Raw genomic sequence first — 114411 nt, forward strand, 5'->3', positions numbered from 1 at the left:
GCGGGTCATGTGGTGCGGTTGTATGACTATGTGGAGCATGCGATGAGTGGTGGTGGTGATGCGGTTGCGGCTGCGTATGTGGATTTGGAGGTTGATGGGCAGCGTTTGTGGGGCGTCGGCATCGACCACGACACTACGCGCGCAACGCTCAAGGCCATTGTTTCTTCAGTGAACCGCGCCGTGCGTTCGACCAAGGCAAGCGAAGTGGCTGCCAGCGTCTAACCTGCATCTGTGATCTTTGCACTTTACGAATGGGGCTCACGAAAGTGGGCCCCATTCGTATCTTTGTTCGAATTGGCGGCGTGGCGGGCCCCGCAATGTCAGTGGTCGCCAATAGTGTGAGAGCGTGATTTCTTCTATTCGCGGTGAGGTGCTCGCAAGCGGTGCGGGCTGGGTTGTCATTGCTATTGGCGGCATGGGCTTTCGGGTCGAGGTGCCGACCACCCTGCAGGGCGGTCATGTGGGGGAGCAGCTGTTTCTACACACTCACCTCGTGGTGCGTGAAGACTCACTCACGCTCTTTGGCTTCGCGACAAGCGAAGAGCTTGAGGTGTTCGGTTATCTGCTGGGTGTTTCGGGCGTGGGCCCACGAAGTGCCCTCGGTGTGCTCAGCGTGCTGACTCCGATTGAGGTCGCGCAGGCCGCGACCAGCGAAGATGAAAAGCCCTTCCGTAAGGTCTCTGGTATTGGGCCAAAAACGGCAAAACTGATTGCACTGCAGCTTGCCGGCAAACTGCAGCACCTCACGCTTGGTGCTGGGTCTGCCTCGTCCGGTGCTGCTCAGAGTAACGGCACTGGTTCGCAGCAGAAGGTCGCCGCAACGGTAGAGCAGGGGCTGCTTGGCCTTGGCTACACCGAGGCTCAATCGCATGCAGCTGTGCAAGACGCAATTGAGGCGGGCGCTCCGTCGAACGAGGCTGGTCTACTGCGCGCTGCACTCATGCTTCTGCAGGCTCCTCGTGTTGGCGGCAGAAATGAGAACAAGCGATGAGTGGCGAGCTTTCATCCAGCGTCGCGCCAAGTGAGATCGGTTACGAGGGTGCACTTCGACCGGGCTCGCTCAACGAGTTTGTTGGCCAGGCGAAAGCCCGCGGCCAGCTCCGTCTACTGCTTGATGCTGCGATTATGCAGCAGCGCACTCCAGATCACATTTTGCTCGCGGGACCTCCCGGCCTTGGCAAAACCACTCTCTCGATGATTGTCGCAGCCGAGCTTGACAAGCCACTGCACCAAACCTCGGGGCCAGCAATTCAGCATGCCGGTGACCTTGCTGCAGTGCTCTCTGCGCTCACACCGGGTGAAGTTCTGTTTATCGATGAGATCCACCGAATGGCGCGCAGTGCCGAAGAGATGTTGTATCTCGCGATGGAAGATTTCAAGATCGACATCATGGTCGGTAAGGGTGCCGGGGCGACGTCGATTCCACTTGAACTTGCGCCATTTACACTGGTCGGCGCAACTACGCGGGCAGGTCTGCTGCCAAATCCACTGCGTGATCGTTTTGGATTCACAGCGCACCTGGAGTTCTACGCGGAAGACGAACTCGCCTCGGTAGTGCGACGTGCATCGGGGCTGCTCGGATTTGAGATTGATCCGGTTGGCGTTGAAGAGATCGCAGGCCGTTCTCGCGGCACGCCGCGTATCGCGAACCGACTGCTGCGCCGCGTGCGCGACTACAGCCTGGTGCACGAAACACCCGGTGATCTGCAGGCTGTGCAGGCAGCGCTTGCGCTCTATGACATTGATGCGCAGGGCCTCGACCGTCTTGATCGTGAAGTATTGCGTGCAGTTGTAGAGCGTTTCGGGGGCGGCCCGGTCGGGCTTTCGACGCTCGCTGTGTCCGTCGGTGAAGAGGCTGAAACCATCGAAGCGGTAGTAGAGCCATTCCTGGTCAGAGCTGGATTGCTTAGTCGCACTCCGCGTGGCCGAATTGCTACTCGAAAAGGTTGGGAACACACAGGTATACCTATGCCTGAAGTCCTATAGACTTGTATGGTTTGGCGTGAGCAACGCCGCTCTAACCGTGCCTTCGAAAGGACACTCGTGGATCCGCTCTCACTCGTAATGTTCGGCCTCATTGCCGTACTCATCTTCTTCATGTTCCGCAACGGCAAGAAGCGTCAGCAGGCGCAGGCTGAAATGCAGAACAATGTACGCCCAGGCGCACAGGTGATGCTGCAGTCAGGCATCTTCGCAACGATCGAGTCGATTGACGAAGAAGAGAACCGCGTCACAGTGCGAAGTGGCGATGCTTCGTTCGTGGTGCACCGCAACGCAATCGGTCAGATTGTCACTCCAGCTGACGCGCCAGCAGAAGAAGAGACCACTGAGCTCGCCCCAGACGATGATCCTGAGTTTGGCGAGCGCGTGAACGGTGCTCAGGCGGCAGCTGAGGAAACTCCAGCAGACGACGCGCCAACCGCAGAAGACAACGGCACCGCTGAGGGTGAGACCCCGAAGGCATAGCCTCTCCATTGCCGGAGTCTGGGGAGTAACCGGCAGTCATCCGCTTTCACTCACGATGGTGAGTGTTCTAAGAAAGAAGTAGATACGTGGCGCAGTCACCCGCAGTGAAGCGAGCAACACGCTCGCTCACCACGTTGCTGGTTATCATCGTCGCCCTCGTAGGTGTGATCGCTCTCGGAGCGTGGCGCAGTGACGCCACCTGGACTCCGAAGCTTGCTCTTGACCTGCAGGGTGGCACCCAGATTATTCTGGCTCCGAAACTCACCGACGGTCAGGCAGTCACCGGCGAGCAGCTCAGCCAGGCGGTTGAGATTATTCGTCAGCGTGTGGATGCCTCAGGCGTTTCTGAAGCCGAAATCACCACGCAGGGTAGTCAGAACATTTCTGTGTCGATCCCGGGCAAGGCAGACGATGCCACGCTGCAGCGTATCGAGGCTTCGGCAAAGCTTGACTTTCGGCCAGTGCTCTACATGGGCGTGAACAATGCCCAGCCTGGGCAGCCAGCAGAGGGCGACCAAGCTACCGCTCAGGGCGAAGCGGGCACCGATGCAGAGAACGCCGAGGCGCCAGCCGCCGACGGTACCGAAGAAGCCCCGGCAACCGACGCTCCGGCTGATACAAGCGCAGACGGCACGGCCGACACTGCAAATGTTGATCCACCGACCCTGCCAAAGAATGCTTACGACCAGGCATGGATCACCGAGGGCCTGATGCAGAAGTTTAATGACTTCTCGTGCACGGCAGATGAGACTCTCGGGTTGAGCGACGCTCCAACGGATCGTCCGCTGATCACCTGTGACGAAAGCGGACTGTACAAGTACGTGCTCGGACCGGTTGAAATGGGCGGCGAAACTATCACCGACGCCACCGCGCAGATCGGCTCAACCTCGAGCGGTGCAAGCACCGGACAGTGGGTCGTGCAGATTACGCTCGACAAGGCTGGCACCAAGACATTTGGTGAGATCAGTACTCGTATGTACGGCAAGCCAGAGCCTCAGAACATGTTTGCGTTTGTGCTCGACAGCACTGTGATTTCGGCGCCAACGATGAACGGCCTGATTCTCGACGGTCGCCCATCAATCAGCGGTAATTTCACGCAGGAGAGCGCTCAAGTGCTCGCGAACCAGCTGAAGTTTGGTGCGCTGCCAATCGGCTTCACCGTGCAGAGCCAGGAAGATATCTCGGCGACGCTTGGTGCAAGCCAGTTGCAGCAGGGCCTCTTGGCTGGCTTGATTGGTCTGGTACTTGTGGTGATCTATTCACTGTTCCAATACCGAGCGCTCGGCACCCTCACCATTGCTTCGCTGATTATCGCCGGCGTGCTGACCTATCTGATGCTGACCCTGCTGTCGTGGCGCCAAGGCTACCGACTCTCGTTGGCGGGTGTTGCCGGTGTCATTGTGGCGGTCGGTATTACAGCTGACTCCTTTATTGTCTACTTCGAACGAATTAGAGACGCGCTGCGTGACGGGTTTAGCCTCGATCGCGCCGTTGAACACGGTTGGAAAAAGGCGATCCGTACGGTTCTTGCCTCTGACGGTATTAACTTCCTTGCGGCAGCAATCCTGTTCATCCTCGCGGTCGGAAGCGTTCGTGGCTTCGCATTTACGCTCGGCCTCACCACGCTGGTCGATATCGCGGTAGTCGTGCTCTTCACGCATCCGATGATGACCTTGCTCTCTCGCACAAAGTTCTACTCTGAGGGCCACCGGTTCTCGGGTCTTGACCCGAGGCAATTGGGTGCGGTCTACCGTGGTCGCGCACAGTTCCGTGAGCCAGTCGTGGCAAGCCGCGGTTCGAATAAAAAGACCCTCGGCTCGCAGCGTGAGGCTGCGAAGCGTCAGACCATTGCTGAACGCAAAGCCGCTGAAACTGCTGGAAAGGAGAGCTGATCATGGCTCGTCGCTCATTTGCCGAGTTCGGCAACGCTCTCTACACCGGTGAAAAGTCAATTGACTTCATTGGTCGTCGTAAGACCTGGTATCTGATCGCCGCACTGCTTATTGTGATCGCCATTGTCGGTCCAATGATGCGCGGTGGATTTACCTTCGGTATTGAGTTCACCGGTGGTAGTCAGTTCCAGGTGCACGTCGCCGACGGAAACCGTGACCAATCAATCGCCACCAAAGCGGTTGAAGAGGTGCTCCCTGGTTCGGCGCCACGTGTTTCAAACGTTGGTCAGAACGATATCCGTGTGCAGACCGAGCAGCTAGAAGATACCCAGTCACGTGAACTGCACACAGCTCTCGCTCAGGCCTACAACGTAAGCGAAGACGAGGTGACAGCCTCATACATCGGTGCGCTTTGGGGTAAGGACATTACTCGTCAGGCTCTGATCGCACTTGGTGTGTTCATCCTGTTCGCGGCGATTGTGATGGCGCTGTACTTCCGCACATGGAAGATGTCGCTAGCTGCACTGATCGCGCTATTCCACGACCTCATCATTACCGCTGGAATCTACGGCATCTCAGGCTTTGAGATTACGCCGGCGGCAGTGATCGGCTTCCTGACGATCCTCGGCTACTCGTTGTATGACACGGTTGTGGTCTTTGACAAGATTCGTGAAAACACCTCGCCGGGTGAGCTGAATGATCGCCGCACTTTTGCAGAGTCGGTGAACCTCGCGGTGAACCAGACCCTGGTGCGTTCTATCAACACCTCGGTTGTGGCACTCTTGCCGGTTGCTTCGATTCTCTTTATCGGGGCATTTGTGCTCGGTGCTGGAACGCTGCGTGATATCGCGCTTGCGCTTTTCATCGGTATTCTCGTCGGTGCTTACTCGACCATCTTCATTGCGGCTCCGGCCTACGTTCAGCTGCGGCAGAACGAGCCCGAGATCAAAAAGCAAGAAGCCCGTGTGCTTAAGGCCCGCGCCCGCGAGCAGCACGGCGAAGATGAGGCTGCTGACTCAGACGATGAGACGGCTCCGGCCCAGGCATAACAAACAAAACGGCGCACTTCATGTGCGCCGTTTTGCTTCACACCTGTAAAGGGGTGTAACGTTCAAGCACCACGGCGAGGAGGTGACACGTGTCAGGCAATGAATTCGGGTCCCAGACCGGAGTCTCACTAAAGCGACTTGTGCCGCGAATATTCTCGCGTGCAGCGGCTCCTGGCGCGGTGGATCAGCTGATCCGCACCGTGCGAACGAGCTGGCCTAAAGCAGATCTTTCGGTGATTGATCGGGCATACACCGTTGCTGAGCGTGCCCATCGCAGCCAGAAGCGACGCAGTGGCGAGCCATACATCACTCACCCCATTGCTGTCGCGCAGATCCTCGCCGATCTCGGTGTTGCTCCCGTAGCCATCGCAGCGGCGCTGCTTCACGACACTGTTGAAGACACGGACTACTCACTTGAACAGCTCACCGCCGAGTTTGGCGAAGAGATCGCGATGCTTGTTGATGGGGTCACCAAGCTCGACAAGGTGAAGTACGGTGAATCGGCACAGGCCGAGACCGTACGCAAAATGGTGGTCGCGATGTCGAAAGACATTCGTGTGCTGATGATTAAGCTCGCGGACCGCCTGCACAATGCCCGAACTTGGGGTTTCATGCCGGCAGACTCTGCCAAGCGCAAGGCTCAAGAGACACTTGAGATTTACGCTCCACTCGCGCATCGCCTCGGTATTCAGTCGATGAAGACTGAGCTTGAAGATCTCTCCTTTGCGGTGCTTAAACCCAAGCTTTACGCCGAGATTGAGAATCTTGTCTCGCAACGCAACCCGATGCGTGAAGAGCTGGTCGGTCAGGTGATTACCTCTATTGAGTCTGATCTGCGCGAGGCCAAGGTTCGCGGCGAGGTTACCGGTCGGCCGAAAGAGCTGTATTCGATCTATCAAAAGATGGTAGTTCGCGGCCGTGACTTCGATGATATTTATGACCTCGTAGGCATTCGTGTGCTGGTGAACTCGATCCGCGATTGCTACGCGGCTCTGGGCGCTGTGCACGCGCGCTGGACCCCGATCCCCGGGCGTTTCAAGGACTACATCGCGACACCGAAGTTCAATCTTTACCAGTCGCTGCACACCACCGTGATTGGCCCGGATGGGCGCGCGGTTGAGATTCAGATTCGTACCTTCGAAATGCATCAGCGGGCTGAATACGGTGTTGCTGCTCATTGGAAGTACAAGCAGGGTGCGCACAAGGCTTCGGCTTCGAACGATATGGCCTGGCTCGCGCACATTAGCGACTGGCAGGCAGAGACCGAAGACCCGAGCGAGTTTCTTGACGCTCTGCGTTTCGAAATCGGTGCCAAAGAGGTGTACGTTTTCACGCCAAAGGGTCGTGTAATCGGGTTGCCAGAAGATGGCACCCCGGTCGACTTCGCCTATGCGGTGCACACCGAGGTGGGGCACCGAACCATGGGTGCACGGGTCAATGGTCGTCTGGTGCCACTTGAGACGCCGCTGCACAACGGCGATGTTGTTGAGGTGTTCACCTCGCGTGATCCGAATGCTGGGCCAAACCAGGGTTGGCTCAACTTCGTCAAGAGCAAGCGCGCACACTCGAAGATTCGTCAGTGGTTTACTAAGGAACGCCGCGACGAGGCTGTCGAAACCGGCAAGAACGAGCTCACGAAGGCTATGCGCAAGCAGAATCTTCCGCTGCACCAGCTCATGAACTCCGAGGCGATTAAAGAGGTCGCTGCGCAACTACGTTATGTTGATGTTGCTGGTATGTTCGCTGGTATCGGCGAGGGGCACGTCTCAGCGCAATCGGTGATTGAAAAGATCACCGCGATTCTTGAGCGCGAAGAAGTTGTGGCGGTTGAAGAGACCGCGATCATCACGACAAAACCAAGCAGGCAGCGTAAAAACGAGTCTGACTCTGGTGTGGTGGTAAATGGCTCGGGTGACGTGCTGGTGAAGCTTGCAAAGTGTTGCACGCCTGTGCCTGGTGACGACATTCGTGGCTTTGTTACCAAGGGTCAGGGTGTGTCGGTGCATCGCACTGATTGCCCGAATTTCTTGGCGCTTGCCGATCAGGAAGATCGACTTGCAGACGTGTCATGGGCTCCGACTTCAAAGAGCGTGTTTCTGGTGCAGATTCAAGTTGAGGCGCTTGACCGTTCTGGCTTGCTTTCAGACGTCACGAGGGTGCTCTCTGAGCATCACGTAAACATACTTTCGGCTTCGGTGCACACTTCAAGTTCGCGACTGGCGATCAGTCGGTTCGCTTTTGAGATGGCGAATACGACCCACCTTGATCATGTGCTGAACGCAGTACGTCGAATCGAGGGTGTTTACGACACCTATCGGGTGAATTCGGGTTAGCGCGGCTACAGCTCCACCACAGAGCGTCACCGCTATATGCGATGCTGACGCTCTGTCGCAGCGTCACCGGATCGCTTAGGCTGCTCCCGCGGCCGCTCTGCCGGCAGCCCTGCCGCTAAAGATACAACCGCCCACAAACGTGCCTTCGAGCGCGCGGTAGCCGTGCATGCCGCCACCACCGAAACCACTCGCCTCACCCGCGGCATAGAGTCCGTTGACTATCGTTCCCGAAGCGTCCAACACTCTGCCTTGCAGATCGGTTTGTAGCCCACCCAGGCTCTTTCTAGTGAGCACATGAAGCTTGACCGCATAGAGCGGCCCCGCTTTGGGGTCGAGTAGCCGATGCGGCGGCGCGACACGGATCAGCTTGTCTCCAACGTAGTGTCTTGCGTCGCGAATGGCGGTGAGCTGCAAATCTTTTGTGAACTTATTGCCGTAGGCAAGGTCGCGCTCTCGCACTGCGGTACGCACTGCTTGGGCATCAAGGGGAGCGTCAGTATTTGCTTGCATTTTCTCGATGAGTTCGTCGAGATTCTCGGCGTGCAGGAAGTCGACACCGCGGTCGATGAATGCCTGTACAGGACCGGGAGCGCCCTTGCCCAGGCGTTGTTTGATGAGCACCGGGATAGATTTGCCAGTGAGGTCAGGGTTTTGCTCACTTCCGGAGAGAGCGAACTCTTTTTCGATAATTCTCTGCGTAAGAATAAACCAGCTGTGGTCGTAGCCTGTTTTCAGGATCTCTTCAAGAGTGCCGAGTGTGTCAAACCCCGGTAGGGCTGGAGGTGGCATGCGCTGCCCAGTCGCATCAAGCCACAGTGACGAGGGGCCAGGCAGAATTCGGATGCCGTGTTTTGGCCATACGGGGGAGTGATTTGTGATGCCCTCCGTGTAATGCCACATGCGGTCACTATTTACGATTGCGGCCCCGGCCTGCTCCGCAACTCCGAGCATGAGGCCGTCAACATGGGCAGGCACCCCACTGAGCATCTCAGCGGGCGCGGGCGGAAGGTGTCCAGGCCAGTTCTTGCGCACAAGTTCGTGATTGCCTCCGATGCCGCCGGTTGCAACAATCACCGATGATGCGCTGAACTCGAACTCGCCAATCACCTCTCGATTTGAGGCTTCACCTCTGGCTGAACTGTCGGCAGCCAGAAGTTCACCCTGCACGCCGGTGACGGTGCCGCTCTGCTGTGTGAGCCCTGTCACTCTGTGCCGGGGCCGGTATTTGGCTTTGCCCTCGGCAATGCCCTGGCGCAGACGGCTGGCGAACGGATGCACCAGGCCGGGACCAGTGCCCCAGGTGATATGGAACCTCGGCACACTATTGCCGTGGCCTGATGCAGTTGACCCACCGCGTTCTGCCCAACCAACTACCGGGAAAAACCCGACGCCGCGTTCTCTGAGCCAAGCCCGCTTCTCGCCCGAAGCAAAGTCGAGGTACGCTTCGGCCCACTGCTTGCCCCAGAAGTCGCTTTCGCGGTCGAAGCCGGCGCTTGCAAACCAATCTGATCGGGCAAGTTCGAGGCTGTCTTTAATGCCAAGTCGGCGCTGCTCGGGGGAATCAATCATGAACAGCCCGCCGAATGACCACCAGGCTTGCGCGCCGAGGTTTGACTCGTTTTCTTGATCGACCAGGATCACCGTGCGACCGGCGTCGAGCACCTCGGATGCAGCGACGAGGCCGGAGAGTCCTGCGCCGATAATGATGACGTCTGCGTGTGCTTGTGCGACCGAAGCGGGCTGAGCTGCCATGTGTCTACTCCTTCAGAGACCGTGACATGAGTCTAAACGAGAGCGGCAGTGGTCGGCTCAGAGTTTGCGGCAAATCTCTGCCTGGCGAGACGAGCGTAAGGCCGTTTTTCGAGCATGATCTGTGCTTTGAGCGCCGCGCCGCAGTCGGGCAGGCCCGCGAGCAATTGGCGAATGGCTTCGCTCAGAATCGGACTGTCAGGCTCGGTGCTGTGCAGCAGATCGAACACGGTGTGTTCGGGGGTGGTGATGAGGAAATAGCCGAGCTTCTTGGTATCTTTTTCGGCGAGTGTGAGCTGGGCAATTCGGCTGTCAAGGATTCGTCTAGCGTGACCACGGCGAGGGCTGGTGGCGACCTGCAGCGGCTCGACGAGCTCTTGTACGGCAAGCCATACCCACGCGGCAGTGAGATGGCTGGCGATTCGATCGCCAGCCAAATAGGGGGCGAGCGCGGTTAAACGCACGAGCGAATTATCTGGCCAGGCGATCCCACGCACCCCTGGGCCGCATCGAATCAGGTCGCCGCGCAGAATCATGGCGTTTTGAACGCTGCGTGGAATGAGGTCGTAGCGAGGCGGTAGGTAGCTCATGGAGACAATATTGCGCTTGAATCGCACAAGCAATTGCGCATAACGGCAAATCTGTGGATAACACAGTGGTGGCCCCGCCCCTGAGCGAGAAAGCTCGGGAGCGGGGCCACCACTGAGGTACGTTCGTAATTAGTCGCCGATGGCTGCGAGCCATGACTCCTGGGTTGCGAGCTTCTGCTCAGCTTCTGCCTTCGACTTTGCGTCTTTCGCATGAGCGATTTCAGCCTTGAGCTCGGCAATCGAGGTCTCAAGCTGACCGCGCAGGCCCTCACTGCGAGCCTTGGTCTCGGGGTTGGTCTTGCGCCAGTGCTCTTCTTCGAGGCCCTTCACATGATCTTCGATCTTGCGAATCTTGCCTTCAATATCACGCACGGCCTCGCGTGGCACGCGGCCAATCTCGTCCCACTTTAGCTGCAACTCGGTGAGGCGCTTACGCGCAGCAACGCGATCGGTCTGCGCGAGCAACTGATCTGCGTATTCGTCGAGCAGCGCCTGCTTTGCAGCGAGATTTACTGCATACTCTTCGTTGGTCTGTGCAACCTCAGCGGCCTTCGCCTGGTAGAGCACATCGCCAGCGGCCTTGAAACGTGCCCAGAGTTGGTCATCAAGCTTGCGGCTTGCGCGGCCAGCACCCTTCCACTCATCAAGCAGCGTGCGGTAAGCAGGAATGCCGTCGATGCCGCGGGGCGCGAGGGCCTCAGCCTGAGTAATCAAGCGTTCCTTGCGGTGCTTTACGTCTTTGTTCGTTGCATCTAGCTGTGCGAAGTGTGCGCGGCGGGCGGTGTCAAAGCTCTGACGTGCCGAGCGGAAACGCTTCCACATAGCGTCTGCGACAGACTTTGGTAGCTGAGGGCCGCTGCGCTGAGATGCCTGCCAGTCGGTGAACAACTGCTCAAAGGCCTGGCCGGTCTCCTTCCAGCGAATCGAAGCCTCTGGCTGTGCGGCGAGGCGTTCTGCCTCAACCACGATTGCCTCGCGCTGTTCTGCTGCCTTCTGCTTTGCGGCCTCGCGTTCAGCCTGCTGCTTTTCGGTCAGCTCGCTCGCCTTGCCGCCGAGCTTCTCGACGCGGGCACGAAGTGAGGCCAAATCACCAATAGCAGCTGGCTCAACAAGCTGGGCCTGAAGCTTGGTTACGATCTCAGCAACATCGTTGCCTGCTGTGCCACGGGCTACGCGGGCTTCAAGCAGGGTGACTGCACCCTCAAGATCAGCGAACTTACGTTCGTAGTAGGCGAGAGCCTCTTCGGGGGTGCCGTCAGGAAACTGACCCACCTCTCGTTCGGAGTCGCCTTCGCGCACAAATACCGTGCGGTTTTCGTCGACGCGGCCCCAAGGCTGTTCGTTTGTGGTTTCGCTCACCGTGCTCACCTGTTCATGTCGTAGAGATGCCGGCGCTGTGCCGACCGTGCAGTGCGCCTACTACTCTATCCGTCTCAGGCTGTGTTTGTCGGGGGTCGCCGATAACATCAAGGTGTGAGTATCCAAGCTGCAGCCATGACCGCACCCCTTGCGGTGCGTATGCGGCCGCGCACGCTCGATGAAGTGGTGGGGCAGCAGCATCTTTTGCGTAGCGGATCACCCCTCCGGGTGCTGGCTGAGGCCGGCGACGGGTCCACCGGCGCGGTTTCTTTGATTCTCTGGGGTCCGCCAGGCACTGGCAAGACCACTCTCGCGCAGGCGATTGCATCATCGAGCGGTCGACGTTTTGTTGAGCTATCAGCGGTCACCGCTGGTATTAAAGACGTGCGAACGGTGATGGAACGCGCGCTGAATGACCGTGACCTCTACGGTGTCGCTACCGTGCTCTTTCTTGATGAGATTCACAGGTTCACGAAGGCTCAGCAAGATGCTTTGTTGCCCGGCGTTGAGAACGGGTGGGTAACGCTCGTTGCGGCGACAACTGAGAATCCATCGTTCTCGGTCATTAGTCCGTTGCTTTCTCGCTCGCTGCTGCTTACGCTGCAACCCCTCGAAGACGCAGATCTTGCCCTGCTTTTGCGGCGCGCTGTTGCTGATCCGCGCGGTTTGGCGGGAACGGTAGAACTCAGCGAAGAAGCGCTTGCTGCGCTTGTGCAATTGGCGTCTGGGGATGCTCGACGTGCGCTCACAGGGCTTGAAGCTGCTGCGGCTTCGGCGCTCGCTTCTGCCGCGTCGCCGGTAAACGAAGCTGCGGTGTTTGAAGCCGAAGATCGGCTAACTGGCGAAGCTGAAGAGCTGCTCGCAGGTGAAGCTGATTTTGGTTCCGATGACGAAGCCGAAGACGTAGACGATGATGGCTGCGATGATGCTGATGAAAACGGCGATGATTCTGCTGGCGAGCAACAATCCAAAGCTGACTCGGATGCTGAAGGTGAACTTGCTGCTGGAATAGGCGTAGAAACCCAACGCGAAGGCGATCCAGCGCCAGCAGCACAAGCAACCTTGCCGGTGATCACCGCAGAGATTGTTTCTGCGTCGATCGATCGCGCCCTCTTACGCTATGACCGCAACGGGGATGAACACTACGACGTTATTAGCGCATTCATTAAGTCGATTCGCGGCAGCGATCCCGACGCGGCGATTCACTATCTTGCGCGCATGATTGAGGCAGGTGAAGACCCCCGTTTTATTGCGCGACGGCTGATGGTGCATGCCGCAGAAGATATTGGCATGGCAGATCCGCAAGCGCTGCAAATTGCAGTCGCTGCGGCTGAGGCAACCCAGATGATTGGTTTGCCCGAGGCGCGATTGCCATTGGCCGAGGCGACGATCTATTTGGCGACCGCACCGAAATCGAATGCGGTGATCTCGGCGATTGACACTGCCATTGCCGATGTCCGGGCCGGCAAATTTGGCCGGGTTCCGCCGCCGCTTCGTGATGCGCACTACCCAGGTGCAAAACGACTCGGGCACGGCAAAGGCTACAAGTATCCGCACAGCGATCCGCTTGGTGTCGTGCGCCAGCAGCATTTGCCAGACGAATTGGTGAACCGCGTGTATTACCAGCCCAGCGATCACGGCAACGAACGCGCGATTTCGGAGCGTCTCGAAAAGATTCGCCGGATCACAAGGGGCTAGTTGCGGCGACTCGTCTTCCGAGCGCCGGGTGCTTCGAGTGTGGACTGCCTTGCGGCTGTTCAAAAAGAAAGTCCTCGTCGGTGCCCAAAAACCGACCTATGCTGACCGCATGAAACACGACCTTTTTGTGGTGATCTACCTTGTGGTGATGGTGGCACTCATTATTGGTCTCGATGTGTTGTTCCTGCGTGATCATCTTTGGTGGCGACTCGCGACAAACGTCGGCATTGTTGTGGTGTTCGCTACGGTGTATCTGCTGTTCTTCCGCACCTCGAAATAGCTTGGCGCGGTTGGCTGCCACACGTCGAGAGCGATGCCTCGCGCCGAGGGGCGCGTGCGCACACACGGTACTCAGATGCCCCTCGGTTTGGGCTGTGCCCCTCGCTGCGAAGCGAGTTAGGGTGGATGCTCGGAAAGTTGTCTTCGAAAGGACAGTTCATGTCGGATTCCCTCGTTCCTCCGCCCGCCGGTTGGTACCCGGCGCCAAACGGCTCAGGAGAGCAGTGGTGGTGGGACGGGACTGCGTGGGCACAGCCGCAGCCAGCTCAGCCAGCTCAGCCAGCTCAGCCAGCTGAGCCGGAACAGCCAGTTCAGGCACAGCCTTGGCAGCAGCAGCCATCACAGCAGCCTTGGCAGCAGCAGGCTCAAGCCCGAAACACTGAGACAATCCAACGTCTCTCAATGGCAACTCAGATCCTGCTTTGGGTAAGCGCAGGCTTCTCACTCATCACGATCTTTGTAGAGTTCTTCGGCCTTTCGGTCATTAACGGGTACCTCAATGATCTTTTCTTGCCAGAGGGCAACATGGTGGGTTACGCAGGGCTCAGCAGTCTCGTGGCTATCTTGGCCGTCCTGGTACTGATTGCCACCGGCATCTGCTGGGTGATTTGGCAGTTCCAGGTTGCGCAGCAAGTCGCGGGCTTGACGCGCCGCACCCCAGGTTGGCACATTGGCTCGTGGTTTATTCCGGTAGTGAGTTTATGGTTCCCGTACCAAAATATTTCAGATCTTTGGAAGGCGGTTCGCCGCCCCCAGCCCTCATGGCAGATCGCCTGGTGGTTGCTCTGGCTCGGCGGAGGCATTGTTTCGCAGATTTCGTCGCGTATCGTGATGGATTCCTACACCGTCGAAAGCTGGCGCGCGGCTATGTACTCGAGTATTGGGGCTGAGGTGCTGACTCTCGCTGCGGTTCCGTTTGCTTGTTTGATTTTGCGAGGGATCACCGATGGCTTGCGCAACCTTCCTGCTTACGCGGTGCCCGCTGCTCGTCACTAAGGCAAACAACACACCTGCCCGAGCAGATGCAGATATGAGCATCTGGCACCCGCATTCGTGGTAAGGTTTTCTTTGGCCAACATGTCGTTTCGTTGCAGGCTGCACACGAAACGATCATGGCAGTCGCCCTGTAGCCGGGTTTCTGCAATGGTCGTTCCCTTACCGGAACACGGTTCCTCACCGAGTTTCGGTGCGCCGGGTCGCGTGCGCTGTGAAATATCAGTGCGGATTCGGTATGACCGAGAGAACATCGGGAATGCGGCGTGAAAGCGCTGGGATCCCGAAGTAACAACAGAAATCCCGAAAGGACTACAAGTGTCGAAGACTACTCGCACTCGTGCCAAGGTTCGCCAGTCGCGCGCCCTGGGCATTGCACTGACCCCAAAGGCAGCTCGCTTCATGGAGAAGCGCCCGTACGGCCCAGGCCAGCACGGACGCACCAAGCGTAAGAGCGACAGCGACTACGCTGTTCGTCTGCGTGAGAAGCAGCGTCTCCGCGCTCAGTACGGCATCCGCGAGAAGCAGCTTGTTATTGCGTTCAAGGAAGCTCGTCGTCAGGACGGCCTGACCGGTGAGAACCTGGTTGAGCTTCTCGAGATGCGCCTCGACGCACTCGTTCTGCGTGCTGGCTTTGCTCGCACCACCGCACAGGCTCGTCAGATGGTTGTGCACCGCCACATCCTCGTTGATGGCAAGATCGTTGACCGCCCATCGTTCCGCGTAAAGCCGGGACAGCTGGTTCACGTCAAGGAAAAGTCGGAAGGCACCGAGCCTTTCCAGGTTGCAGCAGCCGGCGGTCACGCCGAGGTTCTGCCTCCAGTTCCTGGCTACCTCGAGGTAGAGCTCGACAAGCTGCAGGCTCGCCTGCTGCGTCGTCCAAAGCGCGCAGAGGTTCCAGTGACCTGTGACGTTCAGCTTGTGGTCGAGTACTACGCAGCTCGCTAAACGAGCTGCTTAGTACTCCATGAGTACAGCGTTTTCGGCGGCCGCGCTGGCGGCGGCCGTCTACGCAGCTCGCTAAGTAATTAGCTTTTACGGGAGCGTCGGATCCGGTTTTCGGATCCGACGCTCCTTTGTGTTTCCCGGCAGATGCCCGAGAGTTCGACCCAGGGCATAGTGGTGTCGATAGAATCGGTAGGTCTAGAGAACTGGAGATCAGCATGCGCAGATTGTCATGGCTCGTTGTCGGGGTTGCCCTCGGCTTCGTGGGCGCGCACTTCGTGAATCAGACGCCAAGCGGGCGTCGGTTTTTTGACCAGGTGAATCGCGGAGCGCGTGAGTTTAGCGATGCCCTCGCCGAGGGATACCGCGAAGCAGATGAAGAATTTACGGACGCGCTGAACGACGTTGAGCGCCGTCTGGCCAAGTTGGAGGCAAAGAACTAAGCATGCAGACCGCAGAGATCCGCCAGCGCTGGCTCGACTTTTTCGAGCAGCGTGGCCATACGGTCGTGCCTTCGGCATCGCTGGTGAGCGATGACCCGAGCCTGATGTTCACGGTTGCAGGGATGGTGCCATTTGTGCCATACCTGTCTGGCCTGGTGCCCGCGCCGTATGATCGCGCGACCAGTGTGCAGAAGTGCATTCGCACTAACGACATCGAGGAAGTCGGCAAGACCCCACGTCACGGCACATTTTTCCAAATGTGTGGCAACTTCTCGTTCGGCGACTACTTCAAGGAGGGAGCGATCCGCTTCGCCTGGGAGCTGTTGACCGGTGCGGAAGATGCTGGTGGTCTCGGCTTTGAAGCGAAGGATCTCTGGGTCACTGTCTACGAAGACGACGACGAGGCGTTTGATCTTTGGCGTAATATCGCTGGCCTGCCTGAAGAGCGGATCCAGCGTCTCGGCAAAGACACCAATTATTGGTCGACAGGCCAGCCCGGACCTGCGGGACCGTGCAGTGAGATTTTTTTTGATCGTGGTCCTGCTTACGGTATTGATGGCGGCCCGGCTACAGATGACGATCGTTATGTCGAAATCTGGAACCTCGTTTTTATGCAGTACCAGATCACCAATGTGAAATCGAAGGTTGATTTTGACATTGTGGGGCCACTGCCGAAGCAAAATATCGACACCGGTATGGGACTTGAGCGTATTGCTTTCATTAAGCAGGGCGTCGAGAACATGTACGAGATCGATCAGGTTCGGCCCGTGCTTGATGCGGCAGCTGCTCTAGCTGGAAAAACTTACGGCGAAAACGAAGAGGACGATGTTCGACTTCGTGTGATCGCTGACCACGTGCGTAGCGGTCTCATGTTGATCGCAGACGGGGTCACGCCCTCAAACGAGGGTCGCGGTTATATTCTTCGCCGTCTGCTTCGTCGTGTGGTGCGCTCGATGCGCCTACTCGGTGTTGAAGGCGCAACCTTTGAAACCCTGTTCCCAGCGTCACGTGATGCGATGAAGTCGGCGTATCCAGAAGTTGAGAGCGGCTTCGACTTCATCTCGCGTGCTGCATACGCTGAAGAAAAGACCTTCTTGCGCACCCTGAATTCGGGTACGCAGATTCTTGATAGCGCGGTTGACGCGGCCAAGGGCAGCGGATCGGAGCTGCCGGGCGACACCGCGTTTTTGCTGCATGACACCTATGGCTTCCCAATCGAGCTCACTCTTGAGGTCGCAGAAGAGGCAGGTATTAGCGTCGACCGTGAGAAGTTCACGAGTCTGATGCAGGAGCAGCGCGATCGTGCGAAAGCGGATGCGAAAGCGAAGAAGGGTCAGCGTGCTGATCTTTCGATCTACAAGGAACTGCGTGGACTCGGCGAAACCAACTTTGTTGGTTACAACGAGCTTGTGCATGAGAGCCGTGTGCTCGGCATCGTTGTTGATGGGCAACCCGCCCCTGCAGCCAGCGAGGGTCAAATCGCCGAGCTAGTTCTTTCTGAGACTAGCCTGTGGGCGGAGTCAGGCGGTCAGGACAGCGATCAGGGTCTCATCGTCGGCGACGGCTTTGAATCTGAGGTGCTTGACGTGCAGAAGCCGGTCCCCGGCCTCATCGTGCACACCGTGAGGGTGACCGTTGGCACTGTCGCCGTTGACGCACGTGCTGAAACTCGTGTTGATGCTGACTACCGCCGGGGAGCCACGCAGGCTCACTCGGCGACGCACATTGTGCATGCTGCCCTGCGCGACGTGCTCGGCCCGAACGCACACCAGGCCGGTTCGTACAACAAGGCTGGCTATATGCGTCTCGACTTCACTCACAGTGAAGCGCTGAGCACCGAAACCAAGAGCGAGATCGAAGAGATCGCGAACCTGGCTGTGCGCAGCGACTACGAGGTGGTCACTCGTGAGATGGCGCTCGACGAAGCGAAAGAGCTCGGCGCTATGGCCCTCTTTGGTGAGAAGTATGGCGACCGCGTGCGGGTGGTTGACATCGGTGGCCCTTGGTCACGCGAGCTTTGCGCCGGTACCCACGTTTCGAGCTCTGCCGAGGTTGGCATGATCAGCCTGGTTGGTGAAAGCTCGGTGGGTAGCACCAATCGCCGTGTTGAGTCGCTCGTTGGTATTGAGGCGTTCCGCAATTTTGCGGCGGAACGTGCGATTGTGCAGCAGCTCACCAGCGGCTTGAAGGTGCCTCGCCTTGAACTGGTTGATCGCGTCAACGATTTGGCTGCTCAGCTGAAAGCTGCTGAGAAGAAGATCGCGCAGCTTGAGGCCGCGAAGCTGGGGGAGCGTATTCCTGAGCTTGCGGCTGGCGCTCTGCAAATCGGCGCATTCAAGGTGGTGCTGGCTTCGCTCGGCACGATCGGCTCGGCTGATGATCTGCGTGGTCTGGTACAGCAACTGCGCGAGCGACTGGCTGCCGAACCGGCTGTCGTGGTGCTCGCCGGAGAAGCGGGCGGTAAGCCTGTTGTTATCGCTGCTACCACTCCAGCTGCTCGTGAAATTGGGGCGAAGGCTGGCGCGCTGGCCAAGCTTGGCGCTCAGGTGCTCGGCGGCGGTGGCGGCGGCAAGGACGACCTTGCTCAAGGCGGCGGTACCGATCCAGCGAAAATTAGCGACGCATTGGCTGAGATTCGTCGCAGCCTAGAGGCGTAAGCGTGCGTTCTGGTGTTCGGATCGGCATCGATGTGGGCAAGGCCCGCATCGGTGTCGCCCGCACCGATTTGCACGGCATGCTGGCAACTCCAGTCGAGACGGTTGCTCGTGATACGGCAGGCAGCGTCGATATCGCTCGAATTCTCTCGATTGCCGAAGAAATCTCAGCTGTTGAATTTGTGGTGGGGTTGCCGCTCAATATGAGTGGCAACCGAACTCCTTCAACTGAGGATGCCGAAGAATTTGCGCAGCGGATCGCTACCGCCGTATCGACTTCACCTGCTTTTTCGGCAGATGTTGAAGTGCGTCTGATTGATGAGCGTCTTTCGACCGTTTCAGCGCACGGTCAATTGCGGCAGGCAGGCAAGAAGACGAAACAAACCAAACAGATCATCGATCAGGCTGCAGCAGTCATCATCTTGCAGCAGGCGTTGGACATGGAGCGGGCTCGTGGAGCTGCGCCGGGTACGGTGGTAGCACCGCTTGCCAGTTCCACTGATTCGGCAACCACTCCCGATAGTTAACGAAGTATGACTCAGACACAGAAAGTCAATGAAATATGACTCATCAGGCACGTCCCGAAAAAAAGTCAAAAAAACGACTGATTATTGTGCTGAGTTCAGTGCTGGTTGCTCTGCTGGTGCTTGGCGGCACTGGCGCTATTGTCTGGGCGAACTTTGGTGAGCGTATTTCGCTCGCCCTTGGTTGGACCACCAACGATTTTGAGGGTCAGGGCCGCGACGAGGTTATCGTCACGATCCGAAGCGGCGATATCGGCGAAGACGTTGCGCAAACCCTTGAGGACGCTGGTGTAGTGAAAACCTCGCAGGCTTTTTACCAGCTACTCCTTGAGCAGAAGGAGCCGGTTGAATTTCAGGTTGGTTCGTACCAACTGAAACTTGAAATGAGTTCGCAGGCCGCACTTGATGCGTTGCAGGACGAGGCAAATCGGGTGGAACTCTCTGTCGTGCTGCCAGAAGGCATCTCTGCGCAAGACGCATTTGAGCGTGCTGCAAAGGTGACCGGCCTGCCACTGAGCGACTTTGAGGAGGCTGCGAAGGATCCAAGTAAGTTTGGTGTTCCGCAGAACTTCCCTTCGATTGAGGGCTTCCTGTTCCCGGCAACCTATATCTTCGAGCCAGATGACACTGCTGAGAGCATTATTCAGACCATGGTCGACCGCATGTGGCAGGCGCTCGATGAGCACGGTGTGCCCGAGTCGGACGTCCTGCGTGTCGTGACTTTGGCCTCGATTGTGCAGAAGGAAGCCGGAAGCACCGAAGACATGCCAAAGATTTCGCGGGTGTTCCTGAACCGTATTGATGTTGGCATGAACCTGCAATCTGACGCAACGGTTTCGTATGGCACTGGCAACCCTGACAACACTGTCTGGACCTCCGACGCCGAGCGTGAAGACGCGAGCAACAAGTACAACACCTACGCGAACCCAGGTCTGCCGATCGGCCCAATCGGCTTGCCCGGAGACGCCGCCATCGATGCAGCGATGAACCCTGCTGACGGTGCTTGGATCTTCTTCACCGCAGTGAACCTGGAAAGCGGAGAGACCGCATTCGCCGATGATGAAGCAGGACACCAGGCAAACGTCGCAAGACTGCACGAGTGGTGCTCGGCGCATGAGAGTTCCGGTGGCAAATACTGTGACTGATCCTCGCATTCAGTTGCCAAGCGCCGCACAGTTGGCGGTGCTTGGCTCACCAATTGCGCATTCGCAGTCGCCGGCGATTCATACCGCGGCCTATCGGACTCTCGGACTTGCCTGGCAATACGGTCGGCACGAGCTGCAGTCAGCAGATCTTGCCTCTTTTCTCGCCGAGCGCGACGAACATTGGCGGGGACTGTCGCTCACCATGCCGCTCAAGGAAGAAGCGCACCGCCTTGCGACGGTGCTCGATCCGATTGCGAGCGAGAGCGGAGTAGTAAACACACTGTTTCGGGTGACGGGTGCTGGCGACAGCGCTGCGTGGGCCGGTTTTAACACCGACGTTGGCGGTTTGGCTGCAGCCATTGCCCGTGAGAACTTCGATGCCTCGCACACCCTTGTATTTGGCGCAGGTGCGACCGCTGTCTCTGCGGTGCTTGCCGCTCGAAGCCTTGGCGCAGAACGCGTCACAGTGTTCGCTCGCAGACTTGAAACTGCGGTGGATCTGGCCCAGCATTTTGACGGAACCCAGCAGCCTGGCAGCGAAGCTGTGCGGGTCGAGGCCGCAGAACTCTATCTCGATGATGCGCTATCGCGAGCAGCTCAGCGCGAAACGTTTGTTGACGCCAGCCTCGTGATTTCAACGCTCCCGGGTGGAAGCGTTGACTGGGATCGCGTCGCAACTCTTGGTCTCGCCGACACTTTTGATGTGTCATATAACCCTTGGCCCTCCGAACTCGCCACACGCACTGAAGCTCTTCGCAAACGGGTGGCGGCAGGCACCGGCATGCTGGTGGAGCAAGCGCTCTTGCAGATACGAATCTTTATGAATGGCGATCCGGCGTTGCCACTAGAAAACGAGACCGCTGTGCTGGCCGCAATGCGCGACGCGGTTGTCGCGTAACTGAGAACAAACGAGTCGACATGCTTACCCCCGCTCCGGAGAGCTTTCGAGAGAAATTGCACACGACTGGTGCCCCGGCAACACCAAAGCCAGCCGCAACGATAGTGCTGTTGCGCGAGGGCGCAGACGGTCTCGAAGCCTTTCTCATGCGACGGCAGACCAGCATGGCGTTTGCCGCGGGCATGTATGTGTTCCCTGGCGGCGGCGTACACAAGGCAGACCGAGAAGAGCTGCCCTGGATCGGTCCAGACTCAGCGTGGTTTGCCGAGCGATTTCATTCGAGCGTGGAAGTTGCGCACGAAATGGTTGTGGCGGCTGCGCGCGAGACGTTCGAAGAAACGGGGGTGTTGCTCGCTGGGCCTGACGCTCACTCGGTCGTTAGCGATACCGGGGTCTATCACGAGGCTCGCGCGGCGCTGGAGCGGCACGAATTTACATTTGCAGAGTTCTTGCACGCCGAGCAGTTGATGCTTCGTGCAGACCTGCTGGCACCGTGGGCTCACTGGATCACTCCGGCGTTTGAACCTCGCCGCTTTGACACCTGCTTTTTTGTGGCTTTGGTGCCCGAAGGTCAGCAAATTGAGTCGGTGAGCGGCGAAGCCGACAGATCTGAGTGGGTTTCCTTACGCGAAGCACTGCGGCGAGTCGAGGCCCGAGAAGCGATGATGATGCCGCCCACCAAAGTGGTCTGCGCAGAACTACTCGAAGAACGGGTTGATTCGCTTGCTGCGGCTGCAGCTGCGCGCACGATCCGTACGATTCAACCAAGACTGCGCGAAATTGACGGCAAACTGTGGCTTGATACCGGAGAGGATCCAGCGTCTTGAAAGATGAGCACCTGAGCAACGTCACCGAGCGAGCACTTTTGGTGCGCGCCGACAATCCGAGTGTGATGACCCTCGACGGCACAAACACTTGGTTACTTCGTGAACCAGGTTCAAGCAGCGTAGTGGTGCTTGATCCAGGCCCGCTTGACGAGGATCACCTGGCCCGCTTGATTGAAGTCGCGGGGCGCGATGGCGGCCATATAGATTTGGTGCTCTACTCGCACTGGCACCCCGACCATACCGATTCGATCGACCGCTTTTTTGAACTCACCGGGGCTCCGGCCCGGGCGCTCGACTCAACCTGGTGCCGCAATGCTGAGCCGCTAACAGCGGGTGAAGTGCTGAGCGTTGGTGGCCTTGAGATTGAAGTGATGGCAACACCCGGCCACACAATGGATTCGATTTGTCTGGTGCTGACGGCAGAGCAGAGCTTGCTCAGCGCCGACACGATCTTGGGCACCGGCACGACAGTGGTGGCGCACCCCGATGGCGCGCTCGGCCCTTATCTAGATTCACTTGCAGCGATTCGGCAGCGGATCGTGGCAGGCGATGTGCGTCACATTCTGCCGGGGCATGGCCCGTCTATTTCCGATCCACTCACCGTTGTTGACGGCTATCTTGCACATCGGGCGAGCCGACTTGAGCAGGTTCGGGCCGCGCTCGAAGCGGGAGACACCACTGCGATGCAGGTGGTCGAACGGGTGTATGCCGAGGTAGATCGTTCGGTGTGGTTTGCAGCTGAGATGAGCGTGCGCGCGCAGATGGACTACCTTGCAGGTCGGTCCGACGCGGCGAGTATGGAAGTATAGAGGCTATGAGGTGCATATCGTCTTGTGCCGGGAGACAGCTTGTCTCAAGGAATAGTCGATAGTCGCACAACACTTGATGCGTCGGCACGCACCGTCGACGCTTGGCGAATTTGACCATTCGAAGACGCCAGACACCCCTTTGCTCGGAAGAAGGATGCCATGTTGCGCTGGCTAACCGCCGGAGAATCTCACGGCCCAGAACTCATCGCTGTACTTGAAGGTATGCCTGCCGGCGTGCCGCTTTCACTCGACCTCGTTCGTGAAGATCTCGCGCGGCGAAAGCTCGGTTACGGCCGTGGCTCGCGTATGAAGTTTGAGCAAGATGAGCTCAACTTTTCGGGTGGTGTGGTGCAAGGACGCACCATTGGCGGCCCAATTGCGCTGCGGATCGGCAACACAGAGTGGCCAAAGTGGGTTGAGGTGATGAACCCGGAGGCGACCGAACTGAGCGAGCGCTCGCGTGGGCGAGGTGCCGCGCTGACCCGCCCTCGCCCAGGTCACGCCGACCTTGCTGGCATGCAAAAGTACGGCTTTGACGAGGCACGGCCCGTGCTTGAGCGCGCGAGCGCCCGCGAGACCGCAGCGCGTGTTGCTCTTGGAGCGGTGGCGCGAGCGTTCCTCGGCGAGCTTGGCATTCGGCTGGTGAGCCATACACTTTCGATCGGCCCGGTTGAGGTGCCTCGTGGCTCTGCGTTGCCTCGCCCCGAAGACGTTGATCAACTTGACGCTGATCCGCTGCGGTGCTTTGACGCCGAAACCAGCGCTCGCATGGTCGAAGAAGTCGAAGACACTAAGAAGTCGGGCGACACCATCGGTGGTGTCGTGGAAGTGCTTGCTTATGGTTTGCCACCCGGGCTCGGCTCGTACGTACACTGGGACCGCCGCCTAGATTCGCGCCTTGCTGGTGCGCTGATGGGAATTCAGGCGATTAAGGCCGTTGAAGTTGGCGACGGCTTTGAAACTACGAAGCGCCGCGGTTCAGAGGCCCACGACGAACTGCACTTGCGTGACGGCCGTATTGAGCGTGATACCGATCGCGCCGGTGGTATCGAGGGCGGCATGACCACTGGCCAGGTGCTGCGTGTTCGCGCAGGCATGAAGCCAATCGCTACTGTGCCGAACGCGCTCAAGACTATTGATGTCGCTACTGGCGAAGAGTCGAAAGCTCACCACCAGCGCAGCGATGTTTCGGCGGTTCCCGCTGCCGGTGTGGTTGCCGAGGCAATGGTTGCGCTGATTTTGGCCGACGCAGTGACTGAGAAGTTTGGTGGCGATAGCGTTGCCGAAACCAAGCGCAATATGGAGAGCTACTTGGCAGCCATTCCCGAGGTGCTGCAGACCGCTATCGAGTCGTGATCGAAGACCCCGCAGCATCGCACCCGGTGCCATCGCCACCGAGGCACCCGCTGACCCAGCCGGTGCCAATTGTGGAGACCCCTGCGCCAAAACGTGCGAAGCGTCGCAGACGTCGGGGCCGGGGGCGCGGTCGTTTGCCCGAGAGAACCATCGTGTTTGTTGGACCGATGGCGGCAGGCAAAACCAGTCTTGGTCGTAAGGTTGCAAAAGATCTTGGCGTGAAGTTTGTTGATAGTGATGCGGTGTTTCAGTCGAGGCACGGCGTCATTACCGACTTTTTTGAGAAGCACGGTGAGGCAGAGTTTCGGCGTATCGAGGCTGAGATTATTGCTGAACAGCTGGCTCAGCCGGGCTTGCGAATTCTGGCGCTCGGCGGGGGAGCAGTGCTCACAGACTCAACCAGAGCCTTGCTTCGTGACTACCCGGTGATCCTGTTGATGACTACTCAGGCTGCCGTGTTGAAGACCGCAAATCTGTCGCGCCGTCCATTGCTTCGTGACGACCCAGCAGCCTGGGGGCGAATTCTCGAAGCCCGTAAGCCTCTCTACGAAGAGGTTTCTGACATTACTTTCCGCACCGACCGTGCGACCAAAGAGCAGCTCAGTCGTCGCGTCATCGAGTGGGCAAAAGCCCGAGGTCGCCGTGACGCGCGCAAAGCTGCCGCAGAAGCACAGGTCGCCGTAGAAGCACAGGCCGCCGTAGAAGCACAGGCCACTGCAGAGGCTCAGGTCGCTGCAGAAGCAACGCCGAGCAGCCAAGATTTCACTCAAGAAGCCAACTAGAAACGAGAGTGCAGACGATGAGCGTTTCCGAACCATCCGCGGCGATCACCGAGATTCGGGTTACTGGTGAAAGCGAGTATCCGATCTACGTTGGCCGTGGGCTGACCGGAAAAGTTGCCGAGGCCCTCGGTGATCGGGTGAACAAGGTACTAATTGTGCACACCCCAACCGTCGGACGTGTCGCTGAAGAGCTTCGCCTCGAACTGCAGTCGAAGTTCGGGCAGGTGCTGCTAGCAGAGGTGCCTGACGCCGAAGACGCCAAACGTATCGAGGTGGCGGCATTCTGCTGGCAGATCATGGGCCAGTCGGACTTCACGCGTACCGACGCCGTTATCGGGCTTGGTGGCGGTGCTGTTACTGATCTCGCTGGTTTTGTTGCAGCTACTTGGTTGCGCGGGGTGCGCCTGATCCAGGTGCCAACCTCGGTGCTCGGTATGGTCGACGCTTCGGTGGGTGGCAAGACTGGCATCAATACCTCGGAGGGCAAGAATCTGGTGGGCTGCTTCTATGCACCACACGCGGTGATCTGTGATCTTGCGATGCTCGACACCCTGCCAAAGAACGAGATTCTTGCCGGTTTTGCTGAGGTCGCGAAGTGCGGCTTTATTGCCGAGCCGGAGATTCTTGACACGATTGAGGCAAACGTCGAGGTCGCTACCGATCCGCAGAGTGCCGAGTTCCGTCGCCTGGTCGAGCTTGCGATCGGAGTCAAGGCTCGGGTGGTGAGCGAAGACTTCCGCGAGGGCGGGCTGCGCGAGATTCTCAACTATGGTCATACTCTCGGCCATGCGATCGAGCACGCTGAGCGATACCAGTGGCGTCACGGCGTCGCCATCTCGATTGGCATGGTTTATGCGGCCGAGCTCGCCCGTATGGCAGGGCATCTTTCAGATGCTGCGGTGGATCGGCACCGTCGTGTGCTCAGTTTGCTCGGGTTGCCGCTGGCCTACCCTGCTGGCCGCTGGCCAGGTCTGCTTGCGACCATGCAACGCGATAAGAAGGCGCGTGCTGGCATGCTCCGATTTATTGTGCTTGACGACATTGCAAAGCCCCGAGTCCTTGCCGGTGCCGATGAGTCAATGCTGCAATTCGCGTACCAAGAGATCGCCAACTAGGGCGCATCGAGACAACCACGAATCGAATAGGCTAACAACGTGACCGCAGCGCGTATTAATCCGAGCATTCTTTCCGCAGATTTTGTGAATCTTCAGGCCGAGCTTGCAGCCATTGCCAGCGCCGATCTGGTGCATGTTGACGTGATGGACAATCATTTCGTGCCGAATCTGACGATGGGGCCACCGATTGTCGAACGTATTCAGGCTGTCTCACCGGTGCCGCTTGATATGCACCTCATGATTTCTGATGCCGATCGTTGGGCTCCCGGCTATGCCGAGCTCGGCGCTTATTCAGTGACCTTCCACGCCGAAGCGACTGAAGATCCGGTAAAACTTGCTCGGCGTATTCGTGAGATTGGTGCTCGCGCCGGTATCGCATTGAAGCCGGGCACCGATCCTGAGCCATATCTTGAGCTCTTGCCTGAGTTCGATCAGGTGCTCGTGATGACGGTTGAACCGGGTTTTGGTGGCCAGAAGTTTATGCACGACATGATGCCGAAGCTTCGACGTTTCGCCGATGCGAAGGCAGCTAGCGGGCTAGACGTTTGGCTGCAGGTTGACGGCGGAATCACCGTCGACACCATTGCTATTGCCGCCGAGGCTGGTGCTGATACATTCGTTGCCGGTTCTGCGGTCTATGGGGGAGTTCCTGAGGATCGTATTGCCGATCTTCGCCGTGCAGTGGCGAATCATTCGCACTGATCTCACCCGAGTGTTCGATTCCCCCTGAAGAAACCCGATACGATTGGTCAACGTGAAGACATTTGACGAACTGTTCGCTGAACTGAGCGAAAAAGCTCAGCTGCGACCCGAAGGTAGTGACACCGTGGCGCGTCTGGACGCCGGCGTCCATTCCATCGGCAAGAAGATCGTCGAGGAGGCTGCCGAAGTTTGGATGGCAGCCGAGCATGAGAGCGACGAAGCCTGCGCCGAAGAGATTAGCCAGCTGCTCTACCATTTGCAGGTGCTCATGCTCGCCAAGGGCCTCACTCTTCAAGACGTTTACCGATACCTCTAGAAAAGGATCTTCACATGCTGCGCGTAGCAGTTCCAAACAAAGGTTCACTGTCCGAGATCGCCGCAGAAATGCTCGCAGAGGCTGGGTATAGCGGCCGCCGCGATAGCCGAAAGCTCGTTCACCGTGATGTACGCAACGACATCGAGTTCTTTTACCTGCGCCCCCGCGATATTGCCACCTATGTAGGCTCGGGCGCGCTCGACGTAGGTATCACCGGTCGAGATCTGCTGCTTGACTCCGGTTCTGAAGCACGTGAAATCGCGCATCTTGACTTCGGCGATTCAACTTTCCGTTTTGCGGCTCCGGTTGCTGCCGGTTTCACCGACCTTTCTCAGCTCGAAGGCAAGCGTGTTGCCACCAGCTATCCAAAACTGGTTGATGACTTCTTGCGTGAGCGCGGCGTCACCGCGATCACGGTGAAGCTTGATGGTGCTGTTGAGTCTGCCGTGCAACTTGGCGTGGCAGATGCCGTGGCAGACGTGGTGTCGACAGGTGCCACCCTTGCGAGCGCTGGCCTTGAGATTTTTGGCCCGGTGATCCTCGAATCGACAGCTGTGCTGATCGGCGGACCAAAGCAACACGAGGGCATTGCGCGATTGCTCCGTCGACTGCGCGGAGTGCTGGTGGCTCGCAAGTTTGTCATGGTTGAATACGACCTCGAAGAGTCGCTGCTTGCCGAAGCAATCGCTGTCGCTGGCGGTATTGAATCACCTACCGTGTCGCCGCTACGCGACAACGGCTGGGTCGCGGTTCGTGTCATGATTCCCTCAGACGAGGCCAACGAAGTCATGGATAAGCTCGCTGACATTGGAGCGCGCGCGATCCTTGTCACCGCAATCCACGCCGCAAGGCTCTAGCAGAGGGGGCAATCATGTCTCTTGCCGTTCGAGTAATTCCCTGCCTAGACGTGGCTGCTGGCCGTGTGGTCAAGGGTGTCAACTTTCTCAATCTGCGCGATGCAGGTGATCCTGTCGAGCTTGCCGCTCGTTACGCTGAGCAAGGTGCAGACGAGCTGACTTTTCTCGATGTCACCGCTACCGTTGACGACCGCAGCACAACGTACGATGTTGTGCGACGCACAGCTGAGCAGGTGTTCATTCCGCTCACCGTTGGTGGCGGCGTGCGCAGCGATGAAGACGTTGCTCGGCTGCTCGGTGTTGGTGCAGACAAGATCGGCGTGAATAGCGCGGCGATTGCACGCCCAGAATTGATCGGCGAAATTGCTGATCGTTTCGGCTCGCAGGTTATTGTGCTCTCGCTAGACGTGAAGCGTAGCGATCGTATGCCGAGCGGTTTTGTTGTGACCACACACGGTGGGCGCCGGGAGAGCGACCTTGACGCGCTTGAGTGGTGCCGTGAGGTTGTCGAGCGGGGCGCAGGCGAACTGCTGGTAAACAGCATGGATGCCGACGGCACTCTTGCGGGCTTCGATCTTGAGCTCACAAGTAAGGTGCGCGAACTCGCTTCAGTTCCCGTGATTGCTTCAGGCGGTGCAGGCAAACTCGAGCACTTCGCGCCAGCCATTGACGCCGGTGCTGATGCGGTACTCGCGGCCTCGGTATTCCACGACGGCACCTTCACAGTTGGCCAGGTGAAACAGGCCATCGCCGACGCCGGGCACGTCGTAAGGGGGACATCGCTATGAGCGGCGCAGGAGATCCGACACTTGACTCTCTTGTCTTTAACGCTGACGGCTTGCTGCCAGCCATTATTCAGGACGACGAGAACGGCGACGTGTTGATGCTCGCGTGGATGGACCGCGAAGCGATCCATCGCACCCTGACCACCGGCCGCGTGACTTTCTGGTCGCGCTCTCGCCAGGAATACTGGCGAAAAGGCGATACCTCGGGCCACACCCAGTACGTGCGTTCCGTAGCAATGGACTGCGATGCCGACACGCTTTTGGTGCGCGTCGTGCAAATTGGTGCGGCCTGTCACACTGGCGAGCGCAGCTGTTTTGATGGCCGGGGCATGGAAGCGGTGCAGGGCACCGTCGAACGCTAAGCCGGAGACCGCTAGAGTTGAACGGTGAGCCTCACCACAACGCGCGCCGCCTTTGAAGCTGCCCGACAGACCCACACCGTCATTCCGGTATGCCGAGAGGTGTTTGCCGACGCAGACACGCCAGTAAGTATCTACCGAAAAGTAGCAGCGAGCCGCCCAGGCACGTTCCTGCTTGAGAGTGCCGAGCAGGGCGGGGTATGGACCCGTTTCAGTTTTGTCGGCGCAGGTAGTTTTGGCGTGCTGACCGAGCGAAACGGACAGGCCTTTTGGTCAGCTGATCCTGCGCGAGGTATTGACCAGGAACGCTTACTGCCAGGGGGAGTTGACTCTCTTGCGCCAGCCGAAGCGCTTCGGGCGGTCTATGAACGCTGGCGGCAACAGCCGATGCCAGATCTGCCGCCGCTCGCGAGCGGTTTTGTGGGTTACCTCGGCTGGGAGACTGTTCGCCAATTTGAACGCCTGGGAGACGGCCCGGAAGACGGCCCCGGTCTGCCAAGCCAAGGGCTGAGCTTTGTGAGTGAACTTGTGGTTATCGACCACCGCGAGGGCAGTGTGGTGTTGCTAGCAAATGTGCTCAGCGACGATGCTGCTGCCGATGGCGATTCACTGTGGTCGGATGCTCAGGCGCGGCTTGACGAGTTGCAACGCTCGCTCGCAGCTCCGGTTGCTTCACCGCTTGGCACGCTGGATCGTGCTCTGTTGCCCGAGCCGAGCAGACTGACGGCAGAGGCCGACTATCTGGCCGGTGTTGAACGCAGCAAGAAGTACATCGTTGACGGCGATATCTTCCAGGTCGTGCTATCACAGCGTTTTGATCAGGTGTGCACTGCCGATCCGCTTGACGTTTATCGTGTGCTTCGTCACTTGAATCCGAGCCCGTACCTGTATCTTCTGCAGCTTGAAGATGCCGAGGGCAAGCCGTTCTCTGTGGTCGGTTCAAGCCCCGAAGCGTTGGTCACGGTGCAAGAAAGCGGCCACGTCATGACGCATCCGATTGCGGGTAGCAGGCCCCGCGGTGCGACGGTTGATGAGGACCAGCAGCACGAACGCGAACTGCTTGCCGATGAGAAGGAACGGGCCGAGCATCTGATGCTGGTCGATTTGGCTCGAAACGACCTGCTTCGTGTGTGCGAGCCGTCGAGTGTTGAAGTGACCGAGTTCATGCGTATCGAGCGTTTCAGCCACATCATGCATATTGTCTCGACAGTCGAGGGTGTGCTCCGTAAAGACGAGAACCCCGTCGATGCGCTTCGTGCTACCTTCCCTGCTGGCACGCTCAGTGGTGCGCCAAAGCCTCGTGCATTGCAGATTATTGACGAGCTTGAACCGGTGAAGCGTGGCGTATACGGCGGCGTTGTGGGCTATTTCGGCCTCGGCGGCGCCGCTGACCTTGCGATTGCTATTCGTACGGCGACAATTCGCGATGGCATTGCCATGGTGCAGGCAGGTGGCGGCATAGTTGCCGACTCAGTGCCAGAGCTTGAAGATCAAGAATCACGGAACAAGGCAGCGGCCCCGCTTCGCGCGGTGGCTATCGCCAATTCGCTTAGCGAACTGAAGCTCGAAGGATAACCTCATGCGTAGCAAGCTGTTGTTGCTCACCGGTGTCGCCCTTGCCGGGGGGATTGCGCTGTATGCGGCAACGCAGATCTGGGTCGCTGTGTCGCTTGTGGTCGGTTCGGCGGCAACGGACACTCTCGGTGTGACCGGGCAGCAGGTGAATCAGTCACTTTCGCCAGTCGCAATTGCAGTGCTCGCGGCCGCTCTTGCGCTGACTATCGCTGGCAAGGTGTTCCGCCGGATTCTTGGCGTGCTCATTATGCTGCTTGGAGTTGGGATCGCCGCGATCGCTTTTGGCGCACTGAGCGAACCCGAGGCGGCTATTGCTGGTCGACTCGCAGAGGCCACGGGTATCGAGGGTGCCGCTCAGATGGGCATGATCGCTGACATCTCAACCACTTTTGTTGTGGTTCTTACGGCAATCGCGGGTGTACTGCTCGTTCTTCTCGGGGTGCTCGTGCTGGTGTTCGCTGGGCGCTGGAAGGCGGCTGGACGCAAGTACGAATCTGAATCATCTCGTAGCGCCCGCAATAACGACGACCCCGATCGAATTGACGATTGGGAGACCCAAAACGACGGCTTCGATCCTTCCGACGATCGATAGACCTAGAACATTCCCTGCCGACCCGCGCGAGAATTCGCAGGGAACGTACAGCAGGCGATAGACTTCCCTAAGAACTGTCCGCTTTCAAGGAGATTCATGAGCAACAATCCAACTGATCCCGGTCACGGCGATTCGCCAGCTGCATGGACGGCAGTGATCGTCATGCTGATTGGCTTCGCGATTGGCACGGCTGCGTTCAGCATGAGCCTCGTTTGGCTCGTCTGGGCTGGCGTTGGCGTCATGGTCGTAGGCGCGCTGCTCGGCTGGATCCTGGCCAAGGCAGGCTACGGCGTCAAGGGCCCGAAGTACACCCCAAAGCCTGGCGCTCACTAAAGTGCTAGATCAGCTGCTCGCCGGGTCGCTCGACGACGCGCGCGCGAGAAGGCAGTTTCGCCCCACCCACGAGGTTGAAGCTGACGCTCTCGCGCGTCCGGCGGCGCTCGATGCTCTCGAGTTTCTTTCCCCGGCAGATCACATCAAAGTGATCGCCGAGGTGAAGCGGGCTAGCCCATCACGCGGCGATCTCGCCGAGATTCCTGAGCCGCAGGCGCTGGCAGCTCAATACGAGGCAGGCGGGGCGAGCGTGGTGAGCGTGCTCACTGAGCAGCGCAAGTTTAAGGGATCACTCGATGATCTTGAGGCTGTGCGCAAGGCCGTGAGTATCCCGGTGCTTCGCAAAGACTTTATCGGTGAAGAGTACCAAGTGCTCGAAGCCCGCGCTTCAGGCGCCGACCTGGTGCTACTGATTGTTGCCGCGCTTCCGCAGGCCACATTGCAGCGCCTCTACACCTTCATTCGCGAACTGGGTATGACCCCTCTCGTTGAGGCGCACAGTGCAGAAGAGGTCGCGCGCGCCGTTGACCTCGGCTCTCAGCTGATCGGTGTGAACGCTCGTGATCTTTCAACCTTTGAACTCGACCGCGAGCTCTTTGGTCGAGTAGCTGATCAGATTCCGGCTGGTGTAATTCGAGTCGCTGAGTCTGCGGTGCTTGATGTCTCAGACGTTGAGCGTTATCGCGAAGCTGGCGCCGACGCGGTTTTGGTCGGTGAAGCGCTAGTGACCGGGGGCGACCCGGTTGCAAATCTGCAAAGCTTTCTGAGCGTATGAGCCTGTCAAGCCCGGGGGATTCCCCGGGCTTGATCCATGTTCATGCGCGTCTACCAAGATGGAAACTGAAATGACTGACATCCAGGGATCGCAGGGGATCACCTCGCTGCGCGATCAACACGGTCCATTCTTCGGCGACTACGGCGGGCGCTTCATGCCTGAATCGCTGATCGCCGCAATCGACGAGCTCACCCTCGCCTATGACGAGGCGAAAGCTGATCCAGCGTTCCATGCAGAACTTCTTGAACTGCTGAACTCATATGCCGGGCGGCCTTCACCGATTACCGAAGTGCCTCGCTTCGCTGAGCACGCTGGTGGCGCGCGAATCTTTCTGAAGCGCGAAGACCTGAACCACACCGGTTCGCACAAGATTAACAATGTGCTTGGCCAGGCCTTGCTCACGAAGCGCCTTGGCAAGACACGCGTGATCGCTGAAACGGGCGCGGGCCAGCACGGCGTTGCGACCGCAACCGCGGCGGCGCTTTTTGGTCTTGAGTGCACCATTTACATGGGCGAGGTAGACACTGAGCGCCAGGCGCTCAACGTGGCGCGTATGCGTCTGCTTGGTGCTGAGGTTATTCCGGTTACCGCTGGATCACGCACGCTGAAGGACGCCATCAACGAGGCGTATCGCGATTGGGTGTCGAGTGTTGAGCGCACCAACTACATCTTCGGCACAGCGGCTGGACCGCACCCGTTCCCTGCGATGGTTCGTGATTTTCAGAAAGTGATCTCTGAAGAAGCACGCGCACAGCTGCTTGAAAAGCTCGGACGCTTGCCTGACGCCATTGTTGCCTGCGTCGGTGGCGGCTCAAACGCCATCGGCATGTTTGATGCGTTCCTTGATGATGAGGGCGTGAAGATTTACGGCGTAGAAGCGGCCGGTGATGGTGTTGATACCGATCGTCACGCTGCCTCGATTGAGCGAGGGCGTCCGGGCGTTTTGCACGGTTCACGCACCTATGTGCTGCAAGACGAAGATGGTCAGACGATTGAGTCACACTCGATTTCGGCGGGTCTTGATTACCCGGGGGTTGGCCCTGAGCATTCTTGGCTTGCCGACATTGGCCGCGCAGAGTACATTCCGGCGACTGATGACGAGGCTATGCAGGCACTGCGTTTGTTGAGCCAAACCGAGGGAATTATTCCAGCGATCGAATCTGCGCACGCTCTGGCCGGCGCATTGCGCATTGCTCGTGAGCTCGGTCCGGATGGGGTTGTCGCAGTGAGCCTTTCGGGTCGCGGTGATAAAGACATGGAAACCGCTGCGCGCTACTTCGGTCTGATCGATCAGGAGGCAGGCAAATGAGCTCACAGGTATCAGCAGCCATTCGCGCCGCACAGTCAGAACGCAAAGGCGCGCTCGTAGGCTACTTGCCGGTAGGTTTTCCGGACCTTGACACCAGTGTTGAGGCGGCGATCGCGATGGCCAAAAACGGCGTCGACGTGCTTGAGTTTGGTGTGCCGTACAGTGACCCCGTAATGGACGGAATGGTCATTCAGGAGGCCACCCAGCACGCGCTGCAGAACGGCTTCAAGCTTCGTGACCTTTTCGAAGCTGTGCGTCGGGTGCGCGAGGCTGTAGACACTCCGGTTTTGGTGATGACCTATTTCAACCCGGTGATGCAGTACGGTGTTGACCGTTTTGCTGCCGACCTTGCCGCTGCCGGCGGAGCAGGGTTGATTACGCCGGACATTACGCCTGAGGCCGCAGACGAGTGGATTGCGGCGAGCAAGAAGCACAATCTTGATCGGGTCTTCCTGGCTGCGCCGACCAGCAGCGATGAGCGTCTCCGTATGATTGCCGAACTCGGTACCGGTTTTGTTTACACCGTCTCAACGATGGGTATTACGGGGGAGCGGGCATCTCTCGATGCTGCCGCACGCACGCTCACAGAGCGCCTGCGGTCGGCGGGCACCGATCTCGCCTGTGTCGGCATCGGCATCTCGACTGCCGAGCACGTCGCCGCAACTCTCGAGTATGCAGACGGTGCAATTGTTGGCACCGTATTTGTGCGAGCACTCCGCGACGGGGGAGTTGCCGGCCTCACCGCGGCGGTGAAAGCACTCGCTGCCGGAACTCGCGGCTGATCCGCAGAGCATTCTGTTGCGGTCGAACGATAAGCTTGAATTAGTGCGCGTGCCTAGCGGTGCGAGCGAGGTGACACCCTCAACCCGGTGTCAGATGTATTTCTGAAAGTGCAGTCCATGGTTTTTCCTCTTCCAATGAGTATTCCTAGCCCCGATGCGCAGTTCCTCGCGCTCGGTCCGGTCACGATCTACTACTACGCGCTGTGCATTCTGCTCGGAATTCTCGTCGCAGCTGCATGGACCGGTAACCGGCTCACCGCGCGCGGTGGCGAGAAGGGTGCCGTGCTTGACTTCACCGTCTGGGCTGTTGTGCTCGGTATCGTCGGAGCCCGCGCCTACCACGTTGTCACGCACTGGGGTTACTACTTCAATTCGGGCCGTCAGTGGTGGAACTTCATGGAGAAGGACGCCATCTGGAATATTTGGGATGGTGGCATCGCAATCTTTGGCGCGCTGATCGGCGGCGGTATCGGTGTGCTGATCGCCTCGCGGATCACTGGCATTCGGTTCTGGTCATTCGCTGATGCGCTGGTTCCTGGTCTTTTGATCGCTCAGGCCTTCGGCCGTCTTGGCAACTGGTTCAACCATGAGCTTTTCGGTGGCCCAACCACACTTCCTTGGGGCCTTGAGATTGCTGCGAACAACCCAGCTTTCCCGGTTGGCTTGCAGGCTGGCACGCTGTTCCACCCAACGTTCCTCTACGAAATTCTCTGGAACCTCCTTGGCATTGTGGTGCTGCTCTGGATCGAGCGCAAGATGCGTCCACGCTGGGGTACCTTCTTCGGTATGTACCTGATCTGGTATGGCGTTGGCCGCTTCTTCATCGAGGGTATGCGTCTCGATCCAAGCTTTATCTTCCTGGGTCTGCGTAGCAACCAGCTGACCGCGCTGGTAGCGGTACTGATCGGTATCGCAGTGATCATCGTGCAGCGTCGTCGACATGTCGGCCTTGAGCCAAGCGTGTACCTGCCTGGCCGCACACACCCGGCTGATGCCCACGAACGTCTTACGGCAAATCCTGACGAGTACTACCACGTACTAGAAAAGAAGTAATTCATGCGCCACGCCAAGATTGTCGCTACCTGGGGTCCAGCTGTTTCTAGCTACGACCACACTCTTGAGCTCATTCGTGCTGGAGTGAATGTTGCTCGCCTCAACATGTCGCACGGTACATACAACGTGCACGAGGGGATCTACCGCAACATTCGTCGGGCTGAGAATGAGGTGGGTCGTCCGATCGCAGTTCTCGCCGATTTGCAGGGGCCGAAGATTCGTCTTGGTGTGTTCGCTGACGGTCCGCATGAGCTTGAGGTCGGCGATGAGTTCGCGATTACCACTCGCGATATCAAGGGCGACCGCACAATCTGTGGCACGACCCATAAGGGTTTGCCTGGTGATGTGAAGCCGGGTGATCCACTGCTTATCGATGATGGCAAGGTTGGTCTTCGAGCGACCAAGGTCACCGAGGACACCGTGTATACGGTTGTCGAGATTCCTGGCTCTGTGTCGAACAATAAGGGCATCAACCTGCCCGGTGTTGCCGTAAACGTGCCCGCTCTGTCTGAAAAAGACGAGGAAGATTTGCGCTGGGCGTTGCAGCTCGGCGTTGATTACATCGCCCTCTCATTTGTGCGCGACGCGGCGGATATCACTCGGGTGCACGAGATCATGCAGGAAGAGGGCATCAAGCTGCCCGTCATTGCAAAGATCGAAAAGCCTCAGGCCGTGGAAAATCTTGAAAGCATTACCGACGCCTTCGACGGCATCATGGTCGCCCGAGGTGATCTTGGCGTAGAGCTGCCGCTTGAGCGTGTGCCACTCGTGCAGACAGAAGCAATTGCGATTGCGCGCCGGCTCGCGAAGCCTGTAATCGTGGCGACCCAGGTGCTGGAGTCGATGATCGAGAATCCGCGCCCGACACGCGCGGAAGCCAGCGACTGCGCAAATGCTGTACTCGATGGTGCAGATGCCGTCATGCTCTCTGGCGAGACGAGTGTCGGTGCGTTCCCAGTGCAGGCCGTGGAGACAATGGCTCGCATTATTGCGGCAACCGAGGATCACGCGCTCGATCGCATCGAATCGCTCGTGGTGAAGCCGCGAACACAGGGTGGCGCGCTTACGCTCGCAGCCTCTGAGGTGGCCGAGTTTATTGGGGCGAAGTTCATCTGTGTCTTCACCGAGTCTGGCGATACTGTGCGCCGATTCTCGCGTTTGCGCAAGCCAATTCCGATTATGGGCTTCACCCCTAGCCGGTCGATTCGTCGCCGCATGGAGCTCACCTGGGGCGCGCGCAGCATTGAAGTTCCTCGCGTGTTTAGCACCGACGAAATGTTCGAGCAAGTAGACGCCATGCTGCTCGATTCTGGCCGCATTGAGGTCGGTGAAAAGGTGCTGATTATCGCTGGATCACCTCCGGGAGTGATCGGTTCGACGAATACCCTGCGAATTCACCGTATGGGCGAGTCGACTGGATTATTGCCAGAAGCAGGCCCTCGGAAACACGCCATTGGGCGTGGCCACGTTCCGCTCTAGCCTGAAAGTGCAGTAGGCTAGTAGGTCTGAGCCGGATTGGCGGAATTGGCAGACGCGGCGCACTCAAAATGCGTTGCCTTCGGGCGTGGGGGTTCAAGTCCCCCATCCGGCACTCAAACTATCTGGGACGGGGAGTAGGGTACTCAACATGACCGAACAGAACACCGCACGACGCGTTGTCGTAGCTGAAGATGAATCTCTGATCCGTCTTGACATCGTTGAGACGCTTCGTGACAACGGATTCGATGTTGTAGGCGAAGCCGGCGACGGGGAAGAGGCAGTTCGCCTGGTTGAGGAACTGCGTCCAGACCTCGTTGTGATGGATGTCAAGATGCCAAAGCTTGACGGCATCTCGGCAGCTGAGCAGATCAATGGATCGGGCAATATTGCGCCGGTAGTGCTGCTCACCGCATTCAGCCAGCGTGAGCTGGTTGAGCGTGCGGCTGAGGCTGGCGCGCTCGCTTACGTGGTGAAGCCTTTCACTCCGGCTGATCTGATCCCTGCTATTGAGATTGCGCTCTCGCGCTTCCAGCAGTTGGTCACCCTCGAGAACGAGGTCACCGATCTGGCTGAGCGTTTCGAGACTCGTAAGCTCGTTGATCGCGCTAAGGGCATTTTGAACGACAAGATGGGTCTGAGCGAGCCTGAGGCATTCCGCTGGATCCAGAAGGCATCGATGGATCGCCGCCTCACTATGCAGGACGTTGCGAAGACCATCATCGATCAGCTCGGGCCAAAAAAGGCAGAGTAACTCGCTTTATACATTAAGGGCGGCTCATCCATTCGGATGGCCGCCCTTTTTGTTGAATCGCCCGTTCATTCTGCGTTCGTTCCGCGAACCGCAGAATTTCACCCGTCTCGGGCTGGGCGATCCAGCGTAATGCCAACTACTTCATTGGCTTGTAGAAGTTCGTGATTCGAACGGTTGAGCAGCGGCGGCCGTTCTCCGCGGTGATCACAATCTCGTGCACGGCGAGAGATTTGCCAACGTGCACCGGAATGCAGACGGCAGTAACTTCACCCTCGGTGGCTGAGCCGGTGTGTGTGGCGTTGATGTCGACGCCAACCGCAACCATGCCTTCTGGCGCAAGATAGTTCGAGTGGATCGAGCCAAGTGTTTCGCCGAGCACAACGTAGGCGCCGCCGTGTACGAGGCCGAATGGTTGGGTGTTCCCGGCGACTGGCATGGTCGCTGACATGCGTTCGCGGGTGCACTCAGTGATTTTGATGCCCATTCGCTCAGCAAGATCGCCTCGCCTACCTTCGTTCAGCTTCTCAACTGAGTAAAAAGCGTCTCGGTCTGCACTGTGCACTGGCATGTGATCCTCAAATCTGCTGAATGCGTGCGATTCTTCGTATCTCCCCGATGAATGTCGCACGTGGCTTGTAGGCTAGAAACGTGTCTCAGCCTACCCTCATGATCATCGACGGCCACTCGCTTGCCTTCCGAGCGTTCTACGCGCTTCCTGTCGACAGCTTCCAAACCCAGTCGGGTCAGCATACAAACGCCATCCACGGCTTTATCGCAATGCTGATCAACCTGCTCAGTAACGAAAAGCCAGATTCTTTGGCTGTTGCTTTTGACATTTCACGGCACTCTTTCCGAACTGAGGAGTACCCCGAATACAAGGGCACTCGCGGCGAGACCCCGGTCGAGTTCAAGGGCCAGGTGCCGCTACTGCAAGAGGCTCTGCACGCAATGGGCATTCAGACCATTGAAAAAGAGAACTACGAAGCAGACGACATTCTTGCAACACTTGCGACGCGCGGTGCCGAGGCTGGCTATCGCGTGCTTGTGGTGAGTGGAGACCGCGACACTATTCAGCTCGTTGACGAGAACATCACCCTGCTCTACCCCTCGAAGCAGGGTGTGAGTGAGTTGACTCGCTACGACCAGGAAAAGGTTTTTGAGCGCTACGGTATTCGCCCTGAGCAATATCCAGAAATCGCGGCGCTTGTCGGTGAAACCAGTGACAACCTGCCAGGTATTCCTCGTGTCGGCGAAAAGACAGCGGTGAAGTGGATCAACCAATTCGGTTCGCTCGAAGAATTGCTCGCACGTCAAGACGAGGTGACCGGCAAAGTTGGCGAGAGCTTGCGTGAGAACGCACACCTTGCCGAGCGAAATCGCCGCCTGAACCGATTGGTTCGTGACGTTGAACTTGAGCTCACTCTTGACGACCTCGTGCGAGGTGACATCGATCTTGAAGCGGTGCGCGAGGTGTTCAGCAAGCTTGAGTTCCGCACTCTACTGCAGCGTGTGGGCAAACTTGCCGGTGTCGATAATGTTGCTGTTCCTGAAGCTGCTGCGAGCACTTCGCTTGCGCCCGCAAAGCCCGAAGCTAAAAACCTGATCGACGAAGAACTGGGGGACTGGCTTGCCAAAGCCGATCGCCCAGCGCTTGTGATCGCCGAGAATCTTGGAGGGTTTGAGGTAGGGCTCGCTACCCCCGAGTCCTCGGTTGTGCTCACCTGGAAGCCAGGTGGCCGCGACTACGCACAGTTTGAAGCTTGGCTGGCTTCTGACGCGCCGAAGGTGTGCTGGGATGCGAAAGCGCAGATGAAACTTGCTGCAAAAGCGGGGAGCAGCCTGGCTGGCGTCACGGGTGACACCGCCCTCGCCTCTTGGCTGCTGCGTCCAATCAGCGCTGAGAAGACTCTTGCAGATGCAGTATTCCGTTTTCTCGGTGAGCAAATGCCCGAGGGTGATCCGAATCAGCTCATTCCCGAGGAAGGCTCGATTGCCGGCCCAGAGGTTCAGGCCTGGTACTTGGTGCGCGCCAACGCAGAGGCAGAGCGTCGCTTCGAAGGGCGTACTGCCGCGGTCTACAGCGAAATTGAGTTGCCGCTAACGCCCGTACTGAATGCCCTTGAAGTGCGCGGAGTGCAGATCGATCTCCCGCTGCTGCAAGCCCATGAGGCCGAACTGCGCGATCGGGTTGCGAATTTCGAGCAGCAGGCCTTCGCAGCGATCGGCCATGAGGTGAACCTTTCTTCGCCAAAGCAGCTGCAAGAAGTGCTTTTCGAAGAGCTCGATATGCCTAAAACTCGCAAGACGAAGAGCGGTTACACCACCGATGCTGCCGCTCTTGCGGAGCTGCAAGTGAAGAACCCCCACCCGTTCCTCGATGCGCTGCTTGCGCACCGTGATGCGAATAAGCTGCGCCAGATCGTTGAGACACTCATGAAGGCGGTACAGCCAGACGGGCGAATTCACACGACTCTGCTGCAAATGGGGGCGAGTACCGGGCGTCTTGCCTCAACTGATCCGAACCTGCAGAACATTCCGGTTCGTACCGAAGAGGGCCGCCGCATTCGCGAGGCGTTCATTCACTCGCACGAGTACGAGACACTGATGACCGCCGACTACTCGCAGATCGAAATGCGAATCATGGCTCACCTTTCGGGTGATCCCGGACTGATCGAAGCGTTTAATGCGGGCGAAGATCTGCACCGTTTTGTTGGCTCGCGAATCTTTGGTGTTGAACCCGCTGAGGTCACCAACGAGATGCGTTCCAAGGTGAAAGCGATGTCTTACGGTCTGGCCTATGGCCTCTCGCCGTTTGGGCTTGCAAAGCAGTTGAACATTTCTGCGGCAGAGGCCAAACAGCTGATGGTTGACTACTTCGAGCGTTTCGGTGGTGTGCGTGACTACCTGCGTTCGGTGGTCGAGCAAGCTAAACAAGACAAGTTTACCGAGACCATTTTTGGTCGTCGTCGGCCGTTCCCGGATCTGGCGAGCCCAAACCGCGTGCTGCGCGAAAACGCTGAGCGCGCGGCATTGAACGCCCCTATCCAGGGCACAGCAGCAGACATCATTAAGATCGCCATGGTTGGTGTCGAGCGGCGTATTGCCGAGGCTGAGCTGAAATCGCGCATGCTGCTTCAGATTCACGATGAGCTCATGTTTGAGGTTGCCGAGGGCGAATGGGACGCGCTCGAGGTCATCGTGCGTGAAGAAATGGGCGGCGCTACAGAACTTGCCGTTCCGCTCGAAGTGCAGGTGGGTCGCGGCGCCAACTGGAACGCCGCAGCGCACTAGCGCAAAGTGGTGGCCCGGCTCGCGGTTGTGGCCACCACATCGCAACTCAGCACACGCCTGGAAATTCGCGAGAAAACGCGGTAGGGTTGAGTGTCACACTTGTGATGATTTACCCATGTCCACGCGGGGCATGCGCTCGGAGAATCCCGAAAGGTTTTCTTCAGTGTGAATTCCGCCTGATTTTTTATCCATCCTGGAGACCATTTACATGACGAACGCAACGACCGAAAAGGCAAGCAAGCAGGTCGCAATCAACGACATCGGCTCAGCCGAGGACTTTCTTGCAGCGGTCGAGAAGACCCTGAAGTTCTTCAACGACGGCGACCTCATCGAGGGCACCGTAGTGAAGATCGACCGCGACGAGGTTCTCCTCGACGTTGGTTACAAGACCGAGGGTGTTATCCCCTCGCGTGAACTTTCCATCAAGCATGACGTTGACCCCGACGAGGTTGTCAAGGTCGGCGACAGCGTTGAAGCTCTCGTGCTGCAGAAGGAAGACAAAGAGGGTCGTCTGATCCTCTCGAAGAAGCGTGCTCAGTACGAGCGTGCTTGGGGCGACGTTGAGCGCATCAAGGAGGTCGACGGCGTCGTTGAGGGCACCGTCATCGAGGTCGTCAAGGGTGGTCTCATCGTTGACATCGGTCTGCGTGGCTTCCTTCCTGCATCGCTCATCGAGCTTCGTCGTGTTCGCGATCTCACCCCTTACCTGGGTCAGAAGATCGAAGCCAAGATCCTCGAGCTCGACAAGAACCGCAACAACGTGGTGCTCTCGCGCCGCGCGCTGCTCGAAGAGACCCAGTCGGCAAGCCGTTCGTCGTTCCTCGCCGAGCTCAAGCCAGGCCAGGTTCGCAAGGGTGTCATCTCGTCGATCGTTAACTTCGGTGCGTTCGTTGACCTCGGTGGCGTTGACGGCCTCGTGCACGTCAGCGAGCTCTCGTGGAAGCACATCGAGCACGCAAGCGACGTTGTTGAGGTTGGCCAGGAAGTAACCGTTGAGGTTCTCTCGGTTGAGCTTGACCGTGAGCGCGTTTCGCTCTCGCTGAAGGCTACCCAGGAAGATCCTTGGCAGCTCTTCGCTCGCACCCACGCAATCGGCCAGATCGCACCAGGTGCGGTCACCAAGCTGGTTCCTTTCGGTGCGTTCGTTCGCGTTGCAGACGGCATCGAGGGCCTCGTGCACATCTCGGAGCTGTCGGGTCAGCACGTTGAGCTCGCTGAGCAGGTTGTTAAGGCCGGCCAGGAAGTCTTCGTCAAGATCATCGACATCGACCTCGAGCGTCGCCGCATCTCGCTCAGCCTCAAGCAGGCTAACGAGGGTGTAGACCCAGAGGGCACCGAGTTCGATCCAGCACTCTACGGTATGACCGCTGAGTACGACGAGAACGGCGAATACAAGTACCCAGAGGGCTTCGATCCTGAGACTCAGGAATGGAAGGAAGGCTTCGAGACCCAGCGCGAGCAGTGGGAGCAGGAATACGCTGCAGCCCAGGCTCGTTGGGAGTCGCACAAGAAGCAGGTCGGCGAGGCACTCGTTGCTCAGGCCGAGGCACCAGTCGAAGAGGCTGGCGCATCGACCTTCTCGAGCGACTCAGCTTCGGCTGGCACCCTTGCTGACGACGAGGCTCTTGCAGCTCTCAAGCAGCAGCTCGAAGGCAACTAAGCCTTAGAACGCTCACGAAAGCCCGGTTCCCCTGTGGAGCCGGGCTTTCTGCATGTGTGGGCAATCTGCTTTGATAGAAGCATGAAACTTGTGGCCCTCAGCGGGGGTATCGCCTCCGGCAAATCTACTGTCGCCCGCCGACTCGCCGAGCTTGGCGCCGTGCACGTCGACGCCGATCAGTTAGCCCGCGAAGCTGTCGCGCCAGGCAGTGACGGCTTGCAGCAGATCGCCGCACGATTCGGTGAGGGAGTGATTACGGACGAGGGGGCGCTGGATCGCCCAGCCCTCGGTCAATTGGTCTTTGAAAACGCTGAGGCTCTCAATGCTCTAAACGGAATCGTGCACCCGGAGGTACGAAAGCTAGCTCAGGCACGGCTCGATGCCGCTGAGGCGGCGGATCCGAAGGCGATCGTGATCTACGATGTGCCGCTGCTCGTTGAAGCGGGGGTGCAGATGCCGTGGGATCTTGTAGTAATCACCGAGGCGCCGGCAGATGTCCGGATAAAACGAATGGTTGAACTGCGTGGAATGAGCGCCGAAGATGCTCAGCGGCGGATCGCGAACCAAGCCAGCGACGCGGAGCGCCGGGCGATCGCTGATGTGGTCATCGACACCAGGGGAGACGAAGCCTTCACAATCGCCCAAGCGGATAAACTCTGGGCTTCGTTACAGCGCGAATAGTGCACCATCTTTCGCGAAAGCAATGAGTCGCAGCGCGACCAATGAGCGACGTACAAAACAAAAGAGCGGTTACGCCCCGGCAGTTCGGGGAGTAACCGCTCTTGCGATCCAACGTAAAAACTACATGCGGCGGAACTCGCCAAGCCAGTCAAGCTGAATCTGCGCGACCAGCGCGATCAGCAGATAGCAGCCAAGAATCAGCACCCAGCTCCAGCTGTAGAGCCCGGCGAAGAACTTCTGCACGCCCGGGCTGTGTGGGATATCGCCAACCGCGTGGGGTCTTGTGCCACTGACCCAGAAGAGTGGGATCATCACACTCCAAACCACCATGCACCACGGGCAGAGCGTGCCGAGCGAGAAGACGCTCTGGTAGGCGAGCCAGAAGATGAAGCCGAAGCCAAGCAGCAAGCCGCCCTGATATACCCACCAGAACCAGGAAGCGAACTTTGCTCCTGCGAGCAGTGCTACACCGACCGCAATTGGAGCGGCGAACGCGGCGACACCGATGATGGTGTTGCTGAAGCCGAGTACCGAGCCCTGCCAGCTGTCCATGTTCGGGCCACATGTCACCAAAATACTGACCGCGCAGTTCGGCACATAGTCAGGGTTCTTGAGGGTTTTTACGTATTCGGTGAGCAGTTCGAACGAGGCGAACCAGCCGATCGCCCCCGCAATGATGTTGAAAATCGCGAAACCAAAATTGCGGGTGCGAGTGATTGGGGCAGTTGACATAGTGTCATGTTATTGCGCGTGGCTGCGAATTCTCTGCCGAGGCGTGACATAATGGGTTCGTTGCCTCGCGTCTACGTGATGCCCGGCACGACAGTCTTTCAGTCACGCAGGTTGTGACTTCCGGTCAGGAAGTGGCCGGGTGTGAGGCAACCGCCTTGCGCAATACAGAGTTCGCGGTGGAAAACCGCACAATAAGAGTTCGCCGAGCGAATCGCACGGCTAGAGGAGTGCACCAGCAATGGTGAATGAACCCAACCTAGAAACAACTTCAAATACCCAAGAATCAGCGGAACAGCCGGAAACGAGTGCATTGGCACAGCCGGAGCAAGTCACGCTGAGCGAGGGGACCCCGGTATCAACCGAGGTGAGCGAAGCCGACGCAACGGAAGCTGCAGCATCAGAAACGCTGGATCAGCCAGCCGCGGAGAGCGCTGAAGCCCCCGAAGCAACTGTTGCGCCGGCCGATGGTGGAGCTGCCGAAGCAAATAACGCAGAGCCGGTGAGCGCAGAAGCTGCCGATGTAACGGACGCGCAGCCCGCTGTCGATGAAGCTAAGCCTGAGCTGCCACAGCTGATTCTTCCGCTCGCGGATATGACCCCAGAAGAGCGTTTTCGGGCTACCGCGCGCTTGATCTTCCTCGCGCCTGACGTGCCTCCTGTGCAGCCCCGTCAGCGCCGCAGTGAACTGCGTCAGCTCGATGACATGCTTGATCGTCAGTTCTCTCGCTCGCGCGATTCGCGTGATTCTCGTGACTCCCGAGATTCGCGTGACGGTGGGCGCGACAGCGGTCGCGATGCTTTTGACGGCCGTGATGACGACGATGATCGTGAAAACGGCCAGACTCGCCGTCGCAATCGTCGTCGCGGCGGCTCTGAGCAGCAGCACGAAGAAGAAGCACCGCGTCGGGAGCAGAAGTCTGCTCCGCAGATCACCGAACCGCAGCGGGTCAAAGGTTCGACCCGTCTTGAAGCGAAGAAGCAGCGTCGCCGTGATGGCCGCGATACCGGCCGTCGTCGCCGTCTGGTGATCACCGAGAGCGAGTTTCTGGCACGCCGCGAGTCGGTAGACCGCGAAATGATCGTGCGCACAGCGGCTGATCGCATTCAGATTGGTGTTCTGGAGGACAAGGTGCTCGTGGAGCACTACGTTGCTCGCTCAAGTGAAAGCTCATTGATCGGCAACGTCTACCTTGGACGAGTGCAGAACGTGCTGCCTAGCATGGAGGCCGCATTCGTTGACATCGGCCGCGGTCGCAACGCAGTACTTTACTCGGGCGAGGTCGACTGGAGCGAATTCGAGGGGGCGTCTTCAGCGCGCAAGATCGAGAATGTGCTGAAGCCTGGCGACGCTGTGCTGGTTCAGGTCACAAAAGATCCGGTGGGTCACAAGGGAGCGCGCCTGACTAGTCAGATCTCGCTGCCTGGTCGCTTCCTGGTGTACGTTCCCGGCGGCGCGATGAACGGTATCTCGCGAAAGCTTCCAGATACCGAACGTGCTCGCCTGAAGAAGATCCTGAAAGAGGTGCTGCCAAGCGGCGCCGGTGTGATCGTGCGTACCGCAGCTGAGGGTGCCACTGAGGATCAGGTAACTGGCGATGTGCAGCGTCTTACCCGTCAGTGGGATTCGATTCAGCAGCGTGTGGCGAAGGGTGGCGGGCCGCTCCTGCTGCACTCGGAGCCCGACATGCTGATCAAAATCATTCGTGATGTCTTTAATGAAGACTTCCACAAGCTGATCATTCAGGGCGACGAAACCTATCGTGTAATCGAGGACTACCTGGCACAGGTCGCTCCCGAACTGCTTGAGCGGGTTGAACACCACGAGAGCCAGCGCGATATCTTCGATGAGTTCCGCATTAGTGAGCAGATCGTCAAGGCGCTGGATCGCAAGGTTTGGCTGCCTTCGGGTGGCTCGCTTGTGATCGACCGCACCGAGGCTATGACGGTGGTCGACGTGAACACCGGCAAGTTTGTTGGCTCTGGCGGCAACCTTGAGGAAACAGTCACGAAGAACAACCTAGAGGCAGCTGAAGAGATCGTTCGTCAGCTACGCCTGCGGGACATCGGCGGCATCATTGTGATTGACTTCATCGACATGGTGCTTGAGTCAAACCGTGATCTTGTGTTGCGACGCTTGGTTGAGTGCCTGAGCCGTGACCGCACGAAGCACCAAGTTGCAGAGGTCACCTCACTTGGACTCGTTCAGATGACCCGTAAGAAGCTTGGTCTTGGCCTGTTGGAATCGTTCAGCGAACCTTGTGACATTTGCGCTGGGCGCGGCATCATTGTGCATCATGAGCCAGTGAACAAGCATCGCGGTGAGGCTCCTGCCCGCAATAACAAGCGCAAGAATTCTTCGCAACAGCAGCAGGCTCAAGCTTCGCAGACCCACGCGATCACCGATGAGTCACGCAATGCCATGGCGAAGATTGCCGCATCAACCATCCCTGGTGCGACTGACCAGCCAGAGCTCGAAGAAGAAGTTCGGGCTGTAGAGTCTCGGCAGGGCGGCACAAAGAACTCTCGCAACTCACGATCGCAGCGTGGGCAGCGCTCTGACCGTAACGATCGTGCTGATCGTAGCAACCGGGCTGAACAAAACGAGCGTGCCGATCGCAATGATCGCCAGAATCGTGATGAGAAGCCAAGTCGCGACGATTCGCAGCCACGAAACGAGCAAGACTCTCGTTCAGGCCGCGAAAGTCGCCCGGTAAGAGAAGAACGTCCGGTTTCGTTGCCGCCAGTACAGGCAGCTGCTAAGCCGGTTGAAAAGCTGAGCAAGGAAGACTTGCTTGGTTCGGTGCTTGATGCGCTCCCGCCTGCTCCAGAAGCAGGTACGCGTCGCCGCACCAGCCGTCGGGTAAGCACTGCGGCCATCCTCGCAGAAAATGGGGATATCGTAGGATTTGACCCGAAAGCGCAGCCGTCAGGGGAGTGACGACACGGCGCGCCGTCATTTGACCGGTTTGGTCGGATACGGTAAAGTTGACCGTTGGTGCCACTCGTTTTCGGGTGGTAATGCGCGCAGCGGTAGTCAGTGCGCTCATCGGTTTTGGCGGGATTGCCCGCTAGCAGCATCAGAACGTTTCATAGGAAAAAGGTAGACAAGTGGTTTTCGCAGTAGTGCGCACAAGCGGTCGTCAGGAGAAGGTCGAGGTTGGCTCGATCATCACCGTGAACCGTGTCTCAGGTGACGACAAGGGCAAGCTTGAACTTCCGGCTGTGCTGCTCGTCGATGGCGACAAGGTGACCACCGACCCCGCAAAGCTGGCAAAGGTGAAGGTTACCGCTGAGGTTCTCAACGATCTCCGTGGTCCAAAGATCATCATCCAGAAGTACAAGAACAAGACCGGTTACAAGAAGCGCCAGGGCCACCGTCAGGACCTGACCCGCATCAAGGTCACTGGCATCAAGTAACCCAAACGTTTCGTACGTTTTAGATTTTAAGGAGATAGCCAAATGGCATCCAAGAAGGGCGTCGGCTCGAGCAAGAACGGCCGCGATTCGAACGCACAGCGCCTTGGCGTAAAGCGCTTCGGTGGCCAGCAGGTCAACGCAGGTGAAATCATCGTCCGCCAGCGCGGCACCCGCTTCCACCCCGGCGTTAACGTCGGTCGTGGCAGCGATGACACGCTGTTTGCTCTTGCAGCAGGCTCGGTAGAGTTCGGTGCGAAGGGCGGCCGAAAGGTCGTCAACATCGTCGCCGCAGCGTAACCAGTTGCATACGGCGAGGCGGGCTTCGGCTCGCCTTTTGCCGTTTTAGGGCGGTTGCGCGGAGTTGACTGACTCCGCGAACCAGCCCCAAGTGGTACAACGTTTTGAGAGGATACGCAGCATGGTAACGTTCGTCGATCAAGTGCAGGTGCACCTGCAGGCAGGCCGCGGCGGAAACGGCTGTGTGTCGGTTCGTCGCGAGAAGTTCAAGCCGCTCGCTGGCCCAGATGGTGGTGCCGGCGGACACGGTGGTGACATCGTTATCTACGCTGACCCTCAGGTCACAACCCTGCTTGAGTATCACCGCAGGCCACACCGTACCGCTGAGAACGGCGGCTACGGCGCGGGTGGTTACCGCGCGGGAACACAGGGTGCGGAAATGGTGCTCTCCGTGCCAGTCGGCACCGTCGTAAAAGACGAAAAGGGTGAGACCCTGATCGATCTGACCGAGCCTGGCACGCGTTTTCTCGCGGCCAAGGGCGGCATTGGCGGCCTCGGCAACAATGCGCTCGCCAGCCCGAAACGCATCGCTCCGGGCTTCGCGCTGCTCGGCACTGAAGGATGGGGTGGCACGCTCACTCTTGAGCTCAAGACCATCGCTGACGTTGCTCTTGTCGGCTTCCCCTCAGCGGGAAAATCTAGCCTGATCGCAGCGCTCAGCGCTGCCCGGCCAAAGATCGCTGACTATCCATTCACCACGTTGCACCCCAACCTAGGTGTTGTTGAGGTGGGCGATCATCGCTACACCATCGCCGATGTGCCGGGTCTCATCGAAGGCGCGAGCGAGGGCAAGGGACTCGGACTCGACTTCCTTCGTCACGTAGAGCGCTGTAGCGCACTTCTGCACGTGCTCGATTGCGCGACTCTCGAGCCGGGCCGCGATCCGCTCTCTGACCTTGAGATTATTCGGCGAGAACTTGCGGCCTACCCGGTTCCCGAGGGACAGATCCCACTACTTGACCGGCCACAGCTCATTGCGCTGAACAAGATCGATGTGCCCGACGCGCGCGAGCTTGCTGATTTCGTGCGTCCAGAACTCGAAGCCATGGGATACCGCGTCTTTGAGATATCTGCTTCGTCGCACGAGGGTCTTCGTCAGCTCAGTTTCGCGCTCGGTGATCTAGTTGATACCGCCCGTGCCGAAGCTCTCGAAGCTGCCGCCGCCGAAGCACCACGTATTGTGCTGCGCCCGAAGGCCGTGAACGACAATGGTTACCGTGTGGTCACCGAGGGTGGCACCTACGGCACGATCTACCGTATTCTCGGCGAAAAGCCGGAGCGCTGGGTCGCCCAGACCGACTTTACGAACGACGAGGCCGTTGGCTATCTTGCCGATCGCCTACAAAAGATCGGCATTGACGACGCACTCGTGAAGGCCGGCGCGATTGCCGGTTCGACTGTCGTGATTGGCCCTGGCTCTGGTGTGATCTTTGACTGGGAGCCAACCCTCACCTCTGCCGCAGAAGTTCAGGTTGGTAACCGTGGTACTGATCCTCGTATCGATTCTTCTGATCGACGCACGAATAAAGACCGTCGTAAGCAGTATCACGAGATGATGGATGCCAAGGCCGAAGCACGTGCCGAACTAGAAGAAGAGCGTAAAGCTGGATTGTGGAGCGAAGAGAAGTGAGCGGAATAGACAGCCGATCTGAACAAGATTCGAGCGAAGTTCAGCAGCCCCCGCGCTTCGCTGGATCACGCATCGTAGTGAAGGTCGGCTCGTCATCGGTGAGCGGTGACAACGCCGCGCAGATCCCGCGTCTCGTGGATTCTCTTGCGAGATTGCACCAGGCTGGCTGCCAGGTCATTCTTGTGTCGAGTGGTGCCATTTCTACCGGTGTTCCGTTTTTGAAGCTCGAGGTTCGCCCAGATGACCTGGCCACTCAGCAGGCCGCTGCCGCTGTTGGTCAAAACATTCTGGTGAACCGGTACCAGCGTGCGCTCAGCGGTCACGAAATCATCGCTGGTCAGGTGTTGCTGACTGCTGGCGACATGGAGAACGACACTCACCGCGATAACGCAAAGCAGGCAGTTGAACGTCTGCTTGAGCTCGGCATTTTGCCGATCATCAACGAGAACGACACCGTGGCAACCCACGAGATTCGTTTTGGTGACAATGATCGTCTCGCCGCGCTGGTCGCCCGTCTGGTGCACGCTGATCAACTTATTCTGCTCTCGGACGTAGATGCGCTCTACACGGCCCCTCCGGGAACGCCCGGCGCTGAGCGAATCGCGCACGTCGCTTACGGTGACGCGCTTGCCGGTGTTGAGATTGGCGAGTCGCAGTCTGGCTGGGGAACTGGTGGTGCGTCGACGAAGGTGCAAGCCGCTCGGCTAGCGGCCGATGCCGGCACCAGAGTGCTGCTCACCGAAACTCGGCTGTTCTCGGCTGTGCTTGATGGTGCCGAACACGGCACCGATTTCGCGGCTGCCGAACGCAGCTAGTCGCTTCGAGATTCGTGCACTGCTTTACCCCTAGACTTGGGTTCATGAGCAGTGACGCATTTCTCGACAAACTCTCGCGAGCACGTTCGGCTTCGCGCAGCCTTGCAACCGCAACGACCGCGCAAAAGAATGTAGCCCTCGCAGCTATTGCCGACGCAATTGAGGGTGCCATCCCGCAGATCGTGGCAGCTAACGAGCTTGATCTCGCCCGAGGTCGCGAACAACAAATCGGTGACGGGCTGCTGGACCGCCTGCTGCTTGACGAGGCACGCTTGATCGGGCTCGCAAACTCGGTTCGCGACGTCATGGGGATCCCTGATCCTGTTGGAGAAATTGTGCGTGGCAGCACGCTAGCTAACGGTGTGCAACTGACGCAGGTTCGTGTTCCGTTTGGCGTGGTCGGTGCGATTTACGAAGCGCGCCCGAATGTGACAGTAGATATCGCTGCCCTCGCACTGAAAAGTGGCAACGGTGCTGTGCTTCGTGGTGGATCAGCGGCAGAGAATTCCAATCGTGTCCTGGTCGAGCTGATCCAGCGCGCTATTAGCAGCACCGACCTGAACGGTGATGTGGTGCAGACCATCGATGAATTTGGTCGAGAGGGCGCTGCTCGCCTCATGCGTGCGCGCGGTTACATCGATGTGCTGATCCCACGTGGCTCGGCCGGACTGATCTCGACGGTAGTGCAAGAATCAACCGTGCCAGTTATTGAGACCGGCTCAGGACTTGTGCACGTCTACGTTGATGCGAGTGCTGATGATCAAAAAGCGCTTGAGATTGTCAAGAACTCGAAGACGCATCGGCCAAGTGTCTGCAATGCGGCCGAGACACTGCTTGTGCACCGCGATGCAGCAGACCGACTGCTGCCAAAGCTTGCCACCGTGCTGCTTGACGAAAACGTTTCGCTGTATGGCGACGACAAATCGCGTGCTCTCGCCTCAGGGCTTTCTGAAGCGAACGAAGAGGTATGGTCGACCGAGCACCACGCACTCGAAATGGGTGTAAAGATTGTCGAGTCGCTCGACGAAGCACTCGAGCACATTGAACGCTACTCAACCAGGCACACCGAGTCGATCGTCACGGAGAACTATGAAAACGCGCAGCGTTTCTTGGCCGAGGTTGATTCGGCAGTGGTCATGGTGAACGCATCGACTCGCTTTACCGATGGTGGCGAGTTCGGTTTCGGCGCAGAAGTGGGTATTTCGACCCAGAAACTGCACGCACGAGGCCCTATGGGACTCCCAGAGCTCACCAGCACGAAGTGGCTCGTGCGCGGAAGCGGCCAAATTCGTTAATGGCACACCCGTGGCTCACCGTGGGGCGAGTCATGGTCACCAATCAAACCCGCTACACTAGTGGGTATTCAACAATCGTTCTCATTGCAGGGGTATTGATGTCAACTATCGCCACGATCGCTGTTGCTGCTGAAGCAGGACACCAACTCAACGAGCTCTGGATGCCAGCTCCGTTGTTCGGTGTCGTTATGTTCGTGCTGTTCACCGCGCTCGCTATTGTGACCTTTAGCTTCCGTGACGTAGCTAATAGGCACGCAGAGAAGGCCGAGGCTTACGCTCGTGAGCACGGCGCCCAGCAGCACCACTGAGGCGCCAGCGACGCAAGTGCGTCGCATTGGGGTGATGGGCGGCACGTTTGATCCCATCCACCACGGGCACCTTGTTGCCGCGAGCGAAGTAGCAGCGAAGTTTAACCTCGATGAGGTTATCTTTGTGCCAACCGGTCGACCATGGCAAAAAGACAATGTGAGCCCAAGTGAGCACCGCTATTTGATGACGGTGATCGCAACTGCTTCGAATCCCAGGTTCACTGTAAGCAGGGTGGATATTGATCGAAACGGGCCGACCTACACCGTAGACACGCTTCGTGATCTGCGTAACCAATACCCGAATGACGAGTTGTTCTTTATCTCCGGCGCAGACGCTGTTGCTCAGATTATGAGTTGGAAAGATAAAGACGAACTCTGGAATTTAGCTCATTTTATAGGCGTTTCACGGCCTGGTCACGAGCTTTCACTTTCAGGATTATCGGGGGAGCACGTAAGCTTGTTAGAAGTGCCTGCTTTGGCGATCTCTTCGACCGACTGCCGGAGCCGTGTGGCTCGGGCTCATCCTGTCTGGTATTTGGTGCCAGACGGAGTCGTCCAGTACATCGCTAAGCACCGCTTGTACACCGATGGAAGTGACTGACGTATGACTGACCAAGACGATAATCGCCCGCTAAGCCGGCGCGAAATACGTCTGCGCGAAATGGCTGCAGCCGGGGGATCTGACACCGCTGCTGCCGAGCCAGCTCCAGGCGCCGAGGCAACCGCCTTCGCAGAAGCTGAAGCCGCTCCCGCGTTTGAGGTAGAGATTTCGCCGTTTGACGAGGACGGACGCCAACGCAGTCGCCGCGAAATGCGCGAACTGCGTGAGCAGGCCATTGCAGAAATGCAGGCCGAAGCTGGTGAGCCAGTCGCCGACGCAGATGTATCTGCCGCGGTTGAGGCTGAAGCCGCTGGCGAACCATTTAGCTTTGATGCACTGCTGCAAGATGCCGCAGAGGAAGAAGCGGCCGCCGATGAGGCCCCTGCTGCCGAAGAGACAGTAGCGCAGCCGGTCGCTGCCAACTCGTTCTTCGCGGCCCCACAGCCAGAAGAAGCGCAGGAGCCGGCAGCCGATACCGCCGAGGAGCTAGAGCCCGCCGTTGAGCCGATAGCAGAGACTGTCGCGATCGAGGTTGAAGATACCACTTCTTCGCGCGGATTCTTCGGTTTTGGCAAGGCAAATGTTGCTTCTGAAGTAGAGACGCTGCCCGAGGTTGACCTCCCGGCAGAGCCTACAGATGAAACTGTCGAGGCAGAAGTCGAGGTTATCGAAACAGGGGCTGAAGCTGAGGCTGAGGCTGAAGCGATCCAAGACGACGCTGAAGCCACGCCGAGCGCATTCGATACCCCGGTATCTGCGACCACGGCTCCGGTCTCGCAAGGCTATTCGTTCCCTGACATCGCCCCTCTCGACGAGGGGCAGTCAGTGTTTGACGACCCATCGATTCAGATGATGGGTGGCGGTCAGCGTCAGCAGTCGCCTGCTAGCGATAGCCGCGAATTTGACGACCTCATCTCACGAGCGGTTGCGCAAGAAAGCGCGACCACCTCGACCAATACTTCGGCATTGATCTTGCCGAACATGCCGGACTCAGATGGGCTCACCGGTCCACTCGGAGAGACCGGTGAACTTTTTATTACCGGGTCATATGACCTGCCAAAGTCTCTCGGTGAGACCGGCGGTCACAACTCGCTCCAAGATGCGGGAGACGTGGAGTCGCTCGACGAACTCGGTTTCGTCGAAGCAACCCCAACCGGAATGATGGCCCCAGTATCAGCATCACGGGCAGTAAGTGCTCGCGGTGTACAGGGACCAGTCGTTGCAGAGGCGACAAAAGACAAGAGCAAACTTCCGGTAGTGCTGATCGCTACCGGTGGTGTGCTCGTGCTCGGCGCAGTCGGGTTGATTATTTGGGCAGCAGCGAGCGGATTGTTTGGATGAGCATAGAAGTAACTGAAACCACCCTTGAGAGTGTGCGCCTCGCAGCGCGCGCTGCGGACGACAAGGGAGCCACCGGACAGGTAGCGCTCAGTGTAAGTGAGTTTTTCCCACTTGCCGATGCGTTTCTGATCGTTAGCGGCAGCGTAGAACGCAACGTGCAGGCAATCTCGGACAATATCGAGGATGCGCTGAACGAAGCTGGAACACGCACCATTCGTCGTGAAGGTCGCGAAGGCGGGCGTTGGATCCTGCTCGATTTCGGTGACCTGATTGTGCACGTTTTCCACCAGGAAGAGCGCGAGTTCTACGGACTCGAGCGCCTCTGGAAAGACTGCCCAACAATCGACGTGGCAGACATGCTGGACAGCGCGCCGGATTTGCAGGTGCAAGCCTAATCTGGTGTAAGCTAGAAGGGTTGTCGGGTGAGCATTCGCCCGACTTCCATGGGTCTGTGGCGCAGTTGGTAGCGCACCTGCATGGCATGCAGGGGGTCACGGGTTCGAATCCCGTCAGATCCACAATCGTGTAAATAGCCCCCGCTTGGCGGGGGCTATTTTGTTTGCGATCCTCCTCTGGTATTCGCGCGAGATTTGCGAAAGCGCAAGATCAAATCGTGGGAACATTGGAAGATGCCACTCTTTGATCATCTTGGGCTCACCATCACAGACCTCGACAGGGCCGTTGTGCAATGGGATCCAGTGCTGCGCGCTCTTGGGCTTGAGACTGACGGCAGAGAGCTTGAGGGCGGCATCGCATGGAGCAACGAACACGACACTGAGTTGATTCTTTACCGGGCGAGTGATCCTCGTGCCGAACATCACAGTGTTGGCCGCGTCGGTTGGCAACATCTCGCATTTGCGCTTGAATCTCGTGCGGAGGTAGATCGGCTGCATCAAATTGCGGTGCAGGCAGGTTGGGCTTCCATTCGCGAACCGAAGGTGTTTCCGCGTTTCTCGGAGCGCTACTATGCCTCGTTCGTTGAAGACGAAAACGGTATTCGCCTGGAATTTATGCACAATCCACCCCGAACGGATCTGACCACAGCGAATGAGGGAGACAATGCCTGAAAAGATAGATTTTAAGAAGACGCTCGATAGCTACCGTGCTCAGCGCGGTGAGTTTCGTTTTCTTGATGTACCGGTGATGCGCTATCTCATGGTTGATGGACACGGTGATCCAAACAGCTCACAACTGTTTACAGATGCGCTTGAAGCGATCTACCCGATCGCTTACAAACTGAAATTTGCGAGCAAAGTTGACCTAGGGCGTGACTACGTGGTGCCTCCCCTTGAGGCACTTTGGTGGGCGGATGACGCATCGGTGTTCACGACAGAGCGAGATAAATCGCAATGGAACTGGACCGTCATGCTGATGGTACCCGAATGGATCACCGATGAGATGTTCGGCGCGGCGATGGTAAAAGCCGGTGCAAAGAATCGACCAGTGCGCCTCGACGACGTGCGGCTCGAGACGCTAGACGAGGGTCACTGCGTGCAAACCCTGCATTATGGCTCATACGATGAGGAGGGGCCAACGCTGCATGAAATGCACTCACGAATAATTCCAGAGCATGGTTTTCGGATGGGTGGGATTCACCACGAAATCTATTTCAGCGATTTTCGCAGGGTAGAGCCGTCGAAGCTGCGCACGATCCTGCGTCAACCCGTGGTTTCAAACTGATCGAGCTTTATCTTCTTATCGGGGCATAGCCTGGCCTGAATAGGCTTGCCGGTTTGCGACATAGGGTGCGGTTGATCGGGCTTTGCTATTTGCGCATACTTTTTGATTCAATCCGCCCGAATTCGCGTTTTTGGTCAGATGTTTCGATAATTCGGCCTAGGGTGGTGGGTGGCAGTGCAACCCTCGTCTGGCGCGAACGTGTCTTCGTGGTTGCTCCCGAATCGCACGATTTTACGTTAGAACGGATTTGCAGAGATGAGCGACGACCGGGTCAACGCGACGCCCGAAAACGGAGGGCCGCCGATGACCTCGGCCGAGGCCCGTGCAAACGAATACGGCTGGGCCGCGCAAGCTGCAGCCTTGCAAGGACAGGCGCAGGCCGAGGCCTATCAAGCCGCTGCCTACTGGCAAGCTCAGGCGCAGTGGCTTGAAGCGGCTGAAGCAGCGCAGGCCGGGCACCCTGTACAACCCGCGTATCCTGCGCAGGCCACACCTCACACGCAGACCATCCCGCCCACACAGGTGGCGTACTCACAGCTCCCGCCACAACAGCCTCGTGCCCCTAAGCGCTCCATGCGTGAGCTGATGACCAAGGGCGTGATTCGCACAACCTCGGTCGTAGCTGCCCTCGTAGTGGTGACGATCATCGCTGGTGTGGTGCTCATGGTGCAGCGGGCAAGCGCGCTCGATCGGGCAGCCGGACCGGCCCCCGACGTCGTCGCAGAAACCTACCTCGACGCAGCGATCGCGCGCGACAGCAAGACCATGACCGCCATGCAGCGCAGCGACTTCAAACTCTGGCAACTCGAAGAAGACACGGGGATTGTTCCCGTTCAGCTTGTTGCCGGAAGCCCCGAGGCAGCAGAAAGCATCGGCCTGAAGGTCAGCTATGAGGTGCTGCAAACAGACTTCATGGAGAACGGCAATAAGCTCGACAATCCCGACGTGGCAAATGAGGCCGGAGTCGTAGTCAAACTGAACTATTCCTTCACCGCCGAGGGCAAGCCTGTCGAAGTGTGGGCTCTGCAGATGCTGAGAATGGAGCGCGATTTCTACTACGACGGTAGTGACACTCCCGCCGAGTGGGTGCGACCTGCAAATGTGAAGCCGTCCTTCCGTGGACCCTGGGGTGTCGTCTCGCTCGAAGGCAGTATTCCTGAACTCGAAACTGAGATGGCGCCGGTCGGTTCGAACTATGAAGCATCGATCCCAGAAAAAGGTCGAGCCGGCTGTCATGTGAACGGAATTCTTCGCGACGTCTCTGAGTTTGCGCTGCAATACGGTGGGCTTCCGGTGACCTGTCTCGCAGGTGGCTCGGAGTTTACGAACTTTGAAAACGAAGATCTCGACTACCTCTCGGCCGAGCTCGTTCCACTAGAAAACGCGCCAATGACCGATGCGCTTGGACTTGCCGAACCGTATTCTCAGAATTTCTCCTCATTGATTTCGACCCCAATTGTTGAGAAAGCCTTCTCGGCTGGGGACCGCAGGTTTATTTTTGTGATGGCAATGGTTTCGCCTGAAATTGCTGAGGACGAATTTGGAGAGTACCGAGAATACCGCGTCATCAGCATCGTTGGGTTGGACAAATGAGCGAGAACATGCAGAATAATCAGCCACACGATCCCGCCCAGATGCCAAGTGAACCTCAGCAATTCGGCGCCGAACAGGTAGTAGCCCCGAACATTGAGGCGGCTGCGCCCGGAACCGAAGAACGAAGTGGCCTGACCCCAAAGGGCCTGATGTATTGGATTAGCGGCGGTGGCGCCATGCTGATCCTGGCCATCATCGGGGTGTTCGCTCTCGTGATGCCCCCGGCAGTTCCACCTCTCGCCACAAACCTTGGCGTGACCGATAACAAGCAACAGGTCGCCACAATGGAGTCAGTGGCTGACCTGTACACCGAACTCAACACCGCATTGCAGACGCAGGATCGCGAGTTGTTCTTCAGCTACGTAAGCGGTGACGCGGTCGCGCCATTGACCCGCTGGTGGGACAACATGGATAAATTCGGTTGGACAATGGGCGGTATCTCTACCGTGGAGATCACAGATGAGTGGATCGTTCCAGCCGAAGAGGGGCCAGCCGAGGTGCAGACGATCTTTGGTGCTGCGATGGGCTTCTCGGCATTCTCACCACGCGGAAGCGGCAATCGTGACGCCGGGCTGCACTTCATTCAGGGCATGCAGTACACCGCGACGATTAGCGATGATGAAGGCCCCAAAATTACCGCGTGGCAGAGCGGCGAAGCAAAGGCCGCCTGGGATTTGGCGGACCTCTACGTGGCCAAGGGGGAACACAGCATCGTTGCGGGTCTTCCTGAAGAACAAGAACTCATCGACTCAATCGTTCCTGTCGCTGACCAAGCTGCGGTTTGGGTACTTGACGATTTTGCTGCGGCGGGCCGCGAGGTTCCGCTCGGTGGTTTTAACGTGTTTGTAAGCGAGGATCAGGCGAACTTCGGTCAGTGGTTCCTCTGGCCACAAACTCAGGAATGGCTCTTTGACGTCGCCGGATATGCGATTCCTATGCAACGGCCAACCTCTTCTGGGGCCGGGGTGGATCCGCTTCTGGCAACAGGAGATTCGACCTCAACGAGTGTGGTTTCTATCGGACCAAGCGCGATGAGCGATCTTGAGCGAATCTTGGTGCACGAGTTCGTGCATGTGGTGCACTTCACCGAATCCTCAAGCAGCTTTGTCTCGCCACCGCGAGCAACCTTCGAGGGCTGGGCCCGCTATCAGGACAAACGATTCGCAAACGGTGGATCTTTCCCGGGTAGCGATAGTGCGATTTCGTACTGTGTCGCGAACTTCCTGAGTACAGAGGCGGCTGTGCCAACAGATGCGCAGCTCACCGGCCCGGACGCCTCATGCTATTACGAACTCGCCTCAACGCTGTACCGCTACGCGGAGGTGAGCGGCTACGACCAGTATCAATTGGCAAAGGTCGCGAATTCTGCGGGGGAGAACCCACTCAATGCGAGCTCGATTGTGGCGCCGGAGGGAGTTGCCCCGCTCAGCGCTGAGGGCTGGGTGAACTGGCTGCGAGAGAACTACTAGTTTTTGCGCAAAAGAGGGAGGCTATGGCAGTCGTGCCGTAGCCTCCCTCTTTGTTTGAGCGGGGAAATCAGTTCAGGAGGGTGAAACCCGTTTCGTTTCGAGTTTTGCCGAGGGCGGCCAGGGCAATCTGCAAGAAACCCATCGCTTCTAGTTCGCGGGCACGCGTGAGCGGGCCAACATCGACGGCACGCATTCCAGCGGCCTCAATGAGCTCCGCCACGGCAATTTTTGCTTCGGCGTAGTCGCCTGCATACAGCACTGTTGTTGTCGTGGTGCCATTGTTGCCTGCGGTAAGCGTATCGCCAAGGTTCACGTTGAACGCTTTCACGACAGCGGTACCCTTTGGCAACTGTTTTGCCAACTCAGCTGCCGTAGAAGAGTCAGCAGGCACGATGAGTTCGTCATAGGTGGTGAAATCGATCGGGTTGCTGATGTCGATCAGGACCTTGCCCACAAGACGGCCTTCGTACTGTTTCAGGACACTCGAATATGCGACGTAGGGTACTGCGAGCACAACTAGGTCGCCGCTGAGCTCGTCGCCCACCGCACCGTAGTTGACGTTTTCACGATCCCCGGACGAACTCAGAGTGCTTCGACGCAGGATCTGTATGTTGGCGCCAGCTCGGGTGGCGACCTCGGCGATTGCGGCGCTCATTTTGCCGCTGCCAATAATGCTGATGGAAATCACTTAGTCTCGTTCCTTTCGAATCGATTCAGCGCCTTCTCGGCAACTTTACGAGCGTCATAGTCAAAGACAGCGCTGCGACGGAAGTCGCGACCAACACGAAGATCGGCGTTACGTTTCTTTAGATCCGCGAACTCATATTGCGCATCAAACATCGCGCCTGAGCGGCGGGAACCGTGCTGCAAGATAGCGGTGCGCTGCATACGTACCGCTGTGTAGCGTCGAAACGCTTCGGGAAGGTCGGCTACGGTTTCGGCTGCTTTCACGAATGTTGCTAGCGCCATACTGTCTTCGATTGCCTGGTTCACGCCTTGGCCCTGGTGCGGCAGCATCGTGTGGGCTGCGTCGCCGAGAAGCGTGATCGGCCCGTGAGACCAGTTTGTCAGTGGTTCATGATCGAATAGACCCCACCAAAAGGTGTTCTCAATTGATTCAATAAAGCGGTGCAGCTTTGGGTCCCAGCTGTCACCTGCGAACTCTGCCGCGAGTTCGCTCACTTCCGCTGGTCCAGACCATGGCCCGTGCAACGGGCGATCGCTTGGCACACCAGCGACAAAGTTAAATAGCTTTCGCTGTTGCAGCGGGTAACACATGAAGTGGCGGTTGTTGCCCATCCACACCTGGCTGATCATCGGCCAGTCTGCGGGCAAGAGTGAGGCATCAACTACACCCCGATAGACGATGTACTCCGAGTACACCGGCTCAGGAAATTGTCCAATCGCTTGACGCACGACCGAGTGAATCCCGTCAGCGCCAACAACTGCATCAAATTCTTCGGTGACACCGTTTTCAAAAGAGACACGCACCCCAGATTCGACGCTCTCAACCCCTGAAAGGCGGTGGCCTAGACGAATAGATGTTGGATCGACGGCAGAGGCGAGCGCGTTGATCAGATCAGGGCGATACATGCCGATGTTTCGATATTGCTTCGAGGAGTCTTCCCAAGCGGCATCGGTGACAAGATTGCCCAGAGCGTCTTGGTAGACGCCATGCCCGTCTGGTACAGCGCCAGCGGTTCTGATCTGCTCAAGTACACCGAGATTGTCGAGCACACGCTGCGCATTCGGCGCGACCGTGACTCCGGCTCCGACTTCGCCGAGCTTGCTCGCCTGTTCGAAGACGGTGACCTGTACTCCGGCGACTCGGTTGAGGGCGATTGCGGCAGTGAGGCCACCCATGCCGCCGCCGATGACCGCGATCCTGGTGCTTTGGCTAACCATAGTTTCTCCTTGAATTGACTGGGTAATAGCTGCTGATGGGCGAACTAGTTACCGGTGCCCGCATGTTCGCGGGTAGTTGCGCGTTGGCTGAAGATTGTGGCTCCGGTAGCCTGCTCTGCCTCGTGGTCCGGGCCGAGCGGAATGCCAGAACGGTCGCGAAGGCAGATGGTGGCGGCAGCCCCCAGAAGCGTTGCAGTGAGTAGGTACAGCGAGATTGCTGTGGTGCTGCCCGTGGCTTCAAGCAGCATTTGCGCGATCATCGGAGCGAATGCGCCGCCGAATACCGCGCCAATCGCGTAGGTCACCGACACTCCCGAGAATCGCACTGAGGCTGGGAAGATCTCCGCGTACCAGGCGGCTAGTGGGCCATAAGTGAGGCCGAGGCCGAGTGAGATAAGAATAAGAGCGGTGTAGAGGCCGGGCAGCCCGCCGTTGTCGACTAGCCAGAAGATTGGGAAGACGACGGCAGCTTGAAACGCGAAGCCGATCAAGAAAGTGTTGCGTCGGCCAATCATGTCTGAAAGGTAACCAGCAAGCAAGGTTGAGAAGAACCAGACAGCCGCTGCGGTGGCTGCGGCGAGCAGGACCGCGGTGGTATCGAGCTTCTGCACATTGATGGCGTAGTTGTTGAGGAAGCCGCCGGTGGTCATATAACCGAGGGTCCCGTTGCCCACAAAGACGAGCGCAGCGAGCACAACGAGGTACCAGTGACGCTTGAACAGAGTCACCACTGGTACTTGTGCCTGCTTGCCGCGGGCGGCAATCTCGGCAAAGACCGGGCTTTCATCTACCGAGCGACGAATCACAAAGCCAACAACGATCAATACAATGCTGAGCAAGAACGGCACTCGCCACCCCCATTCAAGATACGCTGCGCCGGGGGAGATGACGCCTGTCATCAGTGCGGTCATGCCCGAAGCGAGCAAAAAGCCCAGCGGCACACCGAGCTGTGGCCACGAGCCTGCGCGGCCCCGCTTGTCGGCTGGCGCGTGCTCGACGGCCATCAGCACGGCGCCACCCCATTCGCCGCCGGCCGAGAGACCCTGCAGAATGCGAAGCACAAGCAGCATGATGGGCGCCGCGATACCGATCTGTGCGTAGGTTGGCAGCACACCAATGAGCGTTGTCGCTACGCCCATCAACACGAGGGTGATTACGAGCATCGCGCGTCGGCCGAGAATATCGCCGAAGTGGCCGGCTAGAAAAGCTCCGAGGGGCCTGAACAAGAACGAGATGCCGACGGTCGCGAATGAGAGTAGCAATGCAATCTCTTTGCCGGCAGGCTGAAAGAACAGCTGAGCGAAAACGATACCGGCGCTGGTCGCGTAGATAAAGAAGTCATACCACTCGATCGTGGTGCCAATAATGGTGGCCATCGCGATGCGTCGCTGCGACGCCACTTTGCGGTGGGTCTGTGTGGAATTCATGGTGTCCCTAACATCATTGTTGCCCCGGTTATCAGGGGACGGGGATGAAGCATTTCCAATAATGGAGCACCCAACACTGTGTGTAAATCGCAGTAATATGAGGAACTACTTCTGTTTTACTTAAGTATCGGATGAAGGCGAACTGGCCGGCGGGCAGGCGCTTCCGTGGTCAGCAGCGACAGCAAAGGGGTTGCGATGGCAGACGTCAGTATGAGGCAGTTAGAGTTACTCGCCGCTTTGCCGAGCTTCACCACGCTCAGCGCCGCGGCAGCGCACCTGCACATCTCAGAATCTGCCCTCTCCCAAGCAATCAGCGGGGTTGAACGTATCGTTGGCGAGCAGTTATGTGTTCGTCGCAAAGCGCGGGGTTTCACACTCACACCAACGGGGCAGCACTTCGCGAAACAAGCCAGGCAAATCGTCGCCGACGCCCAAGAGCTCATTGTCTCAGCGGGGCAAGGGCAAGAACTTCGTGGCCCGGTGCACATCGGGTGTTACTCGACCTTCGCAACAAGCGTGGTGCCAGAGCTTCTCGAAGGCTTTCCCAAGGTGCACCCGGGCGTGAATATCGAAGTGATGGTTGGCACAAACGAAGAGCTGTTGGCTGCGTTGCAAGCTGGCTACCTCGACGTCGCAATCGTTTACAATGTCTCGCTACCAACGGGTTACCAACGCCACGAGATCTACCCAACCGAGCTTGAGGTGCATTTGCACCCGAGCCACCCGCTTGCAAATGCCACATCAATTGACCTCAGCGATCTGGCAGAAGAGCCCTACGTGCAATTCGACGCGACTCCCGGCACCGTAAACGTCATAGATGCATTCGCCGCGCGCGGCCTTGAGCCAGCAATTGAAGCGCGCGTCACCGAAGTGAGCTTGGTTGAGGCGCTCGTGGGTAGGGGAGTCGGCTATGGCCTACTGATGTCCCGACCAAACTCGCTGCCGATGAGTGTTGAAGGCAGGCCCGTGGTGATCAAGCCGTTGGACCCGCCGATCACGGTCTCTCACGTCGTAGGAATCTGGCCAGAAGACATGGAACTCACCGTGCGCGCAAAGGCTTTGCTTGAGTATGCAACCGAGAAACTTGGTGGCCAGACGCGGGCGTCTGCGGTTGCCCCGGGAGAGTCGAGAAACGAATTCGCCGCACTGAACGATATTCTGACACCTATTCGAAGTGCAACTTAGTGCGACGTATAAATCGAAAGGTCGCAGTGGCAAACCAGCCAACTCAAAAAAAGCTCGGCATCGTCAAGATGTATCTTTTGCTGCTGCCGCTTTCGGCGCTTGTGGCAAGTTATGTGTTGCTCGCAAGTCGTGCCACAGCGTTTACCGAGGCTGAACTTGCGCAGATGCGCTTCGGTTGGCCCTTCACAGTTGTTGAACAAGACCTATCGCGATACATGCCAAGCGATTTCCCGGTGACGATGGAGTTTCATTGGCAACGTAATTGGAGTGATCCCATTGCAACGCACTATGACCTGCTGGCTTTCGCGATGAACACCTTGCTTCTTGGTGTCGCGGTGACCGGATGCTTTTTCGGCATTGTGTCCATTGTTCGTGCTCTCGTGAAACGCCGCCAAAATGGAGAGTAACAACGAGTGGCACGAGGCACTGCGTGGCCTGAGCAAAGAAGAAGTCCGGCGTCTTCCTTGGCCGGCGAGGGCAGCCGTGCGCTGGCTCTCAATGCCTATTGTTTTGCGCTTTTTTATCGAACTGATTCCGGGCGCGTTCCTTGCGCTGCTCTTGCTCTGGGTTCCGAGTAAGCCAGATGACGACTGGGTAAGCCCAGTTGCCTCCGCATTCGTTTTCGTTGCCTTCGCAGTGTTTCCCACGAAGCGCCTCATTGCGGCATTGCGGGCTGCAAACAGAGGGAAACGCTGAGCTAGTTGCCGAGTCCAGGAATCTCTACATAGATTTCGGCCTCGCACTCTTCGCACGTAGCCTCAAGCGATCCTGGTTCTTGCAGTAGCTCGGCGAGTTCGCGATTTCCGCGGAGGGCAGAGATGGTCGCGAGTACCCAGGGCAGATCGTCTTTGCTCAGTACGGGAATGCTTTCACCGAGCGGAAGATAGACCTCGTCAATTGCTTTGAGATATGCGTGCAAGAGATATTTGGGCATGGAACTTTCGTCTGCGCCGGTCAAGATGATGCCGACTACGCTGAGCAATTCGGCGCGCAGCTCGGGCGGCTGCAGCTTGAGAATCTGTACCAAATAGGGCAGAGCTGCGTAGGCAGCGTCCCAGGTCGAACCCTCAGAGGCGAGGTAGGGCCAGAGATCCCGAATACGTTCAAGGTCAGTAGGCGAGTCAAGCAGTAGCCCGAGCTCTCGAGCAACATCCATTTCTGAGTTTGGGCCTACACCGGCGCGATGCGTCAGGCTATTCCAGCGAGCGTCTTCCAGGGCGAGCGGAGAGTGAGTATCGGGCATGACTTGATCGTAGCGTTATCAACCAATGGTGCCGCCTCGAGGCTGGTTCGCATTCGCGAAATAGGTCATAGGTGCCACGGGAGCGGAACCTGAGGGCGATGTATCTGCCGTGTGACCTCGAAAGTATTGAAATGTACCGGGGCGCACATGCCCAAGGTCACACGAAGGTGGCTTCGACGCAAACAGCGCCCGTCACCACTCAGAAAGGGAAAACTATGCAGCGGACCTCACACCCCAGCAACCCGTCAGATGCTGAACGTCGACACACCAAGACTGCGCTGAGAGTCGCTGCGCTCGGTGTCGTGGGGCTCGCCGCAGCATCGGTGCTTACCGGTTGCAGTGGTATGGCTGAAACGTTTTCAGACCGATGGAACGTTCAGTACCAGATCACGGCAGACGAGGGTGATCTTGGTGGTGTCACCAAGATCGAGTACCAAACCTGGGCGAATACGCTGGATCGCGACAGCACCGTGAAGATTCCTGCGAAGGAGGGCGAAGCGGCGGGACTTAGCGGGAGCGAATGGAAAGAAGACGTGATCGTTGGTGCTGGCCTCGACGCCAAGCTTCGTGCAGAGGGTGCCAGCGTTCCGCTGAGCTGCAAGATCATTCTCGAGGGCAAAGATGTGGTGGCTGAGTCCACTGCTGAAGCTGGCAAGCCTCTCGAATGCTCGGCAACGCTACCAAAGTTTGAAAAGAACTAGGCGTTTGCGACATCGGTAGCGACGTGCTGGCGTGCTCGGGCCTTGTGTCGGCCAGCGTTCGCGTTGCCCATCGTCTGCGATGGACAACGGCTGGGCGATCCAACGTGCTTTCTAAATTGCGCGGGCCGGGGTGAGGATACCCTTGGGGTCGAGCGCATGTTTGATTGCAAATTGCACCGCGAGCGAGGCCTCGTCGAGCTGCCAGGGAAGTTCGTGACGTTTTACCGCGCCGATTCCGTGCTCGCCTGAGATAGTGCCGCCCATTGAAAGTGCGTATCGGGTGATGTCGTCGATCACAAGCTCGGCGGCGGCTTCACCGCCAAGCTCAGGGTTTGATTCAACGACGCAGTGCAGGTTGCCGTCGCCAGCGTGCGCCACGTTTGAGATACGCAGTCCGTGTTGTTTTGAAATCTCGGCGAGACCGTTGAATACCTCGGCGAGCGAGGCTACTGGTACAGCAACATCGCAAGATACGCGCAGTCCGAGCGCGTTGAGTGCAGGGTTGGCCAGGCGTCGCGCTTCAAGCAGCGAGTCTGATTCTGAAACCTCGGTGCTGCTTGCGCCGTTCACGGTGCAGATTGCCGCGATTGCCTCCGCCCGTTCGTTCGCATCGAGGCCGGTGGTTTGGCCGACAAGCATGGCTCCCTTTGGAATCTCGACGCCGGTCGGGTGGAATGCTTCGACGGCTTCGACACTGAATGTGTCGAGCAGCTCAAGAATCTCTGGTTGGTGCGGGCCGTTGACGATAGCGGTGACTGCGCGACCGGCGTCTTCGATGCTGTCGAAACCGGCTCTGAATGTGCGTGGGATCCCCGGTGCGATTGCTTTGAGGCGCACCGTCGCCGAGGTGATGATGCCGAGGGTTCCTTCGGAGCCGGTGAAGAGGCTTTTGAGGTCGTAGCCGACCACGTTTTTTCTCGTGCGAGAACCAGTGCGCATAATGCGGCCGTCTGCGAGCACTACTTCGAGGGCTGCGACAGAGTCGGTTGTGACTCCGTGTGCCACGCAGCGGAGACCGCCCGCATTGGTGGCGATGTTGCCGCCGACTGTTGAGGTTGCGGCGCTTGCGGGGTCTGGTGGGAAGAACAGTCCATGCTCTTTGGCGGCGGCGTCAAGGGTTGCTGTGATCACGCCCGCTTCAACGACAGCAAGACGATTTTCTGCATCGATCTGCAAGATGCTGTTCATGCGCTCAAGCGAGATGATCAACCCGCCAGGGTAGGAGTTTGCGCCGCCGGCTAGTCCAGTGCCTGCTCCGCGTACGCTCACCGGTACTTCATGCTCGTTTGCCCAGGAGAGAGCTGCTGAGACGTCTTCTGTTGATTCGGCGAGGACGAGGGCGACGGCGGCGCCCTCGGGTGCCAGCCTTGAAGAATCATGGCCGTAGTGCGCGAGGAGTGCTGGCTCGGTGTTTAGGCGATCGCCGAGGTGTTCTCGAAGTTGTTTCAGCTCACGTTCGCTCACAGTGCTCATTCGAGTCGAGTCCTCTCCATTGTGTTTCGCTCTCGTGTTCATCTTATTGTTCTGTCGGCTCTGCTTTGTTTGTGTGCTTCTGCCGCGGTACGAAACCGTAGAAATGGGCAGAAAAAGCGACACAATTTACTTTGTCATTTGCGCAAGTCGTTGAATGTCGTGTACGGTGATGGACGGGGCAAGAACTGCCCTGCCTTGACCTGAGGAGGTGATCCGTCGTGAGCGACGACCATAGTCGATTGAACTGCCCCGGCGCGCCGGCGGAACACCACTAAATCAGTACTCAGCGGTAGCCGCCTGGATTCGCCGGGGGATCACACACCCCTAAGACGATGAGCTCGCTGTGCCCCAGATTCCTGGGAGCACACTACTTATCGCGCCGAAAAGCAGTCTGGAGACATGCTCATGCGTGCATACCGCAACTACGTTGACTTCAATACGCAGTCATCAGGCCCCTCGGGCCGCACAAATCTGACACCACCCAACGGTTCAAAAAAGAAGAAGAGTGAAAACGCCACCGCAAACCTGAGCGTTGGTCAGCAGCAGATCCTGGTCGATGCAGCAACTCTGCCAGCAAAAGCAACGCTCAACTCATTTAATAGCAACCCCGACGGCCTGAACGAACAAGCCGTGATCGACTGCCGAGCCAGATACGGCCGCAACGAGGTTGACCACGATAAGCCAGCACCGGCGATCGTGCAGTTCATCAAAACCTTCGGCAATCCATTTATTCTTATTCTGATCTTCCTTGCCGGGGTCATGTTCATCACCGACGTGGTGCTCGCTGACGCGGCCGAAGGTCCCGACTACACCGGCGTCGCGACCGTCAGCACCATGGTCCTTGTAAGTGCCATAGTGCGCTTTTGGCAGGAGTACCGCTCTTCGCAGGCCGCCGAGAAGCTGAAAGCGATGGTGCGCACAACCGTCGCAATCACCCGTCGCATCGACGGCAAGCCGGTTACCGGGGAACTGCCAATCGAAGACGTCGTGCGCGGAGATATCGTGCAGCTTGCCGCAGGCGACATGATTCCCGCAGACGTTCGTTTTCTTCGCACGAAGGATCTGCAGATCAACCAAGCAATGCTGACCGGCGAGGCAATGCCAGCCGAGAAGACCGCCGACGTTGCAGAAGAAGTGACAACCTCAAATCTGATTGATGCGCCAAACCTTGGCTTTATGGGAACCTCGGTGGTTTCCGGATCGGGCACCGCTGTAGTGGTGGGCACCGGGAAGCTCAGCTACTTCGGCAGTATGGCCTCGGCAATTTCGGGCACCCGGCCCGAAACTGCCTTCGACAAGGGGATCAAGAAGGTCACCTTCACTCTGATCAAGTTCATGGTGATCATGGTGTCAATCGTGTTTGTGGTCAACGGCCTCACGAAAGATTGGACCAGTGCATTCCTGTTTGGTATCACCGTAGCTGTTGGCCTGACACCAGAGATGCTGCCACTCGTGGTCACCGCTGGCCTAGCAAAGGGTGCCAATATGATGGCCCGCCGCAAGGTCATTGTGAAGCGGCTCAACAGTATTCAGAACCTCGGCGCAATGGATGTGCTCGCAACCGACAAAACCGGCACCCTCACCGAAGACCGCATCGTGCTCGAGCGGCACCTCGATGTGAACGGGCAGAGCTGCGAAACCACACTCGGCTTCGCGGCCGCGAACTCGCACTTCCAGACGGGCCTTCGCAATCTGCTCGATGCTGCAGTGCTCACCGCGGCGGGACCAGCGGGCCTTGAAGAAGTGCAGAGCAAGTACACCTTCATCGACGAAATGCCATTTGATTTCGTTCGTCGGCGCATGTCGGTCGTGGTGAGCGATGGTTTTGCGCAGTTCATCATCACCAAGGGCGCTGCCGAAGAAGTGCTCGCTCAGTGCACCACAGAGCTGCGCAACGGCGACGAGATTGCCCTCAGCGGCGAGCGCCGTAAAGAAATCGACGGCCTGGTTGCCGAACAGAATCAGCTGGGTATGCGTGTGCTCGCAGTCGCTGTTCGGTCGATTGCTCCTGGTGACGAGCCAATTAGTGGCGATTTCACTGTGGCCGACGAGACCGAGATGACCCTGATCGGCTTCCTCTCCTTCCTTGATCCACCAAAGGCGACAGCTGGAGCAGCAATCGCTAGCCTGGCGAGCCGTGGCGTAGCAACCAAGGTGATCACGGGTGATAATCCACTCGTCGCGGCAACAGTGTGCCGTCAGATTGGGATTGATCCGGGCCGCGTGGTGCTTGGCCACGAAGTTGATGAACTCACCCTTGAAGAACTCGGCCGGCTCGCGCAGCAGACCACTGTGTTTGCGAAGGTAAGCCCGTCGCAAAAGGCGCGTATCGTCGAGGCAATGCGTGAGCAAGGATTCACCGTTGGTTTTATGGGTGACGGCATTAACGACGCGCCTGCCCTGCGCACAGCAGATGTTGGCATCTCTGTCGACACCGCGGTAGATATTGCGAAAGAGTCTGCTGACATTATCTTGCTCGAAAAAGATCTGACGGTGCTTGAAGGTGGTGTGATGGAGGGGCGACGTACCTTCGTGAACACCATGAAGTACATCAAGATGACTGCTTCGTCGAACTTTGGCAACATGTTTTCGGTGCTGGTCGCGAGCGCGATGCTGCCGTTCTTGCCAATGATCCCGCTCGTGGTGCTTGTGCAGAACCTCAGCTATGACCTTTCGATGCTCACCTTGCCGTGGGACCGGGTGGATGAGGGAGATATTAAGAAGCCCCGTAAGTGGGAGTCGCAGAGCCTGTCGAAGTTCATGATCTTTATTGGTCCTATTTCTTCGATTTTCGACCTCACCACCTATGCGCTGATGTGGTTTGTGTTTGCGGCGAATAGTGCAGAGCATGCAGCGCTCTTCCAGTCGGGCTGGTTCATCGAATCGATCATCTCGCAGACTCTCATCGTGCACATGCTTCGCACCCGTCGTCTGCCGTTCTTCCAATCGCGAGCAAGCCTGCCCGTGCTATTGGCAACGGGCGCAGTGTGTGTCTTCGGCTTGGTTTTGCCGTTCACCGGTTGGGGTGCGACGCTCGGACTGGTACCACTGCCTTGGACCTACTTCCCGTGGCTGGTTGGCACGTTGCTCGCGTACATGGTGCTTACGCAGCTCATTAAGAAGGTATTCATCCGCAAGACCGGTACCTGGATCTAATCAGATACCTGCGCAAGGAACATTCATCGGCGCGACGCGGGGTTGCCTTCGCGTCGCGCCGATGCGCGTATTTGAGCGCTCAGAGTGACGGGTCAGTTTTTGCTTGTGGCTCACGCTCGACGCAACTCTGAATGGGGGAGAGAACATGATCGAATGGATCGACATCGCGCTGCGGATCGGCGCAGGGGTGGGCTTTGGTGCACTCATTGGTTTCGAGCGCCAGTGGCGGGCGCGCACTGCAGGACTTCGCACGAACGCGCTTGTAAGCCTTGGCTCGGCGCTTTTTGTGATCATGGGAGCCTATAGTTTTGACGGCCCCGGTGCCGATCCCACGAGGGTTGCCGCGCAGATCGTTTCAGGTATCGGTTTTCTGGGCGCTGGCGTCATCATGAAACAGGGTGTTTCAATCTCTGGGCTCAACACCGCAGCGACACTCTGGGCCTCGGCTGCTGTGGGTGCGCTGTCCGGGGGCGGCATGATCTGGGTTGCTGCTTTGGGCACCGGCATGATTATTGCTGCAAACGTGTTACTTCGGCCCATCGGTCGTGTGCTCGACCGCAGGCCAAGTATTGTTGGGCGCGAGGTGAACACTGAAGTCGAGTACACCTTTGAGGTGCGTTGCGGACGCGACCACGAGGTGCCTGTACGAGCGATTGTTTTTGATGCTGTGCACCGGCCAGATCTTACGGTGCAATCAATCGCTGCCACCGACCTGCCAGATGAGCTTGTGGTGATCACCGCGACGGTGACGAGTGCTGTGCGAGACGATCATCAGATTGAGTTGGCGATTGCCGATGTGATCCGGGCGCCAGAGGTGCTCGGTGTGCGCTGGGTTGCGCAGGATCTTGGGCCAGAGGACTAAGGTCGGTAACCCCCGGCAGCGCTACAACTCGGGCAAAACCGGGGGTTTAAAGCCCATCGTGAGGCTAAGAAACGGGTGCACCCATCGCGTTAGACCGGGCTTGGCTCAAAACGCGGTTGGCGGGGTGGGCGGCGCACATCTGACTGGCCTGCGAGGGTGCCATCCGGTGCAATATGGCTGAACATTTGCTCAACCACTTCGAGAATGTGCGGATCCTCGACGCGGTAGAGTTGCCGACGCCCATCGCGGCGCGCGGTCACAATTCCTGCCGCGCGAAGCTTCGCGAGGTGCTGGCTCGCTGCGGGAACATTTGAGCCTGAGAGCTCGGCAAGCGTCGAAACGTCATACTCGCAAGAGGCGAGCAGCCACACCAGGTGTAAGCGTGATGGTGCCGAGAGCATGTCGAAGGTGGCAGCCGCAGCATTTAGCTGCGCCTCAGTCACGGCCTGGCTCGGAACACTCGATGTCATTCCTCTATCATCTAACACTCTGATGTGTGCGCAAGTCATTGAATGGCGGCTAGGCTGAGAAAAGCCGCAGCCAGCACTGCCAGACTCCCCAAACGATGTGAATGAAAGGAGTTCGCCATGGCGACTCCACGTTTGTTCACCCCGCAAGACGCGGCACTGCAGACAAAAAGTCGTTTGATCATAGACGCACTGGTGCTGATCGCTGTTGTCGTCACCTTTTGGGCGTTGCTCGCTCTCTCACACGGCATCTTCGACCCGTGGAGCCAGCTCACCGCACCCGCAGCGGTGTCTACTGATCCAACGCAGCTGCCGTACTACGCCGCGCGCTCACTATTGCGCATGTTCATAGCATTGGGTTGCGCTGTCGTGTTCTCGCTCGTTTACGCCACCCTTGCGGCGCGCTCACGCAGAGCGGGCATGGTGCTGCTGCCTTTGCTCGATGTGTTGCAATCGGTACCGGTGCTTGGGTTTCTCTCGGTAACGATCGCATTCTGGCTCACACTCTTTCCAGGTACCGGGCTGGGCCTAGAACTAGCCGCGATCTTCGCGATTTTCACCAGCCAGGCGTGGAACATGACCTTTGCCTACTATCAATCCCTGATTACCCAACCAGAAGAACTCGACGAAGCAGCACGCAATCTGCGGCTCACCAGATGGCAACGCTTTAGCAAGTTGGATCTGCCCTCTGGCATGATCCCGCTTGTCTGGAACGGCATGATGAGTTTCGGTGGTGGATGGTTCTTTCTTGTCGCCTCGGAAGTGATCAGCGCAAACAATCGGGTGTACGCACTGCCAGGCATCGGATCCTATGTAGCCGCAGCTTCGCAAGAGGCGCAACTTGGCCACCTCGCGCTCGCCATCGCCGTAATGGTGCTGATGGTGCTGAGCGTGAACGTGCTGTTTTGGCGGCCCCTCACCGCGTGGGCAGAACGATTCCGCACCGGAGACACTGAAACGGTAGATCTGCAACGCAGCGTCGTGCTGGATATCTTGCGCAGATCAACGCTCCCGGCGATCACCACCAAAACAGCAAGAATGCTTGCCACGGCAATGGACACGATCACCAGGCCACTTGGGCGAAGCGACCGGCCACTGCAGCTAGACCCAGCCAGGCGCAGGCTCGGAGATATCGTATGTGTGGTGCTTGCGACGATACTGCTCGCGCTGGGCCTTTTCCAGATGCTCAGATATATGAGCAGCAATGCCGGGCTTGACCAGTTTGTACTGGCGAGCGGGCTAGCCTCAATCACCCTCATTCGAGTGATCGTTGTCGTTGCGCTTGCCTCACTCATCTGGGTGCCGATAGGTGTCTGGATTGGGCTCAGCCCCAAGGTCACCCGATACGCCCAACCCACTGTGCAGATACTCGCGAGCTTCCCCGCGAATTTCCTGTTTCCTCTCTTCACCCTGATGCTCATCTCCACGGGAGTGAGCCTGGACCTCGGTGGCATCTTCCTCATGGCACTCGGCGCCCAGTGGTACCTGCTCTTTAACGTCATCGCGGGAGCTGCCGCGATCCCCAATGACCTACGAGAAGCCGCAACGAGCCTGCGGCTGAACCGACGGCAGAAATGGCGAACTCTCTACGGGCCAGCCATCTTCGCCTCATGGGTAACCGGAGCGATCACCGCCGCAGGAGGAGCCTGGAACGCGTCAATTGTCGCCGAAATCGTGAGCTACGGTGACAGCACACTTCGAGCACACGGAATCGGCTCATACATCGCAGATGCCACAAGCGCCGGAGACTTCACGAATACCCTGATCGGGGTCACCGTGATGAGCCTGTTCGTTGTGGCGCTGAACCGACTGATCTGGCGCCCCCTATACGGATTCGCCAAGCATAGAACCTCCCTGAACTGAAGGTGAACTGATGAATCTTCACGAGAACAACGCGCCCGCCAAGCAGACAACAGCGCTGATTGAGGTCGAGCACCTCAATAAAACCTTCTCCTCAACGGACGGCAGCTCGCTGCAGGTACTCAAAGACGTCACCATGACACTTCACGAGGGCGAAGTGGTGGCGATTCTCGGAAAATCAGGCTCAGGAAAATCGACGCTGCTACGAACACTCGCCGGGCTCATCGCGCCCAGCAGCGGAGAAGTGCGCTACCGAGGCGAAGTTCTGCGCGGTGCAAACCCGGGAGCAGCTATGGTGTTTCAATCATTCGCGCTCATGCCCTGGCTCACCGTACAAGACAACGTCGAACTCGGGCTACGGGCAGCCAATGTGCCCGAAGCCGAGCGAGAGGCCCGCGCGCTCGCCGCAATCGCGCAGATCGGCCTTGAAGGGTTCGAACGAGCGTATCCGCGCGAACTTTCTGGAGGTATGCGGCAGCGCGTTGGTTTTGCCAGGGCACTCGTGCTGCAGCCCGATGTGCTCATGATGGATGAGCCGTTCTCAGCTCTTGACGTGCTCACCAGTGAAAACTTGCGAGGCGAACTGATCGAACTGTGGAACCAACCAGATGTGCCAACCAAATGCATCTGTATTGTGACGCACAACATCGAAGAAGCCGTGCTGCTTGCTGATCGGGTGCTTGTGCTTGGTACCAACCCTGGACGTATCAAAGCGGAAGTGCCGATTCTTCTGCCTCGTCCGCGCGACCGTCGCAGTCCGACGTTTGAATCGGCGGTGGATCAGCTCTACGCGATCCTCGCTGACCGTGAAGAGCGTTCTGCCTCTGCGAGCTCACCCGGCCCGCTGACGCACCCGCTGCCAGATGCAAGCGTTGGTGGTCTTGCTGGGCTCGTTGAGATTGTTCTTGCGCACGATGGTCAAGCAGATCTTCCAGACCTTGCCGATGAGCTGTCTTTTGAAATTGATGACCTTTTGCCGCTTGTTGATGCGGGGGTCATGCTCGGCCTGCTCGAAGTCGAGGGGGCGCAGGCCTTTTTAACTCTCGACGGGCGGGCCTGGGTAACTGCGAGCGTGGGCGGCTCAAAGACCATGTTTGCTGAGTTTGCACTTGGGCGTGCGCCACTCGTGAAGACCATTGTGGCAGCGCTTGAACACAGCAATGACGGTGCACTGCGTGACGACTTTTTTCGCGATCTGCTGCGACGCGGCTTCGGACCAGAAGAGGTTGAACGGCAACTTGCCACTGCAATTGCTTGGGGCAGGCACGGTGAGCTGTTCGATTACGACGCAAACACTGGCGAGCTGGTGTTGAGCGAAGTGGCCGCCTCGCTCATGAGTGAGTTTGGCGAGACTGGATTCTAGCTCCGACATGCTGAGGTAAACCCTGACTGACCTCGGCTTTCTCTAAATCTTGGCGGCTTCTTGGTGAAGCTGTCAAAGACTGAGTGCATGACTACAGCCGGAGGCGACACTGAAGAATCGCGAGGGAATCGCTTGCGAGTTTGGTCGCTGCCGAGTGTGCAGAGCGCTCAGTCTTGGGTGCTGTCACTTGGCAGAGGCCCACTTCGTGCGTTGACTCTCGCACTGATCGCGATCGTGCTCCTGCTGGTCGGGATCGGCATCATCATGGTGCAGTCGGCAAGTCAGGTTGTGGCGGTGGCCAATGGGGAATTCCCGATCGAAGCTATGCTGCGACAGGGTGCCTATGCGGCACTCGGGCTTGCCGGGCTCGTTGTGTTTGCACGGCTTTCGACCGCCAGACTGCGCAAACTCTCCTGGTTGCTTTTGTTTTTGGGGCTGTGCCTGCAATTGCTGGTGTATTCACCGCTTGGATATGAGGCTGGTGGAAACCGTAATTGGCTGAGGCTCGGCCCAGTTTCGATGCAGCCAGCAGAGTTTATGAAACTTGTGCTCTTGCTCTGGGTCTCAAGCGTGATTGCGGCGAAGAAGCCATTGATGACCAAGTGGTTGCATGTTTGGTTGCCAATTTTGCCGGTCGTTGCGCTTTCGATGTTTATCAACGTGCTGGGTGGTGATCTTGGCACATTGATGGTGCTTGCCGTGCTGGTGTTCGGTTGCCTGTATTTCTCGCAGATTCGGCTGCGCATTTTGGCCGGTATTGCGCTGGTAGCGGCTCTCGGGATCGCGGTGATGACCATGATTAAGCCCAATCGGGTGTTTCGCGTTTTGCACTTCATGGAGGTTGATTGCCTCACTAACCGGGAACATGCCAACGACATGTGTTGGCAATCGCTCAATGGTTTTTGGGCTTTGGCCGGTGGCGGCGTGTTTGGTGTGGGAGTCGGAAATTCGAAAGCGAAATGGTCTTGGCTGCCCGAAGCCGAAACGGACTTTATCTTCGCAATTATTGGTGAAGAACTAGGGCTGATCGGCACGATCTCCGTGATCGCGCTCTACGTGGCTCTGATTGTGGTGCTTTTGGCGCTGATGGGCCGCTGCGTGATGCCGTTTTCAATCTCCGTGCTCGGCGGCCTGACCGCTTGGATCGGTGCGCAAATGATGATCAATATCGCGGTGGTGCTCGGATATGTGCCGGTGCTCGGAGTGCCCTTACCCTTTATCTCAGCCGGCGGCACCTCCCTCGTGTCGCTGCTTTTGGCCGTCGGTGCGGCGCTCGCGTGTATTCGAGAAGAGGCCAAATATTCCGGGCGAAGCGACGACAGCGTTCAGCCGCTTGGCAGTGCCGTCATGACAGAGTGAGTAGCACTGAGATAGGCGGGGCGAGCGGGTGAACTATGACGAATAATGCAGAAGACCTCACAAGAACCACTCCGGAAGAGCGGGTGTACCAGCGATCAGTTTCTACCATCACCTGGCAAATGATGGCGGTTTGCGCACTGCTCTTTGTGATCGGTGGAGCGGTGATTCTCGCCTTCGTATTCTGGCAAAGCAACCCGGCAGAGCTTGCGAAACCGCGTCAGGACAACGAAATTGAAGTACGAATTGACCCGGGTGAGTTCGCTTTTGCGCTTTTACTTTTGATTGCAGGTGCCGCTATTTGTTCGGGGATCACGGCTCGCCTGATTGCGAAACGCGCTGTCCGGCCTATCGATGAAGCGTTTCGCCTGCAGCGTCGATTTGTCGCTGACGTGAGCCATGAATTGCGCACCCCGCTCGCGGTACTCGGCGCGCGCACGCAGCAATTGGAATTGCTTACCGTCAAAGACGATCCCAGGTATGAGATTGTGCAAGCGCTTCGCGCCGATACCCGAATCATGTCTGAGGTCGTCACGAGCATGCTCGAGGCTGCCGCGCGTGGTGAACATAGCGAGGGATCCGCCAAACTCGAATCCACGATCGCCAGCGTCGTTGCCGATATGGTGGCGATCGCGAAAACTCAAGGAGTAATAATCGAGAGCGATGCCGCGCCCGCTTTTGTGGCCCTGCCAGAAGCACAGTTGCGCCGGGCTCTCATTGCGTTGCTAGACAATGCGATCCAGCACTCTCCAGTTGGCAGCACCGTTCGAGTGACAGGTGAGCGAATGCGAGAACACGCAGTTGTTACCGTGGCAGACCAGGGCGGCGGCATTCAAGGTATTGACCACCGTGCGGTGTTCACCCGCTTCGCCTATGGCAACGACACACCTGGTGCTGCTCGGCGCAAAAGCAATAATCTTGGGATCGGCCTGGCGCTGGTGCAAGAGCTCTGCTTGTCTCACGGCGGCGACGTGCGCGTAGCAACTTCGGGACCCCAGGGCACCGTGTTCGAAATGACGCTGCCGCTCGCGGGCACCACGAAGGCCGAACGTTGAAACGTCTGCTCCTGGTGGAGGACGATGCCCGGCTAGGCCCAATTATTCGCGATGTCCTCGCGCCTCAGTGGCACGTCACCCTGGTAGAAACAGCAGAGAACGCGCTGGATCTAGCAATCCGGGAGCCGTTTGACGTCATGATTGTAGATCGAGGCCTGCCTGGCATGAGTGGGGAACAAGCCGTGCAGGAATTTCGACGACGCAGTGTTGCCACTCCGATTCTGATTTTGAGCGCTCTCGGCCAGGTGCATGACCGAGTTGATGGGCTCGATGCGGGCGCAAACGACTATCTAGTGAAGCCTTTTGAATTTGAGGAACTCACGGCCCGGCTTCGTGCGCTCACCCGAGAATATGTATCACCGGGTCAGTGTCTCGAAATAGGTGACTGGCTCTTTTACCCTGACCATCGTGAAATAGTGTCACCCTATAGCGGGCGCGTGACGCTCACCGATACCGAGACAGCGTTGCTTTCGGTATTTGCGGCTGAACCCACTCGAGTGTTTTCGCGGGAGTATTTGCTCGCCCGTGTATTTGCGCACGGTGAGAGCGAAACCACCGTTGAGAGCTATGTGCACTACCTGCGCCGCAAAACCGATAAAGACCTCATTCGAACAATTCGCGGTCAGGGGTATCAGCTCGGTGTATCGCAGCTGCGCTGAGCAGGCGTAATATGGGTGCTCAGATTTGCTCCGTGAAGAACGAGAACTGAGGCACGCATGAGCATCGTAGATTTCAAAGAAGTAAGCACCGTAGGGCTTGAATCATCGCCAGTCGCTGAAGCACTTGCGGGACTTCGCGCCAATGAGGCACGGTATTTCTCAAACAAGTTTGAACGAGCCTTCGAGACCTATAGCGCTGAAGAACGACCAGACCTCGTGAACTACGTCGCGAAGGTGCTGAGCGACGAGCGTGACATTGTGATCACAGCAAAGGCGCTCGAAGCGGCAGAGCTAGAAGTCACAGGCGACCAGGGTCCGATTCGCTGGACCCACGTCTTTTACGAAGACGGCTTGGCCGTAAACGTGCTGTACACGCTCGCCGCTGGCGGAAAACGCGCTGTGGGGTTCAAACTTTCAGAGGGTATGGAGCCGCCCGTGGAACTTGAAGCGTTTAAATGGGCAAGGCAAAAGTCGAAACTAGCCGGAACTATTCGCGGCTCGTACTTTGTAGTAAAAGGCGAATACTAAACGCCACTTGGCGCTTCAACTGCTCGGTGTCTTGCACGTCGAGCAATCAGCTGAAGCATGATGACCCGCGCTAGCACAGCAACACTCCAGCCCAGCAGCGCGCCGGCGATGGTATCGCTCAGCCAATGCACGTGCACCGCCGTGCGGCTCCACATCATGAGGAGCACCCAGACTGTCGCCACTGCGCCGATTGTGACGGCAAGACGCGGCGAGACAGCGTTTCGAAAGCGTGCAGATCTCGTGAACAAGAAAAACAGTGTCGTTGCGAGCATTGCCGCGCCCATCGAGTGGCCCGAGGGGTAAGAAAAACCCGGCGGATCGAGCAGCGCATCGACTGGTCGCGGCCTTGCGACCACCATTTTGATGACCTCACTCGCGGCAACGGCAGTGAGCGCAGTCACCACCAGGATCAATCCCTCCTGAGTCTGCCTGCGCCAAAACAATAGGGCAGCAATAATGGCGACACAGATCCCAGATCCCACTGAGCTGCCGATTTTGGCGAGGGCAAACGCGAAACCTCCAAGCGCAGTGCCAGGCTGCACCCCGATGGCCTCGTGCCACCAGGCATCGGGGCCAATTGGAGCGCCACCGTTTGCCGCGAACACTCCGCCCAACACAAACACGAGAGTAAGCGCCCAGCACGCGGCGATGACCGTGCCACGGTGAGGTTGCTTGGCGAGGTACGGTGTTGCTGACATAGCGTTACCGTACCTGAATCACCTCAAAGCTGTGCTTCGGTGACACGTATGCGTCTTGAGATTCGATCAACTGCAGTTCGCGCGATCCAGCGTTCAAAGTGTTTTCGAGCAGCTCATACACGCTGGCGGCGGTGCGGCCGAGGGCAGCCGCAGCATCGCCGGACTCGCGCAGCTGGGCTGAGAACAGTGCTGCAGTGACATCACCAGAGCCATTCACCTTAAAAGGCAGCAGTGGTGTTTGCACGATCCAAGCGCCGGCCTCAGTCACTGCCAGCATTTCGATGGTGCCTTCTTCGCGATCCGGTCGGAGCACACTGGTAACGAGGACGTTCTTCGGGCCGTTCGCACGCACCAGATCGACCGAGACAAGCGTCTCTTCGATGGTGTGCGGATCCGTACCAGTGATGAACCCGAGCTCAAACTGGTTCGGCGTAATCAGATCAGCTTTCGGCACAACGCGGTCACGGATCAACGACTGGACCTCAGGGGCCACAGAGCAGCCGGAAGCCGCGCTACCAAGAACGGGATCGCAAGCGTAGAGCGCCTGTGGATTGCGCTCCTTCACGAGTGCAACGGCATCAAGAATCGCATCGCCAATATCGTTGCCACCCTGATATCCGCTCAAGACGAGGTCAACATCGTCGAGGCCACCGCGCGCGTCGATTCCGCGTACTACGTCGCGAACGTTGTCGCCGGTGAGCATTGGCCCACCCCAATCGCCGTACCCGGTGTGGTTCGAGAAGATCACGGTATAGACGGGCATAACTTCGTGGCCAATTCGCTGCAAGGGGAATACCGCAGCGGAATTACCGACGTGCCCATACGAGACCGAGCTCTGAATCGAGAGAATACGCATCTACCGATCATCTCATTCGGCGTGCACAATGAACCAAAGAATGCCGCAACTGAGTGCGAAACGGTCCATCATGCTTCAAGATTTCCGGGATACGATCGCTACTAGCGGCATTTTTGCACTCGTGACTGCACAGTGGCAGGGCGGGGTCGCACCAGCGAGAGGTGTATTGCATGAACGACTCGATCTTGAGCGAAGTATCCGACGGTATCGCCAGAATCATTCTGAACCGCCCAGACAAGCTGAACGCCTTCGGCGAAGACACCGCCGAAGCCTGGGCGAAGGTCACCACCGAAATCGTCGCGCGAGATGATGTGCGCGTGATTGTGCTCTCTGGCAAGGGCAGGGCATTTTGTGCCGGTGGAGATGTGCGGGCGATGGCAACCGCTGGCTTCAGCGAGGATCACATAGTCGAACTCGCTCACCTCATCAATCGAGGTCAGCGAGCTCTGCTCGAATCAGACATTCCCGTAATCGCTGCGGCTCACGGCACGACAGCGGGTGGCGGGCTTGGCGTGCTGCTCAATAGCGATTACGCGATCGTGGGTGAAAGCTCAAAGCTTGGCAGTATCTACGCGAAACTCGGACTCACCCCGGATCTCACCGTCACCGCGCTACTTGCCCGTGCCATCGGTGAGCGTCGCGCCCTGCAACTGGTGCTGCAGGATCGAATGCTGAGTGCAGCAGAGGCACTCGACTGGGGTCTCGTGGCTGAGGTAGTGCCTGATGACCAGGTGCTCGCCCGGGCTGAAGAGCTCGCCCTGGTAATCGCAAACCATGCGCCCCACGCTCGCGGTCAAGCGAAACGATTGGTGCGTGCAGCCTATGGGCGCAGCTTTGTAGAGTCCCTTCACGATGAGGCTCGCACCATCGGACGTGCGCTCTCGGGTGCAGAAGCCCCAACCCTGATTTCTGCTTTTATCGGAGGTTAGAGCCCGAAAACTCACAGGGCGCGTTGCGAAAAGCTGAAACGTTTGGCGCCCCTCACTGCCGCTGCTGCTGTGCCAAACTTGTGACATGACTACTCGCGGAGCAGGCCGATACGCGCCGAGCCCTTCTGGCAGGCTGCACCTTGGTAATCTGCGCACCGCGATGGTGGCCTGGCTGTTTGCGAAAAGCACTGGCCGAGACTTTGTGATGCGTATCGAAGACGTGGATCGTGGCCGAGACGCTGGTGCTGCTGATGAGCAGCTAGCCGAGCTGGCTGCCATTGGCATTGATTGGAATGGTGCGCCGGTGTACCAGACCGCACGGCGCACGCGGCACGAAGCGGCAATCGCAGAACTTGCCTCTCAGGGTCTCGTGTATGAGTGCACCTGCACTCGCAGAGAGATTCTTGAAGCGCCAAGCGCTCCGCATGCCGCGCCAGGTGCCTACCCGGGAACCTGCCGCAACCGCAGTGAAGCAGAGCGAACGGCGGCGCGGGCGGCGATTGCTCCGCGTGAACCGGCTCTCAGATTGCGTACCGATCTGCACGAAATGTCTTTCAACGATCTGCTGCTTGGTGAAGTCACCGCGGCAATCGACGATTTTGTGCTGCGACGGGGTGACGGCGCGATCGCCTACAACCTCGCAGTGGTGGTCGATGATGCTGACATGGGTGTCGACCAGGTTGTGCGCGGAGACGATCTTGCCTCCTCAACGCCAAGGCAAATACTGCTCCAGCAACTGCTTGGGTTGCCGACCCCAGAGTACGCGCACGTCGCGCTGGTGCTCGGGCCCAGCGGCGCGAGGCTCGCGAAACGCGATGGTGCGGTCACACTTGAAGACCTGGCAGAAGAAGGCATCTCGCCAGAAGACGTGCGCGATCAACTCGCCACGTCCCTTGGACTCATATCTGCGGGGGAGTCACTCAGCCTCGAACAGCTCGTGTCGCGCTTTGCGCCGAGCAAACTGCCGCGCGAGCCCTGGATCTGGCGACCCGAGGCTCGCGAAAACGACTGTTAGCGCTTGAACGCGCGAATCAGGCGCGCGATCGAACGACCAGCGACCCACACGAAGGGGATACCCACCGTGAGTAGCGCGATCGTGTTTGGCTCAAAGCGGGTGTAACCATCGCGGGTCACGTATGCTCCGGTTGGACAAGCGAAACCGCCGCCACCCCCGCCGGTGGCTGGTTCGCCGTTTTCGCCCTCAACGCCTTCGCCCGCGCCGAAGCCGTAGCTCACGATCGCGACCGGCACGATAGTCGTGCCGTCGAGGTCTACCGGATCACCGTAAGCGGCGTGAACGCCAACTGAGGTGACAGTGTCTGCAATCTGCTTCGTAATGCTGGCCATGTGTCTCAGTCTACGCTCTTCACGGCGCCAGGTTCAGGTCGTTTTGCAACGATATTGTCGCCCGATGAGACATGCTTAATGCGTCGCAGTACCCAGGGTACGAGGTGTTCGCGCGCCCACACCACGTCTTCTTGGCGAGCTTGCCGCCAGTTCTGCTGTGGCAGCGGCGGTGGATCAAGCGGCTTGAGGTCGTTTGGTACGTTGAGCGCGTCAAGCGCAGCCTTCGCAATAGTGTGATGGCCGAGCGAGTTGAGGTGCAGGCGATCATCTGCCCAGTAGCGAGGATCCTGCAGCTGCTCGATGGCCCACTGATCAACCACGATGCAGTCGTGACGCTGAGCTACCTTGCGAACGTTTTCGTTGTAGATCGCAACCTTGCCGCGAATTGAACGGAACACCGGCTGAAACGCAACATCAACACCGGTAAACACGATCACGGTCGCGCCAGTTTCGCGGAGCTTGCGCAAAATGTATTCGAGCTGCACTGCGACAGCGTCGGGATCGGCACCAGGGCGGATCACGTCATTGCCACCGGCGCAGATGCTTACCAGGTCTGGGCGAAGATCGAGGGCGGCCTCAAGCTGCTCTTCGGTGATCTGCCGAATCAGCTTGCCGCGAACGGCGAGATTTGCGTATGCGAAGTCTTCGTCCATGGTCGCAAGCACTTCGGCAAAGCGGTCTGCCCAGCCCCGAAGCCCGCCCGGGCTATCGGCTTCAGGGTCACCGACACCCTCCGTGAACGAGTCGCCGATCGCGACAAAACGTGACCATGGAAGCTCGGTTTTTTCTTCCGACACTCTGTTGCCCTCCTCGGTGCCTTCGATTACTTCATCCGTATCTACTAGTGTAGAGCGTCGTGATCGAGTCTGACCCTGCCCTGCACCTGCCGGGCACGAGTGCAGCTGAACACCTCCCGCCAAACTACCCTGATCGAGCCGCGAGGGGAACCGCTGGCACGCTGCGCGCGTGGCAGGAGGAAGCGATCGGTAAGTATCTCGAGAAGCAGCCGAGAGACTTTTTGGTTTCCGCAACGCCGGGCGCGGGCAAAACGACGTTCGCGCTGAGGCTCGCCGCGATCCTGCGCGCTAATCGCACGGTCACCCAGATTATTGTCGTTGCGCCCACCGAGCACTTGAAAATTCAGTGGGCCGACGCAGCAGCCAGGGGCGGTATTCACCTGAATCCGCGCTACTCAAACAACGATGGCACGGCTTATGGCCGCCGGTATCACGGTGTCGTTGTGACCTACGCTCAGATTGCGATGAAGCCGGTGCAGCATCGACTGCTGACCGAACGCGAAGACACCCTCGTGATTCTCGACGAGGTGCATCACGGCGGTGACGCACTTAGCTGGGGCGACGCGATTCGTGAGGCATACGGAAGCGCGAAACGTCGGCTCTCGCTTACCGGAACTCCGTTTCGCTCTGATGACGCCACGATTCCGTTCGTTGAGTACTTGCCGCAGCCCGACGGTTCGAAGGTTTCGGCAACTGACTACGGTTACGGTTACGACCGGGCGCTCGAGGATGGCGTTGTTCGTCCCGTGATTTTTATGGTCTATGCGGGCGAAATGCGTTGGCAGACTTCAGCTGGCGAAGAGATGCACGCGCGACTTGGCGAGGGAAACACAAAGGACATCACCTCTCAAGCCTGGCGCACCGCACTTGACCCGGCAGGCGACTGGATTGCGAAAGTGCTGCAAGCAGCCGATCGCCGCCTGACTGAAGTGCGCGAAAACATTCCAGACGCTGGTGGTCTGGTAATTGCCACCGATCACTCTTCGGCAAAGGCCTACGCAGTGCTGCTTGAGCAGATGACGGGGGAGCCGGTTGCGCTGATTCTCTCTGACGACTCTGGCTCGAGCGACCGAATCGACGAGTATTCGAAAGCGGAAACTCGTTGGATGGTTGCTGTTCGAATGGTGTCCGAGGGTGTGGACGTGCCACGTCTCGCCGTCGGTGTTTACGCGACGAGCTCTTCGACTCCGCTGTTCTTTGCTCAGGCAATTGGCCGTTTTGTGCGATTGCGACGTAAGGGTGAGGTCGCCTCGGTATTCATCCCGAATGTTCCCGCCTTGATGCAACTCGCTGCTGAGCTTGAGAAGCAACGCGGTCACGTGCTTGACGCAGTCGGCAGTGCTGAGGAAATGTGGGATGCCGAAGCAGCGCTCATGGCCGAGGCGGAACGCGAGGAGCGGGCATCAGAAGACCTCACCGCCGAGTTCAAGTACGAAGCTCTGTCCTCTGATGCGCACTTCGACCGTGCGGTCTTTGACGGTGCTGAGTTTGGCGGTTATGCCGAGGTTGAGAGCGAAGAAGAGCTCGACTTCCTTGGTCTGCCCGGTCTGCTTGAACCGCATGAAGTTCGTACCTTGCTGTTGCAGCGACAAGCCAGACAGGCAAAACGGTCCGCGGTGAAGCAGGGCATTCTTGAGCACGCACCTGAAAAGGCTGAGGCTCCGCAGGCGCTGCATCGCACCCTCGGCGAACAGCGCAAGCTGCTCAACAGCTTGGTGGGAATGTACTCTCGGGTGAGTGGTGATCCGCACGCCTCTATCCACACTGAGTTGCGCAGAATTTGTGGCGGCCCGGCCGTCGCCCAGGCTAGTGTCACCCAGTTGCAGCAGCGCATTGAATTGCTGCGACGCAGGCTCGGCAATTAAGCACAGCTCTCACACCTCCTGGGTGAGACACACCCCCGAAGCCACACGAACGCACTCGATAGGGTAGAAGTATGGCGAAAAAACAGGCGGCAGCTGGTGGCTCGACTCCCGCAACCGTGTTGCTCGGCAAACTCGGCATTCCATTTGAGATTCGTGCGTATCAGCACGATCCGAGTGTCACCGACTTTGGCAATGAGGCCGCCGAAGCGCTGGGAGTTGATCCAGCGCAGATTTTTAAGACGCTGCTCGCAGAGGCAGACGGCCAATTGGTAGTCGGCATTGTTCCGGTGGCCGGGCAGCTTGACCTCAAAGCACTTGCCGCCGCTGTCGGTGCGCGCAAAGCCGTGATGGCGAACCCCGCGCTCGCTGAGAAGAAAACAGGATATGTCGTCGGCGGCATTAGCCCTATTGGCCAACGCACCAAGCTGCGCACCGTGCTCGACGAAACAGCTCTCGAACTCAGCACAGTGCTGGTGTCTGGTGGCCGTCGCGGCCTAGATATCGAGATCGCTCCGGCAGACCTCAAGCGCGCTACAGACGCGAGCACCGCAAATATCGCACGATCGTGACCTAAATATCCTTGCGTGTCGGGCAGATGCGCGCGAAGGTATATGAGGAAGTGGCTCGCCATCGGTGAGTCGGATATTGCGTGAGTGTGTGAGGTACGGCGAGTTGGACGAGAATAAAGCTGAGGCGACGCAGCCCGAAACAGGTGCTGCGGCGGCAATTCCTGCCGAGCCCGGGTTGCCAGAAACCGTGCATCTGCCGCGCTCGGTGCAGATCGCTGAAGACGATACCGACGCTCAAATCACCGCCAAACTGCGTCGCCACGGAGTACGAATCGGCAAAGGCATGATTTCGCCACGCGTATTCTGGCCCGCACTGATCACAATTCTCGCGGTGTCGGTGTTTGCCATCGTCGCGCCGAAGGTCGCCGGCCAAACCTTTAACGCAGTGCAAGACTGGATCGTGGCGAACCTCGGCTGGTATTACATGATCATCGTGGCGCTATTTATCGCGGTCGCTGGATCCATCGCATTCTCACGGCTTGGTCGCATCCGCTTGGGACGTGACGATGATGAGCCCGAATTTGGTGTGATGTCTTGGTTCGCGATGCTCTTTGCCGCGGGCATGGGCATCGGTCTGGTCTTTTACGGCGTTGGCGAACCGCTCACGTATGCCACTGTGCAGCCGAAACCCGGATGGGAAGGCTCGCAGGCAGAGCTTGCTGGTCTCGCGATGGCTCAGACGTTCGTGCACTGGGGCCTGCACCCGTGGGCGATCTATGCCGTGATCGGGCTCTCGGTCGCGTATGCGATTCACCGCCGAGGCCGTCCCGTATCGATTCGATGGTCACTCGAACCGCTTTTCGGCAATCGGGTAAAGGGCTGGGTGGGTGACCTCATCGATGTACTCGCAATTTTTGGCACGGTGTTTGGTGTCGCAACTTCACTCGGACTTGGCGTGCAGCAAATCTCGGCAGGCATGGTTGAGATTGGCATCGTAGACAAAGTCGACAACACCCTGCTTGTGGTGCTGATCCTCGCGATTAGCTTTATCGCGATGCTCTCGGTTGTGAGCGGCATCGGTGCAGGCATGAAGTGGCTGTCGAACATCAACCTTTCGATGGCCACCCTGCTCCTCCTGAGCGTCTTGCTGCTTGGCCCGACGCTCTTTTTGTTGCAAAACTTCACCGAGTCAATCGGCTTTTACCTGGCAAACTTTTTCCAGATGAGTTTCGACGTCGGTGCATACCAGCGCGGCGAAGCAACCAGTTGGTTTGCGAACTGGACGATTTTTTACTGGGGTTGGTGGATCTCTTGGTCGCCATTTGTTGGCATCTTTATCGCGAGAATCTCGCGCGGGCGCACCGTTCGGGAGTTCATCGCAGGCGTAATGCTAGTGCCATCACTTGTCGGTTTTCTCTGGTTCTCGGTGATGGGCGGCAGCGGTCTTTACCGGCAGCTCTTTGGCGAGGGCGACCTGGTTGAGAACGGTGCAGTAAACGTCGAAAGCGCGCTCTTTAAAGTGCTGGGTGATTTGCCCCTTGGCACCATCTTCTCGCTGCTTGGAATCGTACTCATCGCGATCTTCTTTATTACTTCTTCGGACTCCGGATCGCTCGTTGTCGACATGCTGGCCTCTGGCGGGCACCCGAACCCGCCGACCTGGTCGCGCGTGCTCTGGGCGCTGCTGCAGGGAGTGGTAGCTATCGCGCTGCTGCTTGCCGGTGGATTGCAGTCTCTGCAGGCGGCTGCTCTTGCTACTGCGTTGCCGTTTAGCGTCGTGCTACTCCTGATGAGTTGGGCAACCCTGAAGGCGCTGCGCATCGACTTTAAGGTGCTTGATCGCGCGCGCAAGATTGAGCAGCTAGAGCTCGTTACCGAGCACATTACGAATGAGTTGACCGATTCGATTCAAGAGAACGCTGAGCTTGAATCTTGGGTTGATGATCGAATTGATTACCGGATCACCCGGTCCCGCGGTGCAGGGCGCCGCAAAGGTCAGTAAATCTCTAGCGGCTGTCTAGCTTTTGCCGTTTGGTCAGCCGTAATTCTTGAGCCCTGGAATCAATAATGCGTAGCTCTCCCGGTACTGCAGGAGTAAGCTTCGGATAACAACGCAAGGAGCTAGCAATGTCTCACGTTTCAGCAATCGAATCTGCTTTTGTCTCACTCGATAGCCTCGCCGAAACTGGCGGCCAAAGCCTCAACTTTATTTGGTGGATCGCAGGCATTCTGGTGCTCGCAGGTCTGGTGATTGTTTTCGCCGCGGTCGCTTCGAAGCGCAAGCGTGCGGCGGCCGAGACCCCGGCTGAGTTCGTCGCAGCCGAGACCGCAGCTTCGGCTACTGAGGCCGAGGGTGCCAACCTCGCTGAATCTGCCGCGACTGCCGCTCATGCTGAGCCTGCCGCTCATGCTGAGCCTGCCGCTCAAGCTGAGCCTGCTGCACCCGCCGTAGAAGCCAGCCCCGAAGATGCTGATCCAGCATCTGAAAACGAGAACCCAAACGAAACGAAGTAGCTTCACGCTCGCTCGCTTCCAAGGCAACACAAAAGCCCCCTCGACAAACCGAGGGGGCTTTTGTTGCTGCCACCAAAGGTGAACTTGGTAGGGCGTGTGGGGCTTGAACCCACGACCGAAGGATTATGAGTCCTTTGCTCTAACCGACTGAGCTAACGCCCCTTGGCAACCTCTCTAGCTTAGTCGAAGCCCAACGCCATTGCTCGGCCAAGCGTTCGTTTTCTTGTGCAGCGAGTATCTTGAGTTGGGGCGTCAAACAACTATCAGGGCAATGGCAGGGCGATCCAGCGTTCGCTAGCGCAGATACTGCTCGGTGAATCGCGAGAGCACCATCTGTGAAGCACGTACGTCGGCCTGCTGAATACGCTGAATCAGGGCCTCGACCTCACCGGGGTCAAAGTAGCCGTGGTCAACATAAGCGTGAATACGCGAGGTCATGGCAGCGCCATCGAGTTCGGGGTGAAACTGTGTGGCGTAGACGTTTTCGCCAACCCGAAACGCCTGAACCGGACAGTTCGGTGAGCTCGCCAGCACGGTGAGGTGCTCTGGAACCTCACTGATGGCCTCTTTGTGCCCGACAAAAGCGTCAAATTCGGTGGGCAGTTCGCCCAGCAGCGGATCGGCCTGGCCAGCCTCGGTCATATGAATTCTGGTGGCTTGTGTGCTCTCGCCAAAGGTGCGATCAACACGAGCGCCCTGATGCGTGCCGATGGTGCCAATGCCGTAGCAGATTCCTAGGAACGGAAAATCGCGATCGACTACCCGGTCGAGCAGCATTGCGAGGTCTCGTTCAACGCGTAGTTCGTTCTCTGACTTCGTATCGTCTGGCTCGCTGACGGTGAAGGGACTGCCCGCCAGAATAATGCCGGAATAGCGGTCTAGATCGATCGTGGCGAGGGGTTCCTGGTCCATTCGGATCCAGGCCAGATCTTCGGGCAGCAGGCCCGTGAGCTTGCAATAGGAAGCGTGTTCCTCGGCGGCAATGTCTTTGTCGTCGCGTGTCGTAATCAGGAGGAACGGTTTCACCCCTCAAACTTACCTGAGAGTTGCCTGCCGCCAGAACTCAGATCGTTTGCTGTAGCCCGGCAAACGTGGGAGACTCGTGGCGACACCATGCAACCGGTGTTTCGACGTTGGGGAAGACGTTTCGAAGCGAAGGGAGCAGCGATGTCGATACCAACCACGTCTGCGGAGGCTCAAACATCGGTCGCGACGGGGGTGCTTTTTGTGCACTCATGCCCACGAGCACTTGTGCCGCATGTCGAATGGGCGCTTGCCCGAGAAATTGGCAAAGTTGTGAAGCTCGACTGGCAGCCACAGCCACTATTGCCGAACATGATGCGCACAACCGCGGACTGGCGCGGACTGCCTCGCACAGCAGCTGCCGTCGCCACCTCTCTCTTTGGGTGGCAACAATTACGGTTTGAGATCACCGAAAACCAACGCTCTTCGGGCGACGCGCAGCGCATCATGTATACGCCTGCCCTCGGGATCTTCACGATGCAGACCGACGCCTCGGGCAACGCTTTGCTCACCGAGAACGCGATACGCACGGTGCTTGACGAGGCTGCTGGCGATGTCGCTGCGATCGAGCGGGGTTTTGCTATCGCCCTAGGCGAAGCGTGGGATCGGGAGCTTGACCCTTTCCGCGCAGCCGAAGAGGGCGATGCGACCATTTTTGTGCTGCCGAGACTGAACGCAGGGTGATCCACCGTCCTGAACGCAAACGGCGCCCCAGCTCTGAAAGCTCGGGCGCCGTTTCGCTTTTAATTTGGAATCGCTACGCGTCGTAGGAGCGAATAGCGACTACGGCGTTATGGCCCGGCCAGCCGCTAAAGAACAAAGCAGGGCTTTGTTTGCGGCTACGCCGCGTGAGCCCACCGGCTCACGTAGGGCTAGCGAAATGTTACGCGTCGTAGGAGCGAATAGCGACTACGGCGTTATGGCCCCCAAACCCGAACGAGTTCGAGAGCGCGAGCTGCGGGCCATCACCGAGTGGCTGCGGATCGACCGACACCGAAAGCGGAGTCGCGGGATCCTGGTTCACCAGGTTGATAGTTGGGGGAGCCACACGATTCTTCACGGCGAGCACGGTGAAGAGCGCCTCAAGTGCTCCGGTGCCGCCGAGCAAGTGACCGGTTGCGGCCTTGGTCGCCGATACGGGGATGGTGTTGACTCGGTCGCCGAAGACCTTTGCAAGCGCCGTGTACTCGTTGGGATCGCCCACAGGGGTCGAAGTCGCGTGAGCATTCACGTGAGTAACCTCATCGGCTGTTGCACCTGCCTGGGCAAGCGCAAGCTCAATCGCGCGGATCGCACCGTGACCCTCAGGGTCGTTCGCGGTGATGTGGTACGAGTCAGCAGTTACGCCGCCACCGGCAATTTCAGCGTAAATCTTTGCGCCACGTGCGAGCGCGTGTTCTTCGGTCTCAAGCACGAGCGCCGCAGCACCCTCGCCCATGACGAAGCCGTCGCGGTCAATGCTGTACGGGCGTGATGCGGTCTCTGGCGAATCGTTTCGCTTCGAGAGAGCCTGCATCGAATTGAACGAGGTGATCGTGATCGGGTGGATCGCGGCCTCTGAACCGCCCGCGATCACAACGTCAGCGAGGCCTGCCTGCAGGTGCTCGAACGCATTGTGGATCGACTCGGTGCTCGACGCGCATGCCGAAGCAACGGTGCGTGCGTAGGCCCGAGCTTCAAGGTGCATCGAGACGGCGGCAGCTGGTGCGTTCGGCATGAGCATCGGCACGGTCAGCGGCATCACGCGGCGTGGGCCGCTCTCGCGCAGGGTGTCCCATGCGTCAAGCAGCGACCAGACGCCACCAATGCCGGTGGCCCAATCGACACCGAGACGCTCCGAAGGAACTTCGGGTGATCCCGCGTCAGCAAATGCTTCCATTGCCGCTACGAGGGCAAACTGGCTCGACGGATCGAGGCGCTTTGCGACTGGGCGTGCCAGCACTTCGCTTGGCTTTACACGAGCCTGGCCGGCAAACTTCACAGCCAGATCGTACTTTTCTACCCAGTCGTACTCAAGTGTGCGTACGCCTGATTCGCCGGCAAGTAGCGATTCCCAGCTCTCGCTGGCAGTGCCACCGATAGGTGACGATGCACCGATGCCAGTGACGACGATCTTTTTACTCATGGTCGCGCTCCGTATACGAACTGGGAGTGGAAAGGGGGAAAGTTTTTGGGGGAGTGAACCGAGGGGCAGACGGCAAATGTCTGCCCCCGGATCAGCTACCGAAAAGAGGGTTAGGCCTGTGCGCCTGCGATGAAGGTAACAGCGTCACCAACAGTCTTGAGGTTCTTTACTTCCTCGTCAGGGATCTTGACGTCGAACTTCTCTTCTGCGTTGACAACGATGGTCATCATCGAGATCGAGTCGATGTCGAGGTCATCGGTGAACGACTTGTCGAGTGCGACAGCGTCTGGCGCAATGCCGGTCTCGTCGTTGATGAGCTCTGCCAGGCCGGCCAGAATTTCTTCGTTGCTGTATGCCATTTTGTTCTCCTAGGTAGTGGTGGCTTGAATGAGTTTAGTAAGTGACTGCACTTATGGCAGTTCAACAACCTGCGCGCCGTAGACAAGACCGGCACCAAAACCGATCTGCAGGGCAAGACCACCTGAAAGTTCCGGGTGTTCTTCGAGCAGGGCGTGCATTGCCAGCGGGATCGAAGCGGCAGAGGTGTTTCCTTGCATTTCGATATCGCGAGCAATAACAACTGATTCGGGAAGCTTCAATTGCTTCGCAAATTCGTCAATGATGCGCAGGTTAGCCTGGTGCGGAATAAACGCGGCAAGATCTGCCGCCTCAATACCGGCAGCCTCAAGGGTCTGCTTGGCAACCTTGGCCATCTCCCAGACTGCCCAGCGGAATACCGTCTGGCCATCCTGGCGAAGTGTAGGGAATCCAACCTCAAGTGGGTTTGCGCGGTACTCGCCGAAGCTGGCGTGCATACGAATCGCATCCCACTTTTCACCGTCGCTGCCCCAAACTGTTGGGCCAATGCCGGCATGATCGGATGCACCAATAACTACGGCACCGGCACCATCGGCAAGCAGCATTGAAATTGAGCGATCCGTTGGATCAACCAGCTCTGAAAGCTTCTCAGCGCCGATCACAAGTACGTTCTTGCAGACACCCGAACGCACGAGTGCGTCTGCCTGACCGACGCCGTAGGCGTATCCTGCGCAGGCTGCCGAAAGATCAAATGCGGCAGCTGGGGCAATGCCCAGGCGGTACGCAGCAAGTGAAGCCATCGAAGGTGTGACTGCAACGTTCGAGATGGTGCTGATGATGACACCATCGATCTCGCTGCGATCAAGACCGCTGCGAACGATTGCTTCTTCTGCAGCGGCTACTGCCAGATCAACAGCGAGCACATCTTTCCCGGCGTAGCGACGCTGGATGATGCCAGTGCGCTGGCGGATCCACTCATCTGAAGAGTCGATTGGACCCACGATGTCATCGTTTGGTACGTCGATTTCGCCGCGGGCTGCGCCCACCGAAAGAATTCGCGTGTGCGCTGGGCCGGAAAGTTGGGTCAGCATTGCCATGATTGCTTTTGCTCCTAAGCTGCGCCGATTAGGCGTTTGCGTTCGTAATAAGTTCTACCGCTGCATCAAGGTCTGCGGGAGACTTCACGGCGACGCTTGGTACGCCCTTGAGTCCGCGCTTTGCGATGCCGGTCAGCGCGCCAGCGGGGGTGAGCTCAATCAGGCCGGTGATGCCGGCTGTCTGGAAGCCCTCCATGCAGGCGTCCCATCGGACCGGGTTTGCGATTTGTGAAACGAGAAGCTCAACGAAGCGTGCGCCGTTGTCTACAAGGCTGCCGTCTGCGTTTGTCCAGAGGGTGCGCGTTGGGTTTGCCGTGGTCACTTGGCTTGCGGCCTCGTTCAATACTGGCACTGCGCTCGACATGTACTCGGTATGGAAGGCGCCAGCTACCTGAAGTGGGATCACGCGAGCTGCTCGGGGAGCGTTCTCTGCGAGTGCTGCCAGCGCTGGAAGCGATCCTGCAGCGACAATTTGGCCGCCACCGTTTCGGTTGGCCGGAGTGAGGCCCTGCGCAGCGATTGCCGCGAGCACGTCTGCCTCAACGCCGCCAACAACAGCGCTCATGCCAGTTTGCTTTCGGGTCGCTGCTTCGGCCATTGCGCGCCCGCGAACGCCAACCAGTTGCAGGGCGTCACCCTCGGTGAGCACGCCTGCTGCCGCAGCGGCAGCAAACTCGCCAACTGAGTGACCGGCAACGCCGACACTATCTAGCGAAACCCGTTCGCCAAGTGCCCGCCAAGCCAGCAGGCTCGCAGCAACAATCAGTGGCTGAGCAATGCTGGTGTCTCGGATCGTGTCAGCGTCGCTCGTGGTGCCGTGTGCAACCAGGTCAACGCCAGCGCGCTCAGAGGCCAGAGCCAAGAACTCTGCGGCTGAAGAGTCTTCAAGCCACTCGGTCAAAAAGCCTGGGGTTTGGGAGCCCTGTCCAGGGCAAGCGATAACAATCACGTCTTACAGTCTCTCAGATGGTCGAATGCTGAACTGCATATAAAGAACGAGAAAAACTCGAATTCGTTGTGGATAGACACTAAAAATAGCGCAAGAAATGAGGGATTCGGGGATTTCGAGCGAGCGTTGTGGAAGTGAGTAAAAACTCAATTGACACTCAGATCGGGTTCAAGAGCTTCGGCGTCCCTGTATCGGCAACACCGCTTGCATCTCAGAACGACGGTGTAAGTTCCCATATTCGTCTTCTTTTGATTCTTGTGAGAAACAAAAGCTCACTTCTTGGACGCAGATTTTCTGTTTATTTTTAGTCCGTTGGCGGCTTGTGAGCTACCAACTCTCACTTCTTAGTCGACACTTTGCGTATTCATTTTTAGCCCTTTCGTGGCTGGTGAGCCGTGAAAGCCTATTTTTTTGACGCAGACGACTTTCTGCGTCCATTTTGCGCAATGGAGCCGACGATCAGGGCGGACTGCACGATCAGCGCTTCGCGCGCACCAGTCGGATTCCAGCCAATGATTTCGCCGACTTTCTTCAAGCGATAGCGCACGGTATTTGGGTGCACAAAAAGCTCGCGAGCAGTCGCCTCGAGAGAACGACCATTATCGACGTAGCACCAAATTGTTTCGAGCAACTCGCCAGACTGCTCCATCAGAGGCTCGTAGACCTGCTCAATCAAACTGCGACGAGCGAGACCGTCGCCTGCGAGAGCGCGCTCAGGCAGGAGATCATCTGCGAGCACCGGCCGGGTTGCGCCGCGCCATGATCGCGCAACAGCTATGCCAGCGAGAGCGGCGCGTGCGCTGCGCGAGGCCTCAACGAGGTTCTCAACGGTCGGGCCGAGTACCAACGGGCCAGCAGCAAAGTGAGCGTCAAGGCGGCTCGCAATGCTGATGAAGGGGAGCGGTTCGTTGCTGCTCGAAATCTCTTTAGGATCAAGCTGCATGCGGCCGAGCACCAGCACCAGGCGATTGCCCTGCAAACCAATCAGCACATCGGCGCCGGCATGGCGCGCGGTGCGCCTGATCTGATCGACATCAACGGCACGATCACTCGTGCCAACCAGCACGGCTGCCTCGCCGCCACCGTTCCAGCCAAGAGCTGCAATGCGGCTGGGCAGCTCGTCGTCGCTTTCTCCGGTAAGGATCGAGTCAACGACGAGCGCCTCAAGCCTGGCGTCCCAGAGCCCTCGGGCTTCTGCTGCGCGTGCGTAAACATCGGCGGCAGCAAAAGCCACATCACGGGAGTAGTGGAGCACTGCCTCGCGAAGCGCCTCGCTCCGCGGAGCCACGCGATCCTCGACCACGGTCACCACGACCCGGATCAGCTGGAGCGTTTCCTGCAAACTAATGCTGCGCAGTAGCTCACGAGGAGCCGCGCTGAAAACGTCACTTGCGATCCAGGGCGTGGTGGTTGGGTCTTCGTACCACTGGATGAACGAACTGATACCACTTTGAGCCACTAGCCCGATCGCGCTACGCCGCCCGGGCGGCATTTCGCTGTACCAGGGCAGCGTCTCTTCGAGACGTGTGATCGTTGTGGTGGCCAGCTCACCAGCTATTGTTCGTAGCCAAGCGAGCTCGCGCTCCTTCGTCGGTTCCATCCGTGCTCCGTTGCCTTCAAATTGTCAGATTAAGCGTCTCCGCCAGCACCACCCGTAGTGCCGGCATTGACGTCGCGAAGACGGTACTTCTCTGCGGCCTGACGAGGCACCGAAGCATCGATCTTTCCCTGTGCGGCGAGACGCTGCAGCACGCGCACCACTACCGATTCGCGGTCGATTGCGAAGTAGCGGCGTGCAGCTGCACGGGTATCGCTAAAGCCGAATCCATCAGCCCCAAGCACCGAGTAGTCGCCCGGAACAAACTGTCTGATCTGATCGGGAACGTCGCTTGCCCAATCGCTGACAGCCACCACAGGGCCCTCTGATCCAGCGAGCTTAGAAGTCAGGTATGGAACCTGAACATCTTCTTCTGGATACAGGAAGTTGTGGCGTTCCGCGGCGAGACCGTCACGGCGCAGTTCGCTCCATGAAGTGACGCTCCAGACATCTGCAGCCACACCCCACTCATTGGCCAGCAACTCTTGGGCTTCGATAGCCCAAGGCACTGCAACGCCAGAAGCGAAGATCTGTGCAGGGATACCGGTCGATGCGGCGGCCTTGATGCGGTGGATACCGCGTACGATACCGTCAACGTCGGTGCCTTCTGGCTCGGCTGGGTGAATCAGTGGTTCGTTGTACACGGTCATGTAGTACATGACGTTCGGATCTGGGTGATTGCCACCGTACATACGCTCGATACCGCTGCGCACAATGTGACCGACCTCGAAACCGTACGCTGGATCGTAAGAAACGACAGCTGGGTTCGTGTTCGAGAGCACAAGCGAGTGGCCGTCTGCGTGCTGCAGGCCTTCGCCGGTGAGCGTGGTGCGGCCCGCAGTTGCGCCGATCATAAAGCCTCGGGCCATCTGATCGCCGGCCGCCCAAATCGCATCACCCGTGCGCTGGAACCCGAACATCGAGTAGAAGATGTAGATCGGGATCAGCGGCTGTCCGTGAGTCGCGTATGAGGTGCCAACAGCGGTGAACGCTGCGGCCGCGCCGGCCTCGTTGATGCCGACGTGAATCAGCACACCCTGCGGGCTCTCCTTGTAGGCAAGAAGCAGTTCGCGGTCAACCGAAGTGTAGTTCTGGCCGTGCGGGTTATAAATCTTCGAGGTAGGGAAGTAGCTATCCATACCGAAGGTTCGCGCCTCGTCAGGGATGATCGGCACAAAGCGCGCACCGAAGCCCTTGTCACGCATGAGGTCTTTCAGCAGGCGTACGAAGACCATCGTGGTAGCAGCCTCTTGCGTGCCCGTACCCTTCGCCGCAATGGCGTAGTTCTTGGCCTCTGGCAACGTCACAGGAACGTGATTCGTGCGACGCTCCGGCAGGTAGCCGCCAAGACTCTTGCGGCGCTCGTGCATGTACTTGATCGCTGGATCGTCTGCACCCGGGTGGTAGTACGGTGGGCGGTACGGATCAGCCTCGAGCTGCTCATCGGTGATCGGAACACGCATGATGTCGCGGAAGCGCTTGAGGTCTTCAAGCGTCATCTTCTTCATCTGGTGTGTCGCGTTGCGGCCCTCAAAGTGCGGGCCGAGACCGTAGCCCTTGACAGTCTTCGCAAGAATGACGGTTGGGCGGCCCTTGTGCTCGGTCGCTGCCTTGTACGCCGCGTAGACCTTGCGGTAGTCGTGGCCGCCGCGGCGCAGCTGCCAGATCTGCTCGTCGGTGTAGTTCTCGACGAGGCTGAGCGCGCGCTCGTCTTTGCCGAAGAAGTGGTTGCGCACAAATGCGCCACTCTCTGCCTTGTATGTCTGGTAGTCACCATCTGGCGTGGTGTTCATGACGTTGAGCAGTGCGCCGCTGCTATCGCGGTTCAATAGTTCGTCCCACTCGCGACCCCAGATGACCTTGATCACATTCCAGCCCGCGCCACGGAAGTAGCTCTCGAGCTCCTGAATGATCTTGCCGTTGCCACGAACCGGGCCGTCAAGACGCTGCAGGTTGCAGTTGATGACGAAAGTCAGGTTGTCGAGACCCTCGTTGGCAGCAACCTGGAGCTGGCCACGGCTTTCGACCTCGTCCATTTCGCCGTCGCCAAGGAACGCCCAAACGTGCTGGTCAGATGCGTCCTTGATGCCGCGGTTGGTGAGGTACTTGTTGAGCTGCGCCTGGTAGATCGCGTTGATTGGGCCAAGACCCATCGACACGGTTGGAAACTGCCAGAAATCAGGCAGCAGACGTGGGTGCGGGTAGCTTGGCAGACTGCCGCCCTCGTGCGAGTGTTCCTGGCGGAAGCCGTCGAGGTCGTTTTCGTCGAGACGCCCCTCAAGGAAAGCACGGGCGTAAACACCCGGTGAAGCGTGACCCTGAATGAAGATTTGGTCGCCGCCGCCTGGGTGATCCTGGCCGCGGAAGAAGTGGTTGAAGCCAACCTCGTACAGCGATGCTGCCGAAGCGTAAGTCGAAATGTGGCCGCCTACGCCAATGCCTGGGCGCTGTGCGCGGTGCACGGTAACGGCGGCGTTCCAGCGAATCCAGCGACGGTAGTTGCGCTCGAGTTCTTCGTTGCCGGGGAACTCGGTTTCATCAGCAGAAGCAATCGTATTGACGTAGTCAGTCGTTGGTACCTGCGGAACGTTCAATCGCAGTTGTCGGCTTCGCGCCAGCATGCTGGTCATGATTTCACGACCGCGGGCTGCGCCTCGCTCTTCTACGACCGCATCAAGCGATTCGACCCATTCGCCGGTTTCGGCTGGATCGATATCGTCGCTTTCTGGTGCGTACGGATCCTCTGTGTTCACAGCCAAGATAATGCTCCTTCACGAGTTTCGTATCGACCGTGATTCTGGCGACACGAACAGGACCCCTCCGATAAGGGGGGCCAACCTCAAGACTATCGAATACCAACGACAAAACTGCATGTATCACCGTGACGATCTGTTGGGCATATCCAATTCACGCGCGGGGAATGCCGCTTTTCCCAAGAAAAATCAGCTAGCTGCGTAGTTTCTGAAGATCCCGACCGGAGGCATGTCCCTCACGATAGATTAAAAACCACACAGAAGAAGGAGTCAGAATGGTTATTCAGGTTGGCGAAATTGCGCCCGATTTCACGCTTTCGGATCAGCACGGTGAAGAGCTGACACTTTCGGAGCTCGTAAGCGAGCAGCCGGTTGCTCTGGTGTTCTTCCCGCTTGCGTTCTCGGGCATCTGCACGGGTGAGCTTTGCGAGCTCCGCGACAACCTCGCGGTTTTCTCAAATGCCAAGGTGCGAGTTGTCGGAATCTCGGTTGACTCGGTCTTCTCGCTGAAGGTCTGGGCCGAGAAGGAAGGCTACGAATTCTCGATCCTTTCTGACTTCTGGCCACACGGCGCAGTCGCAAGCCAATACGGCGCATTTATCGAAGAACGCGGTATCGCGACACGCGCAACGGTAATTATTGGCGAGGATCGCAAGGTTCTCGCTTCATTTGAGACGTCGCCAGGCGAAGCGCGCGATTTCTCGGCGTATCGCGCGGCTGTTGAAGCCCTCTAAGTAGGTGATTTTTGACTCGGTTTGATTGAAGTGGTCAAACCGAGTCAAAAAACCCGCTAGAGTTATACAAGTCCGAGCGGCACAGCTTCGAAATCACTTCGAAACAAGCCCACGGGCAGGGGGCCTTTAGCTCAGCTGGTAGAGCGCCACGTTTACACCGTGGATGTCATCGGTTCGATCCCGGTAGGGCCCACCACATTACCCCCGTCAGGAAACTGGCGGGGGTTTCCTGTTTCCCCGAAAACTCGGCCAAGGACCCCCGCGGTGAAACTCGTGGAAGGGTTGGGATCGCCAATCACCGCCCGGTATCTTTTATATATGGCCAAACTCCACTTCCGATATGCGGCAATGAACGCGGGCAAAAGCACCGCTCTGCTGCAGGTTGCACACAACTATGACAGCCTCGGCAAGCGCATGATGCTCGTTAAACCGTCAGTAGATCTCAAGGGCGGCGATCGGATCGTGTCACGCCTGGGTGTGGAGCGACCAGTTGATTTTCTTTGGGCCGATGGCGAACCGCTGAACGTCACAAAGGCCGACTACGACGTGATCCTCGTCGATGAGGCGCAGTTTCTTTCGCCACGCCAGGCAAACGATTTGCTCGATGTTGCAGTGCGAGTTGGCGTGACGGTTATCGCTTACGGATTGCGCACCGATTTCCGTGGCGATAGCTTTCCTGGTGCGGCACGATTGCTAACCGTCGCGCACGAGATCGAAGAAATTCGTACACTTTGCGCCTGCGGCTCGAAAGCGACCATGAATCTGCGCAGTATCAACGGTGTGCCGGTGTTTGCAGGTGACCAGGTCGCTATCGATGACGGCTCGGTGCAGTACGAATCGGTGTGTGCGGCCTGCCATCAGCGCTTTCGTGAAGAAGCTGGGGCGAGCTGGGACTAATACCCCAACTGTGCGAAGCACCCGATAAGCTCGAATTCATGAGTGCTGCAACGCCGAACGCTTACTTCGTTTCATTGGGCGAGGATCGCTACATGCCGACCGCGCATGCTGGTGGAGCATGGCGCGACGACGAATTGCATCTTGCCCCTGTCGCGGGCCTTGTGATTCACCACCTTGAGCGCTGGCGTGAGCAGAACCTCGATGGTTCTCTGATCTTCAGTCGCTTCACCTTTGAGGTGCTTGGGCAGATAGCTCGGGAAGAAATCTCGATCAGCACTGAGGTTGTCCGCCCGGGCCGCACAATCGAACTGGTTGAAGCCACCGCGGTGATTGGTGGTCGTGTCACGATTCGTGCGCGCGCCTGGCTGCTGCAGAAATCAGATACTGCCGACGTAGCGGGTCATGAATTTGCGGCGATGCCCTCGATCGACGAGTGTGCCGAAGATTCAACGCTCATGGAGTGGCCTGGCGGGTTCATCGCGAGTATTACTGCACATCAGGCCCCGGGTCGACGCCCAGGGCGGGCGCGTGCCTGGATCGTGTCTGAGCATGCGCTTGTTGAGGGGGAAGCAGCTCAGCCGCTCGCCGAATACACCAAGCTGCTCGACACCGCGAACGGAGTCGCGGTACGACAGGAGCCCACCGATTGGATGTTCCCGAACGTCGATCTCACTCTGCATTTCTTCGCTGAGCCAAGCGGCACCGCTGTAGGTCTCGATACGCGAGTTGCTTTTGGCTCGCAGGGTGTTGGGCTCACGAACAGTGTCATGCACGACGCCAACGGACCAGTGGGTACGATTATGCAGTCAACTACCTTGCGGCGAGTGCCAAAGGCCTAAGCTGCTCTCTGCGGGTTTATTTCAGCGCGAACTCGACTGCTGCTTCTGCGTGCAGGCGCGCCGTTGGGAAGACCGGCACGGGGCTATCTGACTGACTCACCAACAATTCGAGTTCTGTGCAGCCCAGAATGATTCCCTGGGCGCCCTCTTTGACAAGGGTGGCGATGATTTCTCGAAGCTCATTTCGTGTGTCTTCACTGCAAATGCCGAGAGCAAGCTCATGAAAGATCGCGTCGTGCACGGTTTTGCGATCCAGTGGCTCTGGCACAATGACCTCGACGCCGTGAGAAGCAATTCGATCGCGATAGAACGCCTTCTCCATGGTGAAAGCGGTGCCGAGCAATCCGACCTTCTTCAAGCCGTCTGCGCGAATTGCCTGACCAGTAACGTCGCCAATGTGCAAGGTCGGAACCTGAACCGCGGCTTGCACTTCATCAAAAACCAAGTGCATGGTGTTGGTGCAAATCAGGATGACCTCTGCGCCTGCCCGCTCAAGTTCGGCGGCGGTGCGGCTCAAAATGATGGCCGCATCGGCCCAGCGACCCGCACTCTGTAGCTCACTGATTTCTTGAAAATCTAGCGATGCCAGCAGAATGCGGGCGCTGTGCAGAGCGCCGAGGCGGTCACGAACTGTTTCGTTGGCAATGCGGTAGTAACTGGCGGTTGACTCCCAAGTCATGCCGCCGATCATGCCAATCGTTTTGAGGCTGGTGGTAGTCACTAGGCCCCGGCTCCGCTAGAGAGTCCGGCAGTAAGCGGAGCCTGATCAGTGAACGACTGTTTTGGCACAAAGAACAACAGCACCGCAGCCGCAAGCGCGGTGACGCCACAAACGGTCCATACTGTGATGTACCCCGAAAGCGAGCCAGCGGTGCCTTCGGAGGCAGCAGCCCCGCCAGCGACAGCTTCGGTAACTCCGTGCATTAGCGCGATACCGAAGATTGCTGAGGCGATTGCGCCGCCGACAGTTTTTACAGAGTTTGTGAGGCCGGTTGCCACGCCTGTCTGGGTTGCCGGAGCCGCTGAGGCCGCCGCCGCGGGCAAGGCCGCGACGAGTGCGCCAGAGCCGATACCTGCGATAAACATATTGGTGATCACTTGCAGGTAGCTGTCGTGGAAGGGCAAGAAGAGCAAGTAGCCGATACCGACCAGTGCGGCCGCGCAGATCAGGGTGATTCGCGGCGACAGCCATCGCGAGAACTTCGGGAAGAGCAGCGCGCCGCTAATCATGCCGACGAGGTAGAGGCCGATGATCAGCGAAGTGGCGAATCCTGAGGTGCCGAGCCCATATCCGTAGGTTTCGGGATCGGTGCGCGCAAAGGTCGACAGGGGAGCCTGCGCACCAAGCACACTCACCCCGAACAGGCCAGCGGTCAGAAACACGGGGGCCAGCGCTGGCGATCGGAACATACGCACATCAATGAGCGGATCATGATGCCGCAGTTCGTAGAGCGCAAACGGAATCACAAGTAGCACGCCGAGCGCGGTTACTGACCAGGCCAGCGGATCGGCTGCTCCGTTCAGGCGCAGCAGGCTGAGGCCACCGGTGAACGCGATCAGGGCAATCGAAATGAGCGAGAGACCAACGAGGTCAAGTTTGCCACCTGACTGCTGCTTTGACTCTTGCACGCCGAACTGAATCACGAAGTAACACGCCACTACGAGGAGTGCTGGTACCAGCAGCACTATCCAGAGCGGCAGCATGTCGATGAGCTGGCCGCCTAGCAGCGCGCCGATGATGGCGCCTGCCTCAAGCATGGCGACCAGAATGCCTGCAGCACGCGCCGTGAGCAGCGAGCTGCCTTCTTTGCCGTGGGTGCGCGACCAGATAATGGCAACTTCGAGTGGCAGCCAAACAACGTAGAAGCCCTGCAATGCCCACGCAACCAAAAAGACTGCAAAAGAGTCCGTAAACGGTAGCGCTAGCGAGGCGATGGCGGTGAGCGCTGTCGACCAGAGCAGCATTCTCTTGTGGCCATACATGTCACCGAGTTTTGCGAAGGCCGGCACGACGAGCGCTGAAAGCATGAGCTGGGTGCCCTCAAGCCAGTTGACGTCGGCGTCGTGGATACCGAGATGCCTCGCGATGTCGGTGAGCATGGGCGTGTAGTAGCCCTGCAGCACGCCGCTCGTGAACTCTACAAACGCGAGAAAGCCGACTACGCCAGCGAGTGCGCCTAGGCGAACCTTGGTGCGTGAGGAAGTCTTTTCGTTCGCCATTGAACTAGATGAACTCATGCCGGGAGCCTCTCAATGAGTGTTCGGTGAAACAGTTCGCCGCGTTCGAGTTCGCTGATCGCAACTCGTTCGTCGATGCCGTGGATCGCTCCGCGCTGTTTTGCATCCATCAGGAGTGGGGCGAATCGGTAGGTCGCGGGGAAGAAACGGTGGAAGTAGCGCGAGTCGGTGGCTGCCATGGTTACGTATGGCACCGTTACTGCTTCTGGATGCGAGGACCGCACTGCCTCAGCGATCAGTTGAAACTGCGGGCCTGAACTTGATGATTCGGGCGATGCATCATTGCCCTCAAGCACTTCGATGGTGATCTCATCGTCGTTGATCTTCTTGCGCAGGGTTTCGACCGTGCTTTCGACGGTCTCGCCAAGTGCAAGTCTCAGGTTCACTGTTGCGCTGGCCTGTGATGGCAGCACGTTGTTGGCGGTGCCACCGTTGAGGCGTGTTGGGGCGATGGTTGTGCGAACCATGGCTGCGGCTTCGCCGCCGAGCGCCGCAAAGACGCGTGCGTTCAGCCACGGCCAGGCGGAGAGCATGGGGTAGAGCACTTTGCCGAGGCCTCTGCTGCGTTTCGAGAAGATTCCGAGCATGCGTGGGATCGCTTCCGGCGTGCGCGCATAAAAGGTATTTGGCGTCAGCCGGTTCACTGCGCGTGACACTCGGCCAACTGCCGTGAGTGGTGGCGGCACGGAAGCGTGCCCGCCTTCGCTTCGCGCGGTGAGCTGAACGGTGGCGATGCCTTTCTCTCCGACTCCTACCATTGCAGCTGCCCCGGTAACGAAGGGGAGCGGTGCGTCGGTTACTGCGCCGCCTTCGTCGATGATGATCCAGGGGGAAATGCCGCGTGCGTGTAGGGTTTCGGCGATCTGTTCAGCAGCATCGCCGAAGGTTTCTTCATTGCCGCCGAATGAGAGGTACACGTCTCTGGCCGGAGTGAACTCGGCGGCGAGGAGGTTCTCAACCGCATCGAGCACGATCACCATTGGCCCTTTGTCGTCGAGTGCGCCTCGACCATAAACGAAGCCGCCGTCGATGCGGCCTTCGAATGGAGGGAAAGTCCAGGGGTCGCTTTCGTCAACTGGTACGACGTCGTAGTGGGCCATCAGAACTGCTGGGTCTGCCTGCGAGTCCTTGCCTGACCATTTGTAGAGCAGTCCAAAGTCAGTGATTCGTTCCCGAGCGAGGTGCTGGTGCACGAGCGGGTACTGTTCTTCGATCAGGCTTACGAACGCTTCGAATGGTTCTTTGCCCCGCGTCTCAAGCTCGGCCGAGACTGTTGGTAGCTGGATCATCTGCGAGAGGCGAGATGAGATCCCCGGGCGGGGGGTTACGATCTGGGTCATGCACTGATCGTAGTGAGTTTTCTTCCCCCGGGGCTACCTGGTTGAGTTGGATTTGTGTAGGTGCGGCAAAAGCCGACGTTGTCTTGCTAAACGGTTGCAGCTTCTACCCAAGCGGGCAGCATGTCGTGCAACTGTGTTTCGATCTCTTCGAACGAAGCGGGCTTCTCGCTGCGGAGCCACGTCACGATGCAGGCGAGGTGGCCTGAAGCGAGGTGAACCGCTGCAAATTCTGCGCTTACGTGGGTTGGTGCTTGCTTGGCAATGATGGGAGTCCATGCGTTGGCGATGATCTCGCAAACTTCCCATTCAGCGCTGACCGCTGCACTGCTCCCGAGAACAGCCGCGTACAGGTAACGCTTGCTGTTGAACTCGGTGAGCAGTGTGGTGGTGGCTTCTGCCAATGTCTGGGGCTGTTCCAGTAGTTCAGAGGCGGGGGAGCTTTGCTCGTAAAATTCACGGAACAGTTGAACGGCTACGTTGCCGATGTCGGTGAACTGCGAGTAGAAACTGCTTCTGCTCAAGCTGGCTTCTGAAACGACCTGCGAGACGCTCAGCTCCTTACCCTCACGGCCAAGTCTTTCGATGGCAGAGAGGATTGCGGCGCGTGTGCGAGCAGGGCGAGGATCAGGTGCCCGGGTTGAACTCGGTGCTGCTTTATATATCACTCTATCGAGTTTAGCGATAGCAAACTAGAGATTACCTGTGAGTGAAGGTAGTAGTACCGGTGCTCAAAATATAGATTACATACAATTGCATACCATTTGAAATGGATTCAACTGTATGAATTGTACTAAGCGCGTGTCACGATCGTGTTTCGCGGCAGCGCCTGTAGCACGCCGTGACTTACCGATCCAAGCAACAGGCGGGAGAGTCCACCGCGACCGCGGCTGCCGACCACAATCGTGTCAGCGTCCTCGGCGACCTGAAGCAGGGCAGCCACCGGTGGAGCCTGCACAATGCGGCGCTCGATCACGAGATCGGGGTAGCGGCCAGCGAGACCAGCTGTGCCGATCGCAATTGCTTCTTCGGCTGAAGCGCGCTGCGACTCAACGAGCTCCTCGCTCCAGAGGTACTCAAGACCTGGGGTCAGCGGAGGCATCCAGGCATAGACAGCAATCATCGGCACTCCGCGCGAAGAAGCCTCTTCGGCAGCAAAGGCAATCGCTTTCTTCGCAGCCTCACTCCCGTCGACACCAACAACCACCGCTGGCTTAGGCTCGCCAACGGTCTCCGCAGGAATTACGGCAACTGGGCAGTGTGAGACTGCCGCAATCTTTACCGCACGAGTGCCAAAGAGCGATCCAGCGAACTTGCCACCGGTGTGTGCACCAAGCACAACAAGGTCGGCATTCTTTGAAAGCTCTTCAACCTCAACGATCGGGTGCCCAACAACGGCAGTGCCCGAGATCTCTCCCGAGAATCCAGTGGAGCGTGCGTACTCCTTCTCTGCCATCAGCATTTGCTCGGCAGCTTGCTGAGCCTCACTGAGGAAGGCCACACTCTCGCTCAAGAACGAGTCATCGGCCACGTGGAGCAACTCAACGTGTGCTCCGGTTCTAGTAGCCCGGGCCAGTCCCCAGTCAAGCGCTGCCCGACTGTGCTCCGAACCGTCTACTCCGATGATGTACTTCTCGGCCATGGTGTTTCCTTCCTCAGTGAATGATCCGCAGTGGCAAATTAGGAATTGCGTACCGGCAGCTGCGCTGGGTGACTTCCTGAAAGCTGCTCAATAATACGAACAACCTGGCAGCTGTAACCGAACTCGTTGTCGTACCAGACATAAAGTACGGCGCTGTCGCCGGTCACGATAGTTGCGAGACCGTCAACGATGCCGGCGCGGTTCGAGCCAACAAAGTCGGTCGAAACGATCTCTGGCGACTCAACGTAGTCGATCTGAGTACGCAGAGCACCAGTCAGAGAGACCTGCTCAAGAAGTGAGTTAATCTCTTCGACAGTAACCTCGCGCTCGAACTGCAGATTGAGCACGGCCATCGACACGTCTGGCGTAGGAACGCGGATCGAGTTGCCGGTGAGCTTGCCTTCAAACTCAGGCAGCGCCTTCGCAACAGCCTTCGCTGCGCCGGTCTCGGTGAGCACCATGTTGAGTGCTGCCGAACGGCCGCGGCGATCGCCCTTGTGGAAGTTGTCGATCAGGTTCTGGTCGTTGGTGTAGGCGTGAACAGTCTCAACGTGACCACGCTTCACGCCGAAGGTGTCGTTCAGAACCTTCAGCACTGGGGTGATTGCGTTGGTGGTGCAAGAAGCAGCCGAGACGATGGTGTGGTCGTCGGTGATCTTGTCGTTGTTTACGCCGTAAACAACATTCAGCATGTCACCCTTGCCTGGAGCGGTAAGCAGCACGCGAGCAATGCCCTTGTTCTGCAGGTGCTGGCTCAGGCCCTCAGCGTCGCGCCAACGGCCAGTGTTGTCCACCAGAATCGCGTTTTCGATGCCGTACTCGGTGTAGTCAACGCTTGCTGGGTCGTCAGAGTAGATGACCTGGATGCGTACGCCGTTTGCGAGGATCGCGTTCTCCTCTTCAAGGACCTTGATGGTGCCGTTGAATGGACCGTGAACCGAATCGCGACGCAGCAGGTTAGCGCGCTTCATCAGATCGTTGTCTGAACCGCGACGAACAACGATCGCACGCAGGTTCAGAGTGTTGCCGCTGCCCGAGTGCTCAATGATGATGCGGGCGAGTAGGCGGCCGATGCGACCAAAGCCATAGAGCACAACATCGGTGCCAGTGCTTGGTGCTGCGTCAATAACTGGAGCGAGCTGCTCGCGCAGGTACGCCTCAAGATTGCTGCTGCCCGACTCGCGGAAGCCGTTTGCGAGCAGCGCAAGGTCAACCGAAACGGGGCCTGGCTGGATCGAAGCGAGCGCCTCAACGACTGCGCTTGACTCGCTCAGCGGAAGCTCAGCAGCGTCGATCTTGCGAGCAAAATCGTGTGCGCGAATGATGTCAATAGCGGAGCGGCCCACCAGGCTGCGTCCGTGCACCGACATGACAATGTCATGATCGCGGTAAAGCTGACCGATCTGCGGAATCATTTGCTCCGCAAGTTGCTGCTTGGTCTTCCACGCCTCAAGATAAGCGTCCGCGCGATGGTTCATGTGAACGGTAGGTTCCTTCCCTGGGAATCAGTCTTCTCGGCCTGCCCGCCGCCGCCTCATGGCTTAAATCATTATCTCATGCCAAGCTGCGAAAGCACGGTTCAGATAACCTCTGAATATGAGCGACTTTGTCTTGAAAGACCTCCGCCGTGTTGCCGAGCAGTTCTGGCCAGCCGAAACCGCCGAAAGCTGGGACCGGGTTGGCCTAGTCGCCGGTGATGATTCGGCGCCGCTGCGCAAGGTGTTGCTCGCTGTCGACGCCGTACGAGATACCGTCGCTGAAGCTGTTGGCTGGGAAGCAGACGCGCTGCTGACCCACCATCCGCTTTTGTTGCGGGGCGTGCACACAATCGCGGGGGATACCTCAAAAGGTGCGCTCCTCAGCACACTGATTCGTGGGAACTGCGCTCTGCTCGCCGCACACACAAACGCTGATGCGCCAGAGGGCGGCGTGAGCGATGTCATCGCCACAAAGTTCGGCCTGATCGAATCGGTACCACTGGTCGCAGGCTCGAATCCAGAAGCCGGAATAGGTCGGGTTGGCTTGCTCGACGCGCCAGTCTCGCTCGGCGAGTTTGCTGAGCGAATTGCTGCGGTGCTGCCGCAAACGGTTTCGGGAGTTCGAGTGGCGGGGGATCCCGCGCGCAAGATTCAACGTGTGGCTCTGTGTGGGGGAGCCGGCGACAGCCTGCTCGACCACCCTGCGGTGCGTGCAGCCGACGTGTATGTGACGAGCGACCTGCGGCATCACCCGGCACAGGAATCGATTGAACAGTCGATTGTGGCGGGCGGCCCGGCGTTGATTGATATCGCGCACTGGGCGGCAGAGTCGCTGTGGTTGGAGGGCGCTGCGGAGCGTCTTGCTGCAGAACTGCCCGGAGTCGAGTTTCGAGTGAGCACTCTGCGCACCGATCCCTGGAGCTTCGCAGTAGGCTGTGAAGCATGAAGGCCAGCCCACGCCAGCAGCGACTGCTGCTCGACCTGCAAGCACTAGACAACTCGCTCGCGCGACTGAAAAAACGCCGTGTGCAGTTGCCGCAACGCGCCGAACTCGCTGGCATGCAGGGTGAACTCACCGCTGCCAAAGAGGTCTTTATGGCAGCGCAGCGTGAACTCGACACGCAGAACGCCGATATTGAGCGGCTCGAAAGCGATATAGATGTGGTTCGCCAGCGTATTCAGCGTGACAACGAACTGAGCGCGGCAAGCCAGTCGGCAAAAGAGGCTCAGGCGCTGCAGACCGAGCTTGAGACCCTTGCCCGTCGCCAAAGCGCGCTCGAAGACCGTGAACTTGAGCTGATGGAAGCCAATGAGCTTTCGCAATCGGTGTATGACGCGGCCTCTGCTGCGCTGGCAAGTGTCGATCAACGGCGAGCTGACATTCAGAACGCAATCGCCGAAGCCGAGGCAGCGATTGATCGCGAACTCGCCGAGACCACGCGCGATCGCGCAGGCCTCGCGGCAGAACTGCAGCGTGACCTGCTTGAGCACTACGAAACCCTGCGCGCCCGTATTGGAATTGGTGCAGCGCGTCTTCGCGGCAAGATTTCTGAGGCAAGCAACATGGAGCTTGCACCGGCCGAGCTGACAGACATTCTCGCGGTTGCGCCCGACGAACTCGTGCACTGCCCGCAGAGCGGCGCGATTCTTGTGCGTGTTGAGGACGACGCGGCGTAAACAGCTGGCGGCGAGGTTGTCTCGGCCTCGCTTGGTGCGTGGAACTTAAGGAAACGGGCCGGCTGTACGCCGGGTTCTGTCCCAATTCGCAAGCGAATCAGTGACGGTCATCTCTCTCGACCTGCCGTTGCCGACAGGTTCTAGCAGCCCACCCGAAGACTCGGCGAGGAGCGTCATCGTCTTCTGTCTGGCCTTGCTGCGAACGAGGTTTACCTGGCCGCCCATGTCACCACAGGCGCCGGTGGTCTCTTACACCACCCTTTCACCCTTACCAGCGTTGGCAAGCCAATGCTGGCGGTCTACTCTCTGTTGCACTTTCTCGCGGGTTGCCCCGGGTGGGTGTTACCCACCGTTCTCCTCTGTGCAGCCCGGACGTTCCTCGGCGCGTGCACCTTAGTGCCGCGACGCGACCGCCCGCCGACCCGTTTCGACTCAATCCTAGCGCCCCCTTTCGCTCAGATATTCCCAGGAATAGGCTCAGGGGTAGTTCGGTTGCACCGACTGACACTCATAGAGGGGAACCATTATGGCTACGGTCACGATTATTGGCGCCGGCGGATATGCCGGATCACACATCGCTGAGGCAGCGGTGCAGCAGGACTTCGCAGTTCGCGGTTTTGCGCGCGGTGAGGTCGCCCAGCAGATTGCTGGGGTTGAGTACCAGCGCGGCTCGATTCAATCAGCAGCGGACCGCCAGCGAATGCTCGACGGTAGCGACGCAATCGTGGTGGCAATTTCGCCCCGCGGTGACATGCTTGGTGAGGTGCGCGCAGCGATTGCTGCACTCGCGAGTGAGGCAGCCGCTGCTGGAGTTCGCCTCGGCGTTATTGGTGGCGCTGGATCGCTCCACGTTTCAGAGGGCGGGCCCCTCGTGATCGATTCAGGCTTCCCTGAGGAGATCAAGCCAGAGGCAGCCGAGATGGGCGCTGTGCTCGACGATTTGCGAAACGGTTCGGCCGACCTCGACTGGTTCTTCGTGAGCCCTGCAGGCGGTTTCGGTGCCTACAATCCGGGCGAGTATCGAGGCGAATACCGGGTTGGCGGTGATGTGCTGCTGACCGATGAAAACGGCAACTCTGACATCAGCGGTGCTGACTTTGGAATCGCGATTGCAGACGAGCTGAGTAATCCGGCGCATCATCGTGCGCGCTTTACTGTCGCGTACTAGGCGCCCGGTCGCGTTAGCTGATCCAACGTAAAAAGAAGCCCCGCCGATGGACACGGCGGGGCTTCTTTTTGTGGATTTACTCGGAGAGTGTCAGAATTTCGACGCCCTGTTCGCGCACAACGATGGTGTGTTCGAACTGTGCTGTGAGGCTCTTGTCTCGGGTGGTGACTGTCCAGCCGTCTTCCCACATATCCCACTCGTGGGTGCCGAGCGTAAGCATCGGCTCGATGGTGAATACCATTCCAGGCTTGATGACGTCGTTGTAGCTTGGTGCCGAGTCGTAGTGCGGAATGATCAGGCCGGTGTGGAACGCCGCGCCAACACCGTGGCCTGTGAAGTCACGAACCACGCCATAACCGAAACGTTTGGCATAGGTTTCGATAACCCGCCCGATCACGTTCACCTCTCGGCCAGGTGCGACAGCCTTGATGCCACGCATGAGGGCCTGTTCGGTGCGCTGGATCAGCAGATCTGCTTCTTCTGAGACCTCGCCGACGCGGAATGTGCGGTTCAAATCGCCGTGGTATCCATCGAGGTATGCGGTGATATCGATGTTGATCAGGTCACCCTCGCGCAGCACCGTGTCGTCTGGAATGCCGTGGCAGATCACCTCGTTTACCGAGGTGCAGCATGACTTTGGGAAGCCGCGATAACCGAGTGTTGAAGGGTAGGCGCCCTGCGCGATCACATAGTCGTGGGCGATGCGATCCAACTCTCGTGTCGTAACGCCAGGGCGAATTGCTTCGGAGACCGCGTCGATAGCGCGCGAAGCGATCCGACCAGAGGTGCGAATCTTTTCGATTTCGTCTTCGGTGTAGGTGTTGTCGCCCTGATAGGCCGGGGGAGTCGCAAGGCCCACATACGGCGGTCGCACAATCTGTTGTGGAACCTCAAGCAGTGGTGAAATCTTGCCGGGAATTAGGTGTCCGTTTTGATCGAAGGGCATACGCTAAGTCTAGGAGTGCAGCCTGAGCGAGAGGACACTGAGATGTCGAAAAAAGACTGGGGTATCGAAGATTCGTCAGATACCTTCTGGTACAACACTCGAAGCGGGGAGGTTGAAGAGGGCCCGCAATCACTGTCGATAGATCGCCTTGGGCCATTTGTCTCGCGTGAAGAAGCCGCTCGAGCGCCGGAAATTATTGCGGAGCGCGCGCGTCGGATTCGCGAAGAAGACGAGCTCGAGGACTGAGCGGACCGCTGTATGGGGTGCCCGGATGTCGGGGGTGCCCGATAGTCTGGGAAGTGCCGAACACCTGAGGAGGTCGAAGTGAGCAAACAGCGTGATTTTGTGTTGCGGACGATCGAAGAACGCGGCGTCAAATTTGTGCGCCTGTGGTTCACTGACGTTGCCGGTACATTGAAGTCGGTTGCGCTTTCACCGGCCGAGGTTGAGGGTGCGTTCAGTGAGGGTGTCGGCTTTGACGGCAGCGCGATTGAGGGCATGACGCGGGCGTACGAGAGCGATCTGCTCGCGGTGCCAGACCCGTCAACCTTCCAATTGTTGCCTTGGCGAAGCAGCACAGATCCCACCGCTCGTATGTTCTGTGACCTGTCTACGCCCAACGGTGAGGCTGCTGCTGCTGATCCGCGTCACGTGCTGAAACGCTCGCTCGCTCGCGCCGCTGAGCAGGGTTTTAGTTTTTATGTGCACCCCGAGATTGAGTTTTACCTGCTGAAGTCCCAGGAGCTTGGTGCTGACGGTCAGCCGGTTCCGGTGGATCGCGCTGGCTACTTTGACAACGTGCCTGGGGGCACCGCTCACGATTTTAGGCGTGAGAGTGTAAACATGCTCGAAGAGCTTGGCATCTCTGTTGAGTTCAGTCACCACGAGGGTGGCCCCGGTCAGAATGAGATTGATCTGCGATATGCAGATGCGCTCACGATGGCCGACAACATCATGACTTTCCGCACCGTTGTGAAAGAGGTTGCGATTAGTGAGGGCGTGCACGCCACGTTTATGCCGAAGCCAATCGTTGGTCAGCCAGGTAGCGGTATGCACGTGCATCTTTCGCTTTTCGAGGGCGATAGTAACGCGTTCTACGATCCGGGCGCGAAGTACCAGCTCTCGCAAACCGGCCGTCGTTTTGTCGCGGGCCTTCTGCGCCACGCGCCTGAATTCACGGCAGTGACCAATCAGTTCGTGAACTCCTACAAGCGACTTTGGGGTGGCGACGAAGCTCCGTCCTATGTGAGCTGGGGTCATCTAAATCGCAGCGCCCTTGTTCGGGTGCCACTGTACAAGCCCGGTAAGGGAAGTAGCGCCCGTGTGGAGTACCGTGCGATGGACAGCGCGGCGAACCCATATCTCGCTTTCTCGGTGCTTTTGGCTGCTGGGCTGAAGGGCATCGAAGAAGAATACGAGTTGCCACCTGAGGCAGAGCACTCAATGTGGTCGCTCAGTGATGCTGAACGCCGGGCGATGGGTTTTGATCCGCTGCCAATGAGCCTTGAACACGCGCTTGCTGTCATGGAACGAAGCGAACTGGTTGCCGAGACCCTCGGCGAGCAGGTCTTCTCCTACCTGATCCGCGAAAAGCGGCAAGAGGTTGATGCATATCGCCAGCAGGTGACCCCATTTGAGCTGAGCACTATGCTCGGCACCATCTGATTCGATATGCCTCGCAAACCAGAGCAGCACACGCTCGGCGAGTTTGCACGTGCCGGGTTTCAGAGCCTTTCTGACACTCGCACAGCGATGCTCGAATTGAGCGATCGGGTGCAGACGCCCGTGTCTGACCTTCTCCTCGCTTTTGCTTGGGCGGGCGACCCTGATTCGGCCCTGCAATCGGTGAATGAGCTTGTTGAGCGACACCCGGCAATACTGTCGGGGCTCGACGCCTCAGCTTGGCAGCGAGTTTGCCTCCTGTTTGGTGCTTCGCCTGCCCTTGCTTCGTTTTTCTCGCGACGACCTGAGACACTGCGCACCCTCCTAGCAAGCGAGGGTCGACTGCTTGGTCGCGCGGAGGCACGCGAAAGCATGTTGCAAGCGGTAGGTGCCGTCGGTGCTGCTGGCGCTGGTGCTGGTTCTGGTGGCGCTGGTGGCACGGTTGGCCCATTCAGTAAGGCAGAAGACGGGACCACGGCACTGCGTGTTCGCTATCGAGAACTGCTCGCTGAAGTCGTACTATTCGATTTGCTCAGCGGTACACAGTCTCGCGCCGTCGATGAGCTTGAAGCGGTTGCAGCTTCGCTCTCTCATCTTGCAGACGCCGCACTTGAAGCTGGGCTAGCCGTCGCTCGCGCGACGCTACTCGCGGGCGAATCTCACGGCTCAGCAGTTTCAACGGAGAAGCTCGACGCAGTTCAACTTGCGATTATCGCGATGGGGAAGTGCGGTGCCGAAGAACTCAACGTCGTAAGTGATGTTGACGTCATGTTCGTCTACGGAGTGAGCTCCGACAGCGAACTCGACCCTGACGTTGCCGTGCGAATCGCCACCCAGCTTGCAACTGAAACTATGCGGGCGATCCACGACCACGGTGCTGAAGCGCCGCTTTGGCAGGTAGACCCGAATCTTCGCCCAGAGGGAAGACAGGGTGCGCTCGTGCGCAGCCTCGGCTCGATGCTTGCCTATTACGAGCGCTGGGCAAAAACCTGGGAGTTTCAGGCGCTGTTGAAAGCTCGGCCTGCCGCAGGCGATACTCAACTTGGCGCCGAATTTGTCGCTGAAACTCGTGAGATGGTGTGGTCTTCGAGCGGCAGAGAAGACTTTGTCGGCTCGGTACAGCGAATGCGCGAGCGTGTCACGGAACACATCGATCCAGACGAACTCGAGGTGCAGCTGAAGCTTGGTCCAGGAGGCCTGCGCGATATTGAGTTCAGCGTGCAACTGCTGCAACTCGTACACGGCCAGTACAACGAATCTCTGCGCCGAGCCGGGACCCTGCCAGCGCTGCGCGCGCTGGTGCACGGTGGGTTTGTTGCGCGCGAAGACGGCGAACGACTCGCTCACGATTACCGGGTGTTGCGTTTGCTAGAGCACAGACTTCAGCTGCGGGACCTACGACGAACCGCGCTCATGCCGCGTGATGAAGACCAGCTTCGTGTGCTCGCGCGTGCATCAAGACTCGCCACGAACAGCAAAGAGCTACTGACGCTCTGGCGTGAGATTCGTACCGAGGTGCGTGATCTGCACTTGAAGATCTTCTACGCGCCACTATTGAACGCGGTCGCTGCGTTGCCAGGTGATGAGTTCTCGCTCGGTAGTGATGAAGCGAAAGCTCGACTGCACGGCATTGGTTTTCGTGACCCAGAAGGGGCAATGCGACACCTTGCCGCGCTGACCAAGGGAAGCAGTCGTTCGGCCCGTATCCAGCGCAATCTGCTGCCCGTATTGCTGCAATGGCTCGCAGACGGTCGCGACCCAGACTATGGCTTGCTTGCGTTTCGCAAGGTCAGCGAAGCGAACGCTGACAACACCTGGTATCTGCGTTTGCTGCGAGATGGCAATGAAGCGGCAGAACGTCTCACTAGAGTGCTTTCAAGCTCACGTTTCGCGGCAGATCTGCTTGAGACGATCCCGTCAGCAGTGGCCTGGCTTGAACGCGATGAGAAGTTGCGTCCGGTAGGTCTTGAATCTTTGCTCGAAGAAATGCGTTCTCTCGCCTCGCGCCGAGAAAGTGCAGAGTCTGCAGCTGAGGCGTTGCGTGCGGTGCACCGGCGCGAAGTGCTTCGTCTTGCCCTCGGTCGCCTGGTATTTGTAAACGATGACGCAGATGTTGCCCGTGGTCTCGACGCTGCGCACACGGCGTTGCTCGATGGACTCTTGCTCGCGCTGCGCGCCCGAGGTGTGAAAGCTCAACCAGAGGCTGAACTTGCTGCCGAGTTTGAGCTCGCGCTGATTGCGATGGGGCGATACGGTGGCGGCGAGATGGGCTTCTCAAGCGATATTGACCTGCTCGCTGTGTATCGCGCACCCGCAGGTGCAAACGAGAGCGAAGCGAGTGCGGCTCGAAAGCAGGCGGAGCGCCTGGTGGCAGAGCTACGCAGACTCGTGAGCGATCCTCGTTTTTCTGTTGACCTCGATTTTGATTTGAGACCCGAAGGGAAAAACGGGCCCATTGTGCGGAGCCTCGATGCCTATCGAGCGTATTATGAGCGCTGGTCTCTCACTTGGGAAGCGCAGGCGTTGCTACGGGCGAGGCCCGTTGCCGGCGACGCAGCTCTGGGCCGCGATTTTATTGCGCTTGCCGATAGGACGCGTTACCCCGAGACATTTAGTGAAAACGACACCCGCGAGGTGCGTCGAATTAAGGCCCGCGTTGAGGCAGAACGGCTGCCGCAGGGCACCGAACCGAAGCGTCATCTGAAGCTTGGCCCAGGTGGGATCAGCGATGTCGAGTGGCTGGTGCAGCTTCTGCAATTGCAGCATGCGGCAGAGCATCCGGCTCTGCGTAC

109 protein-coding genes, 4 tRNA genes and 1 other RNA gene (1 of these 114 only partly in view) are annotated in these 114411 nt (G+C 58.3%); 83 read left to right on the plus strand and 31 right to left on the minus strand.

From position 1 onward, the window contains the following. From QBL02_RS11545 to QBL02_RS11575, 7 genes are all read left to right on the plus strand, one after another. Positions 1-222, plus strand: a 222-nt coding sequence (locus QBL02_RS11545; protein ID WP_282726574.1) for an alpha-isopropylmalate synthase regulatory domain-containing protein, incomplete at its 5' end; no start/stop codon positions are given. Positions 223-346: 124 nt separating this feature from the next. After that, positions 347-991 carry a Holliday junction branch migration protein RuvA gene (ruvA, locus tag QBL02_RS11550; protein ID WP_282726575.1) on the plus strand — a complete coding sequence of 215 codons (645 nt, stop codon included), beginning with the start codon at positions 347-349 and terminating at the stop codon, positions 989-991. Further along, positions 988-1986 (plus strand): Holliday junction branch migration DNA helicase RuvB, encoded by a 999-nt coding sequence (gene ruvB / locus QBL02_RS11555; RefSeq protein WP_282726576.1) that lies wholly within the window; start codon positions 988-990, stop codon positions 1984-1986. The genes ruvA and ruvB overlap by 4 nt, the downstream gene beginning before the upstream one ends. A gap of 57 nt (positions 1987-2043) precedes the next feature. Continuing rightward, positions 2044-2466, plus strand: a complete 423-nt coding sequence (yajC, locus tag QBL02_RS11560; protein ID WP_282726577.1) for a preprotein translocase subunit YajC — start codon at positions 2044-2046, stop codon at positions 2464-2466. An 86-nt stretch (positions 2467-2552) separates the two neighbouring features. Next, positions 2553-4358, plus strand: a complete 1806-nt coding sequence (gene secD, locus QBL02_RS11565) for a protein translocase subunit SecD (protein WP_282726578.1) — start codon at positions 2553-2555, stop codon at positions 4356-4358. Between the two features lie 2 nt (positions 4359-4360). After that, entirely contained in the window at positions 4361-5407 is a 1047-nt protein-coding gene (gene secF / locus QBL02_RS11570; protein WP_282726579.1) for a protein translocase subunit SecF, read from the plus strand. Positions 5408-5496: 89 nt separating this feature from the next. Continuing rightward, on the plus strand, positions 5497-7740 hold the full coding sequence (locus QBL02_RS11575; RefSeq protein WP_282726580.1) for a bifunctional (p)ppGpp synthetase/guanosine-3',5'-bis(diphosphate) 3'-pyrophosphohydrolase: 2244 nt from the start codon (positions 5497-5499) through the stop codon (positions 7738-7740). A 75-nt stretch (positions 7741-7815) separates the two neighbouring features. Here the strand turns inward: QBL02_RS11575 and QBL02_RS11580 are convergent, their stop codons facing one another. The 3 genes from QBL02_RS11580 to QBL02_RS11590 all read right to left on the minus strand — a co-directional run bounded on the left by QBL02_RS11580 (position 7816) and on the right by QBL02_RS11590 (position 11438). After that, on the minus strand, positions 7816-9492 hold the full coding sequence (locus QBL02_RS11580; protein WP_282726581.1) for an FAD-binding dehydrogenase: 1677 nt from the start codon (positions 9490-9492) through the stop codon (positions 7816-7818). Between the two features lie 32 nt (positions 9493-9524). Beyond that, positions 9525-10079, minus strand: a complete 555-nt coding sequence (locus QBL02_RS11585; RefSeq protein ID WP_282726582.1) for a hypothetical protein — start codon at positions 10077-10079, stop codon at positions 9525-9527. Between the two features lie 129 nt (positions 10080-10208). After that, complete coding sequence (locus QBL02_RS11590) at positions 10209-11438, minus strand: DUF349 domain-containing protein (RefSeq protein WP_282726583.1); 1230 nt, start codon at positions 11436-11438, stop codon at positions 10209-10211. A gap of 135 nt (positions 11439-11573) precedes the next feature. Between QBL02_RS11590 and QBL02_RS11595 the strand changes: the two genes are divergently transcribed. The 29 genes from QBL02_RS11595 (at position 11574) to QBL02_RS11735 (ending at position 37574) form a co-directional block, all read left to right on the plus strand. Then, positions 11574-13136 (plus strand): replication-associated recombination protein A, encoded by a 1563-nt coding sequence (locus tag QBL02_RS11595; protein ID WP_282726926.1) that lies wholly within the window; start codon positions 11574-11576, stop codon positions 13134-13136. 109 nt (positions 13137-13245) lie between these two features. Continuing rightward, positions 13246-13416 (plus strand): hypothetical protein, encoded by a 171-nt coding sequence (locus QBL02_RS11600; protein ID WP_282726584.1) that lies wholly within the window; start codon positions 13246-13248, stop codon positions 13414-13416. Positions 13417-13574: 158 nt separating this feature from the next. Beyond that, positions 13575-14411, plus strand: coding sequence for a DUF4328 domain-containing protein (locus tag QBL02_RS11605; RefSeq protein ID WP_282726585.1), 837 nt, complete (start codon positions 13575-13577; stop codon positions 14409-14411). A 315-nt stretch (positions 14412-14726) separates the two neighbouring features. Further along, complete coding sequence (gene rpsD / locus QBL02_RS11610) at positions 14727-15356, plus strand: 30S ribosomal protein S4 (RefSeq protein ID WP_282726586.1); 630 nt, start codon at positions 14727-14729, stop codon at positions 15354-15356. Between the two features lie 215 nt (positions 15357-15571). After that, positions 15572-15796 (plus strand): hypothetical protein, encoded by a 225-nt coding sequence (locus QBL02_RS11615; RefSeq protein ID WP_282726587.1) that lies wholly within the window; start codon positions 15572-15574, stop codon positions 15794-15796. A 2-nt stretch (positions 15797-15798) separates the two neighbouring features. After that, positions 15799-18453 carry an alanine--tRNA ligase gene (gene alaS, locus QBL02_RS11620; protein ID WP_282726588.1) on the plus strand — a complete coding sequence of 885 codons (2655 nt, stop codon included), beginning with the start codon at positions 15799-15801 and terminating at the stop codon, positions 18451-18453. A gap of 2 nt (positions 18454-18455) precedes the next feature. Continuing rightward, complete coding sequence (ruvX, locus tag QBL02_RS11625; protein ID WP_282726589.1) at positions 18456-18977, plus strand: Holliday junction resolvase RuvX; 522 nt, start codon at positions 18456-18458, stop codon at positions 18975-18977. 35 nt (positions 18978-19012) lie between these two features. Then, entirely contained in the window at positions 19013-20119 is a 1107-nt protein-coding gene (gene mltG, locus QBL02_RS11630) for an endolytic transglycosylase MltG (protein WP_282726590.1), read from the plus strand. Beyond that, a complete protein-coding gene (locus QBL02_RS11635; RefSeq protein ID WP_282726591.1) occupies positions 20112-21017 on the plus strand; it encodes a shikimate dehydrogenase in 906 nt (301 codons plus the stop codon). Before mltG ends, QBL02_RS11635 begins: the two co-directional genes overlap by 8 nt. A gap of 20 nt (positions 21018-21037) precedes the next feature. Continuing rightward, a complete protein-coding gene (locus QBL02_RS11640) occupies positions 21038-21844 on the plus strand; it encodes an NUDIX domain-containing protein (RefSeq protein ID WP_282726592.1) in 807 nt (268 codons plus the stop codon). Next, on the plus strand, positions 21841-22653 hold the full coding sequence (locus QBL02_RS11645) for an MBL fold metallo-hydrolase (RefSeq protein ID WP_282726593.1): 813 nt from the start codon (positions 21841-21843) through the stop codon (positions 22651-22653). The genes QBL02_RS11640 and QBL02_RS11645 overlap by 4 nt, the downstream gene beginning before the upstream one ends. Positions 22654-22812: 159 nt before the next feature. Further along, positions 22813-24009, plus strand: a complete 1197-nt coding sequence (gene aroC / locus QBL02_RS11650) for a chorismate synthase (RefSeq protein ID WP_282726594.1) — start codon at positions 22813-22815, stop codon at positions 24007-24009. Next, positions 24006-24791, plus strand: coding sequence for a shikimate kinase (locus QBL02_RS11655; RefSeq protein ID WP_282726595.1), 786 nt, complete (start codon positions 24006-24008; stop codon positions 24789-24791). The genes aroC and QBL02_RS11655 overlap by 4 nt, the downstream gene beginning before the upstream one ends. 17 nt (positions 24792-24808) lie before the next feature. Then, complete coding sequence (gene aroB / locus QBL02_RS11660; RefSeq protein WP_282726596.1) at positions 24809-25906, plus strand: 3-dehydroquinate synthase; 1098 nt, start codon at positions 24809-24811, stop codon at positions 25904-25906. A gap of 39 nt (positions 25907-25945) precedes the next feature. Continuing rightward, complete coding sequence (gene rpe, locus QBL02_RS11665) at positions 25946-26608, plus strand: ribulose-phosphate 3-epimerase (RefSeq protein WP_282726597.1); 663 nt, start codon at positions 25946-25948, stop codon at positions 26606-26608. Between the two features lie 52 nt (positions 26609-26660). Beyond that, entirely contained in the window at positions 26661-26924 is a 264-nt protein-coding gene (locus tag QBL02_RS11670) for a phosphoribosyl-ATP diphosphatase (RefSeq protein ID WP_282726598.1), read from the plus strand. Positions 26925-26938: 14 nt separating this feature from the next. Beyond that, on the plus strand, positions 26939-27781 hold the full coding sequence (gene hisG / locus QBL02_RS11675; RefSeq protein WP_282726599.1) for an ATP phosphoribosyltransferase: 843 nt from the start codon (positions 26939-26941) through the stop codon (positions 27779-27781). Positions 27782-27795: 14 nt separating this feature from the next. Continuing rightward, complete coding sequence (hisF, locus tag QBL02_RS11680; protein ID WP_282726600.1) at positions 27796-28569, plus strand: imidazole glycerol phosphate synthase subunit HisF; 774 nt, start codon at positions 27796-27798, stop codon at positions 28567-28569. Beyond that, positions 28566-28928 (plus strand): phosphoribosyl-AMP cyclohydrolase, encoded by a 363-nt coding sequence (gene hisI, locus QBL02_RS11685; protein WP_282726602.1) that lies wholly within the window; start codon positions 28566-28568, stop codon positions 28926-28928. Before hisF ends, hisI begins: the two co-directional genes overlap by 4 nt. Positions 28929-28952: 24 nt before the next feature. After that, positions 28953-30500 carry an anthranilate synthase component I gene (locus QBL02_RS11690; protein ID WP_282726603.1) on the plus strand — a complete coding sequence of 516 codons (1548 nt, stop codon included), beginning with the start codon at positions 28953-28955 and terminating at the stop codon, positions 30498-30500. Positions 30501-30504: 4 nt separating this feature from the next. Then, positions 30505-31092 carry a Trp biosynthesis-associated membrane protein gene (locus tag QBL02_RS11695; protein ID WP_282726604.1) on the plus strand — a complete coding sequence of 196 codons (588 nt, stop codon included), beginning with the start codon at positions 30505-30507 and terminating at the stop codon, positions 31090-31092. Between the two features lie 96 nt (positions 31093-31188). Beyond that, positions 31189-31425: an HGxxPAAW family protein gene (locus QBL02_RS11700; protein WP_282726606.1), complete on the plus strand. Its 237-nt coding sequence runs from the start codon at positions 31189-31191 to the stop codon at positions 31423-31425. A 1-nt stretch (position 31426) separates the two neighbouring features. Further along, positions 31427-32200, plus strand: a complete 774-nt coding sequence (gene trpC, locus QBL02_RS11705; RefSeq protein WP_282726607.1) for an indole-3-glycerol phosphate synthase TrpC — start codon at positions 31427-31429, stop codon at positions 32198-32200. 70 nt (positions 32201-32270) lie between these two features. After that, positions 32271-33509, plus strand: coding sequence for a tryptophan synthase subunit beta (gene trpB / locus QBL02_RS11710; RefSeq protein ID WP_282726608.1), 1239 nt, complete (start codon positions 32271-32273; stop codon positions 33507-33509). Further along, positions 33506-34291 carry a tryptophan synthase subunit alpha gene (gene trpA / locus QBL02_RS11715; RefSeq protein WP_282726609.1) on the plus strand — a complete coding sequence of 262 codons (786 nt, stop codon included), beginning with the start codon at positions 33506-33508 and terminating at the stop codon, positions 34289-34291. The genes trpB and trpA overlap by 4 nt, the downstream gene beginning before the upstream one ends. Positions 34292-34426: 135 nt before the next feature. After that, positions 34427-35344, plus strand: coding sequence for a prolipoprotein diacylglyceryl transferase (gene lgt, locus QBL02_RS11720; protein ID WP_282726610.1), 918 nt, complete (start codon positions 34427-34429; stop codon positions 35342-35344). Positions 35345-35347: 3 nt separating this feature from the next. Further along, a complete protein-coding gene (gene pyk / locus QBL02_RS11725) occupies positions 35348-36823 on the plus strand; it encodes a pyruvate kinase (RefSeq protein ID WP_282726611.1) in 1476 nt (491 codons plus the stop codon). A 30-nt stretch (positions 36824-36853) separates the two neighbouring features. Beyond that, positions 36854-36935: transfer RNA gene (locus QBL02_RS11730), tRNA-Leu, on the plus strand. 36 nt (positions 36936-36971) lie between these two features. Continuing rightward, on the plus strand, positions 36972-37574 hold the full coding sequence (locus QBL02_RS11735) for a response regulator (RefSeq protein WP_282726612.1): 603 nt from the start codon (positions 36972-36974) through the stop codon (positions 37572-37574). A 136-nt stretch (positions 37575-37710) separates the two neighbouring features. Here the strand turns inward: QBL02_RS11735 and QBL02_RS11740 are convergent, their stop codons facing one another. After that, complete coding sequence (locus tag QBL02_RS11740; RefSeq protein ID WP_282726614.1) at positions 37711-38142, minus strand: hotdog fold thioesterase; 432 nt, start codon at positions 38140-38142, stop codon at positions 37711-37713. Between the two features lie 98 nt (positions 38143-38240). On the opposite strand from QBL02_RS11740, the gene polA reads away from it, so the two are divergent. The 3 genes from polA (at position 38241) to coaE (ending at position 43206) form a co-directional block, all read left to right on the plus strand. Beyond that, entirely contained in the window at positions 38241-40865 is a 2625-nt protein-coding gene (gene polA / locus QBL02_RS11745; RefSeq protein ID WP_282726927.1) for a DNA polymerase I, read from the plus strand. Positions 40866-41073: 208 nt separating this feature from the next. Beyond that, entirely contained in the window at positions 41074-42525 is a 1452-nt protein-coding gene (rpsA, locus tag QBL02_RS11750; protein ID WP_282726616.1) for a 30S ribosomal protein S1, read from the plus strand. A gap of 81 nt (positions 42526-42606) precedes the next feature. Next, the gene (gene coaE, locus QBL02_RS11755) at positions 42607-43206 is read left to right on the plus strand and encodes a dephospho-CoA kinase (protein WP_282726618.1); all 600 of its coding nucleotides are present in this window, start codon (positions 42607-42609) and stop codon (positions 43204-43206) included. Positions 43207-43326: 120 nt separating this feature from the next. Here coaE and QBL02_RS11760 read toward each other — a convergent pair whose 3' ends face one another. Further along, positions 43327-43938, minus strand: a complete 612-nt coding sequence (locus QBL02_RS11760) for a vitamin K epoxide reductase family protein (RefSeq protein WP_282726619.1) — start codon at positions 43936-43938, stop codon at positions 43327-43329. 238 nt (positions 43939-44176) lie between these two features. Between QBL02_RS11760 and QBL02_RS11765 the strand changes: the two genes are divergently transcribed. The 15 genes from QBL02_RS11765 (at position 44177) to QBL02_RS11835 (ending at position 58384) form a co-directional block, all read left to right on the plus strand. Continuing rightward, a complete protein-coding gene (locus QBL02_RS11765; RefSeq protein WP_282726621.1) occupies positions 44177-46876 on the plus strand; it encodes an Rne/Rng family ribonuclease in 2700 nt (899 codons plus the stop codon). 170 nt (positions 46877-47046) lie between these two features. Further along, positions 47047-47355 carry a 50S ribosomal protein L21 gene (rplU, locus tag QBL02_RS11770; protein WP_282726622.1) on the plus strand — a complete coding sequence of 103 codons (309 nt, stop codon included), beginning with the start codon at positions 47047-47049 and terminating at the stop codon, positions 47353-47355. 42 nt (positions 47356-47397) lie between these two features. Then, on the plus strand, positions 47398-47652 hold the full coding sequence (gene rpmA / locus QBL02_RS11775) for a 50S ribosomal protein L27 (RefSeq protein ID WP_282726623.1): 255 nt from the start codon (positions 47398-47400) through the stop codon (positions 47650-47652). A gap of 121 nt (positions 47653-47773) precedes the next feature. Beyond that, on the plus strand, positions 47774-49282 hold the full coding sequence (gene obgE, locus QBL02_RS11780) for a GTPase ObgE (protein ID WP_282726624.1): 1509 nt from the start codon (positions 47774-47776) through the stop codon (positions 49280-49282). 71 nt (positions 49283-49353) lie between these two features. Further along, positions 49354-50097 (plus strand): glutamate 5-kinase, encoded by a 744-nt coding sequence (gene proB / locus QBL02_RS11785; protein ID WP_282726928.1) that lies wholly within the window; start codon positions 49354-49356, stop codon positions 50095-50097. A gap of 44 nt (positions 50098-50141) precedes the next feature. Next, entirely contained in the window at positions 50142-51392 is a 1251-nt protein-coding gene (locus QBL02_RS11790; RefSeq protein WP_282726625.1) for a glutamate-5-semialdehyde dehydrogenase, read from the plus strand. Between the two features lie 98 nt (positions 51393-51490). Further along, entirely contained in the window at positions 51491-51700 is a 210-nt protein-coding gene (locus QBL02_RS11795; protein ID WP_282726626.1) for a hypothetical protein, read from the plus strand. A 16-nt stretch (positions 51701-51716) separates the two neighbouring features. Then, a complete protein-coding gene (gene nadD / locus QBL02_RS11800; protein ID WP_282726929.1) occupies positions 51717-52301 on the plus strand; it encodes a nicotinate-nucleotide adenylyltransferase in 585 nt (194 codons plus the stop codon). Between the two features lie 3 nt (positions 52302-52304). Next, positions 52305-53642 carry a hypothetical protein gene (locus QBL02_RS11805; protein ID WP_282726627.1) on the plus strand — a complete coding sequence of 446 codons (1338 nt, stop codon included), beginning with the start codon at positions 52305-52307 and terminating at the stop codon, positions 53640-53642. Beyond that, on the plus strand, positions 53639-54037 hold the full coding sequence (rsfS, locus tag QBL02_RS11810) for a ribosome silencing factor (RefSeq protein ID WP_282726628.1): 399 nt from the start codon (positions 53639-53641) through the stop codon (positions 54035-54037). The genes QBL02_RS11805 and rsfS overlap by 4 nt, the downstream gene beginning before the upstream one ends. 50 nt (positions 54038-54087) lie before the next feature. Beyond that, a tRNA-Ala gene (locus QBL02_RS11815) sits at positions 54088-54160 on the plus strand. A gap of 111 nt (positions 54161-54271) precedes the next feature. Next, positions 54272-54709, plus strand: a complete 438-nt coding sequence (locus tag QBL02_RS11820) for a VOC family protein (RefSeq protein WP_282726629.1) — start codon at positions 54272-54274, stop codon at positions 54707-54709. Continuing rightward, positions 54702-55322: a GyrI-like domain-containing protein gene (locus QBL02_RS11825; RefSeq protein ID WP_282726630.1), complete on the plus strand. Its 621-nt coding sequence runs from the start codon at positions 54702-54704 to the stop codon at positions 55320-55322. The genes QBL02_RS11820 and QBL02_RS11825 overlap by 8 nt, the downstream gene beginning before the upstream one ends. Before the next feature lie 255 nt (positions 55323-55577). Further along, positions 55578-56915 carry a hypothetical protein gene (locus QBL02_RS11830; RefSeq protein ID WP_282726631.1) on the plus strand — a complete coding sequence of 446 codons (1338 nt, stop codon included), beginning with the start codon at positions 55578-55580 and terminating at the stop codon, positions 56913-56915. 8 nt (positions 56916-56923) lie between these two features. After that, positions 56924-58384, plus strand: coding sequence for a hypothetical protein (locus QBL02_RS11835; protein WP_282726632.1), 1461 nt, complete (start codon positions 56924-56926; stop codon positions 58382-58384). A 67-nt stretch (positions 58385-58451) separates the two neighbouring features. Here the strand turns inward: QBL02_RS11835 and QBL02_RS11840 are convergent, their stop codons facing one another. The 3 genes from QBL02_RS11840 to QBL02_RS11850 are packed head-to-tail and all read right to left on the minus strand — an operon-like array spanning position 58452 to position 61716. Next, a complete protein-coding gene (locus QBL02_RS11840; RefSeq protein WP_282726633.1) occupies positions 58452-59072 on the minus strand; it encodes an NAD(P)-binding domain-containing protein in 621 nt (206 codons plus the stop codon). After that, positions 59069-60289 carry an FAD-dependent monooxygenase gene (locus QBL02_RS11845; protein WP_282726634.1) on the minus strand — a complete coding sequence of 407 codons (1221 nt, stop codon included), beginning with the start codon at positions 60287-60289 and terminating at the stop codon, positions 59069-59071. The genes QBL02_RS11840 and QBL02_RS11845 overlap by 4 nt, the downstream gene beginning before the upstream one ends. Positions 60290-60333: 44 nt before the next feature. Further along, complete coding sequence (locus QBL02_RS11850; RefSeq protein WP_282726635.1) at positions 60334-61716, minus strand: MFS transporter; 1383 nt, start codon at positions 61714-61716, stop codon at positions 60334-60336. Positions 61717-61911: 195 nt separating this feature from the next. Here QBL02_RS11850 and QBL02_RS11855 point away from each other — a divergent pair, with 195 nt between their 5' ends. From QBL02_RS11855 to QBL02_RS11865, 3 genes are read left to right on the plus strand one after another with little or no spacing between them, the layout of a single operon-like run. Then, on the plus strand, positions 61912-62901 hold the full coding sequence (locus tag QBL02_RS11855) for a LysR substrate-binding domain-containing protein (RefSeq protein WP_282726636.1): 990 nt from the start codon (positions 61912-61914) through the stop codon (positions 62899-62901). 26 nt (positions 62902-62927) lie between these two features. Next, positions 62928-63308, plus strand: coding sequence for a hypothetical protein (locus QBL02_RS11860; protein ID WP_282726637.1), 381 nt, complete (start codon positions 62928-62930; stop codon positions 63306-63308). Then, positions 63298-63597: a hypothetical protein gene (locus tag QBL02_RS11865; RefSeq protein ID WP_282726638.1), complete on the plus strand. Its 300-nt coding sequence runs from the start codon at positions 63298-63300 to the stop codon at positions 63595-63597. The genes QBL02_RS11860 and QBL02_RS11865 overlap by 11 nt, the downstream gene beginning before the upstream one ends. Before the next feature lies 1 nt (position 63598). Here the strand turns inward: QBL02_RS11865 and QBL02_RS11870 are convergent, their stop codons facing one another. After that, complete coding sequence (locus tag QBL02_RS11870; RefSeq protein WP_282726639.1) at positions 63599-64144, minus strand: hypothetical protein; 546 nt, start codon at positions 64142-64144, stop codon at positions 63599-63601. A gap of 215 nt (positions 64145-64359) precedes the next feature. Here QBL02_RS11870 and QBL02_RS11875 point away from each other — a divergent pair, with 215 nt between their 5' ends. Next, positions 64360-64845: a hypothetical protein gene (locus QBL02_RS11875; protein WP_282726640.1), complete on the plus strand. Its 486-nt coding sequence runs from the start codon at positions 64360-64362 to the stop codon at positions 64843-64845. A gap of 111 nt (positions 64846-64956) precedes the next feature. Here QBL02_RS11875 and QBL02_RS11880 read toward each other — a convergent pair whose 3' ends face one another. After that, a complete protein-coding gene (locus QBL02_RS11880; protein WP_282726641.1) occupies positions 64957-66318 on the minus strand; it encodes an FAD-binding oxidoreductase in 1362 nt (453 codons plus the stop codon). 399 nt (positions 66319-66717) lie between these two features. On the opposite strand from QBL02_RS11880, the gene mgtA reads away from it, so the two are divergent. Further along, complete coding sequence (gene mgtA / locus QBL02_RS11885; protein WP_282726642.1) at positions 66718-69474, plus strand: magnesium-translocating P-type ATPase; 2757 nt, start codon at positions 66718-66720, stop codon at positions 69472-69474. A 145-nt stretch (positions 69475-69619) separates the two neighbouring features. Then, positions 69620-70336, plus strand: a complete 717-nt coding sequence (locus tag QBL02_RS11890) for an MgtC/SapB family protein (RefSeq protein ID WP_282726643.1) — start codon at positions 69620-69622, stop codon at positions 70334-70336. A gap of 89 nt (positions 70337-70425) precedes the next feature. Here QBL02_RS11890 and QBL02_RS11895 read toward each other — a convergent pair whose 3' ends face one another. Further along, on the minus strand, positions 70426-70806 hold the full coding sequence (locus QBL02_RS11895) for a metalloregulator ArsR/SmtB family transcription factor (RefSeq protein WP_282726644.1): 381 nt from the start codon (positions 70804-70806) through the stop codon (positions 70426-70428). 117 nt (positions 70807-70923) lie between these two features. Between QBL02_RS11895 and QBL02_RS11900 the strand changes: the two genes are divergently transcribed. The 6 genes from QBL02_RS11900 (at position 70924) to QBL02_RS11925 (ending at position 77624) form a co-directional block, all read left to right on the plus strand. Then, positions 70924-72666: an ABC transporter permease subunit gene (locus tag QBL02_RS11900; RefSeq protein WP_282726645.1), complete on the plus strand. Its 1743-nt coding sequence runs from the start codon at positions 70924-70926 to the stop codon at positions 72664-72666. A gap of 10 nt (positions 72667-72676) precedes the next feature. Continuing rightward, positions 72677-74026, plus strand: a complete 1350-nt coding sequence (locus tag QBL02_RS11905; RefSeq protein ID WP_282726646.1) for a nitrate/sulfonate/bicarbonate ABC transporter ATP-binding protein — start codon at positions 72677-72679, stop codon at positions 74024-74026. An 87-nt stretch (positions 74027-74113) separates the two neighbouring features. Continuing rightward, complete coding sequence (locus QBL02_RS11910; RefSeq protein ID WP_282726647.1) at positions 74114-75385, plus strand: FtsW/RodA/SpoVE family cell cycle protein; 1272 nt, start codon at positions 74114-74116, stop codon at positions 75383-75385. Between the two features lie 35 nt (positions 75386-75420). Further along, positions 75421-76437 carry a HAMP domain-containing sensor histidine kinase gene (locus QBL02_RS11915; RefSeq protein WP_282726648.1) on the plus strand — a complete coding sequence of 339 codons (1017 nt, stop codon included), beginning with the start codon at positions 75421-75423 and terminating at the stop codon, positions 76435-76437. Then, complete coding sequence (locus QBL02_RS11920; RefSeq protein WP_282726649.1) at positions 76434-77096, plus strand: response regulator transcription factor; 663 nt, start codon at positions 76434-76436, stop codon at positions 77094-77096. The genes QBL02_RS11915 and QBL02_RS11920 overlap by 4 nt, the downstream gene beginning before the upstream one ends. 57 nt (positions 77097-77153) lie before the next feature. Next, positions 77154-77624: a phage tail protein gene (locus QBL02_RS11925; RefSeq protein WP_282726650.1), complete on the plus strand. Its 471-nt coding sequence runs from the start codon at positions 77154-77156 to the stop codon at positions 77622-77624. Here QBL02_RS11925 and QBL02_RS11930 read toward each other — a convergent pair. Both QBL02_RS11930 and pdxY read right to left on the minus strand, forming a co-directional pair. Next, positions 77621-78322 carry a phosphatase PAP2 family protein gene (locus QBL02_RS11930; protein ID WP_282726651.1) on the minus strand — a complete coding sequence of 234 codons (702 nt, stop codon included), beginning with the start codon at positions 78320-78322 and terminating at the stop codon, positions 77621-77623. The genes QBL02_RS11925 and QBL02_RS11930 overlap by 4 nt on opposite strands. Positions 78323-78326: 4 nt before the next feature. Next, positions 78327-79178, minus strand: a complete 852-nt coding sequence (gene pdxY, locus QBL02_RS11935; RefSeq protein WP_282726652.1) for a pyridoxal kinase PdxY — start codon at positions 79176-79178, stop codon at positions 78327-78329. A gap of 170 nt (positions 79179-79348) precedes the next feature. On the opposite strand from pdxY, the gene QBL02_RS11940 reads away from it, so the two are divergent. Together QBL02_RS11940 and gluQRS are read left to right on the plus strand one after the other, a co-directional pair. Further along, on the plus strand, positions 79349-80107 hold the full coding sequence (locus tag QBL02_RS11940) for an enoyl-CoA hydratase/isomerase family protein (protein ID WP_282726653.1): 759 nt from the start codon (positions 79349-79351) through the stop codon (positions 80105-80107). Between the two features lie 85 nt (positions 80108-80192). Beyond that, the gene (gluQRS, locus tag QBL02_RS11945) at positions 80193-81122 is read left to right on the plus strand and encodes a tRNA glutamyl-Q(34) synthetase GluQRS (protein ID WP_282726654.1); all 930 of its coding nucleotides are present in this window, start codon (positions 80193-80195) and stop codon (positions 81120-81122) included. On the opposite strand, the gene QBL02_RS11950 is transcribed toward gluQRS, so the two are convergent. Next, positions 81119-81454 (minus strand): spore germination protein GerW family protein, encoded by a 336-nt coding sequence (locus QBL02_RS11950; RefSeq protein ID WP_282726655.1) that lies wholly within the window; start codon positions 81452-81454, stop codon positions 81119-81121. The genes gluQRS and QBL02_RS11950 overlap by 4 nt on opposite strands. 5 nt (positions 81455-81459) lie before the next feature. Continuing rightward, positions 81460-82251 carry an SGNH/GDSL hydrolase family protein gene (locus tag QBL02_RS11955; protein WP_282726656.1) on the minus strand — a complete coding sequence of 264 codons (792 nt, stop codon included), beginning with the start codon at positions 82249-82251 and terminating at the stop codon, positions 81460-81462. Between the two features lie 59 nt (positions 82252-82310). Between QBL02_RS11955 and QBL02_RS11960 the strand changes: the two genes are divergently transcribed. The 4 genes from QBL02_RS11960 to QBL02_RS11975 all read left to right on the plus strand — a co-directional run bounded on the left by QBL02_RS11960 (position 82311) and on the right by QBL02_RS11975 (position 87139). Continuing rightward, a complete protein-coding gene (locus QBL02_RS11960; protein ID WP_282726657.1) occupies positions 82311-84116 on the plus strand; it encodes a DEAD/DEAH box helicase in 1806 nt (601 codons plus the stop codon). 71 nt (positions 84117-84187) lie between these two features. Then, the gene (gene ybaK / locus QBL02_RS11965) at positions 84188-84685 is read left to right on the plus strand and encodes a Cys-tRNA(Pro) deacylase (protein ID WP_282726658.1); all 498 of its coding nucleotides are present in this window, start codon (positions 84188-84190) and stop codon (positions 84683-84685) included. A 157-nt stretch (positions 84686-84842) separates the two neighbouring features. Further along, the gene (locus tag QBL02_RS11970; RefSeq protein WP_282726930.1) at positions 84843-86627 is read left to right on the plus strand and encodes a BCCT family transporter; all 1785 of its coding nucleotides are present in this window, start codon (positions 84843-84845) and stop codon (positions 86625-86627) included. 125 nt (positions 86628-86752) lie between these two features. After that, on the plus strand, positions 86753-87139 hold the full coding sequence (locus QBL02_RS11975) for a hypothetical protein (protein ID WP_282726659.1): 387 nt from the start codon (positions 86753-86755) through the stop codon (positions 87137-87139). Between the two features lie 85 nt (positions 87140-87224). Here QBL02_RS11975 and QBL02_RS11980 read toward each other — a convergent pair. Both QBL02_RS11980 and QBL02_RS11985 read right to left on the minus strand, forming a co-directional pair. After that, positions 87225-87301: transfer RNA gene (locus QBL02_RS11980), tRNA-Ile, on the minus strand. Between the two features lie 132 nt (positions 87302-87433). After that, positions 87434-88165, minus strand: a complete 732-nt coding sequence (locus QBL02_RS11985) for a glutamine amidotransferase (protein ID WP_282726660.1) — start codon at positions 88163-88165, stop codon at positions 87434-87436. A 141-nt stretch (positions 88166-88306) separates the two neighbouring features. Between QBL02_RS11985 and QBL02_RS11990 the strand changes: the two genes are divergently transcribed. Beyond that, a complete protein-coding gene (locus tag QBL02_RS11990) occupies positions 88307-88846 on the plus strand; it encodes a DUF3145 family protein (RefSeq protein ID WP_282726661.1) in 540 nt (179 codons plus the stop codon). A gap of 199 nt (positions 88847-89045) precedes the next feature. Here QBL02_RS11990 and QBL02_RS11995 read toward each other — a convergent pair whose 3' ends face one another. The 6 genes from QBL02_RS11995 to aceE form a co-directional block, all read right to left on the minus strand. After that, on the minus strand, positions 89046-90287 hold the full coding sequence (locus tag QBL02_RS11995; RefSeq protein WP_282726662.1) for a beta-ketoacyl-[acyl-carrier-protein] synthase family protein: 1242 nt from the start codon (positions 90285-90287) through the stop codon (positions 89046-89048). A 110-nt stretch (positions 90288-90397) separates the two neighbouring features. Further along, on the minus strand, positions 90398-90646 hold the full coding sequence (locus tag QBL02_RS12000; RefSeq protein WP_282726663.1) for an acyl carrier protein: 249 nt from the start codon (positions 90644-90646) through the stop codon (positions 90398-90400). A gap of 51 nt (positions 90647-90697) precedes the next feature. Next, positions 90698-91702, minus strand: coding sequence for a beta-ketoacyl-ACP synthase III (locus QBL02_RS12005; protein ID WP_282726664.1), 1005 nt, complete (start codon positions 91700-91702; stop codon positions 90698-90700). A 28-nt stretch (positions 91703-91730) separates the two neighbouring features. Next, the gene (locus QBL02_RS12010; protein ID WP_282726665.1) at positions 91731-92651 is read right to left on the minus strand and encodes an ACP S-malonyltransferase; all 921 of its coding nucleotides are present in this window, start codon (positions 92649-92651) and stop codon (positions 91731-91733) included. Between the two features lie 403 nt (positions 92652-93054). Further along, positions 93055-94251: a helix-turn-helix domain-containing protein gene (locus QBL02_RS12015; RefSeq protein ID WP_282726666.1), complete on the minus strand. Its 1197-nt coding sequence runs from the start codon at positions 94249-94251 to the stop codon at positions 93055-93057. Positions 94252-94280: 29 nt separating this feature from the next. Further along, positions 94281-97007, minus strand: a complete 2727-nt coding sequence (gene aceE / locus QBL02_RS12020) for a pyruvate dehydrogenase (acetyl-transferring), homodimeric type (RefSeq protein WP_282726667.1) — start codon at positions 97005-97007, stop codon at positions 94281-94283. Positions 97008-97276: 269 nt separating this feature from the next. On the opposite strand from aceE, the gene QBL02_RS12025 reads away from it, so the two are divergent. The 4 genes from QBL02_RS12025 (at position 97277) to QBL02_RS12040 (ending at position 99471) form a co-directional block, all read left to right on the plus strand. After that, positions 97277-97735 (plus strand): peroxiredoxin, encoded by a 459-nt coding sequence (locus QBL02_RS12025; protein WP_282726668.1) that lies wholly within the window; start codon positions 97277-97279, stop codon positions 97733-97735. A gap of 120 nt (positions 97736-97855) precedes the next feature. Then, positions 97856-97931: transfer RNA gene (locus QBL02_RS12030), tRNA-Val, on the plus strand. A 122-nt stretch (positions 97932-98053) separates the two neighbouring features. Continuing rightward, a complete protein-coding gene (locus QBL02_RS12035) occupies positions 98054-98632 on the plus strand; it encodes a thymidine kinase (protein ID WP_282726669.1) in 579 nt (192 codons plus the stop codon). Positions 98633-98670: 38 nt separating this feature from the next. After that, positions 98671-99471, plus strand: a complete 801-nt coding sequence (locus tag QBL02_RS12040) for a thioesterase family protein (protein ID WP_282726670.1) — start codon at positions 98671-98673, stop codon at positions 99469-99471. A gap of 16 nt (positions 99472-99487) precedes the next feature. Here QBL02_RS12040 and QBL02_RS12045 read toward each other — a convergent pair whose 3' ends face one another. The 6 genes from QBL02_RS12045 to QBL02_RS12070 form a co-directional block, all read right to left on the minus strand. After that, the gene (locus QBL02_RS12045; RefSeq protein WP_282726671.1) at positions 99488-100192 is read right to left on the minus strand and encodes an aspartate/glutamate racemase family protein; all 705 of its coding nucleotides are present in this window, start codon (positions 100190-100192) and stop codon (positions 99488-99490) included. Continuing rightward, a complete protein-coding gene (locus QBL02_RS12050; protein WP_282726672.1) occupies positions 100192-101709 on the minus strand; it encodes an MFS transporter in 1518 nt (505 codons plus the stop codon). The genes QBL02_RS12045 and QBL02_RS12050 overlap by 1 nt, the downstream gene beginning before the upstream one ends. Continuing rightward, on the minus strand, positions 101706-103049 hold the full coding sequence (locus QBL02_RS12055; RefSeq protein ID WP_282726673.1) for a M20/M25/M40 family metallo-hydrolase: 1344 nt from the start codon (positions 103047-103049) through the stop codon (positions 101706-101708). Before QBL02_RS12055 ends, QBL02_RS12050 begins: the two co-directional genes overlap by 4 nt. Before the next feature lie 86 nt (positions 103050-103135). Next, positions 103136-103714, minus strand: coding sequence for a hypothetical protein (locus QBL02_RS12060; protein ID WP_282726674.1), 579 nt, complete (start codon positions 103712-103714; stop codon positions 103136-103138). 125 nt (positions 103715-103839) lie between these two features. After that, positions 103840-104688 (minus strand): universal stress protein, encoded by an 849-nt coding sequence (locus tag QBL02_RS12065; RefSeq protein ID WP_282726675.1) that lies wholly within the window; start codon positions 104686-104688, stop codon positions 103840-103842. Between the two features lie 38 nt (positions 104689-104726). Then, positions 104727-106166 carry a glyceraldehyde-3-phosphate dehydrogenase gene (locus QBL02_RS12070; protein ID WP_282726676.1) on the minus strand — a complete coding sequence of 480 codons (1440 nt, stop codon included), beginning with the start codon at positions 106164-106166 and terminating at the stop codon, positions 104727-104729. 118 nt (positions 106167-106284) lie between these two features. Here QBL02_RS12070 and QBL02_RS12075 point away from each other — a divergent pair, with 118 nt between their 5' ends. Together QBL02_RS12075 and QBL02_RS12080 are read left to right on the plus strand one after the other, a co-directional pair. Then, positions 106285-107112, plus strand: coding sequence for a Nif3-like dinuclear metal center hexameric protein (locus tag QBL02_RS12075; RefSeq protein ID WP_282726677.1), 828 nt, complete (start codon positions 106285-106287; stop codon positions 107110-107112). Further along, the gene (locus QBL02_RS12080) at positions 107109-107843 is read left to right on the plus strand and encodes a hypothetical protein (protein ID WP_282726678.1); all 735 of its coding nucleotides are present in this window, start codon (positions 107109-107111) and stop codon (positions 107841-107843) included. The genes QBL02_RS12075 and QBL02_RS12080 overlap by 4 nt, the downstream gene beginning before the upstream one ends. Before the next feature lie 49 nt (positions 107844-107892). Here QBL02_RS12080 and rnpB read toward each other — a convergent pair. Further along, positions 107893-108269: RNase P RNA component class A (gene rnpB / locus QBL02_RS12085), an RNA gene on the minus strand. Between the two features lie 100 nt (positions 108270-108369). Between rnpB and QBL02_RS12090 the strand changes: the two genes are divergently transcribed. Next, positions 108370-109011, plus strand: coding sequence for an NAD(P)H-binding protein (locus tag QBL02_RS12090; protein ID WP_282726679.1), 642 nt, complete (start codon positions 108370-108372; stop codon positions 109009-109011). Between the two features lie 76 nt (positions 109012-109087). Here QBL02_RS12090 and map read toward each other — a convergent pair whose 3' ends face one another. After that, on the minus strand, positions 109088-109957 hold the full coding sequence (gene map, locus QBL02_RS12095) for a type I methionyl aminopeptidase (protein ID WP_282726680.1): 870 nt from the start codon (positions 109955-109957) through the stop codon (positions 109088-109090). A 42-nt stretch (positions 109958-109999) separates the two neighbouring features. Between map and QBL02_RS12100 the strand changes: the two genes are divergently transcribed. The 3 genes from QBL02_RS12100 to QBL02_RS12110 all read left to right on the plus strand — a co-directional run. Further along, positions 110000-110203 (plus strand): methionine aminopeptidase, encoded by a 204-nt coding sequence (locus tag QBL02_RS12100; RefSeq protein ID WP_282726681.1) that lies wholly within the window; start codon positions 110000-110002, stop codon positions 110201-110203. A gap of 78 nt (positions 110204-110281) precedes the next feature. Further along, positions 110282-111622 (plus strand): type I glutamate--ammonia ligase, encoded by a 1341-nt coding sequence (glnA, locus tag QBL02_RS12105; protein ID WP_282726682.1) that lies wholly within the window; start codon positions 110282-110284, stop codon positions 111620-111622. Between the two features lie 6 nt (positions 111623-111628). After that, positions 111629-114411, plus strand: partial view of a bifunctional [glutamine synthetase] adenylyltransferase/[glutamine synthetase]-adenylyl-L-tyrosine phosphorylase gene (locus tag QBL02_RS12110; protein WP_282726683.1) — the 5' portion only. Its footprint extends 310 nt past the window's final position; the window shows 2783 of its 3093 coding nt (coding positions 1-2783); it begins with the start codon at positions 111629-111631; its stop codon lies beyond the right edge, outside the window.

Origin of the sequence: Leucobacter sp. UT-8R-CII-1-4 (assembly GCF_030010235.1) — a bacterium.
Lineage (GTDB): Bacteria > Actinomycetota > Actinomycetes > Actinomycetales > Microbacteriaceae > Leucobacter.

Bases quoted from the DNA above. Each gene is read 5' to 3' on its own strand.
- QBL02_RS11740 (WP_282726614.1), bottom strand. From the start codon at position 38,142: ATGCCAGTGCACAGTGCAGACCGAGACGCTTTTTACTCAGTTGAGAAG.
- map (WP_282726680.1), bottom strand. From the start codon at position 109,957: ATGCCCTTCGATCAAAACGGACACCTAATTCCCGGCAAGATTTCACCA.
- QBL02_RS12015 (WP_282726666.1), bottom strand. From the start codon at position 94,251: ATGGAACCGACGAAGGAGCGCGAGCTCGCTTGGCTACGAACAATAGCT.
- QBL02_RS11855 (WP_282726636.1), top strand. From the start codon at position 61,912: ATGGCAGACGTCAGTATGAGGCAGTTAGAGTTACTCGCCGCTTTGCCG.
- QBL02_RS11695 (WP_282726604.1), top strand. From the start codon at position 30,505: ATGCGTAGCAAGCTGTTGTTGCTCACCGGTGTCGCCCTTGCCGGGGGG.
- QBL02_RS11845 (WP_282726634.1), bottom strand. From the start codon at position 60,289: ATGGTTAGCCAAAGCACCAGGATCGCGGTCATCGGCGGCGGCATGGGT.
- QBL02_RS12040 (WP_282726670.1), top strand. From the start codon at position 98,671: ATGAGTGCTGCAACGCCGAACGCTTACTTCGTTTCATTGGGCGAGGAT.
- QBL02_RS11870 (WP_282726639.1), bottom strand. From the start codon at position 64,144: ATGCCCGATACTCACTCTCCGCTCGCCCTGGAAGACGCTCGCTGGAAT.
- QBL02_RS12070 (WP_282726676.1), bottom strand. From the start codon at position 106,166: ATGAACCATCGCGCGGACGCTTATCTTGAGGCGTGGAAGACCAAGCAG.
- QBL02_RS11825 (WP_282726630.1), top strand. From the start codon at position 54,702: ATGCCTGAAAAGATAGATTTTAAGAAGACGCTCGATAGCTACCGTGCT.
- rpmA (WP_282726623.1), top strand. From the start codon at position 47,398: ATGGCATCCAAGAAGGGCGTCGGCTCGAGCAAGAACGGCCGCGATTCG.
- QBL02_RS11895 (WP_282726644.1), bottom strand. From the start codon at position 70,806: ATGACATCGAGTGTTCCGAGCCAGGCCGTGACTGAGGCGCAGCTAAAT.
- trpA (WP_282726609.1), top strand. From the start codon at position 33,506: ATGAGCTCACAGGTATCAGCAGCCATTCGCGCCGCACAGTCAGAACGC.
- QBL02_RS11700 (WP_282726606.1), top strand. From the start codon at position 31,189: ATGAGCAACAATCCAACTGATCCCGGTCACGGCGATTCGCCAGCTGCA.
- QBL02_RS11910 (WP_282726647.1), top strand. From the start codon at position 74,114: ATGACTACAGCCGGAGGCGACACTGAAGAATCGCGAGGGAATCGCTTG.
- QBL02_RS11835 (WP_282726632.1), top strand. From the start codon at position 56,924: ATGCAGAATAATCAGCCACACGATCCCGCCCAGATGCCAAGTGAACCT.
- QBL02_RS11915 (WP_282726648.1), top strand. From the start codon at position 75,421: ATGACGAATAATGCAGAAGACCTCACAAGAACCACTCCGGAAGAGCGG.
- QBL02_RS11605 (WP_282726585.1), top strand. From the start codon at position 13,575: ATGTCGGATTCCCTCGTTCCTCCGCCCGCCGGTTGGTACCCGGCGCCA.
- QBL02_RS11805 (WP_282726627.1), top strand. From the start codon at position 52,305: ATGACTGACCAAGACGATAATCGCCCGCTAAGCCGGCGCGAAATACGT.
- QBL02_RS11865 (WP_282726638.1), top strand. From the start codon at position 63,298: ATGGAGAGTAACAACGAGTGGCACGAGGCACTGCGTGGCCTGAGCAAA.
- aroC (WP_282726594.1), top strand. From the start codon at position 22,813: ATGTTGCGCTGGCTAACCGCCGGAGAATCTCACGGCCCAGAACTCATC.
- secF (WP_282726579.1), top strand. From the start codon at position 4,361: ATGGCTCGTCGCTCATTTGCCGAGTTCGGCAACGCTCTCTACACCGGT.
- QBL02_RS11975 (WP_282726659.1), top strand. From the start codon at position 86,753: ATGTCTCACGTTTCAGCAATCGAATCTGCTTTTGTCTCACTCGATAGC.
- alaS (WP_282726588.1), top strand. From the start codon at position 15,799: ATGCAGACCGCAGAGATCCGCCAGCGCTGGCTCGACTTTTTCGAGCAG.
- QBL02_RS12050 (WP_282726672.1), bottom strand. From the start codon at position 101,709: ATGAGTTCATCTAGTTCAATGGCGAACGAAAAGACTTCCTCACGCACC.
- lgt (WP_282726610.1), top strand. From the start codon at position 34,427: ATGAGTATTCCTAGCCCCGATGCGCAGTTCCTCGCGCTCGGTCCGGTC.
- ybaK (WP_282726658.1), top strand. From the start codon at position 84,188: ATGGCGAAAAAACAGGCGGCAGCTGGTGGCTCGACTCCCGCAACCGTG.
- QBL02_RS11995 (WP_282726662.1), bottom strand. From the start codon at position 90,287: ATGAGTAAAAAGATCGTCGTCACTGGCATCGGTGCATCGTCACCTATC.
- hisI (WP_282726602.1), top strand. From the start codon at position 28,566: ATGAGCGGCGCAGGAGATCCGACACTTGACTCTCTTGTCTTTAACGCT.
- QBL02_RS11765 (WP_282726621.1), top strand. From the start codon at position 44,177: ATGGTGAATGAACCCAACCTAGAAACAACTTCAAATACCCAAGAATCA.
- QBL02_RS12080 (WP_282726678.1), top strand. From the start codon at position 107,109: ATGAAGGCCAGCCCACGCCAGCAGCGACTGCTGCTCGACCTGCAAGCA.
- mgtA (WP_282726642.1), top strand. From the start codon at position 66,718: ATGCTCATGCGTGCATACCGCAACTACGTTGACTTCAATACGCAGTCA.
- QBL02_RS12100 (WP_282726681.1), top strand. From the start codon at position 110,000: ATGTCGAAAAAAGACTGGGGTATCGAAGATTCGTCAGATACCTTCTGG.
- QBL02_RS11640 (WP_282726592.1), top strand. From the start codon at position 21,038: ATGCTTACCCCCGCTCCGGAGAGCTTTCGAGAGAAATTGCACACGACT.
- QBL02_RS11950 (WP_282726655.1), bottom strand. From the start codon at position 81,454: ATGGCCAGCATTACGAAGCAGATTGCAGACACTGTCACCTCAGTTGGC.
- gluQRS (WP_282726654.1), top strand. From the start codon at position 80,193: ATGACTACTCGCGGAGCAGGCCGATACGCGCCGAGCCCTTCTGGCAGG.
- QBL02_RS12055 (WP_282726673.1), bottom strand. From the start codon at position 103,049: ATGACCCAGATCGTAACCCCCCGCCCGGGGATCTCATCTCGCCTCTCG.
- QBL02_RS11830 (WP_282726631.1), top strand. From the start codon at position 55,578: ATGAGCGACGACCGGGTCAACGCGACGCCCGAAAACGGAGGGCCGCCG.
- QBL02_RS12065 (WP_282726675.1), bottom strand. From the start codon at position 104,688: ATGGCCGAGAAGTACATCATCGGAGTAGACGGTTCGGAGCACAGTCGG.
- obgE (WP_282726624.1), top strand. From the start codon at position 47,774: ATGGTAACGTTCGTCGATCAAGTGCAGGTGCACCTGCAGGCAGGCCGC.
- QBL02_RS11795 (WP_282726626.1), top strand. From the start codon at position 51,491: ATGTCAACTATCGCCACGATCGCTGTTGCTGCTGAAGCAGGACACCAA.
- ruvB (WP_282726576.1), top strand. From the start codon at position 988: ATGAGTGGCGAGCTTTCATCCAGCGTCGCGCCAAGTGAGATCGGTTAC.
- trpB (WP_282726608.1), top strand. From the start codon at position 32,271: ATGACTGACATCCAGGGATCGCAGGGGATCACCTCGCTGCGCGATCAA.
- rpsA (WP_282726616.1), top strand. From the start codon at position 41,074: ATGACGAACGCAACGACCGAAAAGGCAAGCAAGCAGGTCGCAATCAAC.
- hisF (WP_282726600.1), top strand. From the start codon at position 27,796: ATGTCTCTTGCCGTTCGAGTAATTCCCTGCCTAGACGTGGCTGCTGGC.
- QBL02_RS12035 (WP_282726669.1), top strand. From the start codon at position 98,054: ATGGCCAAACTCCACTTCCGATATGCGGCAATGAACGCGGGCAAAAGC.
- QBL02_RS11990 (WP_282726661.1), top strand. From the start codon at position 88,307: ATGTCGATACCAACCACGTCTGCGGAGGCTCAAACATCGGTCGCGACG.
- QBL02_RS11580 (WP_282726581.1), bottom strand. From the start codon at position 9,492: ATGGCAGCTCAGCCCGCTTCGGTCGCACAAGCACACGCAGACGTCATC.
- QBL02_RS12075 (WP_282726677.1), top strand. From the start codon at position 106,285: ATGAGCGACTTTGTCTTGAAAGACCTCCGCCGTGTTGCCGAGCAGTTC.
- QBL02_RS11890 (WP_282726643.1), top strand. From the start codon at position 69,620: ATGATCGAATGGATCGACATCGCGCTGCGGATCGGCGCAGGGGTGGGC.
- QBL02_RS11940 (WP_282726653.1), top strand. From the start codon at position 79,349: ATGAACGACTCGATCTTGAGCGAAGTATCCGACGGTATCGCCAGAATC.
- QBL02_RS11585 (WP_282726582.1), bottom strand. From the start codon at position 10,079: ATGAGCTACCTACCGCCTCGCTACGACCTCATTCCACGCAGCGTTCAA.
- QBL02_RS11905 (WP_282726646.1), top strand. From the start codon at position 72,677: ATGAATCTTCACGAGAACAACGCGCCCGCCAAGCAGACAACAGCGCTG.
- QBL02_RS11615 (WP_282726587.1), top strand. From the start codon at position 15,572: ATGCGCAGATTGTCATGGCTCGTTGTCGGGGTTGCCCTCGGCTTCGTG.
- QBL02_RS11880 (WP_282726641.1), bottom strand. From the start codon at position 66,318: ATGAGCACTGTGAGCGAACGTGAGCTGAAACAACTTCGAGAACACCTC.
- QBL02_RS12000 (WP_282726663.1), bottom strand. From the start codon at position 90,646: ATGGCATACAGCAACGAAGAAATTCTGGCCGGCCTGGCAGAGCTCATC.
- QBL02_RS12090 (WP_282726679.1), top strand. From the start codon at position 108,370: ATGGCTACGGTCACGATTATTGGCGCCGGCGGATATGCCGGATCACAC.
- hisG (WP_282726599.1), top strand. From the start codon at position 26,939: ATGCTGCGCGTAGCAGTTCCAAACAAAGGTTCACTGTCCGAGATCGCC.
- QBL02_RS11925 (WP_282726650.1), top strand. From the start codon at position 77,154: ATGAGCATCGTAGATTTCAAAGAAGTAAGCACCGTAGGGCTTGAATCA.
- QBL02_RS11850 (WP_282726635.1), bottom strand. From the start codon at position 61,716: ATGAATTCCACACAGACCCACCGCAAAGTGGCGTCGCAGCGACGCATC.
- QBL02_RS11790 (WP_282726625.1), top strand. From the start codon at position 50,142: ATGAGCAGTGACGCATTTCTCGACAAACTCTCGCGAGCACGTTCGGCT.
- QBL02_RS12025 (WP_282726668.1), top strand. From the start codon at position 97,277: ATGGTTATTCAGGTTGGCGAAATTGCGCCCGATTTCACGCTTTCGGAT.
- pyk (WP_282726611.1), top strand. From the start codon at position 35,348: ATGCGCCACGCCAAGATTGTCGCTACCTGGGGTCCAGCTGTTTCTAGC.
- coaE (WP_282726618.1), top strand. From the start codon at position 42,607: ATGAAACTTGTGGCCCTCAGCGGGGGTATCGCCTCCGGCAAATCTACT.
- QBL02_RS11600 (WP_282726584.1), top strand. From the start codon at position 13,246: ATGAAACACGACCTTTTTGTGGTGATCTACCTTGTGGTGATGGTGGCA.
- rsfS (WP_282726628.1), top strand. From the start codon at position 53,639: ATGAGCATAGAAGTAACTGAAACCACCCTTGAGAGTGTGCGCCTCGCA.
- QBL02_RS12005 (WP_282726664.1), bottom strand. From the start codon at position 91,702: ATGGCAATGCTGACCCAACTTTCCGGCCCAGCGCACACGCGAATTCTT.
- QBL02_RS11820 (WP_282726629.1), top strand. From the start codon at position 54,272: ATGCCACTCTTTGATCATCTTGGGCTCACCATCACAGACCTCGACAGG.
- pdxY (WP_282726652.1), bottom strand. From the start codon at position 79,178: ATGCGTATTCTCTCGATTCAGAGCTCGGTCTCGTATGGGCACGTCGGT.
- polA (WP_282726927.1), top strand. From the start codon at position 38,241: ATGATCATCGACGGCCACTCGCTTGCCTTCCGAGCGTTCTACGCGCTT.
- mltG (WP_282726590.1), top strand. From the start codon at position 19,013: ATGACTCATCAGGCACGTCCCGAAAAAAAGTCAAAAAAACGACTGATT.
- QBL02_RS11735 (WP_282726612.1), top strand. From the start codon at position 36,972: ATGACCGAACAGAACACCGCACGACGCGTTGTCGTAGCTGAAGATGAA.
- QBL02_RS11930 (WP_282726651.1), bottom strand. From the start codon at position 78,322: ATGTCAGCAACACCGTACCTCGCCAAGCAACCTCACCGTGGCACGGTC.
- QBL02_RS11875 (WP_282726640.1), top strand. From the start codon at position 64,360: ATGCAGCGGACCTCACACCCCAGCAACCCGTCAGATGCTGAACGTCGA.
- QBL02_RS11760 (WP_282726619.1), bottom strand. From the start codon at position 43,938: ATGTCAACTGCCCCAATCACTCGCACCCGCAATTTTGGTTTCGCGATT.
- QBL02_RS11595 (WP_282726926.1), top strand. From the start codon at position 11,574: ATGACCGCACCCCTTGCGGTGCGTATGCGGCCGCGCACGCTCGATGAA.
- QBL02_RS11900 (WP_282726645.1), top strand. From the start codon at position 70,924: ATGGCGACTCCACGTTTGTTCACCCCGCAAGACGCGGCACTGCAGACA.
- aroB (WP_282726596.1), top strand. From the start codon at position 24,809: ATGAGCGTTTCCGAACCATCCGCGGCGATCACCGAGATTCGGGTTACT.